General features: G+C 53.1%; 109 protein-coding genes, 6 tRNA genes, 1 other RNA gene and 1 pseudogene (2 of these 117 cut by a window edge). 43 read left to right on the top strand and 74 right to left on the bottom strand.

Annotated elements, in window-relative coordinates; genetic code table 11:
* Positions 1 to 40, bottom strand: the beginning of a protein-coding gene (pgtB, locus tag OGX67_RS11580; RefSeq protein ID WP_257651569.1) for a two-component system sensor histidine kinase PgtB. The gene continues 1955 nt to the left of window position 1, outside the view; the window shows 40 of its 1995 coding nt (coding positions 1-40); it begins with the start codon at positions 38 to 40; its stop codon lies off the left edge, out of view.
* Positions 41 to 51: 11 nt separating this feature from the next.
* The gene (gene pgtC, locus OGX67_RS11575) at positions 52 to 1251 is read right to left on the bottom strand and encodes a phosphoglycerate transport regulator PgtC (RefSeq protein ID WP_103414868.1); all 1200 of its coding nucleotides are present in this window, start codon (positions 1249 to 1251) and stop codon (positions 52 to 54) included.
* A 415-nt stretch (positions 1252 to 1666) separates the two neighbouring features.
* Here pgtC and pgtP point away from each other — a divergent pair, with 415 nt between their 5' ends.
* The gene (gene pgtP / locus OGX67_RS11570) at positions 1667 to 3058 is read left to right on the top strand and encodes a phosphoglycerate transporter PgtP (RefSeq protein ID WP_003028229.1); all 1392 of its coding nucleotides are present in this window, start codon (positions 1667 to 1669) and stop codon (positions 3056 to 3058) included.
* 108 nt (positions 3059 to 3166) lie between these two features.
* Here pgtP and OGX67_RS11565 read toward each other — a convergent pair whose 3' ends face one another.
* Positions 3167 to 3409, bottom strand: coding sequence for a YfdY family protein (locus OGX67_RS11565; protein ID WP_003028231.1), 243 nt, complete (start codon positions 3407 to 3409; stop codon positions 3167 to 3169).
* Positions 3410 to 3849: 440 nt separating this feature from the next.
* On the opposite strand from OGX67_RS11565, the gene lpxP reads away from it, so the two are divergent.
* A complete protein-coding gene (gene lpxP / locus OGX67_RS11560) occupies positions 3850 to 4770 on the top strand; it encodes a kdo(2)-lipid IV(A) palmitoleoyltransferase (protein WP_032949710.1) in 921 nt (306 codons plus the stop codon).
* Between the two features lie 41 nt (positions 4771 to 4811).
* Here the strand turns inward: lpxP and OGX67_RS11555 are convergent, their stop codons facing one another.
* Entirely contained in the window at positions 4812 to 5429 is a 618-nt protein-coding gene (locus tag OGX67_RS11555) for a lysozyme inhibitor LprI family protein (RefSeq protein ID WP_046670112.1), read from the bottom strand.
* A gap of 343 nt (positions 5430 to 5772) precedes the next feature.
* Here OGX67_RS11555 and ypdK point away from each other — a divergent pair, with 343 nt between their 5' ends.
* Positions 5773 to 5844: a membrane protein YpdK gene (gene ypdK / locus OGX67_RS11550; RefSeq protein ID WP_010723117.1), complete on the top strand. Its 72-nt coding sequence runs from the start codon at positions 5773 to 5775 to the stop codon at positions 5842 to 5844.
* 65 nt (positions 5845 to 5909) lie between these two features.
* On the opposite strand, the gene alaC is transcribed toward ypdK, so the two are convergent.
* Positions 5910 to 7148, bottom strand: coding sequence for an alanine transaminase (alaC, locus tag OGX67_RS11545; RefSeq protein WP_003028236.1), 1239 nt, complete (start codon positions 7146 to 7148; stop codon positions 5910 to 5912).
* 387 nt (positions 7149 to 7535) lie between these two features.
* Here alaC and OGX67_RS11540 point away from each other — a divergent pair, with 387 nt between their 5' ends.
* From OGX67_RS11540 to OGX67_RS11530, 3 genes are read left to right on the top strand one after another with little or no spacing between them, the layout of a single operon-like run.
* On the top strand, positions 7536 to 9233 hold the full coding sequence (locus OGX67_RS11540; RefSeq protein WP_204583390.1) for a sensor histidine kinase: 1698 nt from the start codon (positions 7536 to 7538) through the stop codon (positions 9231 to 9233).
* A gap of 14 nt (positions 9234 to 9247) precedes the next feature.
* On the top strand, positions 9248 to 9982 hold the full coding sequence (ypdB, locus tag OGX67_RS11535; protein WP_032936528.1) for a two-component system response regulator YpdB: 735 nt from the start codon (positions 9248 to 9250) through the stop codon (positions 9980 to 9982).
* A 15-nt stretch (positions 9983 to 9997) separates the two neighbouring features.
* Positions 9998 to 10861: an AraC family transcriptional regulator gene (locus OGX67_RS11530; RefSeq protein WP_003839254.1), complete on the top strand. Its 864-nt coding sequence runs from the start codon at positions 9998 to 10000 to the stop codon at positions 10859 to 10861.
* A 37-nt stretch (positions 10862 to 10898) separates the two neighbouring features.
* Here OGX67_RS11530 and OGX67_RS11525 read toward each other — a convergent pair whose 3' ends face one another.
* Entirely contained in the window at positions 10899 to 11282 is a 384-nt protein-coding gene (locus OGX67_RS11525) for a cupin domain-containing protein (protein WP_080953243.1), read from the bottom strand.
* 154 nt (positions 11283 to 11436) lie between these two features.
* Here OGX67_RS11525 and OGX67_RS11520 point away from each other — a divergent pair, with 154 nt between their 5' ends.
* Positions 11437 to 11616 (top strand): hypothetical protein, encoded by a 180-nt coding sequence (locus OGX67_RS11520; RefSeq protein ID WP_071524306.1) that lies wholly within the window; start codon positions 11437 to 11439, stop codon positions 11614 to 11616.
* Between the two features lie 43 nt (positions 11617 to 11659).
* Here the strand turns inward: OGX67_RS11520 and ptsP are convergent, their stop codons facing one another.
* The 6 genes and pseudogenes from ptsP to glk form a co-directional block, all read right to left on the bottom strand.
* Positions 11660 to 14155: a phosphoenolpyruvate--protein phosphotransferase gene (ptsP, locus tag OGX67_RS11515; RefSeq protein WP_257651526.1), complete on the bottom strand. Its 2496-nt coding sequence runs from the start codon at positions 14153 to 14155 to the stop codon at positions 11660 to 11662.
* 23 nt (positions 14156 to 14178) lie between these two features.
* Entirely contained in the window at positions 14179 to 15219 is a 1041-nt protein-coding gene (ypdE, locus tag OGX67_RS11510; protein WP_046670117.1) for an aminopeptidase, read from the bottom strand.
* Positions 15219 to 16326 (bottom strand): annotated as a pseudogene (ypdF, locus tag OGX67_RS11505) (aminopeptidase). The gene ypdE and the pseudogene ypdF overlap by 1 nt, the downstream one beginning before the upstream one ends.
* Before the next feature lie 17 nt (positions 16327 to 16343).
* Positions 16344 to 17591 carry a PTS fructose transporter subunit IIC gene (locus OGX67_RS11500; protein WP_003028252.1) on the bottom strand — a complete coding sequence of 416 codons (1248 nt, stop codon included), beginning with the start codon at positions 17589 to 17591 and terminating at the stop codon, positions 16344 to 16346.
* Between the two features lie 20 nt (positions 17592 to 17611).
* Positions 17612 to 17938, bottom strand: a complete 327-nt coding sequence (locus OGX67_RS11495) for a PTS fructose transporter subunit IIB (RefSeq protein WP_003028254.1) — start codon at positions 17936 to 17938, stop codon at positions 17612 to 17614.
* 191 nt (positions 17939 to 18129) lie between these two features.
* On the bottom strand, positions 18130 to 19095 hold the full coding sequence (gene glk, locus OGX67_RS11490) for a glucokinase (RefSeq protein WP_003028256.1): 966 nt from the start codon (positions 19093 to 19095) through the stop codon (positions 18130 to 18132).
* Between the two features lie 204 nt (positions 19096 to 19299).
* Here glk and OGX67_RS11485 point away from each other — a divergent pair, with 204 nt between their 5' ends.
* Complete coding sequence (locus tag OGX67_RS11485; RefSeq protein ID WP_016150726.1) at positions 19300 to 20535, top strand: ion channel protein; 1236 nt, start codon at positions 19300 to 19302, stop codon at positions 20533 to 20535.
* Here OGX67_RS11485 and OGX67_RS11480 read toward each other — a convergent pair whose 3' ends face one another.
* Positions 20536 to 22188: an alpha-keto acid decarboxylase family protein gene (locus tag OGX67_RS11480; RefSeq protein ID WP_032949720.1), complete on the bottom strand. Its 1653-nt coding sequence runs from the start codon at positions 22186 to 22188 to the stop codon at positions 20536 to 20538. It lies immediately after the preceding gene.
* Positions 22189 to 22369: 181 nt separating this feature from the next.
* Between OGX67_RS11480 and mgrA the strand changes: the two genes are divergently transcribed.
* Both mgrA and ypeC read left to right on the top strand, forming a co-directional pair.
* Complete coding sequence (mgrA, locus tag OGX67_RS11475; protein WP_257651528.1) at positions 22370 to 23359, top strand: L-glyceraldehyde 3-phosphate reductase; 990 nt, start codon at positions 22370 to 22372, stop codon at positions 23357 to 23359.
* A gap of 137 nt (positions 23360 to 23496) precedes the next feature.
* The gene (gene ypeC / locus OGX67_RS11470; RefSeq protein ID WP_003028268.1) at positions 23497 to 23823 is read left to right on the top strand and encodes a DUF2502 domain-containing protein YpeC; all 327 of its coding nucleotides are present in this window, start codon (positions 23497 to 23499) and stop codon (positions 23821 to 23823) included.
* A gap of 32 nt (positions 23824 to 23855) precedes the next feature.
* Here ypeC and OGX67_RS11465 read toward each other — a convergent pair whose 3' ends face one another.
* Together OGX67_RS11465 and OGX67_RS26965 are read right to left on the bottom strand one after the other, a co-directional pair.
* Positions 23856 to 25094 (bottom strand): Nramp family divalent metal transporter, encoded by a 1239-nt coding sequence (locus OGX67_RS11465; protein WP_003028272.1) that lies wholly within the window; start codon positions 25092 to 25094, stop codon positions 23856 to 23858.
* A complete protein-coding gene (locus OGX67_RS26965; protein WP_418219455.1) occupies positions 25091 to 25165 on the bottom strand; it encodes a hypothetical protein in 75 nt (24 codons plus the stop codon). Before OGX67_RS26965 ends, OGX67_RS11465 begins: the two co-directional genes overlap by 4 nt.
* A gap of 272 nt (positions 25166 to 25437) precedes the next feature.
* On the opposite strand from OGX67_RS26965, the gene nupC reads away from it, so the two are divergent.
* Entirely contained in the window at positions 25438 to 26640 is a 1203-nt protein-coding gene (gene nupC / locus OGX67_RS11460) for a nucleoside permease NupC (RefSeq protein ID WP_003028275.1), read from the top strand.
* A gap of 144 nt (positions 26641 to 26784) precedes the next feature.
* Here the strand turns inward: nupC and OGX67_RS11455 are convergent.
* Both OGX67_RS11455 and OGX67_RS11450 read right to left on the bottom strand, forming a co-directional pair.
* Positions 26785 to 26860: transfer RNA gene (locus tag OGX67_RS11455), tRNA-Ala, on the bottom strand.
* A 42-nt stretch (positions 26861 to 26902) separates the two neighbouring features.
* Positions 26903 to 26978 (bottom strand) — tRNA-Ala (locus OGX67_RS11450).
* A 221-nt stretch (positions 26979 to 27199) separates the two neighbouring features.
* On the opposite strand from OGX67_RS11450, the gene OGX67_RS11445 reads away from it, so the two are divergent.
* Both OGX67_RS11445 and OGX67_RS11440 read left to right on the top strand, forming a co-directional pair.
* Positions 27200 to 27562 (top strand): YfeC-like transcriptional regulator, encoded by a 363-nt coding sequence (locus OGX67_RS11445; protein WP_286526513.1) that lies wholly within the window; start codon positions 27200 to 27202, stop codon positions 27560 to 27562.
* A 1-nt stretch (position 27563) separates the two neighbouring features.
* Positions 27564 to 27956: a MerR family transcriptional regulator gene (locus tag OGX67_RS11440; RefSeq protein WP_003028279.1), complete on the top strand. Its 393-nt coding sequence runs from the start codon at positions 27564 to 27566 to the stop codon at positions 27954 to 27956.
* 56 nt (positions 27957 to 28012) lie between these two features.
* Here OGX67_RS11440 and gltX read toward each other — a convergent pair whose 3' ends face one another.
* Complete coding sequence (gene gltX, locus OGX67_RS11435) at positions 28013 to 29428, bottom strand: glutamate--tRNA ligase (RefSeq protein ID WP_003028281.1); 1416 nt, start codon at positions 29426 to 29428, stop codon at positions 28013 to 28015.
* Positions 29429 to 29686: 258 nt separating this feature from the next.
* Between gltX and OGX67_RS11430 the strand changes: the two genes are divergently transcribed.
* The 5 genes from OGX67_RS11430 (at position 29687) to OGX67_RS11410 (ending at position 30243) form a co-directional block, all read left to right on the top strand.
* Positions 29687 to 29762: transfer RNA gene (locus OGX67_RS11430), tRNA-Val, on the top strand.
* A 46-nt stretch (positions 29763 to 29808) separates the two neighbouring features.
* A tRNA-Val gene (locus OGX67_RS11425) sits at positions 29809 to 29884 on the top strand.
* 47 nt (positions 29885 to 29931) lie between these two features.
* Positions 29932 to 30007 (top strand) — tRNA-Val (locus OGX67_RS11420).
* A 4-nt stretch (positions 30008 to 30011) separates the two neighbouring features.
* A tRNA-Lys gene (locus OGX67_RS11415) sits at positions 30012 to 30087 on the top strand.
* A gap of 29 nt (positions 30088 to 30116) precedes the next feature.
* Positions 30117 to 30243: non-coding RNA, RtT sRNA (locus OGX67_RS11410), on the top strand.
* Between the two features lie 137 nt (positions 30244 to 30380).
* Here OGX67_RS11410 and OGX67_RS11405 read toward each other — a convergent pair.
* The 3 genes from OGX67_RS11405 to xapA all read right to left on the bottom strand — a co-directional run bounded on the left by OGX67_RS11405 (position 30381) and on the right by xapA (position 33510).
* Complete coding sequence (locus OGX67_RS11405; protein WP_003838579.1) at positions 30381 to 31265, bottom strand: LysR family transcriptional regulator; 885 nt, start codon at positions 31263 to 31265, stop codon at positions 30381 to 30383.
* A gap of 98 nt (positions 31266 to 31363) precedes the next feature.
* A complete protein-coding gene (locus OGX67_RS11400) occupies positions 31364 to 32620 on the bottom strand; it encodes a nucleoside permease (protein ID WP_003838577.1) in 1257 nt (418 codons plus the stop codon).
* Between the two features lie 56 nt (positions 32621 to 32676).
* Complete coding sequence (gene xapA / locus OGX67_RS11395; RefSeq protein ID WP_286526511.1) at positions 32677 to 33510, bottom strand: xanthosine phosphorylase; 834 nt, start codon at positions 33508 to 33510, stop codon at positions 32677 to 32679.
* Between the two features lie 291 nt (positions 33511 to 33801).
* Here xapA and OGX67_RS11390 point away from each other — a divergent pair, with 291 nt between their 5' ends.
* Positions 33802 to 34143, top strand: coding sequence for a FlxA-like family protein (locus OGX67_RS11390; RefSeq protein ID WP_257651529.1), 342 nt, complete (start codon positions 33802 to 33804; stop codon positions 34141 to 34143).
* Here the strand turns inward: OGX67_RS11390 and OGX67_RS11385 are convergent.
* Entirely contained in the window at positions 34134 to 35060 is a 927-nt protein-coding gene (locus tag OGX67_RS11385) for a LysR family transcriptional regulator (RefSeq protein WP_003038106.1), read from the bottom strand. The two genes, OGX67_RS11390 and OGX67_RS11385, sit on opposite strands and share 10 nt — an antisense overlap.
* An 89-nt stretch (positions 35061 to 35149) precedes the next feature.
* On the opposite strand from OGX67_RS11385, the gene OGX67_RS11380 reads away from it, so the two are divergent.
* Positions 35150 to 36148: a bile acid:sodium symporter family protein gene (locus tag OGX67_RS11380; protein WP_286526509.1), complete on the top strand. Its 999-nt coding sequence runs from the start codon at positions 35150 to 35152 to the stop codon at positions 36146 to 36148.
* Here the strand turns inward: OGX67_RS11380 and OGX67_RS11375 are convergent.
* From OGX67_RS11375 to zipA, 3 genes are all read right to left on the bottom strand, one after another.
* Complete coding sequence (locus tag OGX67_RS11375) at positions 36145 to 36363, bottom strand: DUF3820 family protein (RefSeq protein WP_003038102.1); 219 nt, start codon at positions 36361 to 36363, stop codon at positions 36145 to 36147. The genes OGX67_RS11380 and OGX67_RS11375 overlap by 4 nt on opposite strands.
* Before the next feature lies 1 nt (position 36364).
* The gene (ligA, locus tag OGX67_RS11370) at positions 36365 to 38380 is read right to left on the bottom strand and encodes an NAD-dependent DNA ligase LigA (RefSeq protein ID WP_003038099.1); all 2016 of its coding nucleotides are present in this window, start codon (positions 38378 to 38380) and stop codon (positions 36365 to 36367) included.
* A 71-nt stretch (positions 38381 to 38451) separates the two neighbouring features.
* Positions 38452 to 39459, bottom strand: coding sequence for a cell division protein ZipA (gene zipA, locus OGX67_RS11365; protein WP_003038097.1), 1008 nt, complete (start codon positions 39457 to 39459; stop codon positions 38452 to 38454).
* Positions 39460 to 39689: 230 nt separating this feature from the next.
* Here zipA and cysZ point away from each other — a divergent pair, with 230 nt between their 5' ends.
* The 5 genes from cysZ to crr all read left to right on the top strand — a co-directional run bounded on the left by cysZ (position 39690) and on the right by crr (position 44550).
* Positions 39690 to 40451 carry a sulfate transporter CysZ gene (cysZ, locus tag OGX67_RS11360; protein WP_003038094.1) on the top strand — a complete coding sequence of 254 codons (762 nt, stop codon included), beginning with the start codon at positions 39690 to 39692 and terminating at the stop codon, positions 40449 to 40451.
* Between the two features lie 163 nt (positions 40452 to 40614).
* Positions 40615 to 41586 (top strand): cysteine synthase A, encoded by a 972-nt coding sequence (gene cysK / locus OGX67_RS11355; protein ID WP_003038091.1) that lies wholly within the window; start codon positions 40615 to 40617, stop codon positions 41584 to 41586.
* A 383-nt stretch (positions 41587 to 41969) separates the two neighbouring features.
* Entirely contained in the window at positions 41970 to 42227 is a 258-nt protein-coding gene (gene ptsH / locus OGX67_RS11350) for a phosphocarrier protein Hpr (RefSeq protein WP_003038086.1), read from the top strand.
* Positions 42228 to 42272: 45 nt separating this feature from the next.
* On the top strand, positions 42273 to 44000 hold the full coding sequence (gene ptsI / locus OGX67_RS11345) for a phosphoenolpyruvate-protein phosphotransferase PtsI (protein WP_003038080.1): 1728 nt from the start codon (positions 42273 to 42275) through the stop codon (positions 43998 to 44000).
* Positions 44001 to 44040: 40 nt separating this feature from the next.
* Positions 44041 to 44550, top strand: a complete 510-nt coding sequence (crr, locus tag OGX67_RS11340; RefSeq protein ID WP_000522253.1) for a PTS glucose transporter subunit IIA — start codon at positions 44041 to 44043, stop codon at positions 44548 to 44550.
* A 61-nt stretch (positions 44551 to 44611) separates the two neighbouring features.
* On the opposite strand, the gene OGX67_RS11335 is transcribed toward crr, so the two are convergent.
* Both OGX67_RS11335 and pdxK read right to left on the bottom strand, forming a co-directional pair.
* Complete coding sequence (locus tag OGX67_RS11335) at positions 44612 to 44851, bottom strand: hypothetical protein (RefSeq protein WP_003038077.1); 240 nt, start codon at positions 44849 to 44851, stop codon at positions 44612 to 44614.
* Positions 44848 to 45714: a pyridoxine/pyridoxal/pyridoxamine kinase gene (gene pdxK / locus OGX67_RS11330; RefSeq protein WP_257651530.1), complete on the bottom strand. Its 867-nt coding sequence runs from the start codon at positions 45712 to 45714 to the stop codon at positions 44848 to 44850. Before pdxK ends, OGX67_RS11335 begins: the two co-directional genes overlap by 4 nt.
* A gap of 82 nt (positions 45715 to 45796) precedes the next feature.
* Between pdxK and ptsJ the strand changes: the two genes are divergently transcribed.
* Complete coding sequence (gene ptsJ / locus OGX67_RS11325; protein ID WP_071697589.1) at positions 45797 to 47089, top strand: MocR-like B6 salvage transcription factor PtsJ; 1293 nt, start codon at positions 45797 to 45799, stop codon at positions 47087 to 47089.
* A 13-nt stretch (positions 47090 to 47102) separates the two neighbouring features.
* The gene (locus OGX67_RS11320; RefSeq protein ID WP_239042747.1) at positions 47103 to 47819 is read left to right on the top strand and encodes a type 1 glutamine amidotransferase; all 717 of its coding nucleotides are present in this window, start codon (positions 47103 to 47105) and stop codon (positions 47817 to 47819) included.
* A 91-nt stretch (positions 47820 to 47910) separates the two neighbouring features.
* Here OGX67_RS11320 and cysM read toward each other — a convergent pair whose 3' ends face one another.
* The 10 genes from cysM to OGX67_RS11270 form a co-directional block, all read right to left on the bottom strand.
* Positions 47911 to 48822 carry a cysteine synthase CysM gene (gene cysM, locus OGX67_RS11315; protein WP_257651531.1) on the bottom strand — a complete coding sequence of 304 codons (912 nt, stop codon included), beginning with the start codon at positions 48820 to 48822 and terminating at the stop codon, positions 47911 to 47913.
* 67 nt (positions 48823 to 48889) lie between these two features.
* Positions 48890 to 49987 carry a sulfate/thiosulfate ABC transporter ATP-binding protein CysA gene (gene cysA / locus OGX67_RS11310; RefSeq protein ID WP_032949743.1) on the bottom strand — a complete coding sequence of 366 codons (1098 nt, stop codon included), beginning with the start codon at positions 49985 to 49987 and terminating at the stop codon, positions 48890 to 48892.
* Positions 49977 to 50852 (bottom strand): sulfate/thiosulfate ABC transporter permease CysW, encoded by an 876-nt coding sequence (gene cysW, locus OGX67_RS11305; RefSeq protein ID WP_003038064.1) that lies wholly within the window; start codon positions 50850 to 50852, stop codon positions 49977 to 49979. Before cysW ends, cysA begins: the two co-directional genes overlap by 11 nt.
* Positions 50852 to 51685, bottom strand: a complete 834-nt coding sequence (gene cysT, locus OGX67_RS11300) for a sulfate/thiosulfate ABC transporter permease CysT (protein WP_003038061.1) — start codon at positions 51683 to 51685, stop codon at positions 50852 to 50854. The genes cysW and cysT overlap by 1 nt, the downstream gene beginning before the upstream one ends.
* A complete protein-coding gene (gene cysP / locus OGX67_RS11295) occupies positions 51686 to 52702 on the bottom strand; it encodes a thiosulfate/sulfate ABC transporter substrate-binding protein CysP (RefSeq protein WP_257651532.1) in 1017 nt (338 codons plus the stop codon).
* 157 nt (positions 52703 to 52859) lie between these two features.
* A complete protein-coding gene (ucpA, locus tag OGX67_RS11290) occupies positions 52860 to 53651 on the bottom strand; it encodes an SDR family oxidoreductase UcpA (protein WP_003038057.1) in 792 nt (263 codons plus the stop codon).
* Between the two features lie 172 nt (positions 53652 to 53823).
* The gene (gene yfeX, locus OGX67_RS11285) at positions 53824 to 54723 is read right to left on the bottom strand and encodes a porphyrinogen peroxidase (RefSeq protein ID WP_003838547.1); all 900 of its coding nucleotides are present in this window, start codon (positions 54721 to 54723) and stop codon (positions 53824 to 53826) included.
* A gap of 93 nt (positions 54724 to 54816) precedes the next feature.
* The gene (locus OGX67_RS11280) at positions 54817 to 55392 is read right to left on the bottom strand and encodes an RpoE-regulated lipoprotein (RefSeq protein ID WP_049000854.1); all 576 of its coding nucleotides are present in this window, start codon (positions 55390 to 55392) and stop codon (positions 54817 to 54819) included.
* Between the two features lie 59 nt (positions 55393 to 55451).
* A complete protein-coding gene (locus OGX67_RS11275; protein ID WP_071697591.1) occupies positions 55452 to 55901 on the bottom strand; it encodes a DUF2919 domain-containing protein in 450 nt (149 codons plus the stop codon).
* Positions 55888 to 56313, bottom strand: coding sequence for a GNAT family acetyltransferase (locus OGX67_RS11270; protein WP_003038048.1), 426 nt, complete (start codon positions 56311 to 56313; stop codon positions 55888 to 55890). The genes OGX67_RS11275 and OGX67_RS11270 overlap by 14 nt, the downstream gene beginning before the upstream one ends.
* A 212-nt stretch (positions 56314 to 56525) precedes the next feature.
* Between OGX67_RS11270 and amiA the strand changes: the two genes are divergently transcribed.
* Complete coding sequence (gene amiA, locus OGX67_RS11265) at positions 56526 to 57395, top strand: N-acetylmuramoyl-L-alanine amidase AmiA (protein WP_003038046.1); 870 nt, start codon at positions 56526 to 56528, stop codon at positions 57393 to 57395.
* 2 nt (positions 57396 to 57397) lie between these two features.
* Positions 57398 to 58297 carry an oxygen-dependent coproporphyrinogen oxidase gene (gene hemF, locus OGX67_RS11260; protein ID WP_016150736.1) on the top strand — a complete coding sequence of 300 codons (900 nt, stop codon included), beginning with the start codon at positions 57398 to 57400 and terminating at the stop codon, positions 58295 to 58297.
* A gap of 122 nt (positions 58298 to 58419) precedes the next feature.
* On the opposite strand, the gene eutR is transcribed toward hemF, so the two are convergent.
* From eutR to maeB, 18 genes are all read right to left on the bottom strand, one after another.
* Entirely contained in the window at positions 58420 to 59472 is a 1053-nt protein-coding gene (gene eutR, locus OGX67_RS11255; protein WP_003038041.1) for an HTH-type transcriptional regulator EutR, read from the bottom strand.
* A 48-nt stretch (positions 59473 to 59520) separates the two neighbouring features.
* A complete protein-coding gene (locus tag OGX67_RS11250; protein ID WP_003038039.1) occupies positions 59521 to 60081 on the bottom strand; it encodes an ethanolamine utilization microcompartment protein EutK in 561 nt (186 codons plus the stop codon).
* Positions 60082 to 60092: 11 nt separating this feature from the next.
* Entirely contained in the window at positions 60093 to 60752 is a 660-nt protein-coding gene (gene eutL / locus OGX67_RS11245; RefSeq protein WP_003838537.1) for an ethanolamine utilization microcompartment protein EutL, read from the bottom strand.
* 9 nt (positions 60753 to 60761) lie between these two features.
* The gene (eutC, locus tag OGX67_RS11240; RefSeq protein ID WP_003038033.1) at positions 60762 to 61652 is read right to left on the bottom strand and encodes an ethanolamine ammonia-lyase subunit EutC; all 891 of its coding nucleotides are present in this window, start codon (positions 61650 to 61652) and stop codon (positions 60762 to 60764) included.
* Between the two features lie 20 nt (positions 61653 to 61672).
* Complete coding sequence (gene eutB / locus OGX67_RS11235; protein WP_003038029.1) at positions 61673 to 63034, bottom strand: ethanolamine ammonia-lyase subunit alpha; 1362 nt, start codon at positions 63032 to 63034, stop codon at positions 61673 to 61675.
* Between the two features lie 11 nt (positions 63035 to 63045).
* Positions 63046 to 64449 (bottom strand): ethanolamine ammonia-lyase reactivating factor EutA, encoded by a 1404-nt coding sequence (gene eutA / locus OGX67_RS11230; protein ID WP_003038026.1) that lies wholly within the window; start codon positions 64447 to 64449, stop codon positions 63046 to 63048.
* Positions 64446 to 65678: an ethanolamine utilization protein EutH gene (eutH, locus tag OGX67_RS11225; protein ID WP_003038023.1), complete on the bottom strand. Its 1233-nt coding sequence runs from the start codon at positions 65676 to 65678 to the stop codon at positions 64446 to 64448. The genes eutA and eutH overlap by 4 nt, the downstream gene beginning before the upstream one ends.
* Before the next feature lie 119 nt (positions 65679 to 65797).
* The gene (gene eutG / locus OGX67_RS11220; RefSeq protein WP_003038020.1) at positions 65798 to 66985 is read right to left on the bottom strand and encodes an ethanolamine utilization ethanol dehydrogenase EutG; all 1188 of its coding nucleotides are present in this window, start codon (positions 66983 to 66985) and stop codon (positions 65798 to 65800) included.
* Positions 66975 to 67814: an ethanolamine utilization protein EutJ gene (eutJ, locus tag OGX67_RS11215; protein WP_003838530.1), complete on the bottom strand. Its 840-nt coding sequence runs from the start codon at positions 67812 to 67814 to the stop codon at positions 66975 to 66977. The genes eutG and eutJ overlap by 11 nt, the downstream gene beginning before the upstream one ends.
* A 12-nt stretch (positions 67815 to 67826) precedes the next feature.
* Positions 67827 to 69230 carry an aldehyde dehydrogenase family protein gene (locus OGX67_RS11210; RefSeq protein WP_003038014.1) on the bottom strand — a complete coding sequence of 468 codons (1404 nt, stop codon included), beginning with the start codon at positions 69228 to 69230 and terminating at the stop codon, positions 67827 to 67829.
* An 11-nt stretch (positions 69231 to 69241) separates the two neighbouring features.
* Positions 69242 to 69529: an ethanolamine utilization microcompartment protein EutN gene (gene eutN / locus OGX67_RS11205; RefSeq protein WP_003038011.1), complete on the bottom strand. Its 288-nt coding sequence runs from the start codon at positions 69527 to 69529 to the stop codon at positions 69242 to 69244.
* A gap of 114 nt (positions 69530 to 69643) precedes the next feature.
* Positions 69644 to 69937 carry an ethanolamine utilization microcompartment protein EutM gene (eutM, locus tag OGX67_RS11200; RefSeq protein ID WP_003835054.1) on the bottom strand — a complete coding sequence of 98 codons (294 nt, stop codon included), beginning with the start codon at positions 69935 to 69937 and terminating at the stop codon, positions 69644 to 69646.
* 37 nt (positions 69938 to 69974) lie between these two features.
* On the bottom strand, positions 69975 to 70991 hold the full coding sequence (gene pta, locus OGX67_RS11195) for a phosphate acetyltransferase (protein WP_048218375.1): 1017 nt from the start codon (positions 70989 to 70991) through the stop codon (positions 69975 to 69977).
* Positions 70988 to 71791, bottom strand: a complete 804-nt coding sequence (gene eutT / locus OGX67_RS11190) for an ethanolamine utilization cob(I)yrinic acid a,c-diamide adenosyltransferase EutT (protein WP_286526501.1) — start codon at positions 71789 to 71791, stop codon at positions 70988 to 70990. The genes pta and eutT overlap by 4 nt, the downstream gene beginning before the upstream one ends.
* Before the next feature lie 9 nt (positions 71792 to 71800).
* On the bottom strand, positions 71801 to 72505 hold the full coding sequence (eutQ, locus tag OGX67_RS11185; RefSeq protein WP_003038001.1) for an ethanolamine utilization acetate kinase EutQ: 705 nt from the start codon (positions 72503 to 72505) through the stop codon (positions 71801 to 71803).
* Positions 72483 to 72962: an ethanolamine utilization acetate kinase EutP gene (gene eutP, locus OGX67_RS11180; RefSeq protein WP_003037998.1), complete on the bottom strand. Its 480-nt coding sequence runs from the start codon at positions 72960 to 72962 to the stop codon at positions 72483 to 72485. The genes eutQ and eutP overlap by 23 nt, the downstream gene beginning before the upstream one ends.
* 12 nt (positions 72963 to 72974) lie before the next feature.
* A complete protein-coding gene (gene eutS / locus OGX67_RS11175) occupies positions 72975 to 73310 on the bottom strand; it encodes an ethanolamine utilization microcompartment protein EutS (RefSeq protein ID WP_003037995.1) in 336 nt (111 codons plus the stop codon).
* A 160-nt stretch (positions 73311 to 73470) separates the two neighbouring features.
* Positions 73471 to 75750 (bottom strand): NADP-dependent oxaloacetate-decarboxylating malate dehydrogenase, encoded by a 2280-nt coding sequence (gene maeB / locus OGX67_RS11170; RefSeq protein ID WP_003838520.1) that lies wholly within the window; start codon positions 75748 to 75750, stop codon positions 73471 to 73473.
* 280 nt (positions 75751 to 76030) lie between these two features.
* Between maeB and tkt the strand changes: the two genes are divergently transcribed.
* Positions 76031 to 78025, top strand: a complete 1995-nt coding sequence (gene tkt, locus OGX67_RS11165; protein WP_257651535.1) for a transketolase — start codon at positions 76031 to 76033, stop codon at positions 78023 to 78025.
* On the opposite strand, the gene OGX67_RS11160 is transcribed toward tkt, so the two are convergent.
* The 3 genes from OGX67_RS11160 to aegA form a co-directional block, all read right to left on the bottom strand.
* Entirely contained in the window at positions 78015 to 79058 is a 1044-nt protein-coding gene (locus tag OGX67_RS11160; protein WP_257651536.1) for a DUF1176 domain-containing protein, read from the bottom strand. The genes tkt and OGX67_RS11160 overlap by 11 nt on opposite strands.
* A 123-nt stretch (positions 79059 to 79181) precedes the next feature.
* The gene (gene nudK / locus OGX67_RS11155) at positions 79182 to 79757 is read right to left on the bottom strand and encodes a GDP-mannose pyrophosphatase NudK (RefSeq protein WP_003838513.1); all 576 of its coding nucleotides are present in this window, start codon (positions 79755 to 79757) and stop codon (positions 79182 to 79184) included.
* Positions 79758 to 79913: 156 nt separating this feature from the next.
* A complete protein-coding gene (gene aegA, locus OGX67_RS11150; RefSeq protein WP_257651537.1) occupies positions 79914 to 81893 on the bottom strand; it encodes a formate-dependent uric acid utilization protein AegA in 1980 nt (659 codons plus the stop codon).
* A 260-nt stretch (positions 81894 to 82153) separates the two neighbouring features.
* On the opposite strand from aegA, the gene narQ reads away from it, so the two are divergent.
* Positions 82154 to 83851: a nitrate/nitrite two-component system sensor histidine kinase NarQ gene (gene narQ / locus OGX67_RS11145; RefSeq protein ID WP_003037982.1), complete on the top strand. Its 1698-nt coding sequence runs from the start codon at positions 82154 to 82156 to the stop codon at positions 83849 to 83851.
* A 184-nt stretch (positions 83852 to 84035) separates the two neighbouring features.
* Positions 84036 to 87149, top strand: coding sequence for a multidrug efflux RND transporter permease AcrD (acrD, locus tag OGX67_RS11140; protein WP_257651538.1), 3114 nt, complete (start codon positions 84036 to 84038; stop codon positions 87147 to 87149).
* A 75-nt stretch (positions 87150 to 87224) separates the two neighbouring features.
* Here acrD and ypfM read toward each other — a convergent pair whose 3' ends face one another.
* Complete coding sequence (gene ypfM / locus OGX67_RS11135) at positions 87225 to 87284, bottom strand: protein YpfM (protein WP_001386977.1); 60 nt, start codon at positions 87282 to 87284, stop codon at positions 87225 to 87227.
* Positions 87285 to 87672: 388 nt separating this feature from the next.
* Here ypfM and OGX67_RS11130 point away from each other — a divergent pair, with 388 nt between their 5' ends.
* Genes OGX67_RS11130 through OGX67_RS11120 form a run of 3 tightly spaced genes read left to right on the top strand, consistent with a single transcriptional unit; the run spans position 87673 to position 89388 of the window.
* Positions 87673 to 88029: an ArsC family reductase gene (locus OGX67_RS11130; RefSeq protein WP_257651539.1), complete on the top strand. Its 357-nt coding sequence runs from the start codon at positions 87673 to 87675 to the stop codon at positions 88027 to 88029.
* 3 nt (positions 88030 to 88032) lie between these two features.
* Complete coding sequence (dapE, locus tag OGX67_RS11125; protein ID WP_003037976.1) at positions 88033 to 89160, top strand: succinyl-diaminopimelate desuccinylase; 1128 nt, start codon at positions 88033 to 88035, stop codon at positions 89158 to 89160.
* A gap of 27 nt (positions 89161 to 89187) precedes the next feature.
* Positions 89188 to 89388 carry a membrane protein gene (locus OGX67_RS11120; protein WP_003037974.1) on the top strand — a complete coding sequence of 67 codons (201 nt, stop codon included), beginning with the start codon at positions 89188 to 89190 and terminating at the stop codon, positions 89386 to 89388.
* A gap of 103 nt (positions 89389 to 89491) precedes the next feature.
* Here OGX67_RS11120 and ypfH read toward each other — a convergent pair whose 3' ends face one another.
* The 6 genes from ypfH to dapA form a co-directional block, all read right to left on the bottom strand.
* Positions 89492 to 90190, bottom strand: coding sequence for an esterase (ypfH, locus tag OGX67_RS11115; protein ID WP_003037972.1), 699 nt, complete (start codon positions 90188 to 90190; stop codon positions 89492 to 89494).
* A gap of 73 nt (positions 90191 to 90263) precedes the next feature.
* Positions 90264 to 92279 carry a tRNA(Met) cytidine acetyltransferase TmcA gene (locus tag OGX67_RS11110; RefSeq protein WP_257651540.1) on the bottom strand — a complete coding sequence of 672 codons (2016 nt, stop codon included), beginning with the start codon at positions 92277 to 92279 and terminating at the stop codon, positions 90264 to 90266.
* Between the two features lie 15 nt (positions 92280 to 92294).
* Complete coding sequence (gene ypfJ / locus OGX67_RS11105; RefSeq protein ID WP_003037967.1) at positions 92295 to 93161, bottom strand: KPN_02809 family neutral zinc metallopeptidase; 867 nt, start codon at positions 93159 to 93161, stop codon at positions 92295 to 92297.
* Positions 93162 to 93289: 128 nt separating this feature from the next.
* A complete protein-coding gene (purC, locus tag OGX67_RS11100) occupies positions 93290 to 94003 on the bottom strand; it encodes a phosphoribosylaminoimidazolesuccinocarboxamide synthase (RefSeq protein WP_003037964.1) in 714 nt (237 codons plus the stop codon).
* A gap of 111 nt (positions 94004 to 94114) precedes the next feature.
* The gene (bamC, locus tag OGX67_RS11095) at positions 94115 to 95149 is read right to left on the bottom strand and encodes an outer membrane protein assembly factor BamC (protein ID WP_003037961.1); all 1035 of its coding nucleotides are present in this window, start codon (positions 95147 to 95149) and stop codon (positions 94115 to 94117) included.
* Between the two features lie 16 nt (positions 95150 to 95165).
* Complete coding sequence (gene dapA / locus OGX67_RS11090) at positions 95166 to 96044, bottom strand: 4-hydroxy-tetrahydrodipicolinate synthase (RefSeq protein WP_257651541.1); 879 nt, start codon at positions 96042 to 96044, stop codon at positions 95166 to 95168.
* A 145-nt stretch (positions 96045 to 96189) separates the two neighbouring features.
* Between dapA and OGX67_RS11085 the strand changes: the two genes are divergently transcribed.
* The gene (locus OGX67_RS11085) at positions 96190 to 96762 is read left to right on the top strand and encodes a glycine cleavage system transcriptional repressor (protein ID WP_003037954.1); all 573 of its coding nucleotides are present in this window, start codon (positions 96190 to 96192) and stop codon (positions 96760 to 96762) included.
* Complete coding sequence (bcp, locus tag OGX67_RS11080) at positions 96762 to 97232, top strand: thioredoxin-dependent thiol peroxidase (RefSeq protein WP_003037951.1); 471 nt, start codon at positions 96762 to 96764, stop codon at positions 97230 to 97232. The genes OGX67_RS11085 and bcp overlap by 1 nt, the downstream gene beginning before the upstream one ends.
* Before the next feature lie 153 nt (positions 97233 to 97385).
* On the opposite strand, the gene iadA is transcribed toward bcp, so the two are convergent.
* The 4 genes from iadA to OGX67_RS11060 all read right to left on the bottom strand — a co-directional run bounded on the left by iadA (position 97386) and on the right by OGX67_RS11060 (position 100914).
* Positions 97386 to 98549 carry a beta-aspartyl-peptidase gene (iadA, locus tag OGX67_RS11075; protein ID WP_257651542.1) on the bottom strand — a complete coding sequence of 388 codons (1164 nt, stop codon included), beginning with the start codon at positions 98547 to 98549 and terminating at the stop codon, positions 97386 to 97388.
* 11 nt (positions 98550 to 98560) lie between these two features.
* Positions 98561 to 99022 carry a YjiG family protein gene (locus OGX67_RS11070; RefSeq protein ID WP_003037948.1) on the bottom strand — a complete coding sequence of 154 codons (462 nt, stop codon included), beginning with the start codon at positions 99020 to 99022 and terminating at the stop codon, positions 98561 to 98563.
* Between the two features lies 1 nt (position 99023).
* Positions 99024 to 99683, bottom strand: a complete 660-nt coding sequence (locus OGX67_RS11065; protein ID WP_003847228.1) for a nucleoside recognition domain-containing protein — start codon at positions 99681 to 99683, stop codon at positions 99024 to 99026.
* A gap of 166 nt (positions 99684 to 99849) precedes the next feature.
* A complete protein-coding gene (locus OGX67_RS11060) occupies positions 99850 to 100914 on the bottom strand; it encodes an AI-2E family transporter (protein ID WP_003037941.1) in 1065 nt (354 codons plus the stop codon).
* A 226-nt stretch (positions 100915 to 101140) separates the two neighbouring features.
* Here OGX67_RS11060 and bepA point away from each other — a divergent pair, with 226 nt between their 5' ends.
* Positions 101141 to 102604, top strand: a complete 1464-nt coding sequence (gene bepA / locus OGX67_RS11055) for a beta-barrel assembly-enhancing protease (protein ID WP_257651543.1) — start codon at positions 101141 to 101143, stop codon at positions 102602 to 102604.
* 12 nt (positions 102605 to 102616) lie between these two features.
* Complete coding sequence (arsC, locus tag OGX67_RS11050) at positions 102617 to 102976, top strand: arsenate reductase (glutaredoxin) (RefSeq protein ID WP_003037937.1); 360 nt, start codon at positions 102617 to 102619, stop codon at positions 102974 to 102976.
* 33 nt (positions 102977 to 103009) lie between these two features.
* Here arsC and OGX67_RS11045 read toward each other — a convergent pair whose 3' ends face one another.
* From OGX67_RS11045 to OGX67_RS11030, 4 genes are all read right to left on the bottom strand, one after another.
* On the bottom strand, positions 103010 to 103711 hold the full coding sequence (locus OGX67_RS11045; protein ID WP_211924219.1) for a DnaA inactivator Hda: 702 nt from the start codon (positions 103709 to 103711) through the stop codon (positions 103010 to 103012).
* Between the two features lie 95 nt (positions 103712 to 103806).
* The gene (gene uraA, locus OGX67_RS11040; RefSeq protein ID WP_003037932.1) at positions 103807 to 105096 is read right to left on the bottom strand and encodes a uracil permease; all 1290 of its coding nucleotides are present in this window, start codon (positions 105094 to 105096) and stop codon (positions 103807 to 103809) included.
* A gap of 96 nt (positions 105097 to 105192) precedes the next feature.
* Positions 105193 to 105819, bottom strand: a complete 627-nt coding sequence (gene upp, locus OGX67_RS11035; RefSeq protein WP_003037929.1) for a uracil phosphoribosyltransferase — start codon at positions 105817 to 105819, stop codon at positions 105193 to 105195.
* A gap of 183 nt (positions 105820 to 106002) precedes the next feature.
* The gene (locus OGX67_RS11030) at positions 106003 to 107433 is read right to left on the bottom strand and encodes a 6-phospho-beta-glucosidase (RefSeq protein ID WP_286526497.1); all 1431 of its coding nucleotides are present in this window, start codon (positions 107431 to 107433) and stop codon (positions 106003 to 106005) included.
* Between the two features lie 295 nt (positions 107434 to 107728).
* On the opposite strand from OGX67_RS11030, the gene purM reads away from it, so the two are divergent.
* The 4 genes from purM to ppx all read left to right on the top strand — a co-directional run bounded on the left by purM (position 107729) and on the right by ppx (position 113231).
* A complete protein-coding gene (gene purM / locus OGX67_RS11025) occupies positions 107729 to 108766 on the top strand; it encodes a phosphoribosylformylglycinamidine cyclo-ligase (RefSeq protein ID WP_003838485.1) in 1038 nt (345 codons plus the stop codon).
* On the top strand, positions 108763 to 109404 hold the full coding sequence (purN, locus tag OGX67_RS11020; RefSeq protein ID WP_003037920.1) for a phosphoribosylglycinamide formyltransferase: 642 nt from the start codon (positions 108763 to 108765) through the stop codon (positions 109402 to 109404). Before purM ends, purN begins: the two co-directional genes overlap by 4 nt.
* 214 nt (positions 109405 to 109618) lie before the next feature.
* Positions 109619 to 111685, top strand: a complete 2067-nt coding sequence (ppk1, locus tag OGX67_RS11015) for a polyphosphate kinase 1 (RefSeq protein WP_137348382.1) — start codon at positions 109619 to 109621, stop codon at positions 111683 to 111685.
* 4 nt (positions 111686 to 111689) lie between these two features.
* Positions 111690 to 113231, top strand: coding sequence for an exopolyphosphatase (gene ppx / locus OGX67_RS11010; protein ID WP_003037914.1), 1542 nt, complete (start codon positions 111690 to 111692; stop codon positions 113229 to 113231).
* Here ppx and OGX67_RS11005 read toward each other — a convergent pair.
* Positions 113211 to 115343 carry the 3' portion of a bifunctional diguanylate cyclase/phosphodiesterase gene (locus tag OGX67_RS11005; protein ID WP_071697599.1) on the bottom strand. It continues 138 nt past the right edge of the window, so the window shows 2133 of its 2271 coding nt (coding positions 139-2271); its start codon lies beyond the right edge, outside the window; it ends in the stop codon at positions 113211 to 113213. The two genes, ppx and OGX67_RS11005, sit on opposite strands and share 21 nt — an antisense overlap.

The following is a 115343-nucleotide window of genomic DNA, read 5'->3' as shown; positions in this document are numbered from 1 at the left end:
GACTGCTGCTGATGCTGAGCTGACGCAGACGGTGCAGTATCGATCCACCTTTCATTTTAATTCTTCCAGTTTTGATATCGCCTGACGCTGATTTTTAAGAAACCAGAGCTGCCACTCCATCATCTGCTGTTCGGCAACGCTTTTATTATCAAACTGCGCAAGCCAGGCTTCATCTTCACTACTTTTGGCATCTATCGGAACGCTGGTCAGTAAGGCTCTGATTTCGGGTAGCGGGCGTTTCAGGCGAGCTTCCGCACTGTATAGCGCCCGCCATGCATCCTTTAGTTGCGCAAGACGAAAACTGATTGCGGTATCAAACATCCGCTGCACCAACTGTTGCCGCTTAAGGATCAGCCGATAATTAAGCGCAGGCTGGTTCATTAAAATGGCCTGCTGAGCAGCGCGGGGATTATCAGATGCGAGCTGCGTTACCGGGTATTTCCCCGTATTCGCATCCGCAAGGATCCGCTGTCCCTCCGGGCTTAACAAATAGCGGATAAAACGACGCGCTTCATTGGGATGCTGGCTGTTATTGAGAACAGCAACATAGGTTGGCGATACCGCCGAGCGTGGAAAATAGGTAAACGCCAGGTGAGGATCGTTAAGCAACAAGTTGGCATAATTATCAATGACCGGCCCCGCAACGCCAAGGCCGCTCTTAATTTTGTCGGCTACGCCAAAACTGCGTGATGAAATCGTCACCAGATTTCCAGCACTCGCCAGTAATGTCGCCCAGCCCTCTTCCCACCCTTTTTGCTGTAGCAACGACTCAACCATCAGATGGTTGGTATCGGAACGCGACGGGCTACTCATTAACAAAGCGTTCTGATATTTAGGATGCGTTAAATCCCCCCAGTCAGCAGGAGGTGACAAATGACGCGCCGCCAGCGCAGAACGGTTAATCAACAGGCCAAAACCAGATATCGCAACAGCCACGGAGGTAGAACGAATCGAGTCCGGCACCAGCCGCTGGCTTTCCGGCAGCACATTATCGAAGGGCGCCAGCTTCTGATGCTCCTGAAGATGCTGCAACAGCATGGGCGACGAGGTCAAAATCAAATCGACGTTCTCCGCATTGGCAGTATCAAGCAGTTGTTCCAGTGAACTGCTGGTCCGGTTTAATGTGCGAATCATCACCGACCCCGGTTCCGTCTGCCAACGCTGAATAATCCAGGCCGTTGCCCCCGGTGAAAAGGTTGTCGCCATTACCAGCTCTTTACCCTGCGCCAGATAACTCACCGACAGCGACATAAAACAGAGCAAGATCGCCCAACAACGCCCCCGGCCCAAAAGTCTGTTTGTGATCCCGTTCATAAATACCAACATGTGCAAAAAATAATATTGAGACAAAACTTACCCGTTTATCACTGCCAGAGGGAAGAATAAGGTTATTCGTAGAATAACCAAACGGAAAGTGACGGCATCGGTAAAGAATACCCGAAAACGCAGCCTGAATTTGTTAATATCCGCACACACCGATGATAAAAACGTCCGTAAAAGAATAGAATTGAAAATCCATTATTTAAAAAGAGTCAAAATCAGCCACGCAATCCACAAGTTGTGTCAATAGTGACTCATTTCATCAACTTGAGTTTCTCTGCCGTCTATTTCACTCTTCACTGCGAAAAATCCTGATATTCACATCAATATAAATTTAGGTGATGATATGTTATCAATATTTAAAGCAGGGCCAGCGGCAAATAAAGTCCCGGCGGAGAAAGTCCAGGAAACTTATGGCCGATACCGTATTCAGGCATTACTCAGCGTATTTCTTGGCTATCTTGCGTACTATATTGTGCGCAATAACTTCACGCTCTCAACACCGTACCTGAAGGAACATCTGGATCTCAGTGCCACACAAATTGGTCTACTCAGCAGCTGCATGCTTATTGCTTATGGGATCAGTAAAGGCATTATGAGCAGCCTGGCAGACAAGGCCAGCCCTAAGGTCTTTATGGCATGCGGCCTGATTCTGTGCGCCATTGTAAACGTCGGTTTAGGATTCAGTACCGGATTCTGGATTTTTGCCGCTCTGGTCGTTTTCAACGGTTTGTTCCAGGGTATGGGCGTTGGCCCTTCATTTATTACCATTGCCAACTGGTTTCCGCGTAAAGAACGTGGACGCGTTGGCGCATTCTGGAATATCTCTCACAATGTTGGCGGTGGTATTGTTGCCCCGATCGTGGGTGCCGCCTTTGCCATTTTGGGGAGCGAGCACTGGCAAAGTGCCAGCTATATTGTTCCGGCCGGTGTGGCCGTCCTGTTCGCTTTTATTGTGCTAATGCTGGGGAAAGGTTCACCGCGCCAGGAAGGCTTACCGGCTCTGGAACAAATGATGCCGGAAGAAAAAGTCGTATTAAATTCCCGACACGCTGTCCAGGCGCCAGAAAATATGAGTGCCTTCCAGATCTTCTGCACTTATGTGCTGCGTAATAAGAATGCCTGGTATGTTTCACTGGTAGATGTCTTCGTCTATATGGTACGTTTTGGCATGATTAGCTGGTTGCCTATTTATCTGTTAACCGAAAAACATTTTTCGAAAGAGCAAATGAGCATCGCTTTTCTGTTTTTTGAATGGGCAGCAATCCCTTCCACATTACTGGCGGGTTGGCTTACCGATAAACTGTTTAAAGGCCGTCGCATGCCGCTGGCCATGATTTGTATGGCGCTGATTTTCGTCTGTTTGATCGGCTACTGGAAAAGTGAATCCCTGCTGATGGTCACTATTTTTGCCGCCATTGTGGGTTGCCTGATCTATGTTCCACAGTTCCTCGCTTCTGTTCAGACGATGGAAATCGTCCCCAGCTTCGCAGTGGGGTCAGCGGTAGGTTTACGCGGATTTATGAGCTACATTTTTGGCGCGTCGCTGGGAACCAGCCTGTTTGGCGTAATGGTCGACAAAATGGGATGGCATGGCGGATTCTATCTGTTGATGGGTGGAATTGTCTGCTGCATCCTGTTTTGCTACCTCTCTCATCGTGGCGCGCTGGAGCTCGAACAACAGCGAAAAAATGCTCAGCAAGAGGAAGCCTCACTCCAGTTGGCGGATGCCCGGTAATTCATTTCGCTCTCACAAAAAAGTGCCAGCGATGCTGGCACTTCAATAACTCAGATAAATAACAAAAAGCTCAACGTGATAATTTATTGCTAAACGTAACATTCCAAATTATTGCTTACCGTAACCCACCATAAAGCGAATAATCAAACCGCAAGCAGGAGCAAGAAACAGGAATAACCCGGTTACCATTTCGTTACCATTGGTCAATCGCATAGTAAAAAAGTAAATTAATGCCGTAAGGATGGCCATGCCGAGAAAAGCGCTGATTGACGCCGCAGCGCCCATAACCTGCCAGATATAGCAACTGACGCACAAAATGCTCAGAGCGAGAAAGATCCAGAAATAGAGCATAGCGATACCTCCTGTTTGCCGTAAACTTAACGTAAGTCCTTACACTCCCTTAACTTTATATTCTAAGACAATTCCTATCCTCGTGCAATTTCAGCAACATCTTAGTTACAAAAATCCTTCACCTGCATACTATTACTCTCTCGGGCAGACATTTATTTAATCTGCATAAAAACAACGGATTATATATAGGTTAATTTTTGTTCTTAATCGCCTTAAAAACATTTACGAATCTTGAGTAATTATTTCTGGCTGACATTAATTTTCGGGTGTACATTGTGCGTCCGATCATTCATGCCCCCTCGTGGTTTTGTCCTGACTCAGTTTTACACTCTTTACAGGAACCAATGTCGTTCATGGCGGCCTAACGATCAGTACAGAGTGTAAAGCGAAAGACAAAGAATCTTCGCGATACATCTATTTCGTATCAACAACAGGTGCTTATGTTCCCCCAATGTAAATTTTCACGCGCGTTTTTGCATCCGCGCTACTGGCTCACGTGGTTTGGTGTTGGAGTGCTCTGGTTACTGGTACAGCTTCCCTATCCCGTATTGTGTTTTCTTGGTACCCGTACAGGAACGCTGGCTCGTCCATTTTTAAAACGCCGTGAATCTATTGCACGTAAAAATCTCGAACTCTGTTTCCCAAATTTGTCGCAGGAAGAAAGAGAGAAACTGGTCGATGAGAATTTCCGTTCACTCGGCATGGGGCTACTTGAAACAGGTATGGCCTGGTTCTGGCCGGACCGTCGAGTGCGTAAATGGTTTGATGTAGAAGGACTGGACAACCTGAAGCGCGCCCAGTTGCAAAATCGTGGCGTGATGGTTGTCGGCGTACACTTTATGTCGCTTGAGTTGGGTGGCCGCGTAATGGGGCTTTGTCAGCCAATGATGGCGACCTATCGCCCGCACAACAATAAGTTGATGGAGTGGATCCAAACCCGTGGTCGTATGCGCTCCAACAAGGCGATGATCGGCAGAAATAATCTGCGTGGTATTGTCGGTGCTCTGAAAAAAGGAGAAGCCGTATGGTTTGCCCCCGATCAGGACTACGGTCGTAAAGGAAGCTCGTTTGCCCCCTTCTTTGCCGTCAAAGATGTGGCAACCACCAACGGTACCTACGTGCTGTCGCGTTTGTCTGGTGCAGCGATGCTGACCGTAACCATGGTGAGAAAAGCAGATAACTCTGGTTATCGCCTGTTCATCACGCCTGAAATGGAAGGTTACCCGTCTGATGAGTGCCAGGCAGCGGCCTATATGAATAAAATTATCGAAAAAGAGATCATGCGCGCCCCCGAGCAGTATCTCTGGATCCACCGTCGCTTCAAAACGCGCCCGATGGGTGAAGCCTCGTTGTATATCTGAAAAGAAAGGCCGCAAGGCCTTTCTTTTTTTCTACGGCTGAATTACTTCACGCCCCATTTATTGTGGAGTTCAGTCATTCGTTCGCTATAGCTTCGGGCAATGCAGGCTGGCTCATCATCCTTCTCCTTCCAGCACTCGTTGCGTCCTTTGATCCAACCGCGCTGCTCTGCTTTTAACATCGGATCATTCTTCGATTTAGCCAGTGCCTGTTTAAAAATTTCGTTCAATTTCAGATCCATTGCAGAGAGCGATGGGCTCTGGCAAATAATATCTTCCGCACTTCCCTTTTGAACAGCAGAGCAGGAGTAAGACGGACCTGCGTTGGTCGATTTTTTCGCTGGAGAATAATCAATATTATCCTCCGGCAGGCAAACCCCGTGCTTACGATTAGGTCCAGTCCAGGATACGTCCGGATTTCCGTCATCTTTGCGGGAGATAGAAACGGTATTTTTACCACTTGTCGCCTCCCAATAGTTTTCATTGAAAGCCTTCACCGTCGCCTTCGCGCCATCGATCCAGACATTGCCTTTACCATCACTATTCACACCACCAATACTTGCGCAGCTGAAATTGAACGCCAGCGGCGAGGCCGCCATCGACGTCAACGGCGTAAGAGCGAGTGCTAACATCATTAACCTGGTCATTTTTAACCTTTTCATTATTAAATTCCGCGAAAAATTAACCGCATTAACATCATGGCGATATGAGAACTATCCGAGTAAGCATTCCGTCGCTCAATAGCAATTTATTACCGAAAGAAATTAAACTGTCGCCGAATCACGACACTTGTAAGTTATTAAAATTAAATAAAAAAATGCCTCTTGTCTCGCCTCATTTTTAGGCGTACATTAGCGCCGTCTGGAGCATTAAAGCTCAGAATTCTGAGGTGATGCAGCCAAGTAAACGAGGGGAATTCTCCATTTCGTTTATGCGTGCATCAGCTCTCTGTCAGGTAAGCATATGTTCATTTAGACATACCCAAGGTATGCGGAGAGATGAAAAGTGAAATATTTCTTTATGGGCATTTCTTTTATGGTCATCGTTTGGGCCGGTACTTTCGCCCTGATGATCTAAATTAAAAGACGCAGCAAAAAACAGGAGCCATAAGGCTCCTGTTTGCATTTTGGGGGAACATTCGGTCAGTCGGTACTTTCAGAAGTCGATTTTGCACTGGTCGGTAACAGGCCATCTGCACGGAACATTGCTTTGATACCGCGAATAGCCTGGCGGGTACGGTCACGGTTTTCAATCAACGCAAAACGCACATGCGTATCACCATAATCACCAAACCCAATCCCCGGCGAAACGCATACCTTCGCTTCATTCAGCAGTTTCTTGGCAAACTCAAGTGACCCCATCCCGGCGTATTGCTCTGGAATTTTCGCCCAAACGTACATCGAGGCTTTTGGCACCTCGACCATCCAGCCAGCTTCATGCAGCCCTTTGACCAGCACATCACGACGACGTTTATATTGCTCTGCAATATCTCGCACGCACTGCTGATCGCCTTCCAGCGCGGCGATGGCCGCAACCTGTAACGGTGTAAAGGTTCCGTAATCGTGATAGCTCTTAATTCGCGCCAGCGCGTTTACCAACGTTTTATTGCCCACCATAAAACCGATACGCCAGCCCGCCATGTTGTAGCTTTTCGACAGGGTGAAAAATTCAACTGCGACATCGCGAGCGCCCGGTACCTGCATAATCGACGGCGCTTTCCAGCCGTCGTAGACAATATCAGCGTAGGCCAGGTCGTGAACCACCAGCACGTCATAGCGTTTAGCCAGAGCCACAACTTTTTCGAAGAACTCCAGCTCGACGCATTGCGCCGTCGGGTTCGACGGGAAACCTAAGATCATCATCTTCGGTTTCGGATAGCTTTCGCGAATCGCGCGCTCCAGCTCATTAAAGAAATCGACGCCTTCGACCAGCGGCACAGATCGTACCTGCGCGCCGGCAATCACCGCGCCATAAATATGGATGGGATAACTTGGGTTGGGTACGAGGACCGTATCACCGTGATCGAGCGTTGCCAGCATCAGGTGCGCAAGTCCCTCTTTGGAACCGATGGTCACAATGGCTTCGGATTCAGGATCGATCTCAACGTCATAGCGTTCCTGGTACCAGCGGGAAATCGCCCGACGCAGACGCGGAATACCGCGAGAGGTGGAATAACCGTGCGTATCCGGGCGCTGCGCTACGGTACACAGTTTTTCAACAATGTGAGGAGGCGTGGCCCCATCCGGGTTCCCCATGCTGAAGTCGATAATATCTTCGCCGCGCCGACGCGCAGCCATCTTCAGTTCAGCCGTGATGTTAAAAACGTACGGGGGAAGGCGATCAATACGCGTAAAGCGACGTTCAGGGCGGGAGTCAGCCATAATATCCTCAGATTAACGTTAGCGCCCGGACCGTCCGAGCGACGCTGCCACGATGGTGGCACGTTTAGAAAATAGCCTGAATAATTTCCTTCTGTCGAGAGGCAAAACAAAATATTTTTTCCTGACAAAAAAGAGGAACAACATAGTAAAATGAGGAAATATTCATTTTCACAACCCGCTTAAAATTACCATCATTTAACATTTTGTTGTTAAATACATTACCTTGAACGCAGCGCCGACAGGACAGGTATTGTAAATACAACAATCATGCAACAATCCCCTTTTAATATTATGGTTTTTCCTCATTAGGCACAGGCTACGTGGGCGCTGGTCATCCTGGCCCAGGTTACCTATCATAGAGGTTTAACCCTTGCGCAAGAGTCACCCGTGCACGAAATATTCAATATGCTGCTGGCGGTATTTGACCGGGCAGCACTGATGCTGTTCTGTCTGTTTTTCCTGATTCGTATCCGCCTGTTCCGCGAACTGTTGCACAAATCAGCCCACTCCCCAAAAGAGCTGCTCGCCGTTACCGCGATTTTCTCAATGTTTGCCCTGTTCAGTACCTGGTCCGGCGTACCGGTTGAAGGCTCACTGGTTAACGTGCGTATTATCGCGGTCATGTCAGGGGGGATTCTGTTTGGTCCGTGGGTCGGTATCATTACGGGCCTCATCGCGGGTACCCACCGCTATCTGATCGACATCGGCGGCGTCACCGCCCTGCCCTGTTTTATCACCAGTATTCTGGCAGGCTGTATTGCCGGGTGGATCAACCGTAAGATTCCTAAAGCACAGCACTGGCGAGCTGGCATTTTAGGCGGAATGCTTTGCGAATCCCTGACGATGATCCTCGTCGTCGTCTGGGCCCCCTCTATCGCACTGGGACTGGATATTGTCTCAAAAATCGGTATCCCAATGATCCTGGGCAGCGTCTGCATTGGCTTTATCGTCATGCTAGTGCAAAGCGTGGAGGGCGAGAAAGAGGCCAGCGCCGCGAAGCAGGCCAAGCTGGCGCTGGATATTGCCAACAAAACCTTGCCGCTTTTTCGGCAGGTTAACAGCGAGTCGCTCCGCCAGGTATGCGAAATTATTCGCCATGACATCCATGCGGACGCCGTCGCAATTACCAATACCAAGCACGTTCTGGCCTACGTTGGCGTGGGGGAACTTAACTACCGTGATAACGATGATTTCGTCAGTCCTACCACGCAGCAGGCGATCAATTACGGAAAAATCATCATTAAAAACAATGATGAAGCGCATCGCACACCGGAAATACACTCCATGCTGGTGATCCCGCTGTGGGAGAAAGGTGTTGTCACCGGTACGCTAAAAATCTACTACTGTCACGCCCACCAGATAACCTCCTCGCTGCAGGAAATGGCTATTGGTCTGTCGCAAATTATCTCGACTCAGCTTGAAGTTTCCCGGGCGGAACAGCTACGCGAAATGGCAAATAAGGCAGAGCTACGCGCACTACAAAGTAAAATAAATCCTCATTTCCTGTTTAACGCCCTGAACGCGATTTCATCCTCGGTACGACTTAACCCAGACACCGCACGCCAGCTCATTTTTAATTTGTCGCGTTATCTTCGCTACAATATCGAATTAAAAGACGATGAGCAGATCGATATCAAAAAAGAGCTGTATCAAATCAAGGATTACATCGCCATCGAACAAGCGCGTTTTGGCGACAAACTAACGGTTATTTATGATATCGATGAAGAGGTAAGCTGTTATATTCCCAGCCTGCTGATTCAGCCGCTGGTAGAAAACGCTATCGTCCATGGGATTCAGCCCTGCAAAGGGAAAGGTGTGGTCACCATCAGCGTGGCGGAGTGTGGTAACCGGGTACGGATAGCCGTGCGGGATACGGGCCACGGTATCGATCCAAAAGTGATTGAACGGGTCGAATCCAATGAAATGCCGGGCAATAAAATTGGTCTATTGAATGTGCACCATCGCGTTAAGCTGCTCTACGGTGAGGGATTACATATCCGCCGTCTGGAGCCCGGCACTGAGATTGCCTTTTATGTACCGAATCAGCATTCGCCCGCAGCCGCACCGGCCACATTGTTGCTTTAACCAGGAGTGAAGTCGTGAAAGTCATCATTGTTGAAGATGAATTCCTGGCCCAACAGGAACTGAGCTGGCTGATAAAAGAGCACAGCCAGATGGAGATTGTCGGCACGTTTGACGATGGTCTGGACGTGCTGAAATATCTCCAGCACAACCGCGTTGACGCCATTTTTCTGGATATTAATATTCCCTCGCTGGACGGCGTATTGCTGGCACAAAATATCAGCCAGTTCGCGCATAAACCCTTTATTGTGTTTATTACCGCGTGGAAAGAACACGCCGTTGAAGCCTTCGAACTGGAAGCTTTTGACTACATTCTGAAGCCGTACCAGGAATCACGCATTGTCAGCATGCTGCAAAAGCTGGAAGCCGCCTGGCAACAGCAGCAAACTGGAACTTCGCCCGCCAGTCCGGTGGCCCGCGAAAACGATACGATCAACCTGATCAAAGATGAGCGGATCATCGTGACCCCGATCAACGACATCTACTACGCAGAAGCCCATGAAAAGATGACGTTTGTCTACACCCGGCGCGAATCGTACGTGATGCCGATGAACATCACCGAATTTTGCAGCAAACTGCCGGCTTCGCATTTCTTCCGCTGCCACCGCTCGTTCTGCGTGAATCTGAATAAAATCCGCGAGATCGAACCCTGGTTTAACAATACCTATATTTTGCGCTTAAAAGATCTGGAATTTGAAATCCCGGTTAGTCGGAGTAAAGTGAAAGAGTTCAGACAGTTAATGCACTTATAGCGCAGAGAAAGAGCGATGAAAGAGCCAGGCCTTCCCGCAGACCAACAGTTTTTCGCCGATCTGTTCAGTGGCCTGGTGTTAAACCCACAGCGTCTGGGGCACGTGTGGTTCGCAACCCAGCCCACCACGTTACCGACCGGCAGTTTATGTATTGATCTTCCGCGCCTTGATATCGTGCTACGTGGGGAATACAGCAACCAACTGCAAAAACAGCAGCATAACCTGGCAGAAGGCGACATGCTGTTTATCCCGGCGAAAGCGGCCAATCTGCCCGGCGGCGACAAACCCGTGATGCTGCTGAGCCTGGTTTTTTCTCCGGCATGGCTGGGACTCTCTTTTTACGATAATCGAACCGCATCGCTGCTTCGTCCGGTACGCCGTATTGAGTTACCCCATCCACAGCGCGGCGAAGGCGAGGCGATGCTCACCGCATTAACGCATTTAAGCCGCTCTCCTCAGGCCCAGGATATCATTCAGCCGTTGGTGCTTAGTCTGCTGCATCTGTGTCGTAGCGTGGTGAATACCCGCCCAGACACTGAGCGCCCACGCGCTGAATTTCTCTATCATAGTATGTGTAATTGGATACAAGATAACTATGCCCAGCCGCTGACTCGCGAAAGCGTGGCGCAGTTTTTTAATATCACACCCAATCACCTGTCAAAAGTTTTTGCCCAGCACGGCACTATGGGGTTCGTCGAGTATCTGCGGTGGGTAAGAATGGCGAAGGCGCGCATTATCTTGCAGAAATACCATCTGTCGATTAGCGAAGTCGCACAGCGGTGTGGATACCATGACAGTGATTATTTCTGCCGCCTGTTCCGGCGTCAGTTTGGCCTGACGCCGGGAGAGTACGGCGCGCGTTTTCAGTCAGCGCGTTGATTATGTCAACACCTGCCAAGGCCGCCGCATCTTTGCTTTATGGTGAGTCGTTACAGCCGATGTCTGTGTGTTTAGCCCAATTGACCATTCCCTGGAAATCAACAATCACCACGGATTCATCGCCAACCACCCAGGCATCATGGCCTGGAGGAATGCGCGACAGCTCACCGGGCTTACAATCAAATTCGCTGCCATCATCCATTTTTATCCGCAGCACACCGGAAACGTGGTACTGAAAATGAGGGGCTTCGCAACTCTTCGTTCCAGCGATAGGTTGAACTGACGTAGACCACCGCCAGCCTGGTTCCAGGACCGCACGGCCGACAATTGCACCTCCCACATCGAGAAGCTCCAGTCGCCCGTGAGGGAACTCACGAACTTCGTCTGGAAGACCAAATGACTTCACTTCTGCTTTGTCCATTGCGCACCTCCTTAGGTTGATTACGCGCATGGCCGCTCTTAAATTATATCAGCAGCGGTCATTTATTGTACGATTCGTAATCTCAGCCAGGATCGTTGTAAAATAACGGCCTTTAGCTAAACCCTGCAGGCTTACTCAATAAAGTGAATATACGATGAAGAACAGACGTGCACTCTCCCTGATGTGTTTTCAGATGCTGGAATCAGGTGCGGATCGTCGGACCGTGAAAAGAGCCCTGACCTCCCGCCGTGTTAAAGGTCGCCAGGCGGTAGTTCTGCTCTGCAAACAAGAGATGACGTTGTTGAGGGCCGGGAAACTACCGTTCTCTGATTGATAATTTCCCTTTCTGACCCTCTTATCCACTCTTGCTGTCAAACTTAAAGCGTCAGTTCTGCCTCCAGCAGCGCAAGAATGCTCTCAGCATTTTCAGCGGCAAACAACGACTGGCGGAACTGCTTGTTCACCAGCTTGCGCGCCAGCTGCGAAAAGACCTTCACGTGGTTTATGCCTTCATCGGCACCCAGCGTCAGCATGATCACCAGTTCCACATCACCCATCTCAGACTGCCAGTCAACGGGCTGCTGAAGCCGGGCAATGCTGATGCTGGAATGGCGGATCCACTGGGATTTCGTGTGCGGAATAGCCACGCCGAAGCCGACGGCGGTGGTGACGATCTCTTCACGCTGCCAGACATCCTCTTCCAGTTCAAACGGATGTTCAGTCCGTCCATTAACGCTAAGATTGCCGCACAGGAACTGGATCACCTGCTCTTTGTTACTCAGAGATTCGCCGACAAAGATGTTCTCCAGCGCCAGCAGCGGACGCACATCTTTCTGCGGTGCAAACTGGTTTAGCAGATCTTCTATCTCCTGAGCGCTACGGCATTCGCAGGCCTGCATGGCGAGCTCACGACATGCCCGGCCGTCCAGTTGACGAAGCTGGCTTTTTACCGCCGGAATACGTGGGCTGCTCATGCTCAGCTCATCCAGCCCGAGGCCCAGAAGCAGCGGTAAATAACGTCCTTCACCGCCCAGTTCGCCGCAAATACCCACCCATTTACCGCGTTCGTGCGCCACGCGAACAATCTGCTGTAACATGCGCAGGAACGACGGCGTAATCGGGTTGTACAGCGGCGAAACGCGCGGGTTATTGCGATCAACGGCGTACAAGTACTGGGTCATGTCATTTGAGCCAATACTGAAGAAATCCACCTCATCACAGAAATGGTCGATGATGTAACACACCGAAGGGACTTCAACCATAATCCCCAATGAGATTGTCGGAGCATGACGCAAGCCGTCCGCTTTCAGCGCCACCAACGCGTTTTGCAGTTCGCTTTTTACCCATAAAATCTGGTCGAGGCTGTGCACCATCGGGATCATCAGTTGCGCATTGCCGAAGGTCGCCGCCCGTAAAATCGCGCGCAATTGAGTGCGAAAAAGCCCGGCAAACTCCGGATAAATCCGCACCGCGCGATAGCCCAGGAACGGATTCTCTTCCTGCGGAATATTAAGATAGCGGATGTTCTTATCGCCGCCGATATCCATGGTGCGAAAGATAACCGGCTTGTCGCCCGCGGCCAGTAAGACCTGCTGGTAGGCTTCAAACTGTTCCTGCTCATCAGGTGCGCTGTCGCGGTCCATAAACAGCATTTCAGTACGAAACAGCCCAATCCCTTCCGCACCATTGGCAAACGCTCCCGGCGCTTCCAGCGCGGTACCGATATTCGCTGCAACGTCAATACGCTGATGATCTTTGGTCAACGCAGGCTGGGCGGCATCAAGCGCCTGCCGCCGCTGGCATTCATCGGCCAGCTTCTGCGCAATCGCGTAATAGCCGCGAACGGCATCGTCTGGATTGATGGCTAATACCCCACATCGGGCATCCAGTACCGCATGCTGCCCGGAATACCGGTTAATGGCCGCCAGCGGCAAGCCGCTAAGTACCGGAATAGCTGACGCACGGGCAAGGATCAAGGTATGCGAAGTGCGCCCCGTTTTCTCCAGGATCATGCCAGACAGATGCTGCAAATCGAGGCTTAAAAACTGGCTGGGCGTCAAATCCTCAGCAACCAGAATCGTCGGTTTATTCAGCACCAGCGCATTACGCGGTCGTCTTTCAGGCCAGGTGATGTGCAGCAACTGTTCGCTGATATCACGGATATCACTGACGCGTTCGCGCAGGTAATCACTACCGGAGGCCGACAGCTTGTCGCACACCAGCTCCATATTGGCAACAATTGCCGCCCCTAGCCCCAGATGTTGCTCCAGCATTAAGCGGCGAATATTCCCGGCAAACTCGTCATCCTGAATCAGAGACAGATGCGCGCTAAGGATGGTTTTACTCTCGCCGTCGCGCTCGCGCAGCTGCTGATTGAGCTGTTCGGCAAGCGTCGCCAGACTATGCTCCAGCCGGGTATTGTCTTCCGCACTCGCCGCAATCGCACGATAACTTTCCAGGTTATCACTCTGCCAAAGCGTGAGCGTACCTGCTCCCACGCCACCTGCCAGTACGCTGCCGTACAGCAGGTCCGGGTTGAGGCGAATCAGCGAACGCGGCAACGGGTGCGCCGCCAGTTCCGCCGGGGTCGGCTGAACGCTATCGCTGTCAATAAACCGGTGCTGCAGGTACTCCTCCAGCGCTCGCCGGGCCTGTTCTTCATCGCGACCAGTAATGGTCAGGCTGCAATTGTCGTTAAACAGCGTTCCGGTACCTATCAGCGCCAGCGAGCTTTTCGCATCCGCCCTCGCATTCTGGCGATGATTAATAAATATCACCTCACTTTGCCACTGGCAGCACTGTTCTTTCAGCTCCCACGCCGGACGCGCATGCAGACCATTGGGTAACGGGCAAAGAAATTGAATCGTTAGCATAACAACTCCTGATTAGCGCGAAATCAGCACCTGAAATCCGTCAGATGAGCCACGGTTTCGCACGTAAGATGTGAAATAAGAGCCGACAACAGCTGCTGCGTCTGGATGATGTCCCGGCAGTCGGCAATCGACGCCGCGCAATGTCCATACCGTGTGGCGGGTCCCATGACAACCGTCGGGATCCCTGTGCCGCTTACGTGCACCGCCCCGCCGTCGGTGCCGCCGTTACTGAACATATCGAGCTGCAGGGAAATACCCGCGTCAGCGGCCACGCTTTCAACCCACGCCGTCAGCTTTGGCGGTGCAATCAGCGATTTATCGCTTAACACCAGCATCGGGCCTTTACCGAGCTGCCGATGGTTGGCCACACTGTAATCAAAGTTTTTGGCCCAGCAGGCGGTATCCAGCACAAATGCCACATCCGGTGCGACAACGCGTGCAGCCGTTTGTCCTCCGCGCAGTCCCACTTCTTCACTGGAACTGGCCACCAGCCAGACCTCGCAAGGAAGTATGGCGTTATGCCATTCACGCAGTAGCGCCACCAGCAAATAACATCCAAGACGGTCATCAAAGGCTTTGCCCATGATTCGCTGGTGCGGCAAGACCTGAAAGGTTGTGTCGAATGTGACGCGATCGCCGGGGCGTACGCCGGCCTGGAGTACCTCATCATAAGATCGCGCGCCAATATCTACTCGCAGCGTATTGACCTCATTACCGCAGCGCTCTCCGTCGAGCAGACCGGGAATTTTACTCTCTTCACGGGTGGTGATCCGCACCGGCTGCAGTTGTCTGGCCGCCATACGCACATTTCCCACCGGCAATACATCGATCGCCCCTTCGCTGGAAATACTACGCACGATAAATCCCACTTCATCCATATGCGCGCAGATCATCACCTTCGGACCGGTTGATTCATTGAGACGGATCAGCACCGATCCCAGACCATCGAAGCGCACCTCTTTATTAAGACGATCCGCCTCCTCAAGCAGGATCTGCCGCACTTCCTGTTCTGATGAGGCGATCGCGTCCGCCTCGCTCAGCGCCTTTAGTAACGATAAATCCATTACGCCTCCCCCGTGTGTAGCAATGTTTTCGCCATGGTATAGAGCACCTCGCCGCCGTCAGGCGTAACCAGCACAACATCTTCAATACGCACACCCCCCTGCCCCGGCAAATAAATACCCGGCTCAACGGTAAGCAGCATGCCAGCGACCAGAGGTGTTGTGTCATCGGGGGAAAAACGTGGGTTTTCATGCACTTCAATGCCGATAGCATGTCCGGTGTTGTGACCAAACGCATCACCATAGCCCGCCAGGGTAATGACTCGCCTGGCTGCGGCGTCTACCTCATTGCATCGCGCACCTGGTCGAATTGCCGCCACCGCGGCACGCTGCGCCGCAAGGACAATCTGGTACACGACAAACAGCGTGCTTTCTTCCGCTGGCTGGTTCGCATCGGGGATGCGAAAGGTTCGCATCGGGGATGCGAAAGGTTCGCGTCATATCCGAACAATAACCCTGATACAGAGCGCCAAAATCCACCGTGATGAACTCACCCGCCTCAACACGTTTGTCGCTGGCTTTGCCGTGTGGCAGCGCGCCGCGCCAGCCGCTGGCGACAATGGTGTCAAAAGAAGCTTTATCTGCGCCGAGCGTGCGCATAAACCACTCCAGTTCAGCGGCAATTTCGCCCTCACTGAGACCGGGTTGAATAAAGCGTCGTATATGTTCCGCGCTGAGGTCAGCTATCCGGCAGGCTTCGCGGATGCAGGCTATTTCCTGCGCCGTTTTCACCTGCCGGAGCACATCCGGTACGGCGCTCACCAGTCGGGCGCGCAGTTTGTCCGACCACGCGTTCGCCGTTTCCCAGCTTACTTGCTCACCTTCGAATCCCACCGTCTGCAGCTTTTCGTGCGCAATAATGTGATTCACCTGCGAAAACAGCGTCTGCGTTCCATCGAGCCGATGGATCTGATAGCCCTGAGTACGCGTGGCAATATCGGTGTAGTAACGGGCATCAACCAGGATATGCGCACTTTCATGGCTGATAAACACAAACCCTGAACTGCTGGAGATCCCCATATGCGGCTGTTTGTTCTGCCGTGATGACAACAGCATCGCGTCGAGTTGTTGCGCAGTTAACCAGTCGCGCAGTGAAGCAAGTAAGCTCATAGTTACAATCCTTTTAATCAGAGGCTTTCAATCAGCAACTTGCCTTTGCGATACATCAGATGGCGAAGGAACACCACCATCAGCGCCGTAATCACCGCACCTAACAGGATCCCCGCCATATAGACGCCGAGGTTAGTCACCAGCGGCCACGCCCAGATAGCGGATTCCGGGAACCACTGCACGGCCCCCAGCCAGACGGCAGCCGTCGACCCAACAATGGCGCCAACCATATAAGAAGGAATTGCGGTGATGGGACTTTCCAGAGCAAACGGGATCGCCCCTTCGCTGATGCCCATAAATGCGAGGAACATTGCCGTTTTCCCCTGCGGGTAAAGCTGTGCGCTGAACAGGCGCTTGCCGGTTAAGCGACGGTCAATAAGCGTGGCCAGCCCGAGGCCAATCGGCGGAATGACAATCGCAATAGAGCGCGCGGTGACCGGCAGAACGTGATCGGTGGTAAAGCTGAAGGCGACAAAACCTGCGGCTTTATTAATCGGGCCGCCGAGGTCAATCGCCGTTGCCGCGGAAATCCCCATCGCGTACATCAGCGTGCCTTTCTCGCCAGCCGCCGTCAGCAAAGTACGGATCCCGCCGTTAATCCAGCCGCCAAACGGCGTTATCACGTAATACATCGCCAGCATGACGAAAATGGCGGAGAGAATGGGCAGTAAAAAGGTGGTTTTGAATGCCAGCAGGAAATCAGGCAGCTGGATTTTTTGGTTCATCCACTTCACCAGATACCCGGCGACAATCGAGATAATCAGCGCACCAATAAAGGTTGACGGAACCGGAGCACTGGTTACCCATTGCAGCGTTGATGGGTCAAAATTCAGTATTTGTGTCGGCTGAGTAGACATCAGCCCGCCAATGAACCCCGCCGGAAACGCCAGCTTGCCGCCGATGGAGTTGGCGACAAACGCGGCAAACATCGGAATAGCAAAACCAAACAGCACGCCGCCAAAAGATTGCGACAGCCAGGCAAACTTCAGTAATGAAAGATTAAAACCGGTAAATTTTCCGCTGTTCAGCGCATCCATGATGCCAGTGTCAGCAGGTATATCGAGCCAGCTATAGGCGATCAGTTGCGAGAAGGCGAGAATCACCCCGCCCATAATTAACGTCGGCACCATGCGTGAAATACCCGACATCACATGTTGCGGAAGTTCGCCCCAGAAGCTATTGCGGGAGGCCGGTGGATTTTTTATTGCCGCTGCCGCACCAGATGCGCCAGGCACAACGGTTGCACTGCGTTTTTTAATGGCCATACGTAATTCCCTGTCGATGATTATTGTTGTTCAGCGGCAACCATCTCTTCGATCTCTTTAATGATGCCGGCAGCATTTTTTATCGCGTCCTGTAGCGTAATTTCGTAGACATCACGCGACTCAAAACGCTCGTTATCTTCTGGAGTTACGGCAACTGAATGGATGATTAACGTCGCCTCAGCAATATCCTGCGCCGTCAGGCGATTTTGTATTCCGTCAGCACCCTGGGTTTCGATTTTCACTTCATAACCGGCTTCAACCGCGGCTTCTTCCAGCGCCTGAGCTGCCATAAAGGTGTGGGCCAGCCCCATTGGGCACGCGCAGACGGCAATTAATTTTTTACTCATAATCATTTCCTCGTAATAGTTAACGAGTGAAATTATGGTCCGAGAAAAGTAACAACCGTTATCAGACAAATAATGCTTTTACTGGACAAATAATCCAGCAATCAGGAAGTGTGACGAAGGTCGGAAAGGTGGGCGGCAGGCATAAAAAAACCGCGTGATTTACGCGGTTTTGCAGATTTCTGATTGAAGAATTAAAGAATATGGCCCAGCGTCTGACGCAAATGCGCACCTGCGCCAAGTAGTCCAGGATTATCGTGCACAATCAGGTACACCGGAATATCCTGCACGTAGGCTTTAAAACGGCCTTTATCTTCAAAACCACCGCGAAAGCCTGAAGCCTTAAAGAAGTCGAGGAAGCGCGGTACGATACCACCGGCGATGTACACACCGCCAAACGTCCCAAGGGTTAACGCCAGATCGCCACCAAAACGCCCCATAATGACGCAGAACAGCGACAGCGCCCGACGACAGTCAATGCAGGAATCTTCCAGCGCCCGTGCGGTGATATCCTTCGGCTGCAGATTTTCCGGCAACCGCCCGTCTGATTTGACGATGGCGCGATACAGATTCACCAGCCCCGGACCGGACAGCACGCGTTCTGCGGAAACATGGCCAATTTCGGCGCGCAGGACTTCAAGGATAATTCCTTCTTCTTCGCTGTTAGGCGCAAAATCTACATGACCGCCTTCACCGGGCAGGCTCACCCAGCGTTTGTCCACGTGCACCAGATGCGCCACGCCGAGCCCGGTTCCTGCGCCATAGACGGCTATCGGTTTACCTTCAACAGGTTCCGCGCCACCAAACTGGATCAAATGCTCTTTTTTCAGCATCGGGATCGCCATCGACACGGCGGTGAAATCATTGATGATTTCCAGATGGCTAAAGCCCAGATTTTTTTTCATCTCAGCAATAGAGAATGCCCAGGTATGGTTGGTCATTGCCACCCAGTCGCCAGTAATCGGACAGGCAATGGCAATGCAGCCATCTTCGACGCTGACGCTATGCTCATCCAGGTACACGCGCACCACGGCTTCCAGACTGGGGTAATCAAGCCCGGAATAGGTTTTTGCCTGCGAAATCTCGCCGCTGGCAATATCGCACAGAGCAAGACGCGCGTTGGTGCCGCCAACATCCCCTACTAAAGCATATTTTGTCATTCTTCCACTGCTCCGCTAAAGTCAGATTAAATCTTTGCCACACTGTAAATTCATGGGGACATAACAACAACGGTCTGAAGGCTGATGCCCGTGGAAAATCGATCCAGATCACACAATTACTTTATCGTTTCAGCACCATTTGCAGCGATGCCGTCAGGCATGCTGTGCAAACTATGTCTATGACTCTGTTTTAAGGAATACAAAATGCTCCATCCGCGAGCCAGAACGATGCTCTTGCTATCAACCCCAGCGCTAATCATTGGCATAGCGTCCAGCCTGGTGTTGATCGTTGTGATGAAAGTGGCTTCCGTTTTACAGCAGTTTTTATGGGAACGTCTGCCTGTTAGCATCGGTATAGCCCAAGACTCTCCGGTCTGGATTATCGGTATGCTGACGCTCACGGGGATCATGGTCGGGTTAGTTATCCGTTACAGCCATGGTCACGCAGGTCCGGATCCGGCCTGTGAACCGTTAATTGGTATGCCGGTGCCAACGTCAGCACTACCGGGCCTGCTGGCAGCGCTAATCCTTGGCCTCGCGGGTGGCGTCAGTCTGGGTCCGGAACACCCCATCATGACCGTAAATATCGCTCTGGCAGTGGCACTTGGTAGCCGCATGTTTCCCCGCATTGCGAAACTGGACTGGACCATTCTCGCCTCTGCCGGCACCATCGGCGCGCTATTTGGCACCCCCGTTGCCGCTGCGCTGATATTTTCGCAAACGCTGAATAGCTCAAACGATGTGCCCTTGTGGGATCGCCTGTTCGCGCCGTTAATGGCCGCGGCCGCGGGTTCGCTAACCACCAGCCTGTTTTTTCACCCCCATTTTTCACTGCCCATCGCGCACTACACGCAGATGCACTTGATCGATATCCTCAGCGGCGCGGTTGTTGCCGCAATCGCTATTGCAGCCGGAATGGTAGCCGTCTGGTGTCTGCCACGTTTGCACCATTTAATGCATCGATTAAAACACCCGGTACTGATCCTCGGGGCAGGCGGTTTTATCCTTGGAATTTTGGGTGTTATCGGCGGGCCGCTTACCTTGTTTAAGGGACTGGACGAAATGCAGCAGATGGCGTTTAGCCAAACGCTGGGGACATCGGATTATTTCATGCTCGCCGTAATTAAGCTGGCGGCGTTAGTAGTTGCGGCAGCGAGTGGTTTTCGCGGAGGGCGAATCTTCCCGGCGGTATTCGTTGGTGTCGCCTTGGGTCTGATGCTGCACGCCCATGTTGAAGCGGTGCCGGCTGCCATCACGGTTTCTTGCTCTATCCTCGGGCTGGTGCTGGTCGTCACCCGCGACGCCTGGCTGAGCCTGTTTATGGCAGCAGTGGTGGTACCAGATACCACCCTGCTGCCGCTGCTGTGCATCGTCATGCTGCCCGCCTGGCTGCTGCTGGCAGGCAAGCCGTTGATGGTCGCTGAGCGCCCTGATAAATAGCTATCCGCTGTTGCGAGATTCCAGCGCACGGGTCACCGTGCGCAATAATTCAGGAAGATCGGCTTTCGGTAGCACCACCTCAATTAACGATAATCGTTGCGGATGGGACAGCCTGGCCAAAACTTCCTCCAGCTGTACCGCCTGCGTCACCCGCCAGCATTCCGCCTGACATTCACGACTAAACGCCTGCGGCACCAACGTCCAACTCCAGGCGGCGATATCGTTATAGCGCTGATTTGCCCCGTGTATGGCCCGCTCCACGGTATAGCCGTCATTGTTGAGGAGTAAAATAACGGGTGATTGCCCGTCTCTGAGCATGGAGCCCAGCTCCTGAATGGTGAGCTGCGCCGCGCCATCGCCAATAATCAGGATCACCCGACGGTCCGGACAGGCCGTTTGCGCGCCGAATGCCGCCGGTAGCGCGTAGCCAATAGATCCCCACAACGGTTGAACCAGTACTTCCGCCCCGCAAGGTAATGAGAGCGCAGCCGCGCCAAAGGCGGCGGTTCCCTGATCGACGAGGATAATATCATTAGGCGCCAGATACTGCTGCACCGTATGCCAGAAGTTTTCCTGCGTCAGAGGCCCCTTCTCAACCTGAATGCGCGCAACTGGCGGACGTTCTGGCGGCAGTGAAAACGACATTTCCAGACACAGCTCCCGCAATGTGGTGACCGCCTGCTCCATCGGGATGTTAAACCAGCTGGTTCCAATCCGTGAGGCATGTGGCTGAACATCAATGGTGCGCTCCTGCGGTAGCTGTTGCGTAAACCCGGCGGTCAGGGTGTCGACAAATTGTGTGCCGACACAAAATATCGTGTCAGCATCTTCGATAGCCAGACGAACATAATCGCTACTGGCTCCGGCACTGTACGTGCCAACAAACGCCGGATGACGTTCATCGAACAGCCCTTTGCCCATCAACAACGTAGCGTGGGCCATCGGCGTTTCCGCCATCCAGCGCTGTAAAACCGGCTGCAGACCAAAACGTAGCGCGAGAAAGTCCGCGAGCAGCGCGACGCGCGGGCTGTCCAGCAATCGTTCACGGGCATGGTAGCGAAACGCTTCTGCCACACTGCTCTCCGGCTCGCTCAGAGGAACAATCAGGATGTCATTCGGTGGTGTGGCGGGCTGTTTTGCCACATCAGCAGGTAACATCAGATAGCCCGGTCTGCGTTCGATGAGCATTGCTCGCAACACGCGGTCAATTTCATAACAGGCGTTTTGTTCATCCAGTACCGCGCTCGCCGTCGTCACCGCCTGCTGCATACGGTAAAAATGTTGAAAGTCACCATCACCCAGCGTGTGATGCATCAACTCCCCACGACGCTGTGCACCGCGACAGGGCGCGCCAACAATATGCAAAACAGGAACATATTCCGCATAACTTCCTGCAATACCGTTAATCGCACTTAACTCGCCCACGCCAAACGTGGTGAGCAGCGCCCCTACCCCGGAGACCCGTGCATAGCCATCTGCCGCATAAGCCGCATTCAACTCGTTCGCACACCCGACCCAACATACGTTGGGATGTTCAATCACGTGGTCAAGAAACTGCAAATTATAATCGCCTGGCACACCAAAGAGATGGCCGACGCCACAGCCTGCCAGCCTGTCCAGCAGATAATCAGCAACGGAATACGGGGTTTGCATGACAGCTATCCTTCTGACGGTAACCTCATGTTGAGTATCGAAGAACTGTGATGACTGTCCAGGAAAGTCGCTGTGAAGGGGTGGAAAGCAGGATTTACAGTTTTGGCGGTAAAAATTCATTGAAGAATAGACGGTGTAACCGTATACACTGAAAGACACACGCATTGTGGAAGGGGGTGACATGGTTTATCACGCAGATGAAAATCGTTATCAGACAATGGAGTACCGCCGCTGCGGTCAGAGCGGCCTTAAACTGCCGATTGTCTCGCTGGGTTTGTGGCACAATTTTGGCGATACCACACAGGTCGAAAACAGTCGGGCATTGTTACAGCGCGCATTCGATCTGGGGATCAACCATTTTGATCTGGCAAATAACTATGGTCCACCGCCGGGTTCGGCAGAACGGAATTTTGGTCGGATCCTGCAGGAAGATTTTTTACCGTGGCGAGATGAGCTTATTATCTCCACTAAAGCGGGCTACACCATGTGGGAAGGTCCCTACGGTGACTGGGGTTCACGCAAATATCTGATTGCCAGTCTCGATCAAAGCCTGAAGCGCCTGGGACTGGAGTATGTCGATATTTTCTACCACCATCGCCCCGACCCTGAAACACCGCTCAAAGAAACCATGCGCACACTGGATCACATAGTCCGTCAGGGCAAAGCCCTGTACGTCGGGTTGTCTAACTATCCGGCAGATCTTGCCAGGCAGGCGATTGAAATACTCGACGATTTAGGTACGCCATGCCTTATTCACCAGCCCAAATATTCCATGTTTGAACGTTGGGTCGAAGGCGGTCTGCTGTCGTTGCTACAGGAAAAAGGCGTCGGCAGTATCGCCTTTTCACCGCTGGCAGGCGGGCAGTTAACCGACCGCTACCTGAACGGCATTCCTGCGGATTCTCGTGCGGCAAGCGGCAGCCGTTTCCTGAACCCGGATCAAATTACGCCAGAGAAACTGGAGAAGGTGCGGGCGCTGAATGCGCTGGCAGAACGACGCGGGCAAAAGCTTTCCCAGATGGCGCTGGCATGGGTGTTACGGGATGACAAAGTCACGTCAGTGCTGATTGGCGCGAGTAAAACGGCGCAGATTGAAGACGCTGTCGGCATGCTGGCAAACCGTCACTTTACGTCTGAAGAGTGCGCGGAGATTGATGCTATCCTGAGTTGATTGAAATAAAGACACATTTATTAACAAAAAGTGCTCTCACTTGCGATTTAAGAGTTAAGGCGATGAAACGGGGCTTTACTGCCCCGTAATATTACGTTAACAGGCCGGCTACGGCTCGATCGTGAAGGAGAGAAAACATGTTCAGGTCACTGATTCTGGCGGCAGTCTTATTGGCTTTTACACCGCTGGCCGCGAACGCTGGCGAAATCACCCTGCTGCCATCAATAAAATTGCAAATTGGCGATCGCGATAACTACGGTAACTACTGGGATGGCGGCCGCTGGCGCGACCGGGATTACTGGCACAATAACTATGAGTGGCGTAAAAATCGCTGGTGGCGTCATGACAATGGCTATCATCGGGGCTGGGATAAACGCAAAGCTTATGAGCGCGGCTACCGTGAAGGCTGGAATGACCGTGACGACCACCGCGGTCGCGGGCGTGGTCACGGACACCACCATTAATGTAACAAAAGGGCCTGTGGGCCCTTTTGTTTTTACAAACCGAGTGCAGTTCCTACCAACAGCCAGATATTGAGCGTCACCACCAGCACAACAATCACCCAGCCTACCTGTTTTACCCATCGGGTATTCACCAAATCGCCCATCAGCTGACTGTTGCTGGTGAAAATCAACAGCGGCACCAGCGCCAGTGCAATACCAAAACTGAGCAACACCTGGCTCATCACCAGAATACGCGTTGGATCTAATCCCATCAGAATCACAATAAAGGATGGCATCATGGTGACCGTACGGCGAACCCAAAGCGGAATGTGAAAACGGATAAACCCTTGCATCACCACCTGCCCCGCCAGCGTACCGACCACGGTAGAGGAAAGTCCCGCAGCCACCAGGCTTAAACCGAACACTGTCGCCGCAGCGTGACTCAACAGCGGTTCAAGGGTCAGATACGCTTGATCGAGATCGGCAATACCGGTATGCCCGCTAAAATGAAATGCAGCGGCAGCCGTCGCCATCATCGCCAGATTGACAAATCCGGCAATCGTCATGGCGATAGCCACATCCCATTTCGTGGCCGCATAGCGCTGTTGACGTGTTCCGCCGTGCAGATGCTGGGTTAAGGAAGAGTGCAGATAAATGACATGCGGCATGATAGTCGCACCGAGCACGCCAGCGGCGAGGAACACCGCTTCGGAATTAGGTAGGCTCGGGATAACCATCCCCTTGCTAAGTTGCGCGAAGTTCGGCTGGGAAAAGATCAATTCCACAATGTAAGCCGCAGCCACAAACAGCAGCAAGCCGCCAATCACTTTTTCCAGCGGTTTTTGCCCGCGGCGCTGCAACATCAGAATCAAAAAAGTCGCGATACCGGTGAGCACGGCACCCTGCAATAACGACACGCCGAGGATCAACTTAAAGCCAATCGCGGCACCAATGAATTCAGCAAGGTCTGTCGCCATGGCGATAATTTCGGCCTGCACCCAGTAGAACCACACCACCGGACGAGGATAGTGATCGCGAATTTGCTCCGCCAGATTTTTACCCGTGGCAATGCCAAGCTTTGCCGATAGCACCTGGATCAGCATCGCCATCAGGTTTGCCCAGACCACCACCCACAACAGTTTATAGCCAAAGCTGGCCCCTGCCTGGATGTTGGTGGCGAAGTTGCCCGGATCGATATAGCCGATCGCCGCGATGAACGCAGGTCCCATTAATGCGAGCTTCAACTTGCGCGCTGCCCGTCCACTGCTACTCTCAACGCGATCGTTAGTCATTTTAGTGCCTCAGAAACATAGCCTTTGCTATGTTTCAAGCTACGCCTATTGAGAATGATTATCAAATTCATTTTGATGGGTGAAGTTGATTTCTCTGATAGTGTTTGTCTATGGATCGATAAGGATTCTGGGAAAAACGGTAAGATGTTTAATTATTGTTATAGATTAGCACAATGACATAACTTTTCACTTCGATACTAAGCATAACGGAAGTGTATCACCGATCACTAATTTTGAATCTCGTCACAGGTCCTTATTATAGTGTGTGTTTGATCTCGTTTTCTTTATGGTTGTTACATAGAATGTGCACGAAAACTAAACCTGCCTCATATTTGGAGCAAATATGGACCGCGTCCTTCATTTTGTATTGGCATTGGCCGTTGTTGCGATCCTTGCGCTGCTGGTAAGCAGTGACCGTAAAAAGATTCGCATTCGTTATGTTATTCAACTGCTTGTTATTGAAGTGTTACTGGCGTGGTTCTTCCTGAACTCCAACGTCGGCCTGGGCTTCGTAAAAGGCTTCTCCGAAATGTTCGAAAAACTGCTCGGTTTTGCCAACGAGGGGACGAACTTCGTCTTCGGCAGCATGAATGATCAAGGCCTGGCATTTTTCTTCCTGAAAGTGCTGTGCCCTATCGTCTTTATCTCCGCCCTGATCGGTATCCTTCAGCATATCCGTGTGCTGCCAGTTATCATCCGCGCAATTGGTTACCTGCTTTCCAAAGTGAACGGTATGGGCAAGCTGGAATCCTTCAACGCCGTCAGCTCTCTGATCCTGGGTCAGTCCGAGAACTTTATCGCCTATAAAGATATTCTCGGCAAAATGTCCCGCAACCGTATGTACACCATGGCTGCAACGGCGATGTCTACCGTTTCCATGTCTATCGTCGGCGCGTACATGACCATGCTGGAGCCGAAGTACGTTGTTGCGGCGTTGGTACTGAACATGTTCAGCACCTTTATCGTGCTGTCGCTGATCAACCCTTATCGCGTTGATGCCAGCGAAGAAAATATCCAGATGTCTAACCTGCATGAAGGTCAGAGCTTCTTCGAAATGCTGGGTGAATACATCCTGGCGGGTTTCAAAGTGGCAATTATCGTTGCGGCGATGCTGATTGGTTTCATCGCGTTAATCGCTGCCCTGAACGCCCTGTTTGCCACCGTGACCGGCTGGTTTGGTTACAGCATCTCCTTCCAGGGCATCCTGGGTTACATCTTCTACCCGGTTGCATGGGTAATGGGTGTACCGTCCAGCGAAGCGCTGCAGGTGGGCAGTATCATGGCGACAAAACTTGTTTCCAACGAATTCGTTGCGATGATGGACCTGCAGAAAATCGCCTCTACGCTCTCTCCGCGCGCTGAAGGCATCATCTCTGTGTTCCTGGTCTCCTTCGCTAACTTCTCTTCTATCGGTATTATCGCCGGTGCGATTAAAGGTCTGAACGAAGAGCAAGGTAACGTAGTTTCCCGCTTTGGTCTGAAGCTGGTGTACGGCTCTACGCTGGTGAGCGTACTGTCTGCATCTATCGCGGCACTGGTGCTGTAAGCGTAAGACAACATCGTAGTGATGAGGCCGGGGAATTTCCCCGGCTTTTTTATGCCTGCTATTCAGCAGAGCAGAGAGATATCGGTAAGAATCGACAGGATGCAGAAACAAAAAACCCCCGCTTTTCAGCGAGGGTTTAAATTTTGGTGGAGCTAAGCGGGATCGAACCGCTGACCTCTTGCATGCCATGCAAGCGCTCTCCCAGCTGAGCTATAGCCCCACGATGCTTTTACGTATATACCAAATTCGTTGGGATAAAATTTGGTGGAGCTAAGCGGGATCGAACCGCTGACCTCTTGCATGCCATGCAAGCGCTCTCCCAGCTGAGCTATAGCCCCATTACGTAAAGCTTGTCGAGTTGACGGGCGGCATCATATGAATTCCCTTCGCGTGTGTCAACGGCAAAATTAACTCATAGAATTCAATCGCTGAAAAAGCAATCAAATGAAGAACATTGCGTAACAACTCGCATTCAGTAGTTAAACGCGTCACGGTTTCTACTAAAATGGTGCTATAAAATGAGCCACTAATTAACCCAACGACTATTCAGGGAATCGTTATGTTCAAGGAACGGATGACGCCAGAAGAACTTGCTAATCTGACCGGATACAGCCGACAGACCATCAATAAATGGGTGCGCAAGGAGGGTTGGGCTACATCACCAAAACCAGGCGTACAGGGCGGTAAAGCGCGTCTGGTTCACGTCAACGAACAAGTTCGTGAATACATTCGCAGTGCTGAACGTTCAGCCGAAGGTTTATCAGATAATTTATCGTTATCAGGCGACACCTCTATCGAAGCTCTACTGATTAGGCTCGCCAAAGAGATGACTCCGTCAGAACAAAAAATGTTTACGTCACTGATCCTGCGTGAAGGCATTACGGGTTTATTACAACGCTTAGGGATCCGCGACAACAAATAATATGAAAAAATTACGCAGCAAAATGACGACCGAAGAACTGGCGGACTGTCTCGGAGTTGCCAAACAAACCGTCAATCGTTGGATCAGAGAACAAAACTGGACCACCGAAAAGTTTCCCGGCGTTAAAGGGGGTCGTGCAAGGCTGATTCATATCGACTCCAGCGTCCGCACGTTTCTGCTCAATATTCCGGCTTTTCGTAAAGTCCCTGAAATTTATCAGGCAGAGGAACCGTTGGCAGAATACAACCACGTGGTGCGTAGCCACGCCTGTCGCCAAATAATTAGCGCACTGGACAACATGTCCCCAACGGAACAAGAAAAGCTGGCAATGTATATTTCTCGCGAAGGTATTCGCACTTTCCTTACCCGTCTGGGAATTGATGAGTCTGAATAACAGGCAAAAAAAACGGCAGGATGCGCTCCTGCCGTTGTTTCATCGCTCAACCGATCTTACTGCTGGCTTTCACGCTCAGCAATAAACGCCAGCGCTTTATTAATACGCTCAATGCTGCGGGATTTACCAATCGCATGCACTGTGACGTCTAACGCCGGAGACTGACCCGCACCGGTTACGGCTACGCGCAGCGGCATCCCAACTTTACCCATACCCACTTCCAGCTCATCAGCGGTCGCCTGAATCGCGTGGTGCACGTTTTCTGCCGTCCACTCGCTGATAGCAGCCAGTTTATCGCGAACCACTTCCAGCGGCTGACGTGCTACCGGACGCAGGTGTTTCTTTGCGGCGTCCGCGTCGAACTCAGCAAAATCTTCGTAGAAGTAACGGCAGCTCTGCGCCATCTCTTTCAGCGTTTTGCAGCGCTCACCCAGCAGTTTAACCAGCTCAGACAGCTGCGGGCCGACGCGAGTATCGATATTTTCCTGCTCAATGTGCCATTGCAGATGCGTTGCCACATATTCCGGTGCCAGCGCATTAATGTAGTGATGGTTCAGCCACTGCAGTTTTTCGGTGTTGAACGCACTGGCAGACTTGCTCACCGCACCAAGGGAGAACAGTTTGATCATCTCTTCACGGGTGAAGATTTCCTGATCGCCGCTGGACCAGCCCAGACGCACCAGATAGTTCAGCAGCGCTTCCGGAAGGTAACCGTCGTCGCGATACTGCATAACGCTGACCGCACCGTGACGTTTAGAAAGTTTTTTACCATCGTCGCCGTTGATCATCGACACGTGTGCATAAACCGGTACCGGCGCATTCAGCGCTTTCAGGATGTTTATCTGACGCGGAGTGTTGTTGATATGGTCTTCACCACGAATAACGTGAGTGATTTCCATATCCCAGTCGTCGACCACCACACAGAAGTTGTAGGTCGGGGAACCGTCGGTACGGCGGATGATCAGATCGTCCAACTCCTGGTTGCTGAATTCGATCGGCCCACGGATCTGGTCATCAAAAATAACGGATCCATCCTGCGGGTTGGCAAAACGCACCACACATGGTTCATCAGCAGCATGATGTTCATGACCGTGGCGGCAGCGACCGTCGTAACGAGGTTTCTCACCGTTTGCCATCTGCTCTTCACGCAGCGCGTCCAGACGCTCTTTGGAGCAGTAGCATTTATACGCGGTACCGGCTTCGAGCATCTCATCAATCACGGCGTTGTAGCGATCAAAACGTTTGGTCTGGAAGTACGGGCCTTCATCCCATTCCAGATTCAGCCAGTTCATGCCATCCATAATGGCTTCAATAGCTTCCGGAGTGGAGCGTTCGAGATCGGTGTCTTCAATACGCAGCACAAACTCACCGTCATGGTTACGTGCAAAAAGCCAGGAATATAGAGCAGTACGCGCACCACCGACGTGCAGGTAACCTGTCGGGCTTGGCGCGAAGCGAGTTTTGATTTTCATGAAATGGCCTTACGTTTATAAAGATGCCGACAACCGGCAAATCCTGGGAAGATTATCAGGCTCGTATTCTATCACTGTGGTCTGATTCCTCAATGTTGTTCAGGTTGGAACATCACGCTTTGCCATTTTCGTATACAAATCATGCTGCATGGATTGATTTGCGATCGTTTTGTTTAAATTTACGACGAACGAACAAATTCTTTAGAAAATGCGTTGACTCATTTTCAACTCTCCCTATAATGCGACTCCACACAGCGGGGGTGATTAGCTCAGCTGGGAGAGCACCTCCCTTACAAGGAGGGGGTCGGCGGTTCGAACCCGTCATCACCCACCAACTACTTTATGTAGTCTCCGCCGTGTAGAGTAAGAAATTGAGAAGTGGGTGATTAGCTCAGCTGGGAGAGCACCTCCCTTACAAGGAGGGGGTCGGCGGTTCGATCCCGTCATCACCCACCACTTTCTCGCCAGCTGGATTTCTTACAATAAAATTGAAGTACCGAAGTGGGTGATTAGCTCAGCTGGGAGAGCACCTCCCTTACAAGGAGGGGGTCGGCGGTTCGATCCCGTCATCACCCACCACTTCGGGTCGTTAGCTCAGTTGGTAGAGCAGTTGACTTTTAATCAATTGGTCGCAGGTTCGAATCCTGCACGACCCACCAATGTAAAAAGGCGCCCTAAAGGCGCCTTTTTGCTATCTGCGATTTGTAAGATTCGAACCTGCGGCAGGTTCGGTGTTGAGCGCAGCGAAACAACGGAGCCGGTTACGGCGACGGCCCGAAGGGCGAGCGAAGCGAGTCATCCTGCACGACCCACCAATGTAAAAAGGGCGCTGGCGGCGCCTTTTTGCTATCTGCGATTTATACAACTGCCTGATGCGCTACGCTTATCAGGCCTACCGACAATACTCCCCTCGTAGGCCGGATAAGACGTTAGTCGCCATCCGGCACAGATATCACATCGTCAATGCCGCTACCAGTTTCTCCAGCGCGGGTGTCGCCTGCTGCTGGTCATACACAATATATAAATCCGCCGGAATACGTTCCTCTAACGGTCGGAATACCACGCCTGGCCAACTCATCTGCGCATAACTGTCAGCAATTAACGTAATACCAATCCCCATGCTGATCATCGCCAGCACCGTTTGCGGCTCCCTCACCTCACGGATAATCATCGGGGAAAATCCAGCGCTCAGGCAAACTCGCTGCAAAAATGCCCAGTCGGTATGAATGGAGGGCATCGTGACAAAATATTCATTTCTCAACGCTTCCAGCGGTACGGATTCACAGGCGGTAAGAGCATGTTCTTCTGGTATGGCCACTAAAAATGAGGACTCATGTAAGCGCAGGCTGGTAAATCCGGGAGAGGGTTCAGTAGCCATGCGCCAAATCCCCGCATCCAGTTCACGTCTTTCCAGCATCGTCATCTGCATTGCGGGCATGTTCTCGCGAAACTGCACCTCGACGTTGGGATTTTCCTTCAGAAAACGCCGCATCACCGGACGCATTTTTCCCCACATTGCGGTACCAATGACGCCTAGCTCAATTCGCCCTGCCTCACCGCGACCAATCTGTTCCACTCGTGCCAGCGCCTGATTAGCACTGGATAACAGTCTGCGCGATTCTTCCATCAAAATTTTTCCGGCGTGGGTTAACGCCACGCTGCGGGAATGACGGATAAATAGCAACGTGCCGAGCTGTTGTTCCAGCTCTTTAATATGCGTACTGAGGGGCGGTTGCGACATATTCAGGCGAGCAGCAGCGCGTCCAAAATGCAGTTCTTCTGCGACGGCAAGAAAATAACGCAGTAACTTCAGATCGATGCGGTGCGTGCGTTCCATGGATAATGCGCTCCTGAGTGAAGATTAATGCGCAAAGTTACCACATTGCATCGCAGAAAATGAAACGGCGGGTATCAGAACCCGCCGCTAAAGGAGCATTAATGTGCCAGTGATTTCTGCGCCAGTCGTTCAGGCTCATGCTTATATTTAAAGAACAATGCAAAGATAACCGCCAGGACCAGCGCGTAAGCGGCAAACACCAGCCAGATAGTTTGCCAATCCTTGACGCCATCGACAGAAAAATAGTCCACCGCCATCCCGCTCAGGATTGAACCCACCCACGCGCCAATGCCATTTACCATCGTCATAAACAACCCTTGGGCGCTGGCGCGAATGCTTGAGTCAACTTCCTGCTCGACAAATACCGATCCGGAGATGTTGAAGAAATCAAACGCGCAGCCGTAAACGATCATCGACATCAGCAGTAGCACAAAGCCAAACGGAGACGGATCGCCAAAGGCAAAGAAGCCAAAGCGCAGCGTCCACGCCAGCATACTCATCAGCATCACTGTTTTAATGCCAAAGCGTTTAAGGAAGAATGGAATAGTGAGGATAAAACCCACTTCCGCCATCTGCGAAACTGACAGCAAAATGGAGGGATATTTCACCACAAAGCTGTTGGCAAACTCAGGGTTACGGGCAAAATCATGCAGGAACGGATTGCCAAAGACGTTGGTGATTTGCAGCACCGCCCCCAGCATCATGGCAAACAAAAAGAAAATTGCCATACGCGGATTTTTAAACAAAACAAACGCATCCAGCCCCAGTTTACTGGCCAGCGTGGCGGACTCTTTTTTCTCCGCAACCGGTATTTTTGGTAACGTCAGCGCATACAGAGCCAGCAGCAGCGATGCGCCTGAAGCGATATAAAGCTGTGCGCTGCTCAGTTCCAGTCCCATTAAGCTGACCGTCCACATCGCCACAATAAAACCTATCGTGCCAAATACACGAATTGGCGGGAACGCGGTGGCCGGATCCTGACCCGATTGTGCAAGGCATGAATATGAGACGCTGTTCGATAACGCAATCGTCGGCATATACGCCATCGCGTTAACCAACATTACCCAGAACATAGTCTGTGGATCGGTAACGGTTGTGGCGTACAGCAACACGCCAGCACACACCAGATGGCACAGCATATAAGCGCGCTCGGCACGCAGCCACTTATCGGCGATGATCCCCATAATGCCCGGCATAATAATCGCTGCCAGCCCTTTCGAGCTGTAGACCATACCCACATTCGCGCCGGTAAAATCCAGGGTATTAATCATGTAAGAACCCAGGGTTACCAGCCAGCTTCCCCAGATGAAATATTGCAAAAACGACATGAGCTTTAAGCGAGATGCGATACCCATTTTTCCGTTCCTTGCCATAAAGTAAGACCCCGCAAGCGGGGTCATGTTTTAATTATTCAGGCCAGTTTGCGCAAGAAGCCACAGATCAGATTGATGAAGTTCTGCCGGGAGAGTTCCGCTGCAGCCAACGTCTGTGCGTGAGATAACTTCACATCCCCCAAACCTTCCGCCAGGTTGGTGATGGCAGCCACCGCAACCACTTTCAGACCGCAGTGGCGCGCAGAGATAACTTCAGGCACCACCGACATCCCCACCACGTCGCCGCCAATAATTTGCATCATGCGGATTTCTGCCGCCGTTTCAAAGTTCGGTCCCGGATAAGAAACAAACACCCCTTCGCTCAGCGGAAACCCTTCTTCTGCGGCGACGGTTTGCAGGATCGCACGATAGTCAGCATCATAGGCATTCGCCAGCGAAAAGAATCGCTCACCAAAACGCTCATCGTTTAGTCCGACCATTGGTGTACCTGGCATCGTATTAATGTGATCGCTAAGCGCAACGAGACTACCTGGTCCGACTTCGGGGCGTAAAGAACCTGCGGCATTAGTACAAAATAACAGTTCGCAGCCCAGCAGCTTCAGGGCGCGAATGGCGTCAATCATCACCGTCATGCCGCGACCTTCATAAAAATGCCCACGTCCTTTCATACAAGCCACCGGAATACCCGCCAGATTTCCCAGCACCAGCTCACCGGCATGACCATGTACAGTACTGACAGGGAATCCCGGCAATTTTTCGTAAGAGATGGCCACTGCATCCTCGATTTGATCCGCCAGAGCACCGAGGCCAGAGCCAAGAATAAAGGCTACGCGCGGGGTGAAATCGGGTTTGTAACTACGAATGATGTCGGCGCTATACCAGGGATTTTGCGAGAAAAGAGAGTGACTCATGAGATATCCTTAATACTGAGTAGTCGAAAATAATGTCGCGTACCGCACTGTTATAGCGAGACTACGCAATCGATTACCAATACCGTTTATCCCGACAACCGATAGTAAATCGGTATCGATGAGTCGCCCTAAACCAGCCTGAAATCACATTTTTTTCGGGCCAGAAATGGCACAGGAATAGAGATACATGAAGATTTGGAACTTTTATTATTAAACTCCGCTCCGCCATATTGTAACTGAAGTTCTGTTCACTAATGCCGATACTCATGTTTTATGGCGTGAGGAATCCGTATGACAACGATTAACGTTTCCACCCCAACTGTTCAAAGCAGTAGTGGTGGTGGAAAAGCCCCAGCCGGGAATGACATCTCCGCTCAGATTGCACAAGTCACCCAAAAGATAACCAAGCTAACTCAGCAGCTCAAAGATATTCCCAATAGTAGTGGCAGTGTTGAGCAGAAGCGCGAACAGCAGGAACTTATTCAGATACAAATCAAGATGTTACAAGCACAGCTGGCTCAACTGTTGCGACGGCAGGCCGAGGAGTCACAGCAAAAGCAAAGCGCCGATCAGAGAAAAGCTGAGGGCATCAACACGGTTTCCGACCAACATCAGGTCGATATTTATATCTGATACAACGGATCACGGGCACGACCGGCGGTTAATTCACTGGCCTGCATACGCACCACGTCCCACAGCGCCTGAGCCGCGGTTGATAAAGAGCGGTTTTTACGTCGAGCCAGCATCAGTTGCCGTTCAACTACCGGCGTCAGGCGCTTAACCTGCAAGTGACTGCCCTGCGGTAAGGGAAGCGCCAGTGCGGGCAGCACGCTGATGCCAATCCCCGCCTCCACCATCGGGAACAGCGTGGCGGGATGACCAATCTCCTGAACGATGTTGGCATCAATGGAAAAATGGGCCAACGCCGCATCGATCAGCGGTCGACTACCGGAAGCGTAATCCTGTAACACCAAACGTTCGTGATACAAATCCTGCCAGTTCACCCACTCACGTTGGGCTAACGGATGATCCTGGCGACACAGCAGCAGGAACGGTTCGGACAGTACGGCTTCACACTGCAGATCGGTCACGGCACCAGGATCTATCACAATGCCAAAATCGACTTCTCCCTGGCGAATACTTTCCAGCACCCACTGCTGGGGCCTGTCGTGCAGCACAAAATCGATCGCAGGATAAAGCTCATTACTCTGGGCAATACACTGTGGAATAAGGTGAGCAGAGATTGTCTGGCTGGCGGCAACACGCACCGTTCCGGTTAACTGTGTCCCCACCTGGCCTGCTTCACGCAGCGTGCTGTGCAGTTCATCCAGAATACGTTCCAGGCGCGCCGCCAACTGGTGCCCCGCTTCCGTCAGCACCACTTCCCGCGTTGTTCTATCTAACAACCGCACACCCGTCTGCCCTTCAAGCTCTTTAACGCTGTGGCTGACCGCAGACTGACTTAAGCCAATGATATCCCCCGCCCGGCTAAAACTTTTGGCCTGGGCGACGGTAACAAAGATACGCAACTGACGCAGAGAGTAATTCATCTATTCGATTCATATATGGATGCAATAAATCAATTTTATTTCTCAAATGGAAAAACGCAAAATGTTGCTACTGAATTTCAGGAGCTTTTATGAAACTTTTTCGTATCCTTGATCCGTTCACGATTACGTTGATTACGGTCGTATTACTGGCGTCCTTTTTCCCAGCCGAAGGTGGCTTTGTGCCTTTCTTTGAAGGCTTAACCACCGCCGCCATTGCCCTGCTGTTTTTTATGCACGGGGCCAGGCTCTCTCGTGAGGCAATTATTGCCGGCGGTAGTCACTGGCGTTTGCATCTGTGGGTGATGTGCAGCACGTTTGTTGTTTTCCCGGTGCTGGGCGTTCTGTTCGCCTGGTGGGCGCCGGTTAATGTTGATCCGATGCTGTACACCGGTTTTCTGTACCTGTGTATTTTGCCAGCCACGGTGCAGTCGGCAATCGCCTTTACGTCGCTGGCGGGGGGTAACGTTGCCGCCGCCGTGTGTTCCGCTTCAGCCTCCAGCCTGCTGGGTATTTTTCTCTCACCGTTGCTGGTTGGCCTGGTCATGAATATGCATGGCGCAGAAGGCAGCCTGGAGCAGGTGGGGAAAATAATGCTGCAGCTGCTGCTGCCGTTCGTACTGGGACATCTTTCGCGTCCGTGGATTGGTAACTGGGTGTCCCGACATAAAAAATGGATTGCAAAAACGGATCAATCATCCATTTTATTGGTGGTTTACTCCGCCTTCAGTGAAGCCGTGGTTAACGGGATCTGGCACAAAGTGGGGATTGGCTCACTGCTGTTTATCGTGGTGGTCAGCATCGTATTGCTGGCAATCGTGATTGGCATCAACGTCTTTGTTGCGCGTAAATGCGGCTTCAACAAAGCCGATGAGATCACCATTGTCTTTTGCGGATCGAAAAAGAGCCTGGCGAATGGGATCCCAATGGCAAATATTCTGTTCCCGACGTCAGTGATAGGAATGATGGTGCTGCCGCTGATGATCTTCCATCAAATTCAGTTGATGGTTTGTGCGGTGCTGGCACGTCGCTACAAGCAACAGACGGACGCATTGCAGGCGCAGCAGAAAAGCCGCGCCGCAAAGGCTTAAAGCGGGCGTTTCAGGGGCTGCACCAGTTGCGTCAGCCCTTCAGTTTTAATCAGCAGCGTGATTTGCATCAGTTCGCCGAGCTTGCCCGGCGGGAATTCATCCTTACGGGCAAACCACAGCAGATACTCTTCCGGTACATCAATCAGCCGACGCCCTTTATATTTGCCAAAGGGCATCACGGTATTGGCGATTTCAACCAGCTGCTCTTTTTCCATCTCAGGCACCCAGTAAGCGGATCATTTCAGCTTCGTCGATCACTTCAATGCCCAACTCCTGCGCTTTTGCCAGTTTAGAGCCCGCCGCTTCCCCCGCAATCACTAGATCGGTTTTCTTCGACACGCTACCGGCCACTTTTGCCCCCAGCTCGGTCAGTCGTGCTTTGGCATCATCGCGTGACATCAGGCTCAGGCTCCCGGTCAGCACCACCGTCTTACCCGCGAAGGGGCTGTCGATTTCTTCAGCGTTGATAACCACCGGCGCTGGCCAGTGAATCCCCTGCTCCAAAAGCTGGACGATCACCTCGCGGTTACTCTCTTCGGCAAAGAAATTAAACACGTGGGTCGCCACCACGATGCCGACATCCGGCACTTTTTGCAGCTCTTCAACAGAGGCGGCTTCCAGCGCCTCGAGCGTGCCGAAATATGCCGCCAGACCTGCAGCCGTCGCTTCGCCGACTTCACGAATACCCAGCGCATAGAGGAAACGGGCAAACGTGGTCTCTTTCGCTTTTTCCAGCGCATTCACTACGTTTTGCGCCGACTTCGGCCCCATGCGATCAAGACCGGTCAGCTTACCTGCGGTCAGCGTGAAGAGATCCGCTGGCGTATGGACATACTCTTTCTCGACCAGTTGATCGATAATTTTGTCGCCCATGCCGTCGACATCCAGCGCACGGCGGGAAACGAAGTGTTTCAATGATTCCTTCCGCTGTGCCCCGCAGATTAAACCTCCGGTACAACGAGTAACCGCTTCGCCTTCCACACGCTCAACGTCAGAGTTGCATACCGGACAGTGGGTGGGAAACTCGATTTCGCGGGTATTGTCCGGGCGCTCGGAAAGCACGACGTTCACTACCTGCGGGATGACATCGCCCGCACGGCGAATGACGACTTTATCGCCAATACGCAAACCAAGACGCTCAATTTCATCCGCATTGTGCAAGGTGGCGTTACTGACCAACACCCCTGCAACCTGAACTGGCTCAAGGCGGGCGACAGGCGTAATCGCCCCTGTACGTCCAACCTGAAACTCAACATCGCGGACAAAGGTCATCTGCTCCTGCGCCGGGAACTTAAAGGCCACCGCCCAACGCGGCGCGCGGGCAACAAAACCCAGTTGTTCCTGCAAGGCCATAGAGTTGACTTTGATCACCACACCATCGATATCGAATCCCAGCGTCGGTCGGTCTTCTTCAACCTTATGATAGTAAGCAAGTACTTCCTCCGGAGAGTCGCAAAGCGCCACTCTGTCGCTCACCGGCAATCCCCACTCTTTAAATTGCAGCAGACGGCCCAGATGGGTATCGGGCAGCACACCACCTTCCAGCACACCAACGCCATAGCAGAAGAAAGTAAGCGGTCGCTTCGCAGTGATACGCGGATCGAGCTGGCGTAATGACCCAGCCGCCGCATTACGCGGGTTAGCAAACACTTTGTTGCCAGTACGGCGGGCCTCTTCGTTGATTTTTTCAAACCCGGCCTGCGGCAGGAACACCTCGCCGCGCACTTCCAGACGCGTCGGAATGTTATCGCCGCGCAGTTTTAACGGGATCGCACGAATGGTGCGCACGTTCGAGGTAATGTCTTCCCCGGTGGTGCCATCGCCGCGCGTTGCGGCGCTAACCAGCACGCCGTTTTCATAGAGAATACTCACCGCCAGCCCGTCAAGCTTCAGCTCACAGCACCAGGTTAGTTTGTCCGTACTCTTCAGCCGGTCCTGTACGCGCTTGTTAAAGGCGAGAAAACTCTCTTCATCAAACACGTTATCCAGCGACAGCATCGGCACTTCATGGCGAATCTGACTGAACGCCGTTAACGGGGCGGCGCCAACGCGTTGGGTTGGCGAGTCAGGGGTAATAAGGTCCGGATGCTGCGCTTCCAGCTCGCGGAGTTCGCGCAGCAGACGATCGTATTCCGCATCGGGAATTTCCGGCGCGTCCATCACATGGTAGAGATACTCATGATGGCGAAGCGTGGTTCGCAGTTCTGTCAGTTGTTGTTCGATTGATTCCATATCGCACCATCAATGATAAAAAACCCCCGACAGGCGGGGGTTTAGCAAGGAGATGTCACGCCAAAGGAGAATCAGGCGCGAGATTCTTTAACTTCGCGGATGCGGTCCTGATACTCGCGCAGTTTCTGCGGCGTCATCATGCGACGTTGATCGTCAAGCACCACACCACCCACTTCATCGGCGATGTGCTGTGCGGACTGCAGCATCAGCTTAAAGTTTTGCAGCTCGTCCCCATAGGACGGAACCTGCATAAAAATAGTTACGCCAGGGGTGCTGAAATCACCCGTCATTTCGGGGTCAAACGTTCCTGGGTTAACCATATTGGCAAGGCTGAACAGCGACGGACCGCTGCCATCCGGGCTCAAATGACGATGGAAAATATTCATATCGCCAAATTTAAAGCCGGCTTGCTGAATGCTATTGAGCAGCACTTCACCGTTGAGCTCGCTACCGTGATGCGCCGCAACGTTCATAATAATGACCGCTTCTTTACGCTGCGGTTTTTCAGCAGCTGGCGCTTCTTCAACTACCGGCTCAGGCTGCGGTTGATGTTCAACGGCAGGCTCTGCGGGCTGGAAAGTCTGCGGCGCAGGTTGCGGTGCTTGCTGCACGGGCTGCTGAACCTGCGGAGCAACGGGCTGATGCTGCATCGGCTGCTGTACAGGTTGTTGCTGAACAGGCTGATGTTGCACCGGCTGCTGCGGTTGTACAGGCTGCGGCTGAGCATGCGGCGGCGGTACCGGCGCTTGTGCAGGCTGCTGCGCGGGTTGACGCGGCTGAGCCGACGCATAAGGCGGCTGGTACTGGTGTTGCGGCGACTGAGGAGGAACACCATGTTCCTGCGCGTTACCGGGAGCATGATTCACACGATGAACGCGAACTTCGCCCACGCCTTCGTCTTCCTCGACGTTGTCGTCGAACGAATCCTCGTCTTCACGTTTAGACTTCATGCGTTTCAGTGGGCGATCGCGGAATATAGAAGACCGCTCTTTACGGCTAGTCCAAAAACCATGTACCAGTAAAGCGATTATGGCGATCGCGCCAACAATGATTAATATCAGACGCAAATCCTGCATCATTATATTCTCTGTTGTTCTAACACCTTGCCACCACGGCAAACATTTACTCACTAAGAGTATTTGTCGATTACGCCAAGTGCAAGTGCACTCTTGGCTTTCACGGCATAAAGATGAACAAAATTGTGCTTTTTGCTGTTTTTTCGAACATTTCTGAACAGCTTAACGCTCAACAACCCGGTAAGATACGCAAAGTTTACCAGAGCTTATATAACAAGGAGTATGTCCTGACCATGGTTTCATCATCTGCAGTCGTACCTCGCAGCGGCCTTTATTACTTTTCACAGGGATGGAAGCTCATCACCCAACCGGGCATTCGTCGTTTTGTCATCCTGCCTTTGCTGGTGAATATCCTGCTGATGGGCGGCGCATTCTGGTGGCTATTCACACAACTCGATAGCTGGATCCCCTCGCTGATGAGTCACGTCCCTGACTGGCTTCAGTGGCTCAGCTACTTGCTGTGGCCGATTGTCACTATCTCCGTACTACTGGTGTTCGGCTACCTGTTTTCCACCATAGCCAACTGGATTGCCGCGCCGTTTAACGGTCTGCTGGCTGAACAACTGGAAGCGCGCTTAACGGGCGCAACACCGCCTGACACCGGCGTTCTCGGCATCATGAAAGATGTTCCCCGTATTATGAAACGTGAATGGCAAAAGCTGGCGTGGTATCTCCCGCGCGCCATCGTGTTGCTGATCCTCTATTTCATTCCGGGTATTGGGCAGACCGTCGCCCCGGTGCTGTGGTTCCTGTTCAGCGCATGGATGCTGGCCATTCAGTACTGCGATTATCCGTTTGATAACCATAAGGTGCCTTTTAAGGAGATGCGCGTCGCGCTGCGTACACGCAAGGTCACCAATATGCAATTTGGCGCATTAACCAGTTTGTTCACCATGATTCCGGTGCTCAATCTGTTCATCATGCCGGTCGCGGTTTGTGGTGCCACGGCGATGTGGGTAGACTGCTATCGTGCTAAGCACGCGTTATGGAAGTAATGCAAAAATGTGTAAAAGCGGGCTGGCTTATGCCCGCTCTTATTCCATACTGCAAGGCATTATTTCCCATCAGCATATAGATATGCGATTTCCTTACTTCCCCATACTTTCTCAACAGGTATGCTGAAGCGGTATCCCAATTTCATACAGTTAAGGACAGGCCATGAGTAAGATTTTTGAAGACAACTCGCTGACTATCGGTCATACGCCGCTGGTTCGACTGAACCGTATCGGTAACGGACGCATTCTGGCGAAGGTGGAATCTCGTAACCCGAGCTTTAGCGTCAAATGCCGTATCGGTGCCAATATGATTTGGGATGCCGAAAAACGTGGTGTACTGAAACCGGGTGTTGAGCTGGTAGAACCGACCAGCGGCAACACGGGGATTGCGCTAGCCTACGTTGCCGCAGCCCGCGGTTACAAACTGACTCTGACCATGCCGGAAACGATGAGCATTGAGCGCCGCAAGCTGTTGAAAGCTCTGGGTGCGAACCTGGTGCTGACCGAAGGCGCAAAAGGGATGAAGGGTGCAATCCAGAAAGCGGAAGAAATTGTCGCCAGCGATCCGGAGAAGTTCCTGCTGCTGCAGCAGTTCAGCAACCCGGCGAACCCGGAAATTCACGAAAAAACCACCGGCCCGGAAATCTGGGAAGATACCGATGGCCAGGTTGATGTCTTTATTTCCGGCGTAGGTACCGGCGGTACATTGACTGGTGTGACCCGTTATATCAAAGGCACTAAAGGCAAAACCGATCTGATCACCGTCGCGGTTGAACCTACCGACTCCCCGGTTATCGCCCAGGCGCTGGCGGGTGAAGAACTTAAACCGGGCCCACATAAAATTCAGGGGATTGGCGCGGGTTTCATTCCAGGCAACCTTGATCTGAAACTTATCGATAAAGTCGTCGCCATCACCAATGATGAAGCAATCTCTACTGCGCGTCGCCTGATGGAAGAAGAAGGTATTCTGGCGGGCATTTCTTCCGGCGCTGCTGTTGCTGCCGCGCTTAAGCTGCAGGAAGATGAAACCTTTACCAATAAGAATATAGTGGTTATTCTACCGTCATCGGGTGAGCGTTATCTGAGCACTGCACTGTTTGCCGATCTCTTCACAGAGAAAGAACTGCAACAGTAATGCCAGCATGTTAAAAACGCGTAAAAAAGCACCCATTTGGGTGCTTTTTTGTGGCCTGCTTCAAAGTTTCAACTCGCCTGGCATTGATTCAACCCACCAGAACTGGTATTTAACCAAGCTAATTATTTTGATGCGCGAAATTAATCGTTACAGGAAAAGCGCTAGCTGAATCGATTTTATGATTTGGTTCAACTCTTCTTTTCGCGGCATAATGTTTAATGACGAACGAAACGTCAGCGGCAAGAAGTTGCCAGCAACGGATTGCACCGAACTCCTTTTGTGTCGCGTCCAGTTTACGCCGATGCTAACAATACAGGCTAAAGTTGAACCGCCAGGCTAGACTTTAGTTCCACAACACTAAACCTATAAGTTGGGGAAATATAATGTTCCAGCAAGAAGTTACCATTACCGCTCCGAACGGTCTGCATACTCGCCCTGCTGCTCAGTTTGTTAAAGAAGCAAAAGGCTTTACTTCTGATATTACTGTGACTTCCAACGGCAAAAGCGCTAGCGCCAAAAGCCTGTTTAAACTGCAGACTCTGGGCCTGACTCAGGGTACCGTTGTTACCCTGTCCGCAGAAGGTGAAGACGAGCAGAAAGCAGTTGAGCATCTGGTTAAACTGATGGCTGAACTCGAGTAAGTTCAACGAGTTCTTTTAAATATCAGTCACAAGTAAGGTAGGGTTATGATTTCAGGCATTTTAGCATCCCCGGGTATCGCTTTCGGTAAAGCATTGCTACTGAAAGAAGACGAAATCGTCATTGACCGGAAAAAAATTTCTGCCGACAAGGTTGATCAGGAAGTTGAACGTTTTCTGAGCGGTCGTGCCAAGGCATCTGCGCAACTGGAAGCGATCAAAACCAAAGCTGGTGAAACGTTCGGTGAAGAAAAAGAAGCCATCTTTGAAGGGCATATCATGCTGCTCGAAGATGAGGAGCTGGAGCAGGAAATCATAGCCCTGATTAAAGATAAGCACATGACGGCTGATGCAGCCGCGCATGAAGTTATCGAAGGTCAGGCCACAGCCCTGGAAGAGCTGGATGATGAATACCTGAAAGAACGTGCGGCTGACGTACGTGACATCGGTAAACGCCTGCTGCGTAACATCCTGGGTCTGGCAATTATCGACCTGAGCGCTATTCAGGAAGAAGTTATCCTGGTAGCCGCAGACCTGACCCCGTCAGAAACCGCACAGCTGAACCTGAACAAGGTGCTGGGTTTCATTACTGACGCGGGCGGACGTACTTCCCATACCTCTATCATGGCGCGTTCTCTGGAACTGCCTGCCATCGTCGGTACGGGTAGCGTCACCTCTCAGGTTAAAAACGACGACTATCTGATTCTGGATGCCGTAAACAATCAGGTTTACGTCAATCCGACCAACGACGTTATCGAGCAACTGCGTGCCGTTCAGGAGCAGGTTGCAACCGAGAAAGCGGAACTCGCTAAGCTGAAAGATCTGCCGGCTATCACGCTGGACGGACATCAGGTTGAAGTTTGCGCCAATATCGGTACCGTTCGTGACGTTGAAGGCGCTGAACGTAACGGCGCTGAAGGTGTGGGTCTGTACCGCACCGAATTCCTGTTCATGGACCGTGAATCGCTGCCAACTGAAGAAGAACAGTTTGCTGCGTATAAAGCCGTTGCTGAAGCCTGTGGCTCTCAGGCGGTCATCGTTCGCACCATGGACATCGGCGGCGATAAAGAACTGCCGTACATGAATTTCCCGAAAGAAGAGAACCCGTTCCTGGGCTGGCGTGCCGTGCGTATCGCCATGGATCGTAAAGAGATCCTGCGTGACCAGGTTCGCGCGATTCTGCGCGCCTCTGCTTTCGGTAAACTGCGCATTATGTTCCCAATGATCATCTCTGTTGAAGAAGTGCGTGCACTGCGCAAAGAGATTGAAATCTACAAACAGGAACTGCGCGACGAAGGTAAAGCATTTGACGAGAGCATTGAGATTGGCGTGATGGTGGAAACACCGGCTGCGGCAACAATTGCGCGTCATTTAGCCAAAGAAGTTGATTTCTTTAGTATCGGCACCAATGATTTAACGCAGTACACCCTGGCAGTTGACCGTGGTAATGATATGATTTCACACCTTTACCAACCGATGTCGCCATCTGTGCTGACGCTGATCAAGCAAGTTATTGATGCTTCTCATGCTGAAGGCAAATGGACTGGCATGTGTGGTGAGCTTGCAGGCGACGAACGTGCTACACTTCTGTTGCTGGGGATGGGTCTGGACGAATTCTCTATGAGCGCCATTTCTATCCCGCGCATTAAGAAGATTATCCGTAACACGAACTTCGAAGATGCGAAGGTGTTAGCAGAGCAGGCTCTTGCTCAACCGACAACGGACGAGTTAATGACGCTGGTTAACAAGTTCATTGAAGAAAAAACAATCTGCTAATCCACGAGATGCGGCCCAATTTACTGCTTAGGAGAAGATCATGGGTTTGTTCGATAAACTGAAATCTCTGGTTTCTGATGATAAGAAAGACACCGGAACTATTGAGATTGTTGCTCCGCTCTCTGGCGAGATCGTCAACATCGAAGACGTGCCGGATGTAGTTTTTGCTGAAAAAATCGTTGGTGATGGCATCGCTATCAAACCAACCGGTAACAAAATGGTTGCTCCTGTTGACGGCACCATCGGCAAAATCTTTGAAACCAACCACGCTTTCTCTATCGAATCCGACAGCGGCATTGAGCTGTTTGTTCACTTCGGTATTGATACCGTTGAACTGAAAGGCGAAGGCTTCAAACGCATCGCTGAAGAAGGTCAGCGCGTGAAAGTGGGCGACCCGGTTATTGAATTCGATCTGCCGCTGCTGGAAGAAAAAGCCAAGTCTACCCTGACTCCGGTTGTTATCTCCAACATGGACGAAATCAAAGAACTGATCAAACTGTCCGGTAGCGTGACCGTGGGTGAAACCCCGGTTATCCGCATCAAGAAGTAATTCTTGCCGCAGAGAAAAATGGCGCCGATTGGCGCCATTTTTTTATACACTTCATCCGCCATTAAATGTGTGCAGTCACCGGGCGATAACACGCCTCGCGCATCAGGATTTTCATGCCCTCCGGCCCGCTCTCCAGCATCCGTCGTTCCGAATCCGCCACTAACAACTCACAGTCGTATCCACCCGCAATGCCGAACATAGCCCGCGCCACGCAGATATCTTCCAGCGCCGCTGTCCCGCAGGTATCAAAGTGTCCAACCATACGCCCATTCTGGCGAACTACCAGCCGGTAACTCTTCATCGCACCTCCCCTGCCGGTGGCAGAATTAATTCATCACAGCCGCACTGGTGCGTCCACGTCATCACGTCCAGCACCCGCTGTGCAGCATCGTGCGTCGCGGTCGTCAGCGCTTTCCCCATCACAAGGCCGCTCACCAGCTCGGCACAGAACAGATCGCCAGTCCCCTTCAGATCCGTTTTCACTCGCGGATGAGCTAACACCTCAACCGTTTCAGCCGTCACCACCGCAACATGAATAATCTCTTCCGTATCCCCCGGCGCACTGGTGATCACCACCCATTTCAGGGTGTCGGTGAGCAGTGATTGTGCCGCCGTAATGGCTTCATCAAGCGTACGACACGGCTTTCCGCTCAGCATTTGCAGCTCGAACACATTTGGAGTCAGCCCCTGAGCCAGCGGTAGCAGGTGCTGACGATAAGCCTCCGGAATTTCGGCTTTAACATACATACCGCTATCCGTATCGCCAATCACGGGGTCGACCAAAATGCACAGGTCCGGATGCGTGGTCAGAACAGTTTTCAGCCACTGTGCCAGCAAGGCGATTTGTTCCGCGCTGCCCATGTACCCTGTCGTCACCGCCTTTAGCTCGCGCAAGGCATCACGCTCGTTTAAGGCGCGGAGATAACCGCTAAACCAGTCTGCTGGAATAACGCCGCCGTAGAAGGTTTCATAATGCGGGGTATTACTGAACAGCACCGTAGGTACTGCTGTCACGCGTAACCCCTGCGCTTTAATGGCCGGGACGGCGATGCTGTTACCTACGCTGCCATAAACCACCTGTGACTGAACGGCGACGATATCGGTCTGTAACGCCCGATGCGTGTCGTCGAAGAGCACTGACTGGATATCACTCTCCTGCTCCATAAATTTCTCCTCTCGCTGGACAGCGGGTCTACGCCTCACTATTATCGTCATATGCTAAAATTCATTTTGTCATAGGTCAATAATGATCGACGGAAAAACCGCTAACGAAATTTTTGACAGTATCCGTCAACATGTCACTACAGGCACGCTGGCAGTGGGAGAAACGTTACCGCCAGTGCGGGAACTGGCAACGGAATTAAACGTGAACCGCAATACTGTCGCGGCGGCTTACAAACGCCTGGTCTCCTCCGGGTTGGCACAGAGCCTGGGACGCAACGGTACGGTGATTAAGGGGATTACTGCCCCCGTAGCACTGGAAGGTGGTAATCCTGATACCCCGCTTATCGATCTTTCCGGCGGTAATCCAGCGCCCTCGCGACTTCCTGAGCTGAGTAATTATTTTGCGAAGATAAATAAGAGTCCGCGCTTGTACGGCGATGCCGCTGTGTCACCTGGACTTAAGGTGTGGGCATCACAATGGATGCAAAATGCAATCCCCGGCAAAGGGGAAATTGATATTACCAGCGGTGCCATTGATGCTATCGAACGGCTACTGTGCGCCCATTTGCTGCCTGGTGATAGCGTTGTCGTAGAAGATCCATGCTTTTTAAGCAGCATCAACATGCTGCGCTATGCCGGATTCTCAGCAAACCCGGCCAGCGTTGACCGCGAAGGCATGCTGCCGGGCCAGCTGGAACTCGCGCTACAGAAAGGCGCGCGGGCAGTAATTCTGACACCGCGCGCGCATAACCCGACAGGATGCAGCCTGAGCGCCTCACGCGCGGCGCAATTGCAGGAAATTCTGGCCCGCTATCCGCAGACGCTGGTGATTGTCGACGACCACTTTGCGCTGCTATCTGCTTGCCACTGGTATCCGGTGATTGCGAAGGAAACCACGCACTGGGCGGTTGTCCGCTCGATGTCAAAAACGTTAGGACCAGATTTACGCCTGGCCATTGTGGCCAGCGATCCGCTCACTTCAGGGAAGCTACGTTTAAGGCTTAACTCCGGCAGTCAGTGGGTCAGCCATCTGCTGCAGGATTTGGCCTGCGCCTGCCTGAATGACGAGACTTACCAACACACGCTGGCGCAAACTCAGCAATTTTACGCTGCCCAGCAGCAAAAGTTGACGGCAGCTCTGCGGCGACATGGCATTGAGTTGCCCGTTGGTGACGGTCTGAATATGTGGCTACCGCTGGAAGATAACAGCCAGGCGATCGCTTTTGCGCTGGCAAAGTCCGGCTGGCTGGTACGCGAAGGCGAAGTGTTTGGCGTCAATACGCCTGCCCACGGCCTGCGCATTACGCTGTCAACATTATCAGACAGCGACATTGATAAGCTGGCGACTGATATCCATCAGGCGCTAAAGCGCTAACAGGAGAGAAAAAGTGCGAGTTCATTTTGTTATTCATGAGTCTTTTGAATCTGCTGGCGCGTATCTGCCGTGGGCTGAATCACGCGGCTATACCATCACCTGGTCGCACGTTTACGCCGGGGAAGCGGTCCCTGCGAACGCGGATGGCTTCGATATGTTGGTGGTGTTTGGCGGTCCGCAGTCACCACGAACCACGCTGGCAGAGTGTCCGTACTTTGATTCTCAGGCTGAGCAGCATCTGATCAATCAGGCGATTGCGGCACGTAAAATTGTGGTGGGGATCTGCCTGGGTTCACAGTTAATCGGCGAAGCGCTGGGTGCGAAGGTGTGCCAGAGTCCGGAAAAAGAGATTGGTCACTACCCCATCGTTCTGACCGAAGCAGGCCAACAGCATCCGTTGTTCAGCCATTTTGGTTCACCGCTTACCGTCGGTCACTGGCACAACGATATGCCTGGATTAACCGACCAGGCGACAATTCTCGCCACAAGCGAGGGCTGCCCGCGACAAATCGTACAATACGGTAATTTCGTCTATGGTTTTCAGTGCCATATGGAATTTACGGCTGATGCTATAGAAGGGCTTATTCAACACTCCGAACAAGAACTGGCGGAAGCTAAAGGCAAGCGCTTCATCCGCTCCGTTGAAGAGATGCGCGCATGGGATTATCAGCAGATGAATGAGAAGCTGTGGCAATTCCTTGATAAGCTTGTGGAAAAACGTAACGATTGATTATGGCAGGCCGGATAAGACGCTTTACGTCGTCATCCGGCGATCGTGCCGTACGTTTGCCTGATGGCGCTATGCTTATCAGGCCTACAAACTAAATCCCTGCTCCCTGGTTAAAGTGCTCTTCGCCAAACACGCCGGTTGAAAGGTAGCGATCGCCGCGATCGCAGATGATCGCCACCACCACCGCTCCCGGATTTTGTTCGGCCACGCGAATCGCTCCGGCTACCGCGCCGCCGGAACTAACGCCGCAGAATACACCCTCTTTCACCGCCAGCGCGCGCATGGTGTTTTCCGCATCGTTCTGATGAATATCCAATACCTCATCCACCAGCGAGGCGTTAAAAATGCCCGGCATATATTCCGCAGGCCAGCGGCGAATTCCCGGAATACTACTGCCCTCTTCCGGCTGCAGGCCAACGATGGTAACCGCTTTTTCTTGCTCACGCAGAAAACGCGACACACCAGTAATAGTGCCTGTTGTTCCCATACTGGAGACAAAGTGGGTAATACGACCTGACGTCTGCTGCCAGATTTCCGGTCCGGTGGTGGTGTAATGCGCGTACGGGTTATCCGGATTATTAAATTGGTCGAGAAGTTTACCTTCTCCGCGCTGCGCCATTTCAAGAGCTAAGTCACGCGCGCCTTCCATCCCCTGCTCTTTGGTCACCAGAACCAGTTCAGCCCCGTAAGCACGCATCGCCGCTCGGCGCTCCTGGCTCATGTTGTCTGGCATCAGCAGCTTCATGCGGTAGCCCTTCAGCGCGGCGATCATTGCCAGAGCAATTCCGGTATTACCGCTGGTAGCCTCGATCAGCACATCACCAGGCTTAATTTCTCCACGTTTTTCCGCTTCGACAATCATCGACAGCGCAGCCCGGTCTTTCACCGAACCCGCGGGATTATTGCCTTCCAGCTTGACCCAAATTTCACTGCCGTTATCCGGCGCCAGACGTTGTAGTTTCACTAGAGGCGTATTGCCAATTGTTTGTTCTAATGTGTTCACGTTTTGAGCTCGTAAAAAAGCCCGGGGGCGCAGCGCTTACCGGGCGATAAACATACTTTTTAACCTATCAGGCACTTTGCGCCAGAGCAAGTTCCTCTTCACGCGTTTCAATACGCTGGTCGCCGTTATACAGACGCGCATTTTGCAGCCCGACAAACAGCCGTTCGCCGCGGCTTGGGGAATCATCGCCCTGCATGATGACCGTCAGCGGTTCGTTATACCACCCCAGCGGTTGGACAACTAATTGGGTGTAGTGACCTTTCGGGCTGGCTTCCAGTACCTGTACCGGCAACGGCGAATCCAGGCTGGTACGACGGCTCACATCCACTTCCCACGGGCGCAGGAACAGGTCGACCGGCCCTTGATACGCTGGCGTATAGCCCAGTGGCCAACGGTGTGCGCCGACATGGAATTGGCCGCCGCGAATCGTCCCCTGCAGGCGGTTAACCTCCCCCATAAACTCCAGCACAAAACGGGTAGCCGGTTCGCGCCAGACTTGATCCGGCGCATCAGCCTGCTCAATATGACCCTGACTCATCACTACCACGCGATCGGCAACTTCCGTCGCTTCTTCCTGGTCGTGGGTAACAAACACGCTGGTGAACTTCAGCTCTTCATGCAGCTGACGCAGCCAACGACGCAGTTCTTTACGTACCTGAGCATCGAGCGCGCCAAACGGCTCGTCGAGCAGCAGGATCTGCGGCTCTACCGCCAGCGCACGCGCCAACGCCACACGCTGCTTTTGCCCACCAGAAAGCTGCGCCGGGAAGCGGTCCGCCAGATGAGCCAATTGAACCATCTCCAGCAGTTTGGTGACTTTTGCTTTGATGGCCGCCGCATTCGGGCGCTCACGCCGTGGCAGGACCGTCAGACCAAACGCGATATTGTCGAAAACGGTCATATGACGAAACAGCGCATAGTGCTGGAATACGAATCCCACTTTACGGTCGCGAGCATGCAAACGACTGACGTCGGTGCCGTGAAAACGGATATGCCCGCTGGACTGATGCTCCAGCCCGGCAATAATGCGCAGCAGCGTGGTTTTGCCCGAGCCGGATGGCCCCAGCAGCGCGACCATCTGACCTGAAGGAATATCCAGCGAGATATCGTTCAGCACCTGGGTGCGACCAAAAGACTTCTTAATATTGGCAATCTCAATGCTCATGATTTTCCTCCTGCTGCGCGCGTTTCTCCTGGTTCTCCAGACGCCATTGCAACATGCTCTTCAAAAACAGGGTAATAATCGCCATCAGCGTTAATAGCGCCGCGGCGGTAAAAGAGCCGACCGTGTTGTAGTCCTGCTCCAGTAATTCAATTTGTAGCGGTAGCGATAGGGTTTCGCCGCGAATCGAGCCGGAAACCACCGACACCGCGCCAAACTCGCCAATCGCACGGGCGTTGGTCAGCACCACGCCGTACAGCAATGCCCAACGGATATTTGGCAGCGTAACGCGCCGGAACATCTGCCAGCCGGACGCGCCCAGCAACACAGCCGCTTCATCTTCATTGCTGCCCTGGCTTAACATCACCGGCACCAACTCTCGCACCACAAACGGACAGGTCACGAATACCGTCACCAGCACCATCCCCGGCCAGGCAAACATAATTTGCAGGTTATGCTCATCCAGCCATCCACCCAGCGGACCGTTAGAGCCGTAAAACAGCAGATACACCAGGCCGGCAACCACCGGCGAGACGGCAAACGGAATATCCAGTAAGGTCAGCAACAACTGGCGTCCTGGGAAGTTAAAACGGGTCACCAGCCAGGCCAGCAACACACCAAACACCAGGTTCACCGGCACCGCAATCAGCGCAATCAGCACCGTCAGCCAGATGGCATGCAGCATGTCCGGATCCGCCAGGTTCTGTAATACCGGCATTAATCCCTTGCTGAACGCCTGCACGAAGATGTAAATCATCGGCACCAGCAAAATAAACGCGGAGACCAGCATGCCCGTGCCGATCAGAAACCATTTACCCCAGTTGATGCGGGGTGCGCCATAGCGTTTCAATTGGGTAATGTCTGCCATCAGTGACCTACCACACGTCGACCAAAGCGACTTTGCAGGGTGTTAATTGAAAACAGCAGCAACAACGAAGCCCCGAGGATCACAGAAGCAATCGCGCTGGCGGCCGGGTAGTCAAACTCCTGCAAGCGAACAAAAATCATCAGCGAGGTCACTTCCGTTTTCCATGCGATGTTCCCAGCGATAAAGATAACCGCGCCAAACTCACCGAGGCTGCGGGTAAAAGAAAGCGCAACGCCCGCCACCAGCGCGGGGGACAGCTCCGGCAGCACCACTTTACGGAAACTCTGCCAGCGCGTGGCACCGAGCGTTTCCGCCGCTTCTTCATATTCGGGACCTAATTCTTCCAGCACCGGCTGGACGGTACGCACCACGAACGGAATGCTGGTAAACGCCATCGCCACCGCGATACCAAGCCAGGTGTAGGTCACCTTGATATCCAGCTTCGCCAGCCACTCGCCGTAGAAGCCATTAACCGAAAACAGCGACGCCAGCGTCAGACCCGCCACCGCCGTAGGCAGCGCAAACGGCAGATCCATCAGTGCATCCAACAGCGTACGGCCCGGAAAGCGATAGCGGGTTAAGATCCACGCCATCAGCAAACCGAACACGCCGTTAAAAATCGACGCCACAAACGCCGACAGCAGCGTCACTTTATAAGCCGCCACCACCTGCGGATTGGTAATCACATCCCAGTATTGCGCCCAGCTCATTTGCGCCAGTTGCATCACCAGCGCGCTCAGCGGCAGCAGCAATATCAGGCAGACAAACAGTAAGCTTGTACCCAGGCTCAAAGTGAAGCCGGGCAGCACGCGTCGGGAAGAAACAGCAAACATTTACTTACGCCCCGCCGCCAGCAGTTTGTCCAGCTCTCCACCGCTGACAAAGTGTGTTTTCATCACTTCAGGCCACGAACCAAACTTATCTTCCACACGGAACAATTCGGTCTGCGGGAATTTATCTTGCTGTTTGTCCATCACCTGCGGGTTATTCACGCGGTAGTAGAAATCGGTAATAATGGTTTGCGCCTGCGGGCTGTACAGCCAGGTCAGGTACGCTTTAGCTGCTTTTTCAGTACCGTTGGCTCGCACATTTTTATCTACCCAGGCCACCGGGAATTCGGCGAGGATATTGGTTTTCGGGATAACCACTTCAAAACCCTGCGCTTCATACTGTTTACGAATGTTGTTCACTTCTGATTCGAAGCTGATCAGCACATCGCCCAGACCGCGCTCTGCAAAGGTGGTGGTAGCACCGCGACCGCCGGTATCAAACACTTCGACGTTTTTCAGAAACTGGGTCATGAACTGTTCGGTTTTGGTTTTATCACCACCGTCAGCTTTATCCGCAGCACCCCACGCCGCCAGATAGGTATAGCGCGCGTTACCGGAGGTTTTTGGGTTTGGGAAAATCAGTTTCACATCAGAACGCACAAGGTCATTCCAGTCATGAATGTTTTTCGGGTTCCCCTTACGCACCAGGAAACCCATGGTGGAATAGAACGGCGAGCTGTTATTCGGCAGGCGGCTTTGCCAGTCGGCGGGGATCAGTTTGCCTTTGTCATGCAGGATCTGCACGTCGGTGACCTGGTTATAGGTCACCACATCGGCTTTCAGCCCCTGCAGAATCGCCAGAGCCTGTTTTGATGACCCGGCATGAGATTGTTTAATCGTCAGTTTGTCACCGCCGTTATCCTTCGCCCATTGCTGTTCAAACGGTGGATTAAGGGCGGCAAAAAGCTCACGGGAAACATCGTATGAACTGTTCAGCAGTTCCGTTGCCTGCGCCTGCCCCACCAGCAACAGCATGGCTGCCAGCGTCAGTGTTCTTTTTTTCAGTAAGTTAACGGCCATTGCGCACCCTTATAAATTTAATGACTTTCTTATGGTCATCATATTTATAACCAGTGCTAAAGGAGTAACGGTTTTATATACCGTTTGATGATTTGAAAGTTGAAAAGAGAATAAGAGAATCCCTCCCCACACCGAGTGAGGAGGAGACCGGCATCAATCAGACGCCGACGCTAACGCTTTCAGGCAGGGTGCTACCGCCATCAATCACGTTTTGCGTGCCAGTTAAGTAACTGGACTCATCCGAGGCCAGGAACGCCGCCAGTTCACCGACCTCAAGCGGACAGGCCAGACGACGCATCGGGATCGCTTTCGCCATTTCGACTAAAACGGATTCAGGATCTTCCGGGTTAGATTGACGCGCAATGCTTTCCGCCATCGGCGTACGAACGTAGCCTGGGCAAATGGCATTAACGCGAATGCCTGACTGCGCATATTCTACCGCCAGGGATTTGGTCAAACCGATGATTGCGGCTTTCGACAGTGCGTAGGCCGTTTCGCCCGGGTCGGCAACCATATCGCCGGTCACCGATGACATCATCACGATGCGCCCGTCTTTGCGCGCAATCATCTCCGGCAGAACGGCTTTCGTCACATTCCAGACGCCTTTAATGTTGATATCAATGTGGAAATCGCGATCTTCATCGCTCATATCAAGGAAGTTGCCGAGGCGGCATACGCCGGCATTGTTCACCAGAATATCGATTTTGCCTTCAATCTGCTTCGCGCGCATCACCGCTTCCTTGACCGACGCAAAATCTCTGACGTCAGCGTGAACGGCTGTGCAACGGTGCCCTCGCCCAGCCAACTCATCCGCCAGTTTTTCAATCTCATCGGAGATATCCAGCAGAATTAAGTTCGCACCATGGCGGGCAAACGTTCTGGCGATACCCTCGCCAATACCCTGAGATGCGCCCGTAATCAATGCTGTTTTGCCCGTGAGTTTTCCCATTTCAATATTCTCCTTTTGAATATGAAGCCTTCGCTTCATTCACGCAGAAGATACAGCAATAACAAATTAGTGCTGAGGAATAGCTCACTAAATCAGGTTAATCTCAGGTAAAAAAAATCCCCGACGATGCGGGGATGTCTATTTCGTGGCCGATAACAGGATCAGATCGCCATTACAGCGCCATTAAACGGTCCAGCGACGGTGCAAAGTAATAGCCGCCGGTTACCGGTTTGGTGAAGCGCAGCATTGCATCACGCTTACCGTCGGTGTCACCAAACATGCTCAGCAACTGTTGTTCAATGTTGTGCAGACGGGCGCAGTAGGCGCAGAAATAGAGACCATGCGTGCCGCTGGCAGTGCCGTATGGCAGGCTCTGGCGTACAATTTTCAGCCCTTTACCGTCTTCTTTGAGGTCAACACGGCTCAGGTGAGAGGTGACCGGACGGTCATCACCGTCGATCTCTTCGTTGGCTTCCTTGGTGCGGCCAATCATCATTTCCTGGTCATGGATGCTCATGCGATTAAGCTGCTTCAGGTTATGTTCCCAACGCTGCACAAACACATAGCTGCCACCGGCATCCACACCATCTTTGATAACGGCGACTTCACGGCGCGTTTCTTCGCCTGCCGGGTTTTCCGTACCGTCAACAAAGCCGCTGAGATCGCGCTCTTCGACCCAACGGAAACCGTGGATTTCTTCTTTGACTTCAATACAGTCGCCAAATGCTTCCATTGCCGCCTGCGCAACGGAGAAATTCACGTCATGACGCAAAGAGAGAATATGGATCAACACGTCATATTGGGTTGCAGGTGCCAGACCTTTACCGTAAGGGATAAAGTCTTTTAACTCTTCAGCACCGACGCCGCCGCTCAATGCACGCCAGGTGTTGTTGCCAAAAGCGACAACCGCGCCCAGATGCGCATCCGGGAACTTAGCTTCAAAGGTCGCCAGCTTATCGGCGAAGGTTTTGCTGGCCGCACGCAGGGCCTCAACGTCGCCTTTAACATTGGCTTCAATCCAAATCGCCGCACGGCAATGTTCTGGCAAAATGCCACTCTGAACCTGAGACATTGTTCCTCCTGAAAAAAAGATGCCACGACATCGTGGCATTGATGGGCGCTATTCTACCTGTTTTTTTAACAAGCCGATTTGTTCAGACGCAAATTAACGCCGCCAGATAATTTTGCTTACTTTCCATGCTTTCAGCGTGTCGTCAGATGGCATTATATCTTCAGGCCCGCTCCATTCACCGGAAAAAATATAGCTAATATGTTGACTTCCTTCAGCTTTACACTCAACGCCTGCGCTGTCATCGCCGGTTGCCTTTTGGCAATTACCGAAAGCTTTAGTGTAAAGGTCGCTAAACGGTGTACCGATTTCGACACCCGCGACTGACGAAATATCGTGGTCTAACACATCAATACGACTAATGGTTCCCTGGCTGCCATTGATGACTATCGCCAGCTTGTCGTCTTTCATCGCTTCATAGAAGCGCACCACATTTCCGTTATCAGTCTTCATCCCGCTACGCAGGCGGTAATCACCGTCCAGCGCATCAGCAATGGCTTTTTCATCCAGCGGTGTCGCGCTCGTTAACGCTCCGACGCCCTGCTCTGTGACCTGCGTTGAAGAACCAAACCAGTTCCACGGATTGGCGGCAGACCAGTTCACCGAGGACAACGTTGAACACCCGGCCAGTAGCAGCGGCATCGCGCATAAAGTCAAACGCAGTGATTTCATTTCACTTCCTTCCTTATTTATCAACGTTGCTTGGAGTCCGGTTTCCCCAAAAAGTGCCGTTATTCTTTCTCAAGGGAAAAACAGGCGCGCAGACGTTGATTGGTTAACAGCCAGATCAGTGCGACGATATCCGCCACCAGCAGCGCCAGCCCGACACCGTTGAGCGGATCGCCTGCCAGCCACATCACCGGCTGCCAGCACAGCAGCATCAGTTGAGCGAGAATCAATAATCCGCGCAGCCAGCGCCAGATTCCCGGAAACGCAAAGCGTCGCCCGCTGAGTAAAAACGCCAACACGGCGGGAACGCCGGGGAGCAAACCCAGCCAGAATGCGTCATGATCGGGATAAAACAGATTCAGCAACGTGTTGCCCTGCTCACGGGAAGAACCGGCAATCACAAACAAAACCCAGGTGCGTGCCTGTAACAACAGCACGCACCAGAAGAGAAAAGGCAGGCGCAGACGCCCATGACCGTCATAGTCGGCCGGATGAAACTCAGTACTCTTCATCTTCAATCAAACGCTTGCCCAGATTGAGTACATCCGCATGTTCATAGCCCAGACGTTCATACATGCCCTGTACGACATCGTTATCGTCACGCACCATGATTTGAATCTTCGGGCAACCGCGGGCAATGAGCTTTTTCTCCAACCGGTTGAGTAGCGCATTGGCGATACCGCGACCGCGAAACTCAGGATGCACGCCCAGGTAATAGGCGGAACCGCGATGCCCGTCGTATCCGCCCATCACCGTACCGACCACCTCACCGTTCACTTCAGCGACGAGGAACAAGCTGACGTCATGATTGACTTTACGTTCGATGTCCATTTCAGGGTCGTTCCATGGACGCAGCAAATCACAACGCTCCCAGAGGGTGATCACCTCTTCGAAATCTTCCTGGCGAAAAACGCGTATTTCCATGGTATTGGTTACCTTTTCAGGACGTTAAAAAGCGATTATGGCGCGAACGGCTGATTTAGCCAATATCTGACGCGAAGCGGCGGAAAAAATGGCATAATACGGAATTGTCACGTATTGAAATGAAAAGTAAAACAATTCTTATCTCGATCCGTCGCAACGGACTACGCGATACGATATAACGTTTAGAACCTTTTTTTTACAACTCAGGCCGTATGAGCACTTTTAAACCACTAAAAACACTCACATCGCGCCGCCAGGTGCTGAAAGCCGGGCTGGCCGCCCTGACGCTGTCAGGCATGTCGCAAGCCATCGCTAAAGAAGAAGCGCTAAAGACCAGTAATGGACACAGCAAACCGAAAGCGAAAAAATCAGGCGCTAAGCGTGTTGTTGTTCTTGATCCGGGGCACGGCGGGATTGATACCGGCGCAATTGGTCGCAACGGATCGAAAGAAAAGCACGTGGTGCTGGCGATTGCCAAAAACGTGCGCTCAATCCTACGCAACCAGGGGATTGATGCACGCCTGACCCGCTCCGGCGATACGTTTATTCCGCTCTACGATCGCGTCGAGATCGCCCACAAACATGGCGCAGATCTTTTCATGTCGATCCACGCCGACGGTTTTACCAATCCGAGCGCTGCGGGTGCTTCGGTCTTTGCCTTATCCAATCGCGGTGCCAGTAGCGCCATGGCGAAATATCTGTCCGATCGTGAAAACCGGGCCGATGAAGTCGCCGGGAAGAAGGCCACCGACAAAGATCATTTGTTGCAGCAGGTGCTGTTCGATCTGGTGCAAACTGACACCATTAAAAACAGCCTGACGTTAGGCTCGCATATTCTTAAGAAGATCAAGCCGGTACACCGTCTGCACAGTCGCAGCACGGAACAAGCCGCCTTCGTGGTGCTAAAATCACCTTCGATTCCGTCGGTCCTGGTCGAAACCTCATTCATCACCAACCCGGAAGAAGAACGATTACTGGGGACGGCTGCGTTTCGTCAGAAAATCGCCACCGCTATCGCCAATGGCATCATCAGCTATTTCCACTGGTTTGATAACCAGAAAGCACACTCGAAGAAACGTTAACCATGAAGCCCGATGTACAACGCGTAAAACAGTTCCTGCTCAACCTGCAGGATGAGATTTGTCAGCAGTTATCCACCATAGACGGCACCGAATTTGTTGAGGATAACTGGCAACGCGAAGCGGGCGGCGGCGGGCGCAGTCGAGTGTTGCGTAACGGCGGTATTTTCGAGCAAGCAGGCGTCAACTTCTCTCATGTCCATGGCGATGCAATGCCGGCCTCGGCTACTGCACATCGCCCGGAGCTTGCCGGGCGTAGCTTTGAAGCGATGGGCGTCTCGTTGGTGGTGCATCCGCAGAATCCTTACATTCCGACCAGCCATGCCAACGTACGTTTTTTTATCGCGGAGAAACCGGGCGCCGACCCGGTGTGGTGGTTTGGCGGCGGCTTTGACTTAACGCCCTACTACGGCTTTGATGAGGATGCAGTTCACTGGCACCGCACGGCGCGGGATCTATGCCAGCCGTTCGGCGAAGATGTTTATCCCCGTTACAAAAAGTGGTGCGATGACTACTTCTTCCTCAAGCACCGCAACGAGCAGCGCGGCATTGGCGGGCTGTTCTTCGATGATTTGAATACGCCAGATTTCGAGCACTGCTTCGCCTTTATGCAGGCTGTTGGAAAGGGTTATACCGAGGCGTATTTGCCCATCGTTGAGCGCCGCAAAGCAATGAGCTGGGGCGAGCGTGAACGCAATTTTCAGCTTTATCGTCGCGGACGCTATGTGGAATTTAACCTGGTATGGGATCGCGGCACATTATTCGGTTTGCAAACCGGCGGGCGCACGGAATCGATTCTGATGTCGATGCCGCCGCTGGTACGCTGGGAGTATGACTGGCAGCCAGAAGCGAACAGCCCGGAAGCCGCCCTTAGCGAGTTTATTCAGGTCCGCGACTGGGTGTAATGGCCTGATAGCGACACAATTCGTAGGCCGGATAAGACGCAAGGCGTCGCCATCCGGCAGCGCAGCAAGCACAATTGCCTGATGGCGGCTAACGCCTTATCAGGCCTACTCAAGCTATACCATCACGCCCACTGGCGCATACGCTGATGCAGCGTCAACGACGGTTTCTCCGCAAACAGTTGCTGGTAGTCGGTAGCAAACTGCCCTAAATGCCAGAATCCCCACTGCATGGCGGCGTCTTTCACCGTCGCACTCTGCGACCACGGGCTTATCAACTCACGGCGCACGGCGTTCAGGCGAATACGTTTCAACCAGGCATTCGGGCCAATACCGAGGATGGCGTGAAAGGCGTTTTGCAACGTCCGGCGGCTAACGTGCAGTTGATTGCATAAGTCGAGCACGGTCAGCGGCTCTGACATATTTTCCAGCACATATTCGCGCGCACGCGACAGCAAGCGACGATAGCTCTGATGGCTGATGCTCTCCGCAGTCATAATCGGCTGCGCTTCTTCCAGCATAGTCCCCATCGCCAGCAGCAGGTTATCGCCCAACACTTTGCGTACCGCAGGTTGGCGAAGGTTTTCCGGGTTTTCGCTAAACGTCGCCAGCGCCTGCTGCACAAAGCCCCATAGCGCGGCTTTGTGTTGTTCTTTCACTTCCAGCGCCGACTGGTTGCGCAGCATATGCAACACCCTTTCCGGGTTATGCAGGAAGTTGGCCTGACGGGCAATGGCCTCTTCAGAAATGACGACACCCAAAATGGTGTAGTCATCCGGCGTACTTAGTTCAAACTCCGTCCCGCCTGGGCGGGTGGCAATTTCAGCGTTACCCAAACACTGGGTACCAATAAATCCCTGCTCGCCGCGCGTGGCCGGAATGCCAAACCAAAATGAGTTTGGCCAGACAAGGCATGACTGACGCAGCGCCAGTCCGGTGTATTCACGGAACACCTGAATATCATCGAGCAGGATTTCCGTGAACTCGCCATGAAATTTTCCCGGATGCAGCTGGTCGTAGATCTGCTGCCAGGCTGTAATCGTCAGCGCGTGCTCATACACATCCGTTGTTCGCCGTTGATGAACGTTGTCCACTTCCACTTTCGGCGTCAATTTAACGTCTTCGGGTAATACTTCATGATAAAGATGGTGCAAGTTTGCAGTACGGTTCTTTTTCATGATCTTTTAAGCCGGAAGCTTCAACGAAGCCCCCGGCCCTCCGACAGGTTAATTTTTTAAGCGATAGCGACTACTGCGTTTACGCAACGCTCCGTCAGAAAAGAGCTGTTCCAGCGCATTTCTGGCTTCATCAAGTGACCAGCCAAAGTGGGCAGCCACTTCCCCTGCCGTCATTCCTTGACGGACCGATGTTAACAGCGCCAGCAATTCATCAGAGGATTCAGATGACACAGGTGCTTCCTGTGTCTTCTCTGGGGCCACATCTGACTTCACTTCAGGCTTCTGCTCTGGTTTCTTCGGTTCTGGTTTCTTCGGTTCTGGTTTCTTCGGCTGGCGTTTAAAACCGCCGATCAGCCACTGGGTGTCATCGTCCGGCCGGCCTATTTCCTTACGGCTGATAACACGGCCTGTACGCGCTGCAGCTGCACTGCCAGCATCCAGCGCTGCTCGGCATGCCGCCAGATCGCCTTCCACCACCAGCGTCAGCCGACCAGGATCGAGCACTTCGTGGCTAAGCAGGCGCACATTCGCGGCTTTCAGCATGGCATCGGCCGCGTCCACGGCAGCCACCATGCCATCCACTTCCAGTAATCCCAGTGCATTGATCATCACTACCTCTCTTACGCGCGCTGGATTGGATTACGGGCAATATCCAGAACGGCATCGGCAAAGGCGTTACATGCGGCTTTACAAGCGGCCTGGCTACCGGTCAAAAACGCTGCTGAATAGTTGGTTTCTGACGGCGGTGGTACATAGGTTACCAGTTGTACATCGGCAGATTTCAGCGCGGCATCAATACCAAATGTCGCTTCCAGCGGCGGTGCTACCAGATACGCCATCGGATCGCCCAGTCGGCATCCCGCGGTCGCGGAAAGATACGAACCGGTACGCGAAACCACATGCGCCAGGAAGGCGGTATCTTCTGCGTCATTCGCCCACTGGAATGCCGCACCGCTTTCAATATTGGCCACCATCGCGTCCAGACCCGCGCGAACTTCGGCCGGGTTTGGTCCACCGAGCATAATCAGCACTTCGCCCGAGGTTGGAGAGGGACTGTGCGCCGCACCGGCATACAGCGAGCGGCCATAAACCACTTCCACCATCGCCTGTTTTGTCGCTTCATCTGCGGCAATATACGCCACGTCATCAGAGTCTGCTGTGATGAGTCCGAGGCTACGTATATGTGGCGGTAATTTAAGTTCGCGGGCAAAACCGTCATTTACCGAGGCAATCACACGCATCGCGGTGACTGAAGGTCTAATCAAATCTAATGCTGGCATGATGCCTCCTTAACGGGTCATATTAATGCCGGATGCTTTTTGCTCCAGCATGCGCTTGGCCAAATCCACAATCACCGCCGCCGCTTCAACCGGTGGCGTACCGCCCTGGTGAATGTTCGAGATGCAGGTACGGTCAGCCTCAACGGTGGTAGCCACACGCGGCGAATAGACGGCGTAGCAAGAAAGACTTTCCGACTGGCCGAGGCCCGGACGCTCACCAACCAGCAGGATCACCGCTTTTGCACCCAGCAGTTCGCCGATCTGATCTTCAATTTTCACGCGCCCATAGCGAACAAAGAACGGCGTCCCGACCTTCAATCCGGCCTGTTTTAAGCCCGACAACAACGGCGGCAGGATCTCTTCGTAGTTGGCGGTGATGGCGTCAGTAGACAGACCATCAGAAATAATCACCTGCACATCCGGATTCATTACACACTGTGATTTCAGTGCTTCAATGGCTTCCGCACTCAGACGACGTCCCATGTCCGGGCGCGTCAGATACAAGTTTTTGTCGCTGATTTCCGAGCGCACTTCCAGTAGTCCCTGGGCTTTTACCCACTCTTCCGGCACTTCTTTCAATACCGTATCTTTCGAACGCGAGTGGTCAGCAAGGAAGCGCAGCAGCGCCTGGGTACGCGGACGTGGGCCGGCACGACCGGTACATACACGCGCAGCGGTGCTACGGCGCAGTTCGGTCAATACCTCTGCACGATGCGGATTCTCAACGCCAATCCACGCTTTCGCTTCAGCTGAACCTAAGTCCATCGCACAGCTTTCACCGGTCGGCGCGGCGCACTGCGTAGTGCTGCATTTCACTTCCGCTGATGGCGCTTGAACCTGCGGCTCTCCCATTGACGCCATTACGCTGCGTACAATTTCTTCAATCTGTTTTTGATCCATCGTGTGTCATCCCCGCGTCATCAGAAGAACAGTGACGGATCGCCCGCCCGTTTGGTCAGGCGACCGTTTGCCATAATGCCCATGGTTTCCAGCCAGCGTTCAAACTCCGGCGACGGGCGCAGGTTCAGCAACTGGCGCACGGTCGCGGTGTCGTGGAAGGCGGTGGTCTGGTAGTTGAGCATGATGTCGTCACCGAGCGGCATGCCCATGATGTAGTTGCAGCCAGCGGTGGCGAGCAGAATCATCAGGTTTTCATTGAGGTTCTGGTCAGCATCAGCATGGTTGGTGTAACAGCAGTCGCAGCCCATTGAGATGCCGCTCAGCTTGCCCATGAAGTGATCTTCTAAGCCCGCGCGAATAATCTGACGGTCGTTGTAGAGATATTCCGGCCCGATAAAGCCCACCACGGTGTTCACCAGGAACGGATCGTAGTGACGCGCCAGCCCGTAGTTACGCGCTTCCATCGTCACCTGATCGGCACCAAAGTTAGCGCCAGCGGAGAGCGCAGACCCTTGCCCGGTTTCAAAGTACAGGCAGTTTTCCCCAGCGATACGGTTGAACTCAGCGCCCACTGCACGCGCTTCATCCAGCATGGCCAGCTCAACGCCAAACTCTTTTAAGCCTTTTTCGCTACCGCAGATACTCTGGAAAATCAGCCCGCCCGGCGCACCGCGACGAATTGCTTCAATCTGGGTGGTGACGTGCGCCAGTACGCAGCCCTGGGTCGGAATATTGAACTTGTCGATAACGCCATACACGGTATCGAGCACGCGGCTTAAGTTTTCCACGTCATCTGTGACCGGGTTGACACCGATCACCGCATCTCCCGCACCGAAAGACAGTCCTTCATAGATTTGCGCCGCAATACTCTGTACATCGTCACGGGTATCGTTCGGCTGCAAACGGCAGCTAAAGGTGCCCGGTAGACCGATGGTGGTGTTAGCCTTTTTGATCACCGGCATTTTCTTACCGCCGTAGATCAGGTCCGCGTTAGAGCAGATTTTTGCTACCGCAGCGACCACTTCCGACGTTAACCCTTTACGCGTAAACGCAATATCATCAACAGAGGTTTCATCGCTTAGCACGTACTCGCGCAGCTCGCTGATACTCCAGTTTTTGATGCGGTTATAGGCCGTTTCGTTGACGTCATCCTGAATCAGACGCGTCACGCAGTCCTCTTCATAGGAAATCACCGGGTTATTACGGATATCCGCTACCGTCATTTCCGACAATACCTGCTTAGCCGCCACGCGCTCTTGCGAACTGGTTGCAGCGACACCTGCCAGCACATCCCCCGAACGCAGTTCGTTGGCTTTTGCCAGCACCTCTTTAACATCCTTAAACTGATAAACATTGCCGAACAATGTGGTCTTTAGTTTCATAAGTCGTTCCCTCAGGAAGGAAATGCGAGTGATTTCACCGTCACCGGCACAACCGATCCGCCAAAAAGAGGCGTACCAATGTCGATATAGTCCCCCGCCCGGACAACCACCTCATCGATGACCGCCAGCGGGTGTTGCTGTAACTGTGGGCGTAACAGCATGCCCAGGGCTTTACCAAAATCCTGCTCGGCTACCACCAGCAGGGGATGCGGATTCGGATAGCGCGCGACAAAGGCCAGCAACGCATCAATCACCGTTAACAGCGCGGCGTAGCGCACCGGCAGAGAAGCGGGCAGCGCCAACACGTAGGCGTCCGTTTGCGGGTCCAGATCGAGCTGCATTAGTGCCTGTTGCCAGGCGGCCACCAGATCAGCCTCATCAACCGGAATCGCCACCGGCAGATTGCGCAGCGGAAGCGCCACACCTTCCAGCCAGATAGTGCTGCCCGAAAGCGACAGCGTATGCGCACCGGCGCCAATCACCGTGGCGCGCACGGTTTGCGCCGGGAACTGCACGTTCATCTCACGCAGGCGCGGATGTTCATGCAGCGCCGTCGCTAACAGCGGCCCAATGTCGGAAAAACAGAACGGATCGGCAGGTTGGTTGCGGTAGCACTCGCCCACCCCGCCGGACAACGTAATCACTTCCGGCTTCACGCCCGCCGGTAACAGAGCGGTTTGCATCAGCGCCTGTGCCAGCGGTGAAAGCGTGCCGTCAATCACCTCCACAATCAGCGCCGCCATCCGTCGGGCCACCTGAACAAGCTGCGCCGCATTGAGGGTTCGGGCATCAGTGCCTGGACCAAATACGTCATCCACAATCATTTGTCCCGGCTGATGCGCATGCACCACGCGCCCCTGACCGTCCGTTTCCAGTAACCGTCCGCCGACATTCAGACAGGCCGATCCGCTGACTTTTCCGGCATCGAACAGAACGTAGTTCGACGTACCGCCGCCGATGTCGATATTCAGTACGCGGCACAACTTCTGCTCGGACAGGGTTTGCGCCCCCGCACCGTGACCGGCAATCACTGATTCCAGATGCGGACCGGCGCTGGCAACCACGAAATCCCCCAGCGACTGGGAGAGCGCCATCACCGCCGGGCGCGCGTTGCGCGTTTTGGCACTTTCCCCGGTAATGATGATCGCGCCGGAATCGACGGTCTCTGGCGCAATCCCCGCCGCCTGATACTGGGCGAGGATCAGTGCTTTCAGTTCGGCCTCTTTCAACCCGCCCTGCTTATCAACGGGGGTAAAGAACACCGGGCTTTGCCAGCTAATTTCGCGTTTGATGAATTCGTAGCGCGGCACCTGCGACACTGCCGCACGGTTAACCAGCTCAAGGCGCGAGAAGATCACCTGAGTGGTGGTGGTGCCGATATCGATACCGACGCTGAGTAGCTGGCGAGTATTCACGATTGCGCCTCCGGATTGGTTTCTGCTGGTGCCGGAACATCTTCGTCTTTCGGTACTAACAGCATAGCCACGCCAATCGCCGTCACGCCGCCGATCAGCTTGCCGACAATCATCGGGAAGATCATGGCGTTCATGTTGGCAGCGGCGAAACCTAAGTGGTCACCCAGAGCGAAGGCCGCGGAAACCGCGAACGCGCAGTTAATCACTTTGCCGCGGGTATCCATGTTTTTCATCATGCCGAACATTGGGATGTTGTTGGCAAGCGTTGCCACCATACCCGCAGCCGCAATGTTATTGACTTTTAACAGGTTTCCGACGCTCATCAGCGGTTTTTCAAACCAGCGAGTCAGCAGCAGCACCATCGGGTAGGCACCCAGCAGCACACAGGAGATAGAACCGATAACTTCGATGGCGCGCATCACTTCACCCGGCTTGTCGCCTGGCGCCATGAAAATAGGATCAAGACCAGGGATCAGCTCCCAGCCGAGCAGGAACTTGATGACTGCCGCAGCCAGACCGAGGGTGATCAGCGCTACCAGGAACTTGGCGAAGATCTGGAAGCCGTTGATCATTTTTTCCGGGATGAATTTCAGTCCCAGCGCCACCAGCACGGCTACGATCAGCACCGGGATCATGTTCATCAGGATCAACGCAAAGGTGAACTCCACCGGCTGACCGTTGATTTCCACGCCGGAGTACATCGCGACCAGACCACCCGCAATACAGCCAATCGGAATGGTGACAATACCGGCCAGCACGCCCAGCGCCAGATAACGACGGTCAGACGGTTCAATAATTCCCAGCGCAACCGGAATGGAGAACACCAGCGTCGGTCCCATCATCGCGCCGAGAATCAGCCCAGAGTACAACCACGCCGCCACGTCGCCGCCCGCCAGCTCTTTCGCCAGGAAGAAGCCGCCCATATCGCACGCCAGCAGCGTTCCGGCAAACATCGACGGGTTCGCGCCCAGCATTTCGTACAGCGGAATAATTACCGGCCCGAGCACATGCGCCAGTACCGGCGCCAGCGCGGTCATACCGACCATCGCCAGACCCAGCGCGCCCATTGCCATAAAGCCTTCTTCAAACTGACCGCCCGATCCCTCAATGCTCTTACCGAACTTACCGAGGAAGCGCGCCGAACCGCCGAACTGCGACAGGATCCTGTCCACGGCGGCAATCAGCATAAAGAACATCATGATGTACATGATGATTTCGTTAATTCCCATAGCCCCTACTCCCTGTCATTTGTGATTTGTAGGCCGGATAAGACGTTTACGTCGCCTCCGGCATTAACGCCGTGTTATTGCCGGATGGCGGTGCGAGCACCTTATCCGGCCTACAGGCATTACCCGGCAGCCGCGTACAGGTCGATAATCTGTTCCTGCGTGGCGGTGCGTGGGTTACTGCGAATACAAATATCCTCCAGCGCGGCGTGTGCCCATGCGCTGTAATGCTCGGGTTTTGCTCCAACGTCTGAGAGTCGTTTGGTCTGGCCCACTTCGCTAATCAACTCGCTGACGGCGTTGATAGCATCACGATCGTCCGATTTCTTGTTGGTTAACGCGCGTCCGATATGGCTGAAGCGCTCACGACACACCATGCGGTTGAACCCCATTACCGTAGGAAGCAGCATGGCGTTAGCCTGTCCGTGTGGGATATGCAACGTCGCTCCCGGCTGGTGCGCCATCGCATGGCACAGGCCCAGCCCTGCGCTGGAAAACGCCATCCCGGCCATACAGGAAGCCAGCAGCATGCTTTCGCGCGCCGCCAGATCCTGACCGTAGCCGACGGCCTTCGGCAGCGATTTACCTATCATCGCAATCGCGCCAATCGCCAGACTGTCGGTAAACGGCGTCGCGTTCAGCGCGCTATACGCTTCAACGGCGTGCGTCAGTGCATCAATCCCGGTCATCGCCGTTACATGTGCAGGCACGCCTTCCGTCAATGCAGCGTCCAGGATCGCCACATCCGGCATCAGGGTTGCGTGGGCCAGCACTTTTTTGAGTCCAGTCGCGGCGTCGATTATTACCGTGACGTTGGTGGTTTCTGAGCCCGTTCCGGCGGTAGTCGGTACGGCAATCAGCGGCAGACGTGGGCGTAACGCGCTGCGCTCGTCCATGTCTGCCAGCGTCTGAGTGGGGTTGGTCACCAGCAACGCCACTGCCTTGGCGGCATCGAGTACGGAGCCACCGCCGAAGGCCACAACGCCATCGCACTTCGATTCACGCAATTGCGCGACCGCCGCGCAGACGTCCGTAATGCACGGTTCGCCTACCGGACATGGCCACAGCGTCATCGCCACGCCTTTCATCGCCAGACTGCGCTCCAGTGCGGCGGTCATCCCCGCCTGATGCAGGAAGCTGTCCACCATGACGAACATATGCGTCAATCCGCGCGTTTGTGCTTCCTGTCCGCAGGTACTGAGCGCTCCCAGCCCACAAAGGGTGACCGGTGGAACGCTAAACGTTTTTACGCGTTGCAGATTCAGGGTATCGAATGCCTGAAAGAGCGCGGTCTGCAATTCAGCTTGCATAGATTCCTTCCGCTTTTTCTTTTCCGCTGTTGGCAATCGCCAGCGGGGTCATAAACAGGCTGTGCTGGGGTAAATGCACCTGCAGTTCCGGGAAACGCTTACGGAACAGCTCATCAACGCCCGGCTGCATGCAGGAACCACCGGCCAGCCATAAATCGGTAACGCCCTGACCCGCAATATGATGAGCCACGATTTCCGCCATTTTTTCGTAGACAGGCTTCACCACCGGCCAGATTTCTTTGCCGTTGCTACGCTTGTACTGCTCGGCTTCTTCTAACTGGATACGACGGTTCCCGGCCAGCGTCAGAGAGATATGATGCCCACCGGTTGCTTCATCAGCGGAGTAGGTCACCTTGCCTTGTTTAACGATCGCAATCCCGGTAGTGCCACCACCAATATCCACCACGCCGGCGTTATCGAGCTGCAACAGATCCGCCACCGCTGTCGGTTCGTCGAGCACATGGCTCACTTCAAGCCCGGCAGACTCCAGCACGTTAATAGAGATGCGAGGGTCAGTTCCCGGTGGAAATGAGGTTGCCGCATGGGTAAAGCGGCAACCCAACTGTTGTTCGAGCGTATCGAGATGGCGACGAACGATGGTCACCGCACCAAAGAAATCCCAGACGATGCCATCGCGCACGACATCGGCCCAGTCCAGGCAAACCGCGACCGGCTGTCCGTCACTGTCCACAACCATCGACACCACATCACACGTTCCCAAATCAATGCCCAACCACAGCGGTGAATCGCTCTTAGTGGGCGTCTGGTTACATAGCGTTGCCGCTTTTAGCAGTCTGGGTGTCAACCAACGTTGTTCGTCGTGCGCCATCTCATTTACTCCTTATACAATTCTGAAGGCGTCTACCAACACACAGCGACGCAGACGCACAAACGTACGCGCACTGGTCACCCCTTCCCCGGTTGGTGTGGTAATGGTCATCGTGGTCCAGCCTTCGCCGCCGAGTCCAAGACCGGCAATGCACGGTCCGTTCTTAACGAAGATGCTGGTATCAATGGCGTTTGCCATACGGTTCATGTTGTCGATATTGCGCGAGTGCATCGCCGCCGTATGGTGGCAACCGCCTTCAAGCTTGACCGCCAGTTCAATGGCTTCATCGACGTTAGCGACCCGCACGACTGGTAGAACCGGCATCATCAGTTCGGTGACGGCAAACGGATGCGTCGCGGAGGTTTCGACGAATAACAGACGGGTTTGCTCCGGTACGTTCAGACCAATCGCCGCAGCAATTTTGCCTGCGTCACGACCTACCCAGTCACGACTGACCGTGCCTTTACCGCGCTCATCGATATTTTTCAGCAGCACCGGCTGCAGCTGTTCGGCCTGGGCCGTGGTGAGTTTCACCGCATGCTGGCTTTCCATCAGACGCATCAGTTCATCAGCAACGCTATCGACCACGATCAGCACTTTTTCGTCAGCGCAGATGATGTTGTTGTCAAACGATGCGCCTTTGACTACCGACTGCGCCGCGCGTGCCAGGTCAGCCGTTTCATCAACCACCACCGGCGGATTACCTGCGCCAGCGGCAATCAAACGTTTGTTGGTGTGCTTACGCGCGGCATCTACTACGGCTTCACCACCGGTCACCACCAGCAGGCCGATACCTGGGTACTTGAACAGACGTTGGGCAGTCTCGATATCTGGGTTGGCAACTGTCACCAACAGGTTTGCCGGACCGCCTGCGGCAACTACCGCCTGGTTAAGCAGAGTGATAGCGCGCTGAGAGACTTTTTTCGCCGCCGGATGCGGTGCGAAAACCACGCTGTTTCCAGCGGCAATCAGGCTGATGGCGTTGTTAATGACGGTCGCGGCCGGGTTGGTAGATGGGGTTACCGAGGCCACCACGCCCCACGGCGCGTTTTCAATCAGCGTCAGACCGTTATCACCGGTCAGAACCTGTGGAGACAGGCATTCCACACCCGGCGTGCCGCGCGCCTGCGCCACGTTTTTGGCAAATTTATCTTCGACGCGTCCCATGCCGGTTTCAGTGACGGCAAGTTCCGCTAATTCTCTGGCGTGCTTTTCGCCCGCCTCACGTAGCGCCGTGATAGCCAGTTGGCGCATAGCGACGCTTTTCAGCCCCTGCTGGGCCAGTTTTGCTGCCGCCACTGCGTCATCCAGGGAGGCAAAAACGCCCATTTCTTGAACGGCACTGACGGGTTGGCTGCTGTCTTTCATTTTCAGCAGTACCGCTTTCACGACCTGTTCAATATCCTGTTGATTCATGATTTTCTGCCTTATTTATGGAAGATCACCTGACCACCTGCCACCACTTCATCGACAATGCCAATCACGCACAGATCGACAGGCGATGATTCATTCCGGTGCGCCTGACGGGCGGAGCTTCCGCTGACCAGCAGCACCCACTCTCCGGTTCCCGCCCCGATGCTGTCGATAGCAACAGCACATTGCCCGTCGGGATTTCCCTGGGCGTCAATCATTTCCACCATCAGCAACTTGTCGTGCGCGAGCCCCTGATGGCGTACGGTACAAACAATTTGTCCTGTAACGATTGCCAGTTTCATACGCGCCTCCGTGGCATATTTCAGGTAAAACCTCCCCCTACCCTCCGCAGAAGGTAATGTGAAAAGGAGAGAGGGTGACGCCAGCAATGAAGTCTGTGGCGTCACATGGACGACTTACATGTCGTTGCTGTCGCCTTTAAAGCTGATCGGGAACACTTCTTCCAGATCGCCGTGCGGACGCGGGATCACGTGCACTGAAACCAGCTCGCCAATACGCTGTGCTGCCGCAGCACCTGCGTCCGTTGCAGCTTTACATGCCGCTACGTCGCCACGGACCATGGCAGTGACCAGACCGCCACCGATCTGCTTCACGCCAACCAGTTTCACGCGTGCCGCTTTAACCATTGCGTCAGAAGCCTCAATCAGTGCAACCAGGCCCCGGGTTTCAATCATTCCTAATGCTTCCATTGTGTTTTCCTCTCATTAAGGGGTCCTGAACGGGACCTTATACAACCAGTGTGTGCGAGGCGTTTTCACGACTCATGTCAGTCTGGCGCGGCACTGCTGCCACCAACGCCAGTTCGATAATTTCCTGTACGCTACAGCCACGAGAGAGATCATGAAGCGGTGCGGCAAGCCCCTGAATCAATGGCCCTACTGCGCGATACCCTCCCAGACGCTGAGCGATTTTGTAGCCAATATTGCCTGCCTCCAGCGATGGGAAGACCATCACATTGGCATTGCCCTTTAACGGACTGGCGGGCGCTTTTTGCGCAGCGACATCCGGAACAAAGGCGGCATCAAATTGCAGTTCACCGTCCACTGTAAGCTGCGGGGCACGCTCACGAACGATCTCGGTCGCCTGCTGCACGTTAGCGACGTTAGGATGGCGAGCACTGCCATTACTTGAAAACGACAGCATGGCCACGCGCGGCTCTTCACCTGTGATCGCTTTCCAGGTTTCAGCGCTGGCGATGGCGATATCCGCCAGCTGTGCAGCGGTGGGCTGCGGCACAACGCTACAGTCTGCAAATCCTAATGACGGCCCGAGATACTGCGGCAGCATCAGAAAAATTGACGACAGCGTTTTGCAACCAGGCTGTAATCCAATAATGCGCAATCCTGCACGAAGCACGTTTGCCGTTGATGACAGGTTGCCCGCAATACACACATCGGCTGTACCGGCACTGACCATCGCGGCGGCGAACATCAGCGGATCGTTGAGCTTCTCCCGCGCATCCGGCGGCGTTTTTTCGCCCGCCGTTGCCCGCCAGCGCAGGGCAAACTCTTCACGCATCTGTACATTGCTTTGTGGATCAATAACCTGAATACCGTCCATGGCTACGCGATGGCTGAGCGCAAACTGGCGTAGCGCAAACGGGCTGGCGACGAGAATGGGGCGTGCCAGACCGTGCTGATGCAGGTAATTGGCCGCCTTCAGCACCCGGACATCCAGCGCATCCGGGAACACTACTCGTGCAGGTGAGCGTTGGGCGAGTTGACGAGCACGTTCAATGATCATTGCTTCTCCCCCAGTCTCTGTTGAATTTGACTAACCGTCAGCGGATGCTTTGCAACACTCAGAATCATCATCACGTAGACCGTACTGGAAAGGCGGTTGAGCGCCTGCATAATGTCCGGTCGCATAACCTCAAAACTGCGAGTGATGAATACCTGGGCCGCCACCGTCTCCGTTTCACGGACTTTGGTACGCAGCAGATTAAGTAACGCGCAATCACGTCCATGGCTGGCTTCAGGCACCAGATGGTCGTGGTCCAGATAGCGCAGCGGTTGATGCGAAAGACGGTGTAAATCTTCGTCACTTAAACCCACGACAGCTTGTGCTGCCAGCGGCTCATCCATGGCGTCTGCGCGCATAATATTGCCCAGGCGCGAGCGGATATCCGCCAGCCACGGTTGCCATGGTTCTGCCATCTCAATCTGCAACCACACGGCCAGGGCGATGGTACTGTCCAGCGCGGCGCGAAATCCCAGCCGAGGGTCACTTTTGGCGACCATCTTGTCCGCCGTCAGATGCGTCAGGGTGTCCGGTTTCTTCGCCACCGGTTGATGGCACAGTTCGCAGCTGGCCTGTGGATGCGTATCACTGCTGGTTAATCCATGAACCGGCTGCGGCTGCTGTTCTTCGTCATCAATAAACAGGCTGCCCTGCTCGTCAATAAACTTAATGCGCAGATGTCGGCTTTCCAGTAATTCCCGGGCAGACGGCGTCAGGCGAGCGTCAGCGGAGAGATGAATTTCAGCCCCTTCGCTGAGCGTATGATTCGCTCTGAGCCATGCTTCGGTAATGAAATCCTTCATACATCCGCCTTAGCAGGACTGCCAGTTCGCAGGCCAGGCCACATACAGAAACTTCACCGTCGATGGCGTACCAAATTCGATGCTGGAGCCTTTCGGGATAAACATCACGTCCCCGGCTTTTGCAATCATGGTTTCGCCTTCGTGGCGAACATGCAGCTCTCCTTCCAGAATCATGTCGATTTCGTCGTAGTTCAGCGTCCATGGGAAAAAGGCGTTATCCCACTGCATAAACCCGGCGGCCATGCTGCTACCGTCCTGGTCGGTCACCAGATCGGTTAAGCCCACGCAGTGCGGCTGCGCGCCGTCAAAACGACCAAACTTCACGCTGCTGCCGTCGATGACTTTCACACCGCCTTTGCCGGTCACCGAGTTAAAGCTCGGCTGCATTCCGCCCTGCTCCAGCGACTGCTTTTCCTTCATGACTTTGTCCATCAGCTGCGCGACCAGACTTTCGGTAAACTGCCCTTCCGGTAACTGCGCAATGATGGTTTCGCGAATACGCTGGCTTTCCGTTTTGCCATCAATCACCGCAGCCGGAGCAGCAGCGACGGCGCCTGGCGCGGATTCATCGCATTCACTGATGGTAACGCCCAGCAGCTCCGCAACTTCGCGCGCCTCCGGGGTGATGATGCTGGCGCGCAGAACAACCGACATTTCCTGTTCGCCGCGTGCGTGGGCCGCACGAATATCGTTAGCTGTGATGAGTTTTTTCACCTGCCCTTTCCTCCTTTTGGCTGAGCTCAGTCAGATAATCCACCAGGTGCTGCACACTGCGCGGGTCATGGCTATTGAGCTCAAAAATCGGCTCCTGAAACCCCATCCCGCGAAGTAGTTGTCGCGTTGCGGCGACGTCGGCATCCGGCATGTCCGTTTTACTGATAACGGCGATTTGTCGTTTACTGGCACCGATATCCAACAGCCCGGCAGGTAAGCGACTTTCTTTATCATTTGCCGCGTGTATATAAATCAACGTATCAACATCCTGCAGCGTGGTAATTAAGGCGTGATACCAGCGCGGATGGCTAAAATATTCCCCTGGCGTATCGATATCGCCATTTTCATTAAACTCCACGGCCTGTGTTTTTCTGGCGAGGGAATAATTCCCCTGTAGCGCATTAAAGAGCGTTGTTTTCCCCGCCCCCACCGTACCGACAAACGCAATACGTTTCATCGCCGCCTCTGATTAACTTTTTGTCAGGTTGCACAAAGTGAAATTTAATAATCGACCCAGACCGCTTACCGTCTGTAATAACGCTTCTTCTACTGCGCCTACCGAGCCGTAGATCACCAGTGCGCCGCTGAATCTATCGAGAAAACCGATATGTACATCCGCCGCCTTCATGGCTAAGTCACCGGCAATCATCGCGGTTTCGCCTGGCGTCAGCGTCATGATGCCGATAGCGCCCGCTTCGGGAACGCCGATCTTTTTCGCTAATTCCTCGCCGGGGTGCGCAATGAGATGCGCCAGCGTGACCTGTTTCCCCGGCACAAATTCCTGAATAATGCGTTCTTTTTCCATTGCTCACCGCCTCCGCTAAAACTGCCCTTATCGTGGCAATTTTTTGTCAGAGTAAATAACAAAATTCGGCAACCAGGTTTAAAAGGTGAAGTAGATCACTAAGAAAAGGAAAATAAAAAGGCGCGAGAGAAACCCGCGCCGGAAATTAATTAAAGTGAAATTACAGCGGCTGCGTTTGGGCTTCTACAACCGCCAGCGCCACCATATTAACGATACGACGAACAGAGGCGATCGGCGTTAATACATGAACAGGTTTCGCAACTCCCATCAGCACCGGGCCAACCGTTACGCCTTCAGAACTGGAAACGCGTAGTAAGTTGTAACTAATACGGGCCGCTTCCATATTCGGCATCACCAGAATATTCGCTGAGCCTTTCAGAGGACTGTCCGGCATGCGGTCATTACGGATACTTTCCACCAGCGCGGCGTCGCCGTGCATTTCGCCGTCAATCATCAACTCTGGCGCGCGCGCCTTAATCAGCTCCAGCGCTTCGCGCATTTTGCTGGCCGACGGGCAGTCAGAGGAACCAAAGTTGGAGTGCGACAGCAACGCCACCTTCGGTTCAATACCAAAGCGACGCACAGTCTCTGCCGCCATCACAGCGATTTCCGCCAGTTGCTCAGGCGTAGGATCGTCGTTGACGTAAGTATCGGCGATAAAAGTGTTACCACTTGGCAGCAGCAAGGCGTTCATCGCCCCAGCAGTATGCACGCCGTCACGATGACCAAACACTTCTTTCACCACGCTGAAGTGCTCATGGTAGTCACCAATCGTACCGCAGATCATCGCATCCGCTTCGCCACGCTGCACCATGATTGCACCGATCACTGTAGTGTTGGCAATCACCGCACGCTGCGCCTGCTCCTGGGTGATCCCACGGCGCTTCATAATCTGGTAGTACTCGCTCCAGTACTCTTTAAAGCGTGGATCGGATTCGTTGTTGACGATCTCAAAATCGACGCCCGCTTTGATCTGCAGCCCCAGTTTCTGGATACGCATTTCAATAACGCTCGGACGACCGATCAGGATTGGTTTTGCCAGCCCTAAAGTAATCAGCTCCTGAGTAGCATGCAGTACGCGCGCTTCTTCCCCTTCCGTCAGCACCACACGCTTCGGCGCTTTGCGTGCCAGGGAGAAAATTGGCTTCATGAACAGGTTGGTTTTGTAGACGAATTCAGTCAGCTTATCGATGTAAGCGTCAAAGTCGGCAATCGGACGCGTGGCCACACCAGAGTCCATCGCTGCTTTCGCCACAGCAGGGGCGATTTTGACGATCAGACGCGGGTCGAACGGTTTCGGAATGATGTATTCCGGGCCGAAGCTCAGGTCCTGATCGCCATAAGCAGAGGCCACCACTTCACTCTGCTCGGCATGCGCCAGCTCAGCAATGGCGTGCACCGCCGCCAGTTTCATCTCTTCGTTGATGGCCGTTGCACCGACATCCAGCGCACCGCGGAAGATGAACGGGAAGCACAGGACGTTGTTAACCTGGTTCGGGTAGTCTGAACGGCCAGTACAAATGATTGCGTCGGAACGCACCTCTTTTGCCAACGGCGGCAGGATTTCCGGTTCCGGGTTAGCGAGTGCCAGAATCATTGGCGCACGCGCCATCTTCTTAACCATTTCCTGCGTCAGCACTTTCGGACCGGAGCAACCGAGGAAAATATCTGCGCCGTCAATGACATCATCCAGCGTACGCTTACCGTCATCCACCACCGCATAAGCCGCTTTGGTTTCCGCCATGTTCGGTTCGCGGTCTTTGTAAATCACGCCTTTGGAGTCACAGACCACAATATTGTGTTTCTGCATACCCAGCGCTACCAGCAGGTTCATACAGGCAATCGCCGCTGCGCCTGCGCCAGACACCACCATGCGCACGTCGGAGATATTTTTCTCAACCACCCGCAGACCGTTCAGAATTGCGGCAGTACTGATGATTGCCGTACCGTGCTGGTCATCGTGGAAGACCGGAATATTCATGCGTTCGCGCAGCTTTTGCTCAATGTAGAAACACTCCGGCGCTTTGATATCTTCGAGGTTGATACCGCCAAACGTGGGTTCCAGGGCCGCAACCACATTGATAAATTTATCCGGATCGAGTTCATCGACTTCAATGTCGAACACGTCGATCCCGGCGAATTTCTTAAACAGAACGCCTTTACCTTCCATCACCGGTTTGCCGGCCAGTGCGCCAATATTGCCCAGGCCCAGCACCGCCGTACCGTTGGAAATAACCGCAACCAGGTTGCCGCGCGCGGTGTATTTGTAGGCTGCCAGCGGGTCCTTTTCAATTTCAAGACACGGTGCAGCCACGCCCGGCGAGTAGGCCAGCGCCAGGTCGCGCTGCGTTGCCAGAGGCTTGGTCGGAGAAACCTGGATTTTACCGGGTACCGGAAATTCGTGGAAATCGAGGGCGCTTTGTTTTAACTGGTCATCCATCTTGTTGTTCCTTTCACGTATCTATCAAAAAAGTGGCGCGGATAACCATTCTACTGAGCCGCACATTATCACCTCAGTCAACAGCACAAACTTTGAAGGTCCCCAAACTCTCACCATTCAAAGAAAGAATTTGTTATCAATTTATAACAGCCATGTTACCTGCTTAATCCAGCAATACCATGCTTGTCTGCTATGCTTTTTGCTGACAACGCCCGCAATTTTCCCAAAAGTGTGAATCACAACACGCATCTAACACTTTACTTTTCAAGGAGTATTTCCTATGACCCGTAAAGAGCTTGCCAATGCCATTCGTGCGCTGAGTATGGATGCCGTCCAAAAAGCTAACTCCGGCCACCCAGGAGCACCAATGGGGATGGCCGATATCGCCGAAGTGCTGTGGAACGATTTTCTACGCCATAACCCGACCGATCCCACCTGGTACGATCGTGACCGGTTTATTCTGTCCAACGGCCACGCCTCAATGCTGCTTTACAGCCTATTGCATCTTTCCGGTTACGACCTGCCGATCGAAGAATTAAAGAACTTCCGTCAGCTCCATTCAAAGACGCCAGGTCACCCGGAAATTGGCTACACGCCGGGCGTGGAAACCACCACCGGACCGCTGGGCCAGGGTTTAGCCAACGCTGTCGGCATGGCCATTGCCGAACGCACGCTGGCAGCGCAGTTTAACCAGCCGGACCATGAGATTGTTAACCACTTTACCTGGGTCTTTATGGGCGACGGCTGTCTGATGGAGGGTATTTCACACGAGGCTTGTTCGCTGGCGGGCACGCTGGGGCTTGGCAAACTCATCGGCTTCTACGATCACAACGGCATCTCAATTGATGGCGAAACCGACGGCTGGTTTACCGACGATACTGCAAAACGCTTTGAGGCTTACCACTGGCATGTAGTACACGATATTGACGGTCATGACCCTGAGGCGGTGAAAAAAGCCATTCAGGAAGCGCAGACTGTTACCGATAAACCGTCGCTGATTATCTGCCGCACGGTGATTGGTTTTGGCTCACCGAATAAAGCCGGGAAAGAGGAAGCGCACGGCGCTGCGTTGGGCGAAGAAGAGGTGGCGCTGACCCGGCAGAAACTGGGGTGGCATCATCCTGCTTTTGAAATCCCCAAAGAGATTTACCGGGCGTGGGACGCACGCGAGAAAGGCGAAAAAGCGCAACAGAGCTGGAAGGAGAAATTCGCAGCTTACGAACAAGCCTACCCGGAACTGGCGGCAGAGTTTACTCGCCGGATGAGCGGCGGACTGCCTAAGGAGTGGGAAGCAACAACCCAGAAATATATTACCGACCTGCAAGCCAACCCAGCCAAAATAGCCACCCGTAAAGCTTCGCAAAATATCCTGAATGCCTATGGGCCGATACTGCCAGAACTGCTCGGCGGCTCGGCGGATCTGGCACCCAGCAACCTGACCATCTGGAAAGGCTCCTCCTCTCTTAAAGAGGATCATGCAGGAAACTACATCCACTACGGCGTGCGGGAATTTGGCATGACCGCCATTGCCAATGGTATCGCGCACCACGGGGGCTTCGTACCTTACACTGCCACGTTCCTGATGTTTGTCGAATATGCCCGCAATGCCGCGCGCATGGCGGCGCTGATGAAAGCCCGACAAATCATGGTTTATACCCACGACTCGATTGGCCTGGGGGAAGATGGTCCCACGCACCAGGCCGTCGAACAACTCGCCAGCTTGCGACTGACGCCGAATTTCAGTACCTGGCGACCATGCGATCAGGTTGAGGCGGCAGTAGGCTGGAAGCTGGCGGTCGAACGCCATGACGGGCCAACGGCGCTGATCCTCTCGCGGCAGAATCTGGCGCAGGTTGAGCGCACGCCTGAGCAAGTGCAGCAAATTGCCCGCGGCGGCTATGTGCTGAAGGACGGCGGCGGTAAGCCGGATGTTATCCTGATTGCTACCGGTTCAGAAATGGAAATCACGCTGCTGGCGGCGGAAAAACTGACCGGCGAAGGCCGTAACGTGCGGGTAGTTTCTCTGCCTTCAACCGATATCTTCGACGCCCAGGATGAGACGTACCGGGAGTCGGTCCTGCCGGCAAACGTCAGCGCGCGCGTGGCGGTAGAAGCCGGTATTGCCGACTACTGGTACAAGTATGTTGGGCTGAAAGGGGCGATTGTTGGGATGACGGGCTATGGGGAGTCGGCTCCGGCGGACAAGCTGTTCCCGTTCTTCGGCTTTACGGTAGATAACATCGTCGACAAAGCACACAAGGTGCTTAACGTGTGATCCACAGTGTGGGCCAGGCATCTGGCCCATGCCAGTTATCACAACTTGGCTCCTGGGCATAGCGCACCAGGCGAAAACGCTGACTATCGTAGCGCCAGCGGGTCTGGATACCGCAATCTGCCAACCCTCGTCCTTTAGCGAGGGTAACCAGTTCCCGCGACTTTTCGTCAAACGCAGCGTTGGTCAGCTCCATATCGCGACTTTCCGCATCCGTTTTAAAAGGCAGGCTTAACCGTACCGCGCGTGAAGTCAGCGGGGTTGTACGTGAAACCACCCACGCCAGATCGATAGTGTTATACGCTCCGGCCTCACAGCCAATCATCAGCAGCGCTTTATCATCCGTTAGGGCCGTGACGCGCATCTCGCGACGCAGCGGATCGATAGAGCAACGAATACCGTTGATTCGCCAGTTACCATAGTCCAGCAGTTCACTGCGCTCTTGCTGTGTGAGAGGCGTTGGTGTTGGGTTAATGACCGCTACGCCTTTCAGCGCGGGGGCAGGAGGTACACTGAGCGGAGGCTCGTCACCTTTTTCGATCCATGCGGTTTCGCTGCCAACCCGTTTTTGCTGGGCATCGATAAACAACAATGCGGCTTTTAGCCCGAGCAGCGAAAGATTTTGCGCACCTTTTTGCAGGGTAATCGCCTTCGCGTCCTGTACGGTTTGTAAAAATGCGCTAATGGTGGCCGGATCATCGGTCATCAGTTGCCATGGGGTAACACGCCAGTGCTCGCCGATCAGCGAGAGCGGCGCGCCATCCAACAACAGACGCGGCGCAATATCTCTCTCTTTGACGTTGGACGATTCCAGCCCGCCCAGCTCAATACGCAACACGGCGTCAGTATGTGCCCCGGCGCTGCGGCTCAAGGTCATGACCAGGCCGTGGTGCTCTCCGGTATTGCGCGCCACGCAAAAATTTTGGTTATTACACGTCACCTGCCAGTCAGAAAACGCCTGTTGCGCGGGCGCAGCCCAGAGCAATCGGGCTGGTAGCAACCCGAGCAGGAAAAGGAGAATAACGCGATAGCGCATGGACGGTACAACCCCGAAGTCAAAACACACAGCCTAAGCGGTATCTTCCTTGCGCGACTGATGTGGCTCAATAAGAATTGTCGGATTGGCCGTAAATTTGTAAAGAAATATAAATCCCGCGCATTAGTCCATGAGATGCGACGACTGCAAATAGTTCAACAATAGCACCGTTTTACCGTCACGGATCTCACCCGTTTTGATCATTTCCAGCGCCTGTGTGAACGGCAGTTCCAGAACTTCAATGTCTTCATCTTCCACACCGCCACCAGCGTTTGCTCGCTGGCTGTCACTGTATTGTGCAATGAAGAAGTGGATTATTTCCGTCACGCCGCCCGGCGACATGTATAACTCAAACAGTTTGCGCACTTCGCCCACTTCAAAGCCGGTCTCTTCAATGGCCTCTTTGCGAATGCACGCTTCCGGTTCGTCGTTATCCAACAGCCCAGCGCAGGTTTCAATCAGTTGACCATCTTCATTACCGTTGACCCAGGTGGCGACGCGGAACTGGCGAATTAAGACCACCGTTTTCTTTTCCGGGTTATACAGCAGGATTGTGGCACCGTTACCGCGATCGTAAACCTCGCGTTTATGACGAATCACCTCCCCAGTGCTACGGGTCAGGTCATAGGTGATATTGCGCAGGATGAAGTAGTTATCGGAGAGGACTTTATCTTTGATGAGGGTAATTTTTTGCGACATACCGGCTCCACAGCAAGAAGTGAGAAATAATACTACGCCGTGAAACCGGGTTTGTCTTGGAACAATGTAGGCCTGATAAGCAAAGCGCCATCAGGCATTCATGCGGCACATTGCCGGATGACAACGCTAACGCGTTTTATCCGGCCTGGACGCCGATTAGTGAGATTTGACTGATTTTACGCCCAGCCAGTCGACGATCCCCTGGGCGGCGTGCCGCCCCTCCGCCATGGCCGTCACCACCAGATCCGCACCGCGTACCGCGTCGCCACCGGCAAAGATTTTCGGGTTACTGGTTTGGTAACGGAATGCGCTTTCAACATCGGCGGCAATGCGCCCCCAGTTATCGACCTTAACGCCATGCGACTCCAGCCACGGCATGCCGTGTGGGTGAAAACCAAACGCCATGATCACCGCATCTGCGGGCATCACAAACTCACTCCCGGCGATAGGAACCGGGCGACGACGCCCCTGCGCATCAGGTTCGCCAAGTTGGGTACGTAAGAAACGCACGCCGCTGACTCGCCCATCGGCATGCAACACCAGCTCAACCGGCTGGACGTTAAACTCGAAGTTTGCCCCCTCTTCCCGGGCGTTCTTCACCTCTTTTTTCGAACCCGGCATGTTGGCTTCATCACGACGATAGGCGCAGGTCACCTGGCTTGCACCGTGGCGCAGCGCGGTACGTACACAGTCCATGGCCGTATCGCCTCCGCCCAGAACCACCACGTTCAGTCCGGCGGTATCGATAAACGGTTCTTCAGGCAACTCATCCAGCCCCATCACCTGCTTGGTGTTGGCAATCAGGAACGGCAGCGCATCATATACGCCTGGCGCGTCTTCATTTGGCAGGTCCGCCTTCATGGAACGATAGGTTCCCACCCCCACGAACACGGCATCGTAATCCTCCAGCAACTTTTCAAGTGCGACGTCCTTACCCACTTCACAGTTAAGTTCGAAATGAATCCCCATAGCGCTGAAGATTTCACGGCGACGCGTCAGCAGCGATTTATCCAGTTTGAAGGCCGGAATACCGAACGTCAGCAAACCGCCAATTTCAGGATGGCGATCGTACACGGTGGCACTGATACCGCTACGCGCCAGCACATCCGCGCAGGCCAGACCCGCCGGACCCGCGCCAATAATGGCAACACGCTTGTCCACTTTCTGCACATGGCTTAAGTCCGGCCGCCATCCTTTACTCAGCGCCCGATCGGAGATGTAACGCTCAATATTACCGATGGTGACTGCGCCATGCTCACTACGCACCGTGCATGCCCCTTCGCAGAGTCGATCCTGCGGGCATACACGCCCGGTCACCTCCGGCAAGCAGTTGGTTTGATGTGAAAGCTCAACCGCGGCATCGATGTTTCCGGCTTTGACCAGCTCAATCCACTGCGGAATGTGGTTATGCAACGGACAGGTCCATTCGCAAATACTGTGGTCGCCGCATTTCAGGCAGCGAGAGGCTTCCCGCTCCGCCTGCGCCGTACGAAACGGCAGATAGATCTCTTCAAAGCTGGTTTTCCGGGCATCAATCGCCAGTTTATCCGGTTCACCACGCGCAGGCGTCGCCTGCATTTGCTCACGTTTGGTGATGACATGTGGAACAAAATCGGTAGTGCTGGCGTGCCATGGCTGGCTTTCCAGACTTGCGGTACGCAGCCTGCGCGCTTTTGACAGACCGGTAAGCGAATTTTCCGTCACCAACTGTAACGCCTGCGCCGGGCAGTTCTCTACGCAGGCGGGCCCCTGTTCACGCCCCTGGCACAGATCGCATTTGTGCGCGGTGGCTTTCACCTTCCCTTTGGCGACAGGAGTGAGTACGATCTGCATCGTGCCGAAAGGACAGGCAACGACGCACGATTTACAGCCAATGCACTTTTGCGGGTTCACCTGAACGCTGTCGTTATCATGGCTAATTGCCCCATTTGGGCAACTTCTGGCGCAGGGTGCATCTTCGCAGTGGTGACAGGTCACCGCGCTGCGCTGCTGCTGATGTTTAATGACGGTAATTCGGGGCTGAAAATGCCGTTGGCTCAGGACATGCTGTTCGCCATTGTGAGCCATGACGCAGGCGACCTCACAGGCATGGCATCCCAGGCACTGCTGGCTATTGACCATAATAAAACGATTCATGGCTTCCTTCTTTTTTGGTTGCAAAAACCTTATTCTTTATAAGAGTGTTATTAACCGACACGGAAGGAAGCGGCAATGTTCATTTGCCCAGGAAGCACAACTATTTATGCAGAACCTGTGGCAGATCAATTTATTTCATCGCATATGAAATTGTGTTTCAGTTACCATCCAGTTTCATGGCGTTTTATTAACCTTTATCAAATACACCGCATCGTTCACGCTGTTTTCAGGCGCGACGTGTATTGTGTGAGGATGCACAAGTGACGGTAAAGCGTCCGGTCTCGGCCAGTCTGGCTAAAGCTTTTTTCTACATAGTGCTGCTGTCAATTCTCTCAACAGGTATTGCGCTGCTCACGCTGACCAGCAGCTTGCGAGATGCCGAAGCCATCAACGTTGCTGGCTCATTGCGCATGCAAAGCTACCGTCTGGGTTACGATCTGCAAAGCCAGAGCCCGCAGCTTAACGCCCACCGCCAGCTTTTCCAGCAGGCGCTAAACGCACCAGCATTACAGAATCTGAATGCGTGGTATGTGCCACAAGCGGTAAAAAGCCGCTATGGACGTCTGCATGCTAACTGGCTGGAAATGAATGCCCGCCTGATCGACGGCGATTTAAAATGGTACCAGGCCAATATCAACAACTACGTCGATCAAATCGATCTCTTCGTGCTGGCGTTGCAACATTATGCCGAGCGTAAAGTCATGCTGGTATTTGGCATCTCGCTGGCGGGCGGGATCGGCATATTCACCCTCGTCTTCTTTACCCTGCGGCGCATTCGCCAGCAGGTAGTGCGTCCGCTGAATAAACTGGTGATGGCCAGTCAGCAAATTGAACACGGTCAGTTTAATATCCCACCGCTGGATACCGGTTTGCCCAATGAACTGGGGTTGCTGGGCAAAACGTTTAGCCAGATGTCGAGTGAATTACACAAGCTGTATCGCTCACTGGAAGCGTCTGTTGCCGAGAAAACTCACGATCTCCATGAAGCCAATCGCCGTCTGGAGGTGTTGTATCAGTGCTCCCAGGCGTTAAATACCAGCCAGATTGACGTGCACTGCTTCCGCCATATTTTACAGATCGTCCGCGAACATGACGCCGCGTATTTCCTTGAGCTCACCGTCGGTGATAACTGGCGGATTAGCGAAGGGACTAAAAGCCTGGAGCTGCCGATGCAGATCCTGCCGGTCACTATGCAGGAAACCGTCTACGGCGAACTGCACTGGCAAAGTCCAAACGTCAATGCTTCTACTCCGCTGCTTAACAGCGTTTCCTCAATGCTGGGACGCGGGTTGTACTTCAACCAGGCACAAAAACATTTTCAGCAACTGTTGTTAATGGAGGAGCGAGCGACGATTGCACGCGAACTGCACGACTCGCTGGCACAGGTGCTCTCTTATTTACGCATTCAGTTGACGCTGCTGAAGCGTTCAATTCCGGAAGATAACGCCCCAGCGCAAAGCATCATGGCGGATTTCTCCCAGGCGCTGAACGATGCCTACCGTCAGCTACGCGAACTGCTCACCACCTTCCGTCTGACCTTACAACAGGCAGACTTACCCTCCGCCCTGCATGAAATGCTGGAAACGCTGCAAAATCAAACCTCAGCTAAACTCACACTCGACTGTCGGTTACCCACGCTGGCGTTGGATGCGCAAATGCAAGTGCACCTGTTGCAGATCATCCGCGAAGCGGTGCTGAACGCCATTAAGCATGCCAGTGCGAGCGAAATTGCCGTCAGTTGCGTAACGGCTCCGGACGGCAACCACACGGTTTATATCCGCGATAACGGCATCGGCATTGGCGAGCCGCATGAGCCTACAGGGCACTATGGACTAAATATTATGCGTGAGCGGGCGGAAAGACTAAGCGGCACGTTGACCTTCTCTCAACCTTCCGGAGGAGGAACGTTGGTAAGCATCAGTTTCCGTTCGGCTGAATCAGACAGTGATCTAACGTAAAGAACCGCAAAGCGCCGTCGGGTCTGGATCCAGGCCTGACGGCGTTGGCACGAAAGGTATGCTGTAAACGGGCATGATAATTTACATTATCTTCTTTTTTTCTCCACGTTTGACCCGTACCTTGCCGCTAAAGTGAAGCAAGCCATACCCATAACGATACGCAGAAACACGAGGTCCTCTTTTAATGGCGAATTTTTTCATCGATCGCCCCATTTTTGCCTGGGTGTTAGCTATCCTGTTGTGCCTGACAGGAGCCCTGGCTATTTTTTCACTGCCCGTTGAGCAATATCCCGATCTGGCGCCGCCAAACGTACGGGTCACCGCCAACTATCCTGGCGCCTCGGCTCAGACTCTGGAAAACACCGTCACCCAGGTGATCGAGCAGAACATGACTGGTCTCGATAACCTGATGTACATGTCGTCGCAGAGCAGCGGGACAGGCCAGGCATCAGTTACACTGAGCTTTGTCGCCGGAACCGATCCTGATGAAGCCGTCCAGCAGGTGCAAAACCAGCTGCAATCGGCAATGCGTAAACTGCCGCAGGCGGTACAGGATCAGGGGGTCACGGTGCGTAAGACCGGGGACACCAATATTCTGACAATCGCCTTTGTCTCCACCGATGGCTCAATGGATAAGCAGGACATCGCCGACTATGTCGCCAGTAACATTCAGGATCCGCTCAGCCGTATTAACGGCGTGGGGGATATTGACGCTTACGGCTCACAGTACTCCATGCGTATCTGGCTTGACCCGGCCAAACTGAACAGTTTCCAGATGACCGCTAAAGATGTGACCGACGCTATCGAGTCACAGAATGCGCAGATTGCGGTCGGACAACTTGGCGGTACGCCTTCGGTGGACAAGCAGGCGCTGAACGCGACGATCAACGCCCAGTCGCTACTGCAGACTCCGGATGAATTCCGCGCCATTACTCTACGTGTCAACCAGGATGGCTCAGAAGTTAAACTGGGCGATGTGGCGACGGTCGAAATGGGTGCTGAAAAGTATGATTACCTCAGCCGCTTTAATGGAAATCCTGCCTCCGGTCTGGGCGTGAAGCTGGCTTCAGGTGCCAATGAAATGGCGACGGCGGAACTGGTCATTAACCGTCTGAACGAGCTGTCGCAATATTTTCCACATGGGCTGGAATATAAGGTGGCATATGAAACCACCTCCTTTGTCAAAGCCTCAATCATCGACGTGGTAAAAACCCTGCTGGAAGCGATCGCGCTGGTATTCCTCGTGATGTACCTGTTCCTGCAAAACTTCCGCGCCACGCTGATTCCCACCATCGCCGTTCCCGTCGTCCTGATGGGTACCTTCTCCGTGCTTTACGCCTTTGGCTATAGCGTTAACACCTTGACGATGTTTGCGATGGTGCTGGCGATCGGCCTGCTGGTCGATGACGCCATTGTGGTAGTGGAAAACGTCGAGCGTATTATGAGTGAGGAAGGGCTCACACCGCGGGAAGCGACACGGAAATCGATGGGGCAAATCCAGGGCGCGCTGGTTGGTATTGCCATGGTGCTGTCGGCGGTGTTTATCCCGATGGCCTTCTTCGGCGGCACTACCGGGGCTATTTACCGCCAGTTCTCGATTACTATCGTCTCCGCAATGGTGCTGTCTGTTCTGGTGGCGATGATCCTCACTCCTGCTCTGTGCGCCACCCTGCTCAAACCGCTGCATAAGGGCGAGCATCACGGACAAACCGGTTTCTTCGGCTGGTTTAACCGAATGTTTAATCGCAACGCCGAGCGCTACGAAAAAGGCGTTGCCAGGATCCTGCACCGCAGCCTGCGCTGGATACTGATCTACGGCCTGCTGCTCGGCGGAATGGTTTTCCTGTTCCTGCGCCTGCCAACCTCCTTCCTGCCGCTGGAAGACCGCGGCATGTTTACCACCTCGGTACAGCTGCCCAGCGGCTCCACACAGCAGCAAACATTGAAAGTGGTTGAGGAAGTAGAGAAGTATTACTTCACCCATGAGAAAGACAACATTATGTCGGTCTTTTCCACGGTCGGTTCAGGCCCTGGCGGGAACGGTCAAAACGTGGCGCGTATGTTTGTCCGTTTAAAAGACTGGGATGAGCGCGACACCACTACCGGAACCTCTTTCGCCATCATTGAACGTGCGACCAAGGCCTTTAATAAGATTAATGAAGCCCGCGTCTTCGCCAGTAGCCCTCCGGCTATCAGTGGCCTCGGAAGCTCTGCCGGTTTCGATATGGAGCTGCAGGATCACGCTGGTGCGGGGCATGACGCGTTAATGGCCGCGCGCGACAAGCTGATTGAGCTGGCCGGGAAGGATTCTTCCCTGACCCGCGTTCGTCATAACGGTCTGGACGACAGCCCGCAGTTGCAAATTGATATCGATCAGCGCAAAGCCCAGGCACTGGGCGTTTCCATCGATGACATCAACGATACATTGCAAACGGCCTGGGGTTCCAGCTACGTCAATGACTTTATGGACCGCGGTCGCGTGAAGAAGGTTTACGTGCAGGCGGCAGCAAAATATCGCATGCTCCCTGACGACATCAATTTGTGGTACGTCCGTAATAACAACGGTGGCATGGTGCCTTTCTCGGCCTTTGCCACGTCGCGCTGGGAAACCGGTTCACCGCGTCTGGAACGCTACAACGGCTACTCCGCGGTCGAGATTGTCGGAGAAGCCGCGCCCGGCGTCAGTACCGGTACAGCGATGGACATAATGGAATCGCTGGTGCGCCAGTTGCCGACCGGATTCGGCCTCGAATGGACTGCGATGTCTTATCAGGAACGGCTGTCGGGTTCTCAGGCCCCCGCCCTGTACGCCATTTCTCTGCTGGTGGTATTCCTGTGTCTGGCGGCCCTGTATGAAAGCTGGTCAGTTCCCTTCTCCGTCATGCTGGTTGTGCCGCTGGGGGTCATTGGTGCTCTGCTGGCGACCTGGATGCGCGGTCTGGAAAACGACGTGTACTTCCAGGTCGGGTTACTTACCGTTATCGGGCTATCGGCGAAGAACGCAATATTGATTGTTGAATTCGCCAATGAGATGAACGAGAAAGGACACGATCTGCTCGATGCCACGCTCCACGCCTGTCGCCAGCGCTTGCGTCCGATTCTGATGACCTCGCTGGCGTTTATCTTTGGGGTTCTGCCGATGACCATCAGCAGTGGCGCAGGTTCTGGCGGTCAACATGCGGTGGGGACAGGCGTAATGGGTGGAATGATTTCAGCCACTATCCTGGCGATTTACTTCGTGCCCCTGTTCTTTGTGCTGGTACGCAGACGCTTCCCGTTGAAACCGCGCCCGGAATAATCGGGCACAAAAAAGGCGACTTACGTTGAGTCGCCTTTTTTTATCCTTTACAGGATATGAATTTCTTCCAGAAAATTATTTACGAAGCATCACTTCGATAAAGTCTTTCCAGTTCCCCAGTTCACGTTCAATCATAACAACCTCTCTTATTATTATGAGCATTCTACAAAATCATCATCATCAAAAGAAGAACATTTAACCGATGGTTGTGATTACATCCTCCCGTGTTTGGGGTTTATGTGATCACTATGCGCCATACCCATAAATTTTATGTGACTTACTGCAATATTTTGAAATATTCATACATCATCTACTACTTTTGCAATTCTGATGGAAAAACAGGCTGATGCAAACAGGCAGATTCTGATTTTTAGTTATACGGTATTTTTGGAGCTTTCAGGAATCATTATTCACTGTTGTTCAACAATGTTATATTTTTCTATAACGATTGAATGACAATATGTATTATTCATTGCCACATAATAAAAGAAAAAATATTCAAATTACGTCAATAAGGATTCAAATGATCACCCTCTACGGCATTAAGAATTGCGACACGATTAAAAAAGCCAGACGCTGGTTGGATGCACAAGGTATTGACTATCGCTTTCATGATTATCGCGTCGACGGTCTTGACAATACGCTATTACAGTCCTTTATCAGCGAATTAGGTTGGGAAACGCTGCTCAATACACGTGGAACCACCTGGCGTAAACTCGATGAATCCACGCGCAGTCAAATCACCGATGCGGCTTCCGCCGCCGCATTGATGATTGAAATGCCAGCAATTATCAAACGCCCATTGCTCTGCGCGCCGGGTAAGCCTATGCTGCTTGGTTTCAGTGAATCCAGTTATACTCTGTTTTTTAATGAGGTGTAGTCTATGTCGTGCCCGGTTATTGAGCTGACACAGCAGCTTATTCGCCGTCCTTCCCTGAGCCCGGATGATGCCGGGTGCCAGGCGTTAATGATTGAACGCCTGCGCGCGGTAGGTTTTACCGTTGAGCGTATGGATTTTGGTGACACACAGAATTTTTGGGCATGGCGCGGTAAAGGTGAGACCCTGGCATTTGCCGGTCACACCGACGTAGTGCCCGCCGGCGATGTCGATCGTTGGATCAATCCACCGTTCGAACCGACCATTCGCGATGGCATGCTATTCGGGCGTGGCGCTGCCGATATGAAAGGCTCACTGGCAGCGATGGTCGTGGCCGCAGAGCGTTTTGTCGCCCAGCATCCAAACCATCAGGGTCGTCTGGCATTTTTGATAACGTCCGACGAAGAAGCCAGCGCCAAAAACGGCACCGTAAAGGTGGTTGAAGCACTGATGGCGCGTAATGAGCGACTGGATTATTGTCTGGTTGGCGAGCCTTCCAGCACGGAAATCGTTGGCGACGTGGTCAAGAATGGACGTCGTGGTTCACTGACCTGCAACCTGACCATTCATGGCGTGCAGGGGCACGTAGCCTATCCGCATCTGGCCGATAACCCGGTACACCGCGCGGCGCCAATGCTCAACGAACTGGTGGCGATTGAGTGGGACCAGGGTAACGAGTTCTTCCCGGCGACCAGCATGCAGATTGCCAATATTCAGGCAGGTACCGGCAGCAACAACGTTATCCCCGGAGAACTGTTTATCCAGTTCAACTTCCGTTTCAGCACTGAGCTGACCGATGAGATGATTAAAGCACGGGTTCACGCGCTGCTGGAGAAACATCAGTTGCGCTATACCGTCGACTGGTGGCTTTCCGGTCAGCCGTTCCTGACTGAACGCGGTAAACTGGTGGATGCAGTAGTGAACGCCATTGAGCACTATAATGAAATTAAACCGCAGTTACTGACTACAGGCGGGACGTCCGACGGGCGCTTTATTGCCCGCATGGGGGCACAGGTAGTCGAACTTGGGCCGGTCAACGCCACTATTCATAAAATAAATGAATGTGTTAATGCCGCCGACCTGCAGCTGCTTGCCCGTATGTATCAACGTATCATGGAGCAACTCGTCGCCTGATGAGTGTTCCTGCAAGAGGAAAAATACATGGACTGGCTAGCAAAATATTGGTGGATTCTGGTGTTGGTGTTTCTGGTAGGCGTGCTGCTTAACGTTATCAAAGATCTCAAGCGCGTCGATCCAAAGAAATATCTGGCCAACAAACCGGAGCTTCCCCCGCATCGTGACTTTAACGATAAATGGGATGACGACGACGATTGGCCGAACAAGGATCAACCGAAGAAATAATTTCCAGGCCAATAAGTCACGTAGGCCCGGTAAGCGTTAGCGCCACCGGGCGTTAAGTGCCGGATGGCAACGCTTCGCGTTTTATCCGGCCTGCGGTTATCAATCAGATCATCTCAATCACATCATCATCGTGAGGCTTACCGCCGCTCAGCGCTTCATCAAAATAGTGCTTCGGTACGGTAAAACGCAGATGATCGAGCGCAAACTGCATGCTGCGTTCATCAATGGCGTGTCCCAGGTTTTCGACGATATCCAGCGTCACATCCCCACCCGCAGCAATTAATGCCTCCTGCGCGGCAACGGCATGGGAGAGCTCTATCACCCGGTCTTCACCACCGTGAATCAAATGCACCGTCGTTGCGGTAGTTGCAACCTCCGGTAAGGTGGCATAGCGACCATTGAAGGCAATGACCCGCGACGCCAGCCCCGGCTCGGCTTTGATGCTCTCAAGCGACATAATCGAACCCTGAGAAAAACCAATCAGCGCGGTTGCCTGCGGTGAAACGCCGCTTTGTTTCTGCCAGTAGCGCACGGTTTCGATAAACACCGGCATAATCGCGTCGATACGCGCCTGGCGATTCTCTTCCGTTACGCCCTGTACCGAAAACCACTGACGTCCGGAAGTCGTACCGTAAGGCTCTGCCCCGCCAATGCTGACGATTAACGCATCCGGAAACAGCGGCGCAAACCAGGAGCCAATTTCACCCATGGCAACCGGGTTATCCCCGACGCCATGAAACAGCAGCAGTAGCTGTTGAGCGGGTTTATCGGGACTTTGAACAACAAAATGGTCATGTTTCATGGCGATCTCCTTAACTGATGAGAATCATTCTACGCCGCTTAACCGCAATGACCATGCCAGGAAATTGAAGATGTTAGTGAAAAAATTGCCATTGCATAATGCGATTATGTAGCCGCTGTTCACGTTCAGCATCCAGCTGATTTAACGCTTGTGCCGCTTCGGCGCGCTGAACGACCAGCAGCGCTTTACGACCTGAGATCTTCAGCTGTTGGCACAATTCGGCGTCGCTGCGTTTAGCCTGTATACGTCCGCGCAATGCCGGAAGAGGTAATTCACTGTGCTCAAGCAGACGACTCAGACAGCCTAGCGACGTCAATAATGGCCGATGCGCGAAGGCAAACCCAGCCAGCTCAGCCCAGTCATCCTCATTAAGCGTAGTCTCTTTCAGCGGGACCAGCGGAATGCTCTCACCATTCCATCGCGCAAGGATTTCCGCGTCACGCCGCAAATGCTGGTGCTCCCGCTCGGCAAGGCGCTTTCCCGCTTCGCTGATCGGCAGCAACGCCATGGCGGTATAACAGCCGCTGCTGGCTTCCCGGTGATTTCCCATTCGCACCAGCACAAAACCGCAGCGCTGCCAGAAACGCCATAGTTCAGCCGTATACCCAAAACTGACCGACAGATAGTCACACGATGTGGAATAGTGGTGGGCCAGCACAATCAGCTGTTGCCCAATACCTTCTCTTTGGCGCGCAGGATGAACCGCAATTCGACTGACTCGCCTCCCGACGAGCGTCGCCGCCAACGGGTCACCACCGTGCGCCGCCAGCGACTGCGCAACCAGATTCCCCCTCGGTCGACGATATCCGGCCCAGACGGCCTGGCTTAATTCTGCGGATAGTCCCCCTTCATCGACCAGCCAGACAGCACCCGCCACTGAGTCAGCGGTTGATGCCTGAAGAAAATGCTGACCGGGCGCGTCCATCATTCGCCGCAGGTCTAATGGCGAGGTGCGATAATGCGCTCCGGAGAGCAACTGGTATACCGCTAACGGCAGCGCCGGGCTAGCATCCCAGGACTGTTGCTCAAATGCCGAGAAGTGAAGCTCCCCCAATGGGGCATGCGTGAACGTTTCATCATCAAACACCAGCGCATCGCTGACAATTTGCTCCAGCGGACATCCCTGCGCCCAGCGCACGGGTTGTTGCAACTCATAGCGTCGAAGATTGGGGAAGCGGGCGCAGAATTTCAGCAAGAAGCCTCTACCCGTTCCCTCGTAGCCTTGTACTGTAGTGGTTAACAGCGTACGAGGAAAACGCGCCACCAGTTGGTGAAGCAGCGGCGCGGGGATCGCGGCGGCTTCATCCACAATCAGCCAGTCTGCGGTTTCAGAACTGCTTAATAGTGCATCCGGCGCCATAAAGCGGTAACGCTCTGCGGCAAATTGTGCCAGCACATCCGTTGCAGCTTTGGCAGGTGCGGTCACAATCGCAGTGCCGCTAATCCGCGCTATGAGTTGCCCTGCCAGAGCGGATTTGCCCCGACCCCGTGCGGCCGTCACCGCAACCACACCGGGAGGCATAGCCAGCAAATGATTTAATATCATCGCCTGTTCTGGTTGGGGTTCGCCGGTTGCCGCGAGCCAGGCTGCGCGAGCAGGAAAGTGCGGACAGGAAACCGGCTGATGCTGCTGCCAGTGCAGAGCCTGTCTATCGCGGGAAATCACCCGTTTGACGTGCTCAACAAAGTGCGGTGTGGGAATGGGCTCAGCACAATCGCTCCAGCGTAGTGAATCCACGTCCGGATGCGTGTGCCAGGAATGCCAGGGTGGGGTCAGCAAAACCAGCCAACTGCCGGCAAGCAGTGTACCGCTTAAGGCGGCAAACGCCGCAGCGTCAAATCCCTGCCCGGCGTCGAAGACTGCATGACGAAACTCGCGCCCCAGTAACGTTTGCAGCGCCTGTAGCGTACAGTTCGGTTCAGCAGGGGCATTCGCCCCTACCCACAACCAGTCGCCGGGTAATATGTCGCGTAGCGCTAACGCCTGCCCCTGACACCAGTTCTCCTCGCCGCTGATAATCAGCAAACGACGGATCCCCTCACGAGCCATCTGTTCGGTTAACGCCCTCAGCGCAGTGTTATCGGACATCCCTGCCTCTGTATCTTAAATACCTTTACCAAAGGTATTACATTGTCCCGGATCGCCGCTATCAAAACCGCGTTTGAACCAGGTAAAACGCTGTTCAGAGGTTCCGTGAGTAAAGCTGTCCGGTACGACGCGTCCTTGTCCCTGCTGTTGCAGGCGATCGTCACCAATGGCCTGTGCGGCGTTTAGTGCCTCTTCCAGGTCACCAGACTCCAGCACGCCCTGCTGCTGCATGCTGTGGCCCCAGACACCGGCAAAGCAGTCCGCCTGCAGTTCCATACGAACGGAAAGACGGTTCACCTCAGCTTGTGAGGCGTTCTGCTGCATCTGGCGAACCTTCGGTTCAATACCCAGCAGTTTCTGCACGTGGTGACCCACTTCATGGGCGATAACATAGCCCTGCGCAAAATCACCATCAGCGCCCAGCTTGTTTTTCATGTCATCATAGAATGAAAGGTCGATATATACCGTACCATCTGCCGGACAATAAAACGGTCCCATCACGGACTGGCCCGCGCCGCAGCCGGTGCGCGTCGCGCCCCGGTACATCACCAGCTTCGGCTGTTGGTAGGTGCGGCCCATTTTTTCAAACTGCTGTCCCCAGGTATCTTCTGTTGTAGCCAGAATCACCGAGGTAAATTTTGCCGCTTCATCATCGTTTGGGCTGATGGAGCGTGATGATTGTTGTTGGGAGACCGGCTGGCCGGTCATTAATCCGGTGAGATCCACGCCATAATAACCCGCCACCAGCACCACAATCAGCAGGATGATACCGCCTTTACCACTGGGCAGACGAAAACCAGGCCCACCCATAGAGGGGCCGCCGCCAGAGCTGTTTCGTCTGTCTTCCACGTTGTCACTTTCACGACGCCCTTGCCAGCGCATAATCACCTCAACTTTTTATTCATTATGATGATGATCGTAGGCGGTTCGGAACAGGATTACCATAAGAAATAGTAATCAAATCAGGTGCGGTTAATGAGCCGGAGAGCGATCGCCGGCTCAGGGGAAGATTAGTCTAACTTCACACCCAGGCGATGCGCGACGGCTTCATAGGCTTCGATCAGGCCGCCCAGACTCTGGCGGAAGCGATCTTTGTCCATTTTATCCAGCGTTTCTTTGTCCCACAGGCGGCTACCGTCCGGTGAGAATTCATCACCCAGGACGACTTCACCTTTATACAAACCAAACTCAAGTTTGAAGTCGACCAGAATCAGACCAGCATCATCAAACATCTTTTTCAGCACGTCGTTAGCTTTGTAGGTCAGCTCTTTCATACGTGCCAGATTCTCTTTGCTCACCCAACCAAAAGTTTCGCAATAGGAATCGTTAATCATTGGATCGTGCATAGCATCGTTTTTCAGGAACAGATCAAACAGCGGCGGATTCAGTTCAATACCTTCCTCAACGCCTAAACGCTTAACCAGAGAGCCTGCCGCGCGGTTACGTACCACACATTCAACCGGTACCATATCCAGCTTTTTCACCAGACATTCGGTATCAGAAAGCAGTCGCTCCATCTGGGTAGGAATACCCGCTTCTTGCAGTTTAGTCATAATGAAATGGTTGAATTTGTTGTTCACCATGCCTTTACGGTCAAACTGTTCAATGCGCGCGCCATCCCCTGCTGACGTATCATTGCGGAATTCGAGCACCAACAGGTCCGGGTTTTCCGTGCTGTATACGGTCTTCGCTTTACCACGATACAACTCAGCTTGCTTTTGCATCTTTATTACTCCTGGGTGTGAATTAACGATAAATATTGCGTTTTTCTGCCGACGCACACGTTTGCGTATCATATCAGAAAAAAAGGGCTGGAGTTATCCAGCCCTTTATTTTTACTTACTGAACGCTGCCTGGAAGACGGCGACCAGCGCGTCGTTCTGGCTTTGCGTCAGGGTATGCCCCTTCGGATCGATAAACTGCAAGCTACTGCGGTTGTCTAAATCACCGACCTGCAGTTTATAGTCGCCGGATACCAGACCTGGGTCACTTGCGCCCAGCTCCTGCCAGCTGCTATCAGACAGAGGTTTGTAGGTCACCGCGATGCTACCCTGAGAACGGGTGCTGTCGGTTACCTTCATCCCCACTTTCTCAAGCGCTGCTGGCAGACGCTGCCACACCACGTTGAACGGTCCGCGTACCACCAGCATTGGTAAACCGGTGTCATCGGCTGCGCTCTGAACATCCATGGTGGCTGCAGAGCGGTTCTGCGCGGCATTCGCGGCGTCGGTGGCGTTCTTATCCAGACCAGCAGAGATAACGTTCATCATCTCAGCGCTGTAACGCTGCATTGATGCCGCATCGGCTACGGGTTTGCCCGCCTGCTCGAGGTTAATCAGTTTCACCGTTACCGCTTGCTGATAGCCCTGCGGTTTAACCGAGATTTGATAACGTCCACGGTACTGCTCGTCTTCATCCAGACGGTTCCAGTCAACCCAGTCGGTGGTCAGCGTCTGGCTGGCATCATCACGTTTGGTGATCGTGTAGTTTTTAGACTGAATGACGCTCACGACCTGCGGCCACAGCGTGTTACCACGACCATTTTCCACCAGCAACGTTGAGGTATCGCCTGCGATTTGCGTGCGAGCGCCAGTGACTAACGCTAACGGCTGAGCCGGTGGACGAATATCCAGCGCTTTACCCACGGCACCACTGCCGTTGGTTACCGGGATATTATAGTCGCCCGACATAACCGGCAAAATCATCCCAGCTGGAGCATGAAGCTCAGCAAGCGGTGCGGCCTCCAGATAGGATTCATCACCGCTCACCTGGCGCTTATAGCGCGAGTCAGAGCTACAGGCCGCGAGCAACATAACAAGCGAAACACCCGCAACCTTGGCCAGGCGCGACTTTTGTACTGAGTAAGCCATCAAATCTCCCTAAACTTTACAGCAAACCGGCATGCTTAAGTGCCGCTTTGACGATTTCACGAGCATTGTCCGTGATTGGCGTCATCGGCAGACGTAGCGTATCGGTCGCCACAAGTCCCAACTCCTTACACGCCCATTTCACGGGAATAGGATTGGGTTCGACAAATAGTTTGTTGTGTAACGGCATCAGACGCTGGTTAACCACCCGCGCCTCGGCAAATTGCCCGGCTGCCGCCAGTTTGCACATTTCAGCCATATCACGTGCCGCAACGTTAGACGTTACGGAAATCACGCCATGACCACCGAGCTGCATAAAATCCAGTCCGGTCGCGTCATCACCGCTGAGCAGAATAAAGTCGTCCGAAACCAGCTCTTTGATCTGGTGAACGCGACTTAAGTTCCCCGTGGCCTCTTTAATAGCGATAATATTTTTAACTTTCGCCAGACGACCAACGGTTTCCGGCAGCATATCGCAGCCAGTACGGGACGGCACATTATACAGAATTTGCGGCAGGTCAGTATGCTCAGCGATGGCTTTGAAATGCTGGAACAAACCTTCCTGGGTTGGGCGGTTGTAGTAAGGCGTCACCGTCAGGCAGCCAACAACACCGCTGTCGTTGAAACGCTGCGTCAGACTAATGGCTTCCGCGGTCGCATTGGCGCCGGTTCCGGCAATAACCGGAATACGCCCGTCAGCCAACTCCAGCGTCATCATCACCACATCGCCATGTTCATCATGACTCAGGGTGGCGGACTCACCGGTGGTGCCAACAGAAACGATCGCCGAGGTGCCGCTGGCGACATGATAATCAATCAGTTTTTTCAGGCTCGACCGGCAGACTTTACCTTTCTCATCCATCGGCGTAACAAGCGCGACAATACTTCCCGTGAACATGGGCCATCCTCTGTGCAAACAAGTGTCTCAATGGTACGTTTGGTACGACAATAAAAGCAAGCGACCAGAGCCGTTCTGATTGTTGTATGCATGTTTTTTTTATGCTTTCCTTATGATTACCTCACCGCTCAAAGGAAGAACAGGTTTGACATCGTCATCGCAACACTATCTGGTCATTACTGCGCTGGGTGCCGACCGCCCAGGAATTGTGAACACCATCACACGTCATGTCAGCAGTTGCGGCTGTAATATCGAAGACAGCCGACTGGCCATGCTGGGTGATGAGTTCACGTTTATCATGTTGCTGTCGGGCACCTGGAATGCCATCACCCTGATTGAATCAACCCTGCCATTAAAAGGCGCAGAGCTTGATTTACTCATTGTGATGAAGCGCACGACCGCGCGCCCTCGTCCGGCGATGCCTGCTACGGTATGGGTGCAGGTCGATGTCCCTGATTCTCCCCATTTGATTGAACGCTTCACCGCACTGTTTGACAGCCACCAAATGAATATTGCGGAACTGGTTTCACGCACGCAACCGGCTGAGAATGGAAAGGCGGCGCAGTTGTTTATTCAAATTACCGCACATAGTCCTGCGTCACATGATTCGGCAAATATTGAAGATGCGTTTAAAGCACTCTGTACAGAACTCAATGCGCAAGGCAGTATTAACGTCGTCAATTACTCACAGCATGATGAACAGGATGGAGTTAAGTAATGAACCCACTGAAAGCCGGTGATATCGCACCGAAATTTAGCTTGCCGGATCAAGACGGAGAACAAGTAAATTTAACCGACTTCCAGGGACAGCGTGTTCTGGTTTATTTTTACCCGAAAGCCATGACACCCGGCTGTACCGTACAGGCCTGCGGCTTGCGCGATAACATGGATGAGTTAAAAAAAGCTGGTGTTGAAGTGCTGGGGATCAGCACCGACAAACCAGAGAAGCTTTCCCGATTCGCGGAGAAAGAAGTCCTGAATTTCACGCTCCTGTCCGATGAAGATCATCAGGTTTGCGAGCAGTTCGGCGTCTGGGGTGAGAAGTCATTTATGGGCAAAACCTACGATGGCATCCACCGCATCAGCTTCCTGATTGATGCCGAAGGCAAAATTGAGCACGTGTTCGATGACTTCAAAACCAGCAATCACCACGACGTGGTACTGAACTGGCTGAAAGAGAACGCCTGATTTACGTTTTGCTGGAAAAAGCCTGATGGCGCTTCGCTTATCAGGCCTACACAGCTTATTAATATTGCGAAACTTGTAGGCCGGGTGAGGCGTAGCCGCCACCCGGCATAAACGTGAATCTGTACTTTTTCAGGCTGACATCCGCATAAACGTTTATTCAAACGTCCCTTTTACGCAGGCTTTCTTCTCTCTGACCACGGCTTTTCCCTTCGCCCAAAGGTGATTAACCTCCAACGCATCGTTAAGCACCAGAATGTCCGCATCGCATCCCACCGCCAGGCGCCCCTTATGTTCGAGCCCCAAAAATTCTGCGACCGTACGCGTCAGCGGACAGAGCGCCTGTTCCAGCGGTATGGCATGAACTTTCACCAACTGGCGCACCGTTTCAGCCAGTGATTCAAACCCCGCGACACCGATACCGATGAGATTACCTAACTCATCAAATTCCGGCTGGCTGCCGTTGCCATCCGAGCTAAGGGTAATGCGCGACAGTGGCACGTTCTGCCGCAGCGCCGTGGCGATAGCCGTGGCGGGGTCGACGGGCTCATCAATGCTGCTGGTAATGTCGATATAACCGCCTTTACGAGCATACTCCAGCGCCGCCTGGAACAACGGTTCCGCACGGTTAACGTGTGTCGGCAACAGTTTAGTAATCGGCACATCGCAGCAGTTGAGGATCTGGTACAACGGTTCCAGCATGCGCGGGCTATCGCCCATATGGAATACACTGATCCCCGATTTGCGTCCTAACAATCCACCGACGCGCGACAGCGCTGCCATGTTTGCCAGCACCGAGGTATCTGGGGCTGAGGAACGATGGTCCGAAATCGCACATTTTACGCCAATGATTTTATCGATCAGCGCCACGTCGCGATCGATGCTGCCGGTGATGGTCGGGGAAGGCAGAGAATACGCCCCAGTAAGCATCCATGCACTGATGCCTTCAAACTCCAGCGCGCGGGTTTTTGCCAGCAGCGATTCCGGGTGACGGGTAATGCCATCGGTACCCAGCAAACCGACTACCGAAGTTACACCAGCTTCAACCAGGCGTGACAAGCGTACTTCCGGCGTGCGGGTATGCGGCCCTGCTTCCCCGCCGCCGCCAATCAGATGGACGTGTTGATCGATAAATCCTGGGCACACAATCGCGCCGTCAAGATTGATACACTCACAACCGGGAAAGTCTTCAGGAGAAATTGACGGGGCGATGGCAACAATTTTACTGCCGGAGACCAGTATATCCTGTCGCCCTAAATCTTCCGGCGCGTACACGTGTCCCTGCTGGAACAACGTCAAATTAAGAATTGAACAGTTCATAACCTTCCTTGTCAGGCAATTACCTGCATAACCCAAATAGAGAGCAGCGCATTAATGACGCATACCGCAATAATCAGCGGGTAGTAACGGGGATGGACCCCCGCAGTTCCCAGGCAGCGTCCCACATTTTGCACCGGATTGCCCATCAGGTAGATAGCCGGTAGCAATACAGTCGCATCATGTCCCGAAAGCGTACCAGCAACAACCAGACTGGCACAAACGCCGACGCCGCCTCCCATACTCATCACCGCCGCCAGCAGCACGGTGGCAGATTCCCCCGGTAGCCCCCACAACGCCATCACCGGTTCGCACACCCGCCCGACAATCTCGAGCAATCCCGTCACCTTCAGCGCCTGAATAATCACAAACGCCATCACCACGTTAGGTAACAGACTGGTTGTAGCAATTGTAAACCCGCGCCGCGCGCCATCGATAAACATATCCATGACGTTTTTACGTACCTGCGTTGTCATCTCAGACCTCCTGCTGCAGACGGCGATTTTCAAGCTGCGCGATCCACAAACGCAGCAGGTTCGCTCCCACAAATTTGAAGACAAGGATCACCGCCAGCGGCGTAATCACCGGAACGGTAACCACCGTAAACAGCGCAGCGCCAGAGGAAAAATAGTTGGTAATACACGCGCTGCCGCTGGTTTGCCAGCAGGCAAAAATGGCACGCTCCTGTTCAGTAATAATGCCCTCTTCCGCCATCTCTTTGGTCATCCCTGCCGCGGCATCGGTATTTTGCAAATTCGCAATCAGCGCCAGCGAACATACTCCCGGAATACCGAGTAACGGGCGCAGGACCGGCGTCATCAGCTGTTGTGCCGCACGTAAGCCACCTAACCCTTCGGTGACGGAGATAATCCCGAGTGAAAGAATGACGGAAGGTGCCAGCTCAAGTGCGAATAAGAAGCCGTCTTTGGCTCCCATCCCTCCAGAGCCGCGAAAAGAGACCGCCGTATCGCCTGCGGCATTAATCTGCCCAAAGGCGCCGTTGAGGACGGTGAAGTCAAAGACCCGCCACCATTCGGTACTTTTCGCAAACATGCCGGAAAAAAGGATAATCGTAATAAAAAAAGCGAGATAACCGCCCCATCCCACCTTTTGCTGCGTGTGTGTGTTGTGACCCATTTTGTTCTCCTGTTGGTCTTATTCCTTGCGTGACAGAAAGACATCACGCAGGTCAAGTTAAAGACAAATGCGGAGAAAAACGACAGCAGAAGAGATTATTCAGAAAGTGTGGATAGAGGTCAGACAAGTTCGGATCCGGCGACATGATATCGCCGGATCTTGCAGATTAGGGTTCGTCAACGACCTGACCATCCGGCCAGGCGTGCATTACCGCTTTGATTAACGTCGCCAGAGGGATCGCAAAGAATACGCCCCAGAATCCCCACAGACCTCCGAAAATCACCACGGAGAGAATAATCACCAGTGGATGCAGATTGACCGCCTCGGAGAACAGCACGGGAACCAGCAGATTGCCGTCCAGCGCCTGGATAATCAGGTACACGGCAAAACAGCTCCAGAACTCGGTGCCAAGCCCGAACTGAAACAGCGCCACGCCAACTACCGGAATCGTCACCACAAAAGCGCCGATATACGGGATCAGCACAGAGAACCCTACCAGCACCGCCAGCAGCAGCGAATAGTTGAGACCAAACAGCAGGAAGCCGAGCCAGGTCGCCACGCCGACCACCACCATTTCCAGCACCTTTCCGCGGATATAGTTGGTGATTTGCTGGTTCATCTCTTTCCACACCTGTCCCGCCAGCCCACGATTACGCGGCAGCACCCGGCGCACGGCGTTCAGCATCTGTCCTTTATCTTTGATCAGGAAGAACACCATCAATGGGACGAGAACCAGATAGACCGCCAGGGTCAGCAATCCAACCAGTGAAGCTAACGAATATTTCACCACCGAATCACCCATAGTGAGCATTCGCGAGCGCATATTTTCCGCCATCGCATCAATGATGCCCGCATCCATCAGCGCCGGATAACGCCGCGGCAAGGTGGCGGCAAAATCAGACAGTTTATTGAGCATGCCGGGCATATCGCGGATCAGGTAGATGCCCTGCTGCCATGCAACGGGCATCACCACAAACGCCATCAGCAGCAAAATACCGACAAACACCACCAGCACAATCGATGTCGCCCAACGCCGTGAACACCCAATATGTTCCAGCCGCACAGTCGGCCATTCAAGCAGGTACGCCAGCACTATGGCGACCAGTAGCGGCGCCAGAAGACCGCTAAAAAAGAACAGGATGCCAAAACCGGCAACCAGAATAATCAGCAGGGCGATGGCTTCGGGGTCGCTAAAGCGGCGACGATACCATTGCATCAACATTTCGAGCATAAAACCCTTCCATGAACCCAATAGCGGGATTGCGACCCCGAATTGTATCGAAATGTCACAAAAAAGACTTCGCTTTTTATGGCTGATTACGCAAAGTGAAAAGACATTTTTCCTGGGTGTTCATCGTCAGGTTTCGCAGTTACACTCCGTAAGCTTGCGGAGTGTGAACGATACTTCACAGCATTGGTCAAATGGCTATCTCAAAAAAGAATACAGGACAGAGGTTATGTTCAGGCAGTTGAAAAAAAACCTGGTTGCTACCCTCATTGCCGCACTGACTATCGGTCAGGTTGCGCCCGCATTTGCTGATACTGCGGACACCCTGCCTGATATGGGAACGTCGGCAGGCAGTACGCTTTCCATAGGACAGGAAATGCAGATGGGCGATTATTACGTACGCCAACTGCGCGGCAGTGCGCCATTAATTAATGATCCATTGCTCACCCAATACATTAATGCGCTGGGGATGCGTCTGGTCTCGCACGCCGACTCGGTAAAAACACCCTTCACATTCTTTTTGATCAACAACGATGAAATCAACGCCTTTGCTTTCTTTGGCGGCAACGTTGTCTTGCACTCCGCATTGTTCCGCTATTCCGACAACGAAAGCCAGTTAGCATCGGTCATGGCGCACGAAATCTCCCACGTCACTCAGCGCCACCTGGCGCGTGCAATGGAAGATCAGAAGCGCAGTGCGCCGCTAACGTGGGTAGGTGCGTTAGGTTCAATTTTATTAGCGATGGCTAGCCCGCAGGCGGGTATGGCGGCGCTGACCGGTACGCTGGCGGGAACACGTCAGGGGATGATTAGCTTTACGCAACAAAACGAACAGGAAGCAGATCGCATCGGTATTCAGGTGCTGCAACGCTCGGGATTCGATCCCCAGGCCATGCCGACGTTCCTCGAAAAACTGCTCGATCAGGCCCGTTACTCTTCGCGTCCGCCGGAAATTTTGCTGACTCACCCCCTGCCTGAAAGCCGCCTGTCGGATGCCCGTAACCGCGCCAACCAGATGCGTCCGGTGGTCGTCCAGTCGTCAGAAGATTTTTATCTGGCTAAGGCACGAACCTTGGGCATGTACAACTCTGGTCGTAACCAGTTGACCGATGACCTGCTGAGTAACTGGTCGAAAGGCAACGTACGTGAGCAACGTGCGGCGCAATATGGTCGGGCATTGCAGGCGATGGAAGCCAGCAAATATGACGAGGCGCGTAAAGCGCTGCAACCGCTGCTGGCAGCAGACGCGAACAATGCCTGGTATCTCGACCTGGCAACGGATATCGATCTCGGCCAGAAGAAAACCAGTGATGCCATTAACCGCCTGAAAAACGCCCGCGACCTGCGCACTAACCCGGTACTGCAGCTCAACCTGGCGAATGCGTATCTACAGGGCGGACAAGCTAAAGAGGCGGCAACCATCCTGAATCGCTATACGTTTAACCATAAGGACGACCCTAACGGCTGGGATCTGTTAGCGCAAACGGAAGCCAACCTGAAGAACCGCGATCAGGAGCTGGCGGCGCGGGCGGAGGGGTATGCCCTCGCTGGACGTCTGGATCAGGCGATTTCGATGCTCAGCAGCGCAAGCTCTCAGGTGAAACTGGGTAGCCAGCAGCAGGCCAGATACGATGCTCGTATCGACCAGCTACGCCAGCTGCAAGAGCGCTTTAAACCGTACACCAAGATGTAACAGGAAAGAAAAATGTCAGACGCGATTAAAATCTACCATAACCCACGCTGCTCCAAGAGCCGTGAAACGCTGGAATTACTGAAGTCCAATGGCGTGGACCCGGAAGTGGTGCTGTATCTGGAAACCCCGGCTGACGCCGCGACCCTGCGTGAACTTCTGCAGATGCTGGGTATGTCCAGCGCGCGTGAGCTGATGCGCCAGAAAGAGGATCTCTATAAATCGCTTAACCTGGCGGACAAAAATCTGAGTGAAGATGCGCTGATTCAGGCAATGGTGGAAAACCCAAAACTGATGGAGCGCCCGATCGTAGTTGCCAAAGGTCAGGCTCGAATTGGACGTCCGCCGGAGCAGGTACTGGAAATCGTCGGTTAACCGAAACCTGCCGCAGTCATTTGGCTGCGGCGCTTACAGCTTCAGAATTTCTTTTACGAACGGAATGGTCAGCTTACGCTGGGCGGTGATCGATGCGTGATCAAGCTGATCCAACGTCATAAACAGCGTACGCATTTCCCGATCCAGACGCTTAAGCAGAAAGCGGCCCACATCTTCCGGCAGTTCAAATCCGCGAAGTCTGGCGCGTAATTGCAACGCCTGCAGCTTATCTTCATCGGAAAGTGGTTGCAGCTTGTAGATTTGCCCCCAGTCCAGACGCGAAGCGAGATCTGGCAATCCCAGATTCAACTGTCTTGGTGGACGATCGCCGGTGATCAGCAGGCGTGTTTTCCCCGACTCCAGGATACGGTTGTAGAGATCAAAGATCGCCATTTCCCACAGCGAATCACCGGCCACACATTCGATGTTATCGATGCATACCAGCGATAAATGCTCCATCCCGTCGAGCACCTCGGGGACGAACCAGGTACGTTTGTCGAGCGGCACGTAGCCTACCGCATCGCCGCGCGCGGACAGTTCCGCACAGGCTGCATGCAGCAAATGACTACGGCCAGCGCCTTCACGCGACCAAAGATAAATATACCCGCTATGTTCCTGACGCAGCACGTTTTGCAGTGCAGCCAGTAAAGAGGAGTTATCCCCCGGCCAGAAACTTGCGAAAGTTTCGTCGTCAGGAAGATAAAGTGGCAAAGAGAGCTGTGCCGGTGTGTTCAGAGATACCTCAACCCAGGATTTCATAAAATCGCGTTGAGTTTAACACAGAAATGCGTCGCGATAGAACCGGGCAGCATCGCCGCCCGGTCAAAGGTTTACTGTTGCTCAGTGTCGGCATCTTTGGCGTCGAGCACCACTTCTTCTGGACGCAGCAGGCTGATAACTTTGAAAATCAGGCTCAGACAGACACCCACAATGGTCGCCAGCGCCATGCCTTTCAGCTCAGCAGCACCGATGTGAACTTTCGCGCCGCTGACGCCAATGATCAAAATGACCGAGGTCAGGATCAGGTTCTGTGCTTTGTTGTAGTCAACTTTTGACTCGATCAGCACGCGAATACCGGAAGCGCCAATCACGCCGTACAACAGCAGAGATACACCGCCCATGACCGGCAGTGGAATGATTTGGATCGCCGCAGCCAGTTTACCCACGCAGGAGAGCAGAATGGCGAAAATCGCCGCACCGCCAATAACCCAGGTACTGTAAACGCGGGTAATCGCCATGACGCCGATGTTTTCGCCGTACGTGGTGTTCGGCGTAGAACCGAAGAAGCCGGAGATCACCGTCGACAGGCCGTTAGCAAACATAGAACGATGCAGGCCAGGATCGCGAATCAAATCTTTTTTCACGATATTCGCCGTTACCACCAGGTGGCCGACGTGTTCAGCAATAACCACCAGCGCCGCAGGCAGAATGGTCAGAATAGCGACCCATTCAAAGCGCGGCGTGTAGAACGTCGGCAGAGCAAACCAGTGAGCCTGCGCTATCGGCGTGGTGTCCACGACCCCCATCACGAAGGAGAGCGCGTACCCGGCCAGCACCCCAATCAAAATCGGGATAATCGCCATAAAGCCACGGAACAGCACGGAACCAAATACCGTCACCGCCAGCGTCACCATTGAGATGATGATGGTTGTTGAGTCTGGCGCTTGTCCTTCCGCAGGCAGCAATCCCGCCATACCCGCAGCGACACCCGCCAGCTCCAGACCGATAACGGCAACGATTGCGCCCATCGCCGCAGGCGGGAACATTACATCCAGCCAGCCAGTACCGGCTTTCTTAACGATGAACGAAACCAGGCAGAACAGGATGCCACACATAATGAAACCGCCCAGCGCCACTTCATACCCTAGCGGCAGCAGCAGCAGAACTGGGGAAATGAACGCAAAGCTTGAACCGAGGTAAGCCGGAATTTTACCTTTACAAATAAAGAGATACAGTAAAGTACCAATACCGTTAAACAGCAGAACGGTAGCTGGGTTGATATGAAACAGGACTGGCACCAGTACCGTTGCGCCAAACATGGCGAACAGGTGCTGTAAACTAAGCGGGATTGTCTGTAAAAGCGGCGGTCTTTCACTCACCCCGATAGCACGGCGCGTCATAGTGTTTTCCTCTGAGTGTTGTTTGTTATTAGCGATTGGGTTGTTTTATTCAAAAAAAAGCCGACTCTTAAAGTCGGCTTCTTTTCACTTATTCGTTTACTTGGTACCAAAAATCTTATCGCCGGCATCGCCGAGCCCCGGAATAATGTATCCGTGCTCGTTCAGTCCCTGATCGATGGAGGCAGTATACAGCTCAACATCCGGGTGCGCTTTTTCCAGCGCCGCGATACCTTCCGGCGCTGCAACCAGCACCAGGACTTTAATGCTGCTGCAGCCTGCTTTTTTCAGCAGGTCGATGGTAGCGATAACGGAACCGCCGGTTGCCAGCATCGGGTCAACGATCAGCGCCATACGCTCATCAATGTTAGAAACCAGCTTCTGGAAGTACGGAACCGGCTCCAGCGTCTCTTCATTACGGTACATACCGACCACGCTGATACGCGCGCTCGGAACGTTTTCCAGTACGCCTTCCATCATGCCCAGGCCCGCACGCAGGATTGGCACAACGGTGATTTTTTTACCTTTGATTTGGTCAACTTCAACCGGGCCGTTCCAGCCTTCGATGGTCACCTTTTCGGTTTCCAGACCAGCGGTTGCTTCATAAGTCAGCAGGCTGCCAACTTCCGAGGCGAGTTCACGAAAGCGTTTAGTGCTGATGTCGTTTTCACGCATCAGTCCCAGCTTGTGTTTGACGAGTGGGTGTTTGACTTCCACGATCTTCATACTCTTCTCCTTTCCTCAGACGAGTGGCAACCACAAAAAAAATCGCCGGATTATACCGCTTTTCGTCTCTGGCGCAACACTGCATACGCTTGATATGGATCAACCAAAATCGTTTGCGTCTGGATGATGAGTATAAAACAACCCCCACAATAAGTGCGGGGGTTGTTATCAATGCTATGAATTTTATAGATTTTCAGCATTACTCTGGATGACGTTTTGATACCATGAAAAAGATTTCTTCGGCGAGCGTGCTAATGTCCCACTCCCGTCATTATTTTTATCAACATAGATAAAGCCGTAGCGTTTTTTCATCTCCCCCGTCCCGGCCGAGACTAAATCAATACAGCCCCACGGGGTATAACCCATCAGATCCACGCCATCTTCCACCACTGCTTTTTTCATTTCGCTGATATGCGCGGCCATATAGTCAATACGATAGGAATCATCCACCGAGCCGTCGGCCTGCTGCACGTCAATCGCCCCAAAGCCGTTTTCTACAATAAACAACGGCAGCTGATAATGATCCCAGAACCAGTTCAGTGAATAACGCAGGCCAACCGGATCAATCTGCCAGCCCCAGTCCGACTTCTGCACATACGGGTTGGAAACCAGGCTTTTCGACTCGTCGTAATCCAGTTGTGGGTTGTCCGCCGTTGCCTGGGTCGCGAAAGACATATAATAGCTAAAGCCGATGTAATCAACGCAGCCCTCGGTCAGCGCCTGACGGTCTTCCTCGGTGATATCCAGTTCAAAGCCACGACGGGTAAAGTAATTGAGAAGATGCTGCGGGTATTTGCCGCGCACATGGACGTCAGTAAACCAGTAACGCCGGTGCATAGCGTTCATCGCCATCATCATGTCGTTCGGCGCACAGGTCAGCGGATAAATTGGGCACATCGCAATCATGCAGCCAATTTGCAGCGCCGGGTTAATTTCACGCGCGAGCTTCACCGCCAGCGCGCTTGCCACCAGCTCGTAGTGCGCCGCCTGGTACATGACCGGCTCGCGGTCTTCACCAGGCAGATATTTCAGGCCAGAGTTAGTAAAGGGCGCGAAGTCTTCGTGATAATTTGCCTGATTGTTAATCTCATTAAACGTCATCCAGTACTTCACTTTGTGCTGGTAACGAGTGAAAACCACCCGGGCAAAACGGACAAAAAAGTCGATAAGCTTACGGTTGCGCCAGCCGCCGTACTCCGTCACCAGATGGTAGGGCATCTCGAAATGCGACAACGTAATCACCGGTTCAATGCCATATCTCAGACATTCGTCGAACAGATCATCATAGAACTGCAGGCCAGCTTCATTGGGTTGCGCTTCGTCACCTAAAGGGAAAATCCGCGTCCAGGCAATAGAAGTGCGAAAACATTTAAACTCCATTTCGGCAAACAGCTTGATGTCGTCTTTATAGCGATGATAAAAATCGATGGCATCGTGGTTAGGGTAGTTTTTACCGGCAATCACACCGTCAGTAATTTCACGCGCCACGCCATGCGCCACCGCCGTCATGACATCGGCAACGCTAATTCCTTTACCGCCCTCCTGCCAGCCACCTTCCAGTTGATGAGCGGCGACAGCGCCACCCCACATGAAATCTGCTTTAAATCCTGACATCCCCTTCCCCTATCGTGATGACTCTGCGCAAAACGCTCCAAATGAGGCCCGCAACAGAAAACAGAAACCGGTTTCAGTACGATACTGTGCATTCGGCTGGCAGGTTTCAAGCACAAGACTGTACCCGGTTTCATTTTCGTGGCGCAGTTCAAACAAATAGATAAATGATTGTAAAATGCTGAAAAAACCAGCAGATAAAACTTGATGCAGAGCAGGCTCGCAAACGTTTGCTTTCCCTGTTAGAATTGCGCCGAATTTAACTTTTACTGCAAGTAAACATGTGGGGAAGCAGGCAGTGACCGATAAAACCTCTCTTAGCTACAAAGATGCCGGTGTTGATATTGATGCAGGTAATGCTCTGGTTGATCGAATCAAAGGCGTAGTAAAGAAAACGCGTCGTCCGGAAGTTATGGGTGGTCTGGGTGGCTTCGGTGCGCTGTGCGCATTGCCGCAAAAATATCGTGAACCGGTACTGGTTTCCGGCACTGATGGCGTTGGTACAAAACTGCGTCTGGCGATGGATCTGAAACGCCACGACACTATCGGGATTGACCTCGTCGCAATGTGCGTCAACGACCTCGTGGTTCAGGGCGCTGAGCCGCTGTTCTTCCTCGACTACTATGCAACCGGCAAACTGGATGTGGACACCGCAGCCAGCGTCATTAACGGGATTGCCGAAGGCTGCCTGCAGTCTGGCTGTGCGCTGGTCGGTGGGGAAACAGCTGAAATGCCGGGGATGTACCACGGCGAAGATTACGACGTGGCAGGTTTCTGCGTTGGCGTCGTCGAAAAATCAGAGATTATCGACGGTTCTAAAGTGGCTGACGGCGACGTACTGATTGCGCTCGGCTCCAGCGGTCCGCACTCCAACGGTTACTCTCTGGTGCGTAAAATCGTTGAAGTCAGCGGTTGTGACCCGGAAACCACCGAGCTTGAAGGCAAGTCGCTGGCCGATCACTTGCTGGCTCCGACCCGCATTTACGTAAAATCCATTCTGGAACTGATCGAGAAGGTTGATGTGCACGCCATTGCCCACCTGACCGGCGGCGGCTTCTGGGAAAATATTCCACGCGTTCTGCCAGACAACACGCAGGCCGTGATCGACGAGTCTTCCTGGCAGTGGCCAGCCGTCTTCAACTGGCTGCAAACGGCGGGTAACGTCAGCCAGCATGAGATGTATCGCACCTTTAACTGCGGCGTAGGTATGGTTATCGCCCTGCCAGCTCCGGAAGTGGACAAAGCCCTGGCTTTGCTCAATGAGAAAGGTGAAAACGCATGGAAAATCGGTATCATCAAAGCTTCTGATTCCGAACAGCGTGTGGTCATTGAATGAAAAACATTGTGGTGCTCATTTCCGGTAACGGAAGCAATTTGCAGGCGATAATAGACGCCTGCGAACAGAAAAAAATCAATGGCACCATACGTGCAGTATTCAGTAACAAGGCCGATGCGTTCGGCCTTGAACGCGCACGCGAAGCGAATATTCCAGCGTACTCGCTGGAAGCCGCCCAGTTTGCAAGTCGCGAAGCCTTCGACCGCCAACTGATACAAGAAATTGACGCCTGGGCGCCGGATGTCGTGGTGCTGGCCGGTTATATGCGCATTCTCAGTCCGGCGTTTGTCGCGCACTATTCTGAACGATTGCTGAATATCCACCCGTCTTTATTGCCAAAGTATCCCGGCCTGCATACGCACCGCCAGGTACTGGAAAACGGCGATGAAGAGCATGGTACCTCCGTCCACTTCGTCACTGATGAACTGGACGGCGGACCGGTTATTCTTCAGGCCAAAGTTCCGGTATTTGAAGGCGACAGCGAAGATGATGTCACGGCACGGGTTCAGGCTCAGGAACATACCATTTACCCACTGGTGGTAAGCTGGTTTATTGATGGTCGCCTGAAGATGCGTGATAACGCTGCATGGCTGGATGGCGTTCGTCTGCCGCCGCAAGGCTACGCCGCCGACGAATAATAAAATTCAACCTGTAAGCCGCATGTCACCATCCGGCTTACAGGCATAACTACCTTTTCCGGTTAATACCACCGGTATTCATCTACGCTCCCCCTTTCTCTTTGCTATCAGACGGTTTATTGTCATATTTTTCTGGCACAGTTGGACATCTGAGAGCAATGCTCGCCATAATAAATCGGTAGTGTCCCGTGAATGAAACGGAGTAAAAGTGGTAATGGGTCAGGAAAAGCTATACATCGAGAAAGAACTCAGTTGGTTAGCGTTCAACGAACGCGTACTCCAGGAAGCTGCTGATAAGTCAAACCCGTTGATCGAACGGATGCGTTTCTTAGGCATCTATTCCAATAACCTCGACGAGTTTTATAAGGTTCGTTTTGCCGAACTGAAGCGCCGAATCATTATTAGCGAAGAACAGGGTTCAAACTCTCACTCCCGCCATCTGTTAGGCAAAATCCAGGCCCGCGTATTAAAAGCCGATCAGGAATTTGACGGTCTGTACAACGAGTTGCTGCTGGAGATGGCGCGCAATCAGATTTTCTTAATCAACGAACGCCAGCTATCGGTCAATCAGCAGAGCTGGTTGCGTCATTACTTCAAGCAATATCTTCGCCAGCACATCACGCCGATCCTGATTAACCGCGAGACGGATTTAGTCCAGTTTTTGAAAGATGACTACACCTATCTGGCGGTAGAGATTATCCGCGGCGATACAATCCGCTACGCGCTGCTGGAAATCCCTTCCGACAAGGTTCCCCGTTTTGTGAATTTGCCGCCGGAAACCCCGCGGCGTCGCAAACCGATGATCCTGCTGGACAACATCTTACGCTACTGCCTGGACGATATTTTCAAAGGGTTCTTTGATTACGACGCACTTAACGCCTATTCGATGAAAATGACCCGTGACGCCGAATACGATTTGGTGCACGAGATGGAATCGAGCCTGATGGAGCTGATGTCCTCCAGCCTGAAACAGCGTCTGACCGCAGAGCCTGTACGTTTTGTCTATCAGCGCGACATGCCCAATGCGTTGGTCGAGGTGCTACGTGAAAAACTGACGATTTCTCGCTACGACTCAATTGTTCCCGGCGGGCGTTACCATAACTTCAAAGACTTTATTAACTTCCCCAACGTTGGCAAAGCCAACCTGGTTAATAAGCCGCTGCCGCGTCTGCGCCACATCTGGTTCGACAATGAGAAATTCCGTAACGGATTTGATGCAATCCGCGAGCGCGATGTGCTGCTGTATTACCCGTATCACACCTTTGAGCACGTTCTTGAACTGTTGCGCCAGGCGTCTTTCGACCCGAGCGTGCTGGCGATAAAGATCAACATCTACCGTGTGGCAAAAGACTCGCGCATCATCGACGCGATGATCCATGCCGCGCATAACAGTAAAAAAGTCACCGTGGTAGTGGAATTGCAGGCGCGCTTTGATGAAGAAGCCAACATTCATTGGGCCAAGCGCCTGACCGAAGCGGGCGTTCACGTCATCTTCTCCGCGCCGGGTCTGAAAATTCACGCCAAACTGTTCCTTATCTCGCGTAAAGAAGGTGATGAAGTCGTGCGCTATGCGCATATCGGGACGGGGAACTTCAACGAAAAAACTGCGCGCCTGTATACCGACTACTCGTTGCTCACCGCTGATTCACGCATCACCAACGAAGTGCGTCGGGTGTTCAACTTCATCGAAAACCCGTATCGTCCGGTGACGTTCGATTATCTGCTGGTTTCTCCGCAGAACTCACGCCGTCTGCTGTACGCGATGATCGACAAAGAGATCGCCAATGCGCAGCAAGGCCAGCCTTCAGGTATCACGCTAAAACTGAACAACCTGGTCGATAAAGGCCTGGTTGATCGTCTCTATGCGGCCTCAAGCTCAGGCGTACCGGTTAATTTGTTGATTCGCGGAATGTGCTCACTGATTCCAAACCTGGAAGGCATTAGCGACAATATTCGTGTTATCAGCATCGTTGATCGCTATCTTGAACATGACCGGGTCTACATCTTCGAGAACGGGGGCGACAAGCAGGTGTATCTCTCCTCCGCAGACTGGATGACAAGAAACATCGATTATCGTATCGAAGTTGCTACACCGCTTCTTGACCCGCGCCTTAAGCAGCGCGTGCTGGATATTATCGATATCCTGTTCAGCGACACGGTGAAGGCCCGCTTCATCGATAAAGAACTCAGTAATCGCTACGTACCGCGCGGAAACCGCCGTAAGGTTCAGTCACAATTGGCGATTTACGACTACATCAAATCACTCGAGCAACCTGACTAAAGATATGCCAATACACGACAAGACTCCACGACCGCAGGAATTTGCTGCGGTCGACCTTGGTTCAAACAGTTTCCATATGGTCATTGCCCGCGTGGTTGATGGCGCAATGCAGATTATCGGGCGGCTGAAACAGCGCGTTCATCTGGCGGATGGTCTCGGCGAAGATAACAAGCTGAGCGAAGAGGCAATGGAACGCGGATTAAGCTGCCTGTCGCTGTTCGCCGAACGCCTGCAGGGCTTTCCCCCGTCAAGCGTATGCATCGTGGGAACCCATACTTTGCGTCAGGCGCTGAATGCGACCGACTTTCTCAAGCGAGCGGAAAAAGTCATCCCCTACCCGATTGAGATTATCTCCGGTAACGAAGAAGCCCGACTGATTTTTATGGGCGTGGAGCACACTCAGCCGGAAAAAGGCCGCAAGCTGGTTATCGATATCGGCGGTGGCTCAACAGAACTGGTGATCGGCGAAGATTTCGAACCCAAGCTGGTTGAAAGCCGCCGTATGGGCTGCGTCAGTTTTGCCCAGATGTATTTCCCGGGCGGTGTTATCAGCCGGGAAAACTTCCAGCGAGCCCGCATGGCGGCAGCGCAAAAGCTTGAAACCTTAACGTGGCAGTTTCGCATTCAGGGCTGGAACGTCGCAATGGGCGCGTCAGGCACGATTAAAGCGGCACACGAAGTGCTGCTGGAGATGGGTGAAAAAGACGGTTTTATCACCCCCGAACGCCTGGACAAACTGACATCTGAAGTGCTGAAGCATGCGTCATTTGATGCGCTCAGCCTGCCGGGGCTGTCAGAGGAGCGAAAAGCGGTATTTGTTCCTGGGCTCGCGATTCTGTGCGGCGTTTTTGACGCGTTGGCTATCCGCGAACTTCGCCTTTCTGATGGCGCGCTACGCGAAGGCGTACTGTACGAGATGGAAGGACGTTTTCGCCACCAGGACGTTCGCAGCCGTACCGCCAGTAGTCTGGCGAACCAGTACAACATTGACAGTGAACAGGCCCGGCGCGTGCTGGAAACAACGATGCAAATGTACGACCAGTGGCATACGCAACAGCCCAAACTGGCCAATCCTCAACTGGAAGCATTACTGCGCTGGGCAGCGATGCTGCATGAGGTTGGGCTGAACATCAACCACAGCGGCTTACATCGCCACTCTGCTTATATCTTACAAAACAGCGATTTACCGGGGTTTAATCAGGAACAACAACTGATGATGGCAACCTTAGTTCGTTATCATCGCAAAGCGGTGAAACTGGATGACTTGCCCCGCTTTACACTGTTCAAGAAAAAACAGTTTCTGCCGTTGATTCAACTGTTACGCCTGGGCGTGCTGCTGAATAATCAGCGTCAGGCGACCACCACGCCGCCAACCCTGACTCTGATAACCGACGACAACCACTGGACCTTACGTTTCCCGCATGACTGGTTTAGCCAAAATGCGCTGGTGCTGCTCGATCTGGAAAAAGAGCAGCAATACTGGGAGGGCGTAACCGGCTGGCGTCTCAAAATTGAAGAAGAAACCTCACCCGATATCGCCGCATAAACTCAGAACAGGTGCCAGCGCGTCTGGCGCCTGTTCTTCCAGCGTTTCATGCAATGGCTGTGGTTTACCAATCAAGTACCCCTGCATGTAGTCAATTCCCAGCGAAATTACCGCACTGCGTATTTCTTCACTTTCGACGTACTCTGCAACCACCAGCATTCTTTTCATCCGAGCCAGATGGCAAATAGAGGCCACGATTTGGTAGTCGAGGCTATTCGAAACGATACTGCGAATAAAGCTGCCATCAATTTTCAGGATATCGGCACTCACATTCTTCAGCCGCGCATAGCTGGCGTAACCCGTACCAAAATCATCAATCGCAATCTGACAGCCCAGTGATTGCAGTTGCAGTAACGTTGCCTGTGCCTGTTCCGCATTGGTTAAGGCGTTGCTTTCCGTGACTTCAAAAATCAACTGCCACGCTTCAACCTTGTACTTAACCAGTAGCTGGTTGATGTCATGCGGAAGTCGGGCGCGACATATCGACGTGGGTGACAAGTTAATGGCAAACCGACGGGCGGGCATTTTTTCCCGATTCTGTGCCATAAACTTCAGCGTATTTTCAATCACCCACATATCGATGCTGGACGACAAGCCAAACTCATGCGCAATCGGCAAGAAGCAATCAGGCGGGATGGTTTCACCGTCATCTCCCTCAAGGCGCAGCAGGATTTCATGATAAACGTCGCCGCGTACGCCAAAAATCGGCTGCGCCATCAGGAAAAAACGATTGTGCTCCAGCGCCAGCTGTAGACGATTCATCATCGCAACCTTATCTTTCAGGTCACGTTGCAAGTGCATGACGCCTCGGCGCTGCAAGTTCTCTGGTGAATTGGTCGCCAGAGAAAGCTCGGCAATGGTGCTTAACTCTCCCAGTAACAGATAGATATGGTTAACAGGAGAACGGACACAGCAAAAACTGATCCCCACCTGCGGCTGTAAAAGCATGCCATCCCAAATAAAACGGAACTGCTTGATATGCCTGTCCAGGGCTTCAATGCGCTCCTGATACGACTCAGTGTTAAAACGCAAAACTAAGTCATTACCTGATAACTGATAGACATGCTCATCCTGTGCCAACAGTGGCGTTATCCACTGTGAGAGTTTTTGCTTGTACTGGATACGCAGCATAATGCCGTAATTTTTTACCAGTAGCTCCATGCCCGGAACACGCAAAAAGCAGAGCACTGACCATGGCGTTTTTTTCAAATCCCGGTTCAATGCGCGCAAATTTGGCAGATGCACCATCGGATCAAAGAATGCCAGACGATGGTTGCGCCGGGTAACAAAGCGTTGGCGCGTTGCCAGTACGGCAATGAAGTTCACGATGAAGGAGAAAACAAGATAACTCGATGAGGTAATGGCAAGCTGGGTATCGTAGCCAGAATACCAGGGCATATAGCGCTGGTAATAATGAATTGCGGTAATAAGTACGACAGACCATATCAGCGAAATAAATCTGTAACCGTAACGCATTGCTCCCCAGAGCATGACAGGTAGCAACAACGACAGAGTATAATTTGTGCTGAATATTGAGCTTTGTTCATTTAACGGCATACACAGCAATGCCATAAGTACAGCCAATATAATCAGCCAGACCGCAAACTCAGTTTTGGTAACTTTGGTATCAAACTGCTGCTTTAATTGAGAAAAATAGCCTCTGACATGCAAAGGGTTGCGGATCGTGCGAATAATAAAGTAGCACAAAGGAACCCCAATCAGATTCCCGACCAGCATAGCCTGATAGTTGATCAACGTGCCAGTATTAAAGGGCATAACCCCCACCATGCCGGATTTACTCTCATAAACGCCCACAAACGCGGCAAACTGGAAGAGGATCAGAAACAGCGTCGCCGGGCAAAAGACCTGCCAAAACATGCGCTGAAACATCAGGTGGGAGTCACCGTGAGATACGTTGTTCCGCCGGGGTGCAAATACTTTATACCCTCCCCAACTCAGCACTATCGTTACAATAAAGTGCGAAATTATTGAGAGCGTTTCAAATAACCCAACCTGCGGATATTTGTAGCAGATAATGGAAATGATAATTCCCGGCAATGCCGCCCAGCCAAAAAATAGCATCAGGCTAATCATCAACGCCAAAGGCATGTA

It is taken from the genome of Citrobacter sp. Cf118 (genome assembly GCF_030334095.1).
Taxonomy (GTDB): Bacteria; Pseudomonadota; Gammaproteobacteria; order Enterobacterales; family Enterobacteriaceae; genus Citrobacter; species Citrobacter freundii.
This window is presented reverse-complemented; position numbering and strand designations above follow the sequence as displayed.

Coding starts and splice junctions, on each gene's coding strand:
- pgtC (WP_103414868.1), bottom strand. CDS start 1,251: ATGTCGCTGTCGGTGAGTTATCTGGCGCAGGGTAAAGAGCTGGTAATG.
- pgtP (WP_003028229.1), top strand. CDS start 1,667: ATGTTATCAATATTTAAAGCAGGGCCAGCGGCAAATAAAGTCCCGGCG.
- OGX67_RS11565 (WP_003028231.1), bottom strand. CDS start 3,409: ATGCTCTATTTCTGGATCTTTCTCGCTCTGAGCATTTTGTGCGTCAGT.
- lpxP (WP_032949710.1), top strand. CDS start 3,850: ATGTTCCCCCAATGTAAATTTTCACGCGCGTTTTTGCATCCGCGCTAC.
- OGX67_RS11555 (WP_046670112.1), bottom strand. CDS start 5,429: ATGAAAAGGTTAAAAATGACCAGGTTAATGATGTTAGCACTCGCTCTT.
- alaC (WP_003028236.1), bottom strand. CDS start 7,148: ATGGCTGACTCCCGCCCTGAACGTCGCTTTACGCGTATTGATCGCCTT.
- OGX67_RS11530 (WP_003839254.1), top strand. CDS start 9,998: ATGAAAGAGCCAGGCCTTCCCGCAGACCAACAGTTTTTCGCCGATCTG.
- OGX67_RS11525 (WP_080953243.1), bottom strand. CDS start 11,282: ATGGACAAAGCAGAAGTGAAGTCATTTGGTCTTCCAGACGAAGTTCGT.
- OGX67_RS11520 (WP_071524306.1), top strand. CDS start 11,437: ATGAAGAACAGACGTGCACTCTCCCTGATGTGTTTTCAGATGCTGGAA.
- ptsP (WP_257651526.1), bottom strand. CDS start 14,155: ATGCTAACGATTCAATTTCTTTGCCCGTTACCCAATGGTCTGCATGCG.
- ypdE (WP_046670117.1), bottom strand. CDS start 15,219: ATGGATTTATCGTTACTAAAGGCGCTGAGCGAGGCGGACGCGATCGCC.
- OGX67_RS11500 (WP_003028252.1), bottom strand. CDS start 17,591: ATGGCCATTAAAAAACGCAGTGCAACCGTTGTGCCTGGCGCATCTGGT.
- OGX67_RS11495 (WP_003028254.1), bottom strand. CDS start 17,938: ATGAGTAAAAAATTAATTGCCGTCTGCGCGTGCCCAATGGGGCTGGCC.
- glk (WP_003028256.1), bottom strand. CDS start 19,095: ATGACAAAATATGCTTTAGTAGGGGATGTTGGCGGCACCAACGCGCGT.
- OGX67_RS11485 (WP_016150726.1), top strand. CDS start 19,300: ATGCTCCATCCGCGAGCCAGAACGATGCTCTTGCTATCAACCCCAGCG.
- OGX67_RS11480 (WP_032949720.1), bottom strand. CDS start 22,188: ATGCAAACCCCGTATTCCGTTGCTGATTATCTGCTGGACAGGCTGGCA.
- mgrA (WP_257651528.1), top strand. CDS start 22,370: ATGGTTTATCACGCAGATGAAAATCGTTATCAGACAATGGAGTACCGC.
- ypeC (WP_003028268.1), top strand. CDS start 23,497: ATGTTCAGGTCACTGATTCTGGCGGCAGTCTTATTGGCTTTTACACCG.
- OGX67_RS11465 (WP_003028272.1), bottom strand. CDS start 25,094: ATGACTAACGATCGCGTTGAGAGTAGCAGTGGACGGGCAGCGCGCAAG.
- nupC (WP_003028275.1), top strand. CDS start 25,438: ATGGACCGCGTCCTTCATTTTGTATTGGCATTGGCCGTTGTTGCGATC.
- OGX67_RS11445 (WP_286526513.1), top strand. CDS start 27,200: ATGTTCAAGGAACGGATGACGCCAGAAGAACTTGCTAATCTGACCGGA.
- OGX67_RS11440 (WP_003028279.1), top strand. CDS start 27,564: ATGAAAAAATTACGCAGCAAAATGACGACCGAAGAACTGGCGGACTGT.
- gltX (WP_003028281.1), bottom strand. CDS start 29,428: ATGAAAATCAAAACTCGCTTCGCGCCAAGCCCGACAGGTTACCTGCAC.
- OGX67_RS11405 (WP_003838579.1), bottom strand. CDS start 31,265: ATGGAACGCACGCACCGCATCGATCTGAAGTTACTGCGTTATTTTCTT.
- OGX67_RS11400 (WP_003838577.1), bottom strand. CDS start 32,620: ATGGGTATCGCATCTCGCTTAAAGCTCATGTCGTTTTTGCAATATTTC.
- xapA (WP_286526511.1), bottom strand. CDS start 33,510: ATGAGTCACTCTCTTTTCTCGCAAAATCCCTGGTATAGCGCCGACATC.
- OGX67_RS11390 (WP_257651529.1), top strand. CDS start 33,802: ATGACAACGATTAACGTTTCCACCCCAACTGTTCAAAGCAGTAGTGGT.
- OGX67_RS11385 (WP_003038106.1), bottom strand. CDS start 35,060: ATGAATTACTCTCTGCGTCAGTTGCGTATCTTTGTTACCGTCGCCCAG.
- OGX67_RS11380 (WP_286526509.1), top strand. CDS start 35,150: ATGAAACTTTTTCGTATCCTTGATCCGTTCACGATTACGTTGATTACG.
- OGX67_RS11375 (WP_003038102.1), bottom strand. CDS start 36,363: ATGGAAAAAGAGCAGCTGGTTGAAATCGCCAATACCGTGATGCCCTTT.
- ligA (WP_003038099.1), bottom strand. CDS start 38,380: ATGGAATCAATCGAACAACAACTGACAGAACTGCGAACCACGCTTCGC.
- zipA (WP_003038097.1), bottom strand. CDS start 39,459: ATGATGCAGGATTTGCGTCTGATATTAATCATTGTTGGCGCGATCGCC.
- cysZ (WP_003038094.1), top strand. CDS start 39,690: ATGGTTTCATCATCTGCAGTCGTACCTCGCAGCGGCCTTTATTACTTT.
- cysK (WP_003038091.1), top strand. CDS start 40,615: ATGAGTAAGATTTTTGAAGACAACTCGCTGACTATCGGTCATACGCCG.
- ptsH (WP_003038086.1), top strand. CDS start 41,970: ATGTTCCAGCAAGAAGTTACCATTACCGCTCCGAACGGTCTGCATACT.
- ptsI (WP_003038080.1), top strand. CDS start 42,273: ATGATTTCAGGCATTTTAGCATCCCCGGGTATCGCTTTCGGTAAAGCA.
- crr (WP_000522253.1), top strand. CDS start 44,041: ATGGGTTTGTTCGATAAACTGAAATCTCTGGTTTCTGATGATAAGAAA.
- OGX67_RS11335 (WP_003038077.1), bottom strand. CDS start 44,851: ATGAAGAGTTACCGGCTGGTAGTTCGCCAGAATGGGCGTATGGTTGGA.
- pdxK (WP_257651530.1), bottom strand. CDS start 45,714: ATGGAGCAGGAGAGTGATATCCAGTCAGTGCTCTTCGACGACACGCAT.
- ptsJ (WP_071697589.1), top strand. CDS start 45,797: ATGATCGACGGAAAAACCGCTAACGAAATTTTTGACAGTATCCGTCAA.
- cysA (WP_032949743.1), bottom strand. CDS start 49,987: ATGAGCATTGAGATTGCCAATATTAAGAAGTCTTTTGGTCGCACCCAG.
- cysW (WP_003038064.1), bottom strand. CDS start 50,852: ATGGCAGACATTACCCAATTGAAACGCTATGGCGCACCCCGCATCAAC.
- cysT (WP_003038061.1), bottom strand. CDS start 51,685: ATGTTTGCTGTTTCTTCCCGACGCGTGCTGCCCGGCTTCACTTTGAGC.
- cysP (WP_257651532.1), bottom strand. CDS start 52,702: ATGGCCGTTAACTTACTGAAAAAAAGAACACTGACGCTGGCAGCCATG.
- ucpA (WP_003038057.1), bottom strand. CDS start 53,651: ATGGGAAAACTCACGGGCAAAACAGCATTGATTACGGGCGCATCTCAG.
- yfeX (WP_003838547.1), bottom strand. CDS start 54,723: ATGTCTCAGGTTCAGAGTGGCATTTTGCCAGAACATTGCCGTGCGGCG.
- OGX67_RS11280 (WP_049000854.1), bottom strand. CDS start 55,392: ATGAAATCACTGCGTTTGACTTTATGCGCGATGCCGCTGCTACTGGCC.
- OGX67_RS11275 (WP_071697591.1), bottom strand. CDS start 55,901: ATGAAGAGTACTGAGTTTCATCCGGCCGACTATGACGGTCATGGGCGT.
- OGX67_RS11270 (WP_003038048.1), bottom strand. CDS start 56,313: ATGGAAATACGCGTTTTTCGCCAGGAAGATTTCGAAGAGGTGATCACC.
- amiA (WP_003038046.1), top strand. CDS start 56,526: ATGAGCACTTTTAAACCACTAAAAACACTCACATCGCGCCGCCAGGTG.
- hemF (WP_016150736.1), top strand. CDS start 57,398: ATGAAGCCCGATGTACAACGCGTAAAACAGTTCCTGCTCAACCTGCAG.
- eutR (WP_003038041.1), bottom strand. CDS start 59,472: ATGAAAAAGAACCGTACTGCAAACTTGCACCATCTTTATCATGAAGTA.
- OGX67_RS11250 (WP_003038039.1), bottom strand. CDS start 60,081: ATGATCAATGCACTGGGATTACTGGAAGTGGATGGCATGGTGGCTGCC.
- eutL (WP_003838537.1), bottom strand. CDS start 60,752: ATGCCAGCATTAGATTTGATTAGACCTTCAGTCACCGCGATGCGTGTG.
- eutC (WP_003038033.1), bottom strand. CDS start 61,652: ATGGATCAAAAACAGATTGAAGAAATTGTACGCAGCGTAATGGCGTCA.
- eutB (WP_003038029.1), bottom strand. CDS start 63,034: ATGAAACTAAAGACCACATTGTTCGGCAATGTTTATCAGTTTAAGGAT.
- eutH (WP_003038023.1), bottom strand. CDS start 65,678: ATGGGAATTAACGAAATCATCATGTACATCATGATGTTCTTTATGCTG.
- eutG (WP_003038020.1), bottom strand. CDS start 66,985: ATGCAAGCTGAATTGCAGACCGCGCTCTTTCAGGCATTCGATACCCTG.
- eutJ (WP_003838530.1), bottom strand. CDS start 67,814: ATGGCGCACGACGAACAACGTTGGTTGACACCCAGACTGCTAAAAGCG.
- OGX67_RS11210 (WP_003038014.1), bottom strand. CDS start 69,230: ATGAATCAACAGGATATTGAACAGGTCGTGAAAGCGGTACTGCTGAAA.
- eutN (WP_003038011.1), bottom strand. CDS start 69,529: ATGAAACTGGCAATCGTTACAGGACAAATTGTTTGTACCGTACGCCAT.
- eutM (WP_003835054.1), bottom strand. CDS start 69,937: ATGGAAGCATTAGGAATGATTGAAACCCGGGGCCTGGTTGCACTGATT.
- pta (WP_048218375.1), bottom strand. CDS start 70,991: ATGATCATTGAACGTGCTCGTCAACTCGCCCAACGCTCACCTGCACGA.
- eutT (WP_286526501.1), bottom strand. CDS start 71,791: ATGAAGGATTTCATTACCGAAGCATGGCTCAGAGCGAATCATACGCTC.
- eutP (WP_003037998.1), bottom strand. CDS start 72,962: ATGAAACGTATTGCGTTTGTCGGTACGGTGGGGGCGGGGAAAACAACG.
- eutS (WP_003037995.1), bottom strand. CDS start 73,310: ATGGAAAAAGAACGCATTATTCAGGAATTTGTGCCGGGGAAACAGGTC.
- maeB (WP_003838520.1), bottom strand. CDS start 75,750: ATGGATGACCAGTTAAAACAAAGCGCCCTCGATTTCCACGAATTTCCG.
- tkt (WP_257651535.1), top strand. CDS start 76,031: ATGACCCGTAAAGAGCTTGCCAATGCCATTCGTGCGCTGAGTATGGAT.
- OGX67_RS11160 (WP_257651536.1), bottom strand. CDS start 79,058: ATGCGCTATCGCGTTATTCTCCTTTTCCTGCTCGGGTTGCTACCAGCC.
- nudK (WP_003838513.1), bottom strand. CDS start 79,757: ATGTCGCAAAAAATTACCCTCATCAAAGATAAAGTCCTCTCCGATAAC.
- aegA (WP_257651537.1), bottom strand. CDS start 81,893: ATGAATCGTTTTATTATGGTCAATAGCCAGCAGTGCCTGGGATGCCAT.
- acrD (WP_257651538.1), top strand. CDS start 84,036: ATGGCGAATTTTTTCATCGATCGCCCCATTTTTGCCTGGGTGTTAGCT.
- OGX67_RS11130 (WP_257651539.1), top strand. CDS start 87,673: ATGATCACCCTCTACGGCATTAAGAATTGCGACACGATTAAAAAAGCC.
- dapE (WP_003037976.1), top strand. CDS start 88,033: ATGTCGTGCCCGGTTATTGAGCTGACACAGCAGCTTATTCGCCGTCCT.
- OGX67_RS11120 (WP_003037974.1), top strand. CDS start 89,188: ATGGACTGGCTAGCAAAATATTGGTGGATTCTGGTGTTGGTGTTTCTG.
- ypfH (WP_003037972.1), bottom strand. CDS start 90,190: ATGAAACATGACCATTTTGTTGTTCAAAGTCCCGATAAACCCGCTCAA.
- OGX67_RS11110 (WP_257651540.1), bottom strand. CDS start 92,279: ATGTCCGATAACACTGCGCTGAGGGCGTTAACCGAACAGATGGCTCGT.
- ypfJ (WP_003037967.1), bottom strand. CDS start 93,161: ATGCGCTGGCAAGGGCGTCGTGAAAGTGACAACGTGGAAGACAGACGA.
- purC (WP_003037964.1), bottom strand. CDS start 94,003: ATGCAAAAGCAAGCTGAGTTGTATCGTGGTAAAGCGAAGACCGTATAC.
- bamC (WP_003037961.1), bottom strand. CDS start 95,149: ATGGCTTACTCAGTACAAAAGTCGCGCCTGGCCAAGGTTGCGGGTGTT.
- dapA (WP_257651541.1), bottom strand. CDS start 96,044: ATGTTCACGGGAAGTATTGTCGCGCTTGTTACGCCGATGGATGAGAAA.
- bcp (WP_003037951.1), top strand. CDS start 96,762: ATGAACCCACTGAAAGCCGGTGATATCGCACCGAAATTTAGCTTGCCG.
- iadA (WP_257651542.1), bottom strand. CDS start 98,549: ATGAACTGTTCAATTCTTAATTTGACGTTGTTCCAGCAGGGACACGTG.
- OGX67_RS11070 (WP_003037948.1), bottom strand. CDS start 99,022: ATGACAACGCAGGTACGTAAAAACGTCATGGATATGTTTATCGATGGC.
- OGX67_RS11065 (WP_003847228.1), bottom strand. CDS start 99,683: ATGGGTCACAACACACACACGCAGCAAAAGGTGGGATGGGGCGGTTAT.
- OGX67_RS11060 (WP_003037941.1), bottom strand. CDS start 100,914: ATGCTCGAAATGTTGATGCAATGGTATCGTCGCCGCTTTAGCGACCCC.
- bepA (WP_257651543.1), top strand. CDS start 101,141: ATGTTCAGGCAGTTGAAAAAAAACCTGGTTGCTACCCTCATTGCCGCA.
- arsC (WP_003037937.1), top strand. CDS start 102,617: ATGTCAGACGCGATTAAAATCTACCATAACCCACGCTGCTCCAAGAGC.
- uraA (WP_003037932.1), bottom strand. CDS start 105,096: ATGACGCGCCGTGCTATCGGGGTGAGTGAAAGACCGCCGCTTTTACAG.
- upp (WP_003037929.1), bottom strand. CDS start 105,819: ATGAAGATCGTGGAAGTCAAACACCCACTCGTCAAACACAAGCTGGGA.
- OGX67_RS11030 (WP_286526497.1), bottom strand. CDS start 107,433: ATGTCAGGATTTAAAGCAGATTTCATGTGGGGTGGCGCTGTCGCCGCT.
- purN (WP_003037920.1), top strand. CDS start 108,763: ATGAAAAACATTGTGGTGCTCATTTCCGGTAACGGAAGCAATTTGCAG.
- ppk1 (WP_137348382.1), top strand. CDS start 109,619: ATGGGTCAGGAAAAGCTATACATCGAGAAAGAACTCAGTTGGTTAGCG.
- ppx (WP_003037914.1), top strand. CDS start 111,690: ATGCCAATACACGACAAGACTCCACGACCGCAGGAATTTGCTGCGGTC.